Annotated in this window: 113 protein-coding genes, 1 tRNA gene, 1 pseudogene and 1 riboswitch (1 of these 116 cut by a window edge); of the genes and pseudogenes, 63 read left to right on the top strand and 52 right to left on the bottom strand. The window is 66.3% G+C overall.

Annotation, left to right across the window (positions count from 1 at the left end; genetic code table 11):
- The 4 genes in view from kdpB to GIW57_RS05290 are tightly spaced (at most 51 nt apart) and all read left to right on the top strand, a layout consistent with a single transcriptional unit that may run on beyond the window.
- A protein-coding gene (gene kdpB / locus GIW57_RS05305) for a potassium-transporting ATPase subunit KdpB (RefSeq protein WP_236509361.1) crosses the window boundary here: on the top strand, positions 1-1,898 show its 3' portion. 163 nt of this gene lie to the left of the window's left edge; only the last 1,898 of its 2,061 coding nucleotides appear in the window; its start codon lies off the left edge, out of view; the stop codon is at positions 1,896-1,898.
- Entirely contained in the window at positions 1,895-2,539 is a 645-nt protein-coding gene (kdpC, locus tag GIW57_RS05300; RefSeq protein ID WP_100461950.1) for a potassium-transporting ATPase subunit KdpC, read from the top strand. Before kdpB ends, kdpC begins: the two co-directional genes overlap by 4 nt.
- Before the next feature lie 51 nt (positions 2,540-2,590).
- Positions 2,591-5,251 carry a sensor histidine kinase KdpD gene (locus GIW57_RS05295; RefSeq protein ID WP_100461949.1) on the top strand — a complete coding sequence of 887 codons (2,661 nt, stop codon included), beginning with the start codon at positions 2,591-2,593 and terminating at the stop codon, positions 5,249-5,251.
- A complete protein-coding gene (locus GIW57_RS05290; protein ID WP_025879418.1) occupies positions 5,232-5,945 on the top strand; it encodes a response regulator transcription factor in 714 nt (237 codons plus the stop codon). Before GIW57_RS05295 ends, GIW57_RS05290 begins: the two co-directional genes overlap by 20 nt.
- Before the next feature lie 428 nt (positions 5,946-6,373).
- Here GIW57_RS05290 and GIW57_RS05285 read toward each other — a convergent pair whose 3' ends face one another.
- The 3 genes from GIW57_RS05285 to coaBC are packed head-to-tail and all read right to left on the bottom strand — an operon-like array spanning position 6,374 to position 10,482.
- On the bottom strand, positions 6,374-8,722 hold the full coding sequence (locus GIW57_RS05285; protein WP_236509360.1) for a phosphomannomutase/phosphoglucomutase: 2,349 nt from the start codon (positions 8,720-8,722) through the stop codon (positions 6,374-6,376).
- Between the two features lie 12 nt (positions 8,723-8,734).
- Positions 8,735-9,223, bottom strand: a complete 489-nt coding sequence (dut, locus tag GIW57_RS05280; RefSeq protein ID WP_100461947.1) for a dUTP diphosphatase — start codon at positions 9,221-9,223, stop codon at positions 8,735-8,737.
- Positions 9,220-10,482: a bifunctional phosphopantothenoylcysteine decarboxylase/phosphopantothenate--cysteine ligase CoaBC gene (coaBC, locus tag GIW57_RS05275; RefSeq protein ID WP_236509359.1), complete on the bottom strand. Its 1,263-nt coding sequence runs from the start codon at positions 10,480-10,482 to the stop codon at positions 9,220-9,222. Before coaBC ends, dut begins: the two co-directional genes overlap by 4 nt.
- Before the next feature lie 224 nt (positions 10,483-10,706).
- Here coaBC and GIW57_RS05270 point away from each other — a divergent pair, with 224 nt between their 5' ends.
- From GIW57_RS05270 to GIW57_RS05255, 4 genes are all read left to right on the top strand, one after another.
- A complete protein-coding gene (locus GIW57_RS05270) occupies positions 10,707-11,333 on the top strand; it encodes a response regulator transcription factor (protein WP_089241998.1) in 627 nt (208 codons plus the stop codon).
- A 71-nt stretch (positions 11,334-11,404) separates the two neighbouring features.
- Complete coding sequence (gene radC / locus GIW57_RS05265; protein WP_100461945.1) at positions 11,405-12,109, top strand: DNA repair protein RadC; 705 nt, start codon at positions 11,405-11,407, stop codon at positions 12,107-12,109.
- A 116-nt stretch (positions 12,110-12,225) separates the two neighbouring features.
- A complete protein-coding gene (argS, locus tag GIW57_RS05260; protein ID WP_025878374.1) occupies positions 12,226-13,914 on the top strand; it encodes an arginine--tRNA ligase in 1,689 nt (562 codons plus the stop codon).
- A gap of 21 nt (positions 13,915-13,935) precedes the next feature.
- Positions 13,936-14,823, top strand: a complete 888-nt coding sequence (locus GIW57_RS05255) for an SPOR domain-containing protein (protein ID WP_236509358.1) — start codon at positions 13,936-13,938, stop codon at positions 14,821-14,823.
- Between the two features lie 132 nt (positions 14,824-14,955).
- On the opposite strand, the gene GIW57_RS05250 is transcribed toward GIW57_RS05255, so the two are convergent.
- Both GIW57_RS05250 and GIW57_RS05245 read right to left on the bottom strand, forming a co-directional pair.
- Positions 14,956-15,708 (bottom strand): SDR family NAD(P)-dependent oxidoreductase, encoded by a 753-nt coding sequence (locus GIW57_RS05250; RefSeq protein WP_089241353.1) that lies wholly within the window; start codon positions 15,706-15,708, stop codon positions 14,956-14,958.
- A gap of 88 nt (positions 15,709-15,796) precedes the next feature.
- On the bottom strand, positions 15,797-16,291 hold the full coding sequence (locus GIW57_RS05245; RefSeq protein WP_236509357.1) for a hypothetical protein: 495 nt from the start codon (positions 16,289-16,291) through the stop codon (positions 15,797-15,799).
- Positions 16,292-16,376: 85 nt separating this feature from the next.
- Here GIW57_RS05245 and GIW57_RS05240 point away from each other — a divergent pair, with 85 nt between their 5' ends.
- Positions 16,377-16,844 (top strand): DUF1456 family protein, encoded by a 468-nt coding sequence (locus GIW57_RS05240; RefSeq protein ID WP_100461940.1) that lies wholly within the window; start codon positions 16,377-16,379, stop codon positions 16,842-16,844.
- On the opposite strand, the gene GIW57_RS05235 is transcribed toward GIW57_RS05240, so the two are convergent.
- Positions 16,813-17,700, bottom strand: coding sequence for a LysR family transcriptional regulator (locus tag GIW57_RS05235; protein ID WP_236509356.1), 888 nt, complete (start codon positions 17,698-17,700; stop codon positions 16,813-16,815). The genes GIW57_RS05240 and GIW57_RS05235 overlap by 32 nt on opposite strands.
- Positions 17,701-17,800: 100 nt before the next feature.
- On the opposite strand from GIW57_RS05235, the gene GIW57_RS05230 reads away from it, so the two are divergent.
- Complete coding sequence (locus tag GIW57_RS05230) at positions 17,801-18,985, top strand: MFS transporter (protein ID WP_236509355.1); 1,185 nt, start codon at positions 17,801-17,803, stop codon at positions 18,983-18,985.
- 5 nt (positions 18,986-18,990) lie between these two features.
- On the opposite strand, the gene GIW57_RS05225 is transcribed toward GIW57_RS05230, so the two are convergent.
- Positions 18,991-19,689 (bottom strand): TorF family putative porin, encoded by a 699-nt coding sequence (locus tag GIW57_RS05225; RefSeq protein WP_236509354.1) that lies wholly within the window; start codon positions 19,687-19,689, stop codon positions 18,991-18,993.
- Positions 19,690-19,855: 166 nt separating this feature from the next.
- Here GIW57_RS05225 and GIW57_RS05220 point away from each other — a divergent pair, with 166 nt between their 5' ends.
- Positions 19,856-20,245, top strand: coding sequence for a DUF6165 family protein (locus GIW57_RS05220; RefSeq protein ID WP_099819649.1), 390 nt, complete (start codon positions 19,856-19,858; stop codon positions 20,243-20,245).
- Between the two features lie 9 nt (positions 20,246-20,254).
- On the opposite strand, the gene GIW57_RS05215 is transcribed toward GIW57_RS05220, so the two are convergent.
- Both GIW57_RS05215 and GIW57_RS05210 read right to left on the bottom strand, forming a co-directional pair.
- On the bottom strand, positions 20,255-20,932 hold the full coding sequence (locus GIW57_RS05215) for a response regulator transcription factor (protein ID WP_236509353.1): 678 nt from the start codon (positions 20,930-20,932) through the stop codon (positions 20,255-20,257).
- 190 nt (positions 20,933-21,122) lie between these two features.
- Positions 21,123-21,695 carry an Ax21 family protein gene (locus GIW57_RS05210; protein ID WP_025878364.1) on the bottom strand — a complete coding sequence of 191 codons (573 nt, stop codon included), beginning with the start codon at positions 21,693-21,695 and terminating at the stop codon, positions 21,123-21,125.
- Between the two features lie 291 nt (positions 21,696-21,986).
- Here GIW57_RS05210 and GIW57_RS05205 point away from each other — a divergent pair, with 291 nt between their 5' ends.
- Positions 21,987-22,346: a DUF1428 domain-containing protein gene (locus GIW57_RS05205; RefSeq protein ID WP_236509352.1), complete on the top strand. Its 360-nt coding sequence runs from the start codon at positions 21,987-21,989 to the stop codon at positions 22,344-22,346.
- Positions 22,347-22,361: 15 nt separating this feature from the next.
- Here GIW57_RS05205 and GIW57_RS05200 read toward each other — a convergent pair whose 3' ends face one another.
- Positions 22,362-23,051 carry a hypothetical protein gene (locus GIW57_RS05200; protein WP_236509351.1) on the bottom strand — a complete coding sequence of 230 codons (690 nt, stop codon included), beginning with the start codon at positions 23,049-23,051 and terminating at the stop codon, positions 22,362-22,364.
- A gap of 136 nt (positions 23,052-23,187) precedes the next feature.
- On the bottom strand, positions 23,188-24,102 hold the full coding sequence (locus GIW57_RS05195) for a histone (protein WP_100461933.1): 915 nt from the start codon (positions 24,100-24,102) through the stop codon (positions 23,188-23,190).
- Between the two features lie 490 nt (positions 24,103-24,592).
- Between GIW57_RS05195 and GIW57_RS05190 the strand changes: the two genes are divergently transcribed.
- The 10 genes from GIW57_RS05190 to GIW57_RS05145 all read left to right on the top strand — a co-directional run bounded on the left by GIW57_RS05190 (position 24,593) and on the right by GIW57_RS05145 (position 33,153).
- Complete coding sequence (locus tag GIW57_RS05190) at positions 24,593-26,026, top strand: Do family serine endopeptidase (protein WP_099819644.1); 1,434 nt, start codon at positions 24,593-24,595, stop codon at positions 26,024-26,026.
- A 102-nt stretch (positions 26,027-26,128) separates the two neighbouring features.
- Positions 26,129-26,491, top strand: a complete 363-nt coding sequence (locus GIW57_RS05185; RefSeq protein WP_025878359.1) for a hypothetical protein — start codon at positions 26,129-26,131, stop codon at positions 26,489-26,491.
- Between the two features lie 8 nt (positions 26,492-26,499).
- The gene (locus GIW57_RS05180) at positions 26,500-26,970 is read left to right on the top strand and encodes a phage holin family protein (protein ID WP_089241379.1); all 471 of its coding nucleotides are present in this window, start codon (positions 26,500-26,502) and stop codon (positions 26,968-26,970) included.
- Entirely contained in the window at positions 26,967-27,410 is a 444-nt protein-coding gene (locus GIW57_RS05175; protein ID WP_205405816.1) for a protein sip-5, read from the top strand. The genes GIW57_RS05180 and GIW57_RS05175 overlap by 4 nt, the downstream gene beginning before the upstream one ends.
- Before the next feature lie 67 nt (positions 27,411-27,477).
- The gene (locus GIW57_RS05170) at positions 27,478-28,584 is read left to right on the top strand and encodes an AI-2E family transporter (RefSeq protein ID WP_100461931.1); all 1,107 of its coding nucleotides are present in this window, start codon (positions 27,478-27,480) and stop codon (positions 28,582-28,584) included.
- 93 nt (positions 28,585-28,677) lie between these two features.
- The gene (locus GIW57_RS05165; RefSeq protein ID WP_236509350.1) at positions 28,678-29,145 is read left to right on the top strand and encodes a hypothetical protein; all 468 of its coding nucleotides are present in this window, start codon (positions 28,678-28,680) and stop codon (positions 29,143-29,145) included.
- 69 nt (positions 29,146-29,214) lie between these two features.
- A complete protein-coding gene (locus tag GIW57_RS05160) occupies positions 29,215-29,943 on the top strand; it encodes an HAD-IA family hydrolase (protein WP_236509349.1) in 729 nt (242 codons plus the stop codon).
- Between the two features lie 3 nt (positions 29,944-29,946).
- Positions 29,947-31,314 carry a M17 family metallopeptidase gene (locus GIW57_RS05155; protein WP_236509348.1) on the top strand — a complete coding sequence of 456 codons (1,368 nt, stop codon included), beginning with the start codon at positions 29,947-29,949 and terminating at the stop codon, positions 31,312-31,314.
- Positions 31,315-31,513: 199 nt separating this feature from the next.
- On the top strand, positions 31,514-32,620 hold the full coding sequence (locus tag GIW57_RS05150) for a catalase family peroxidase (RefSeq protein WP_100461928.1): 1,107 nt from the start codon (positions 31,514-31,516) through the stop codon (positions 32,618-32,620).
- Entirely contained in the window at positions 32,617-33,153 is a 537-nt protein-coding gene (locus GIW57_RS05145; protein WP_100461927.1) for a cytochrome b, read from the top strand. Before GIW57_RS05150 ends, GIW57_RS05145 begins: the two co-directional genes overlap by 4 nt.
- A 589-nt stretch (positions 33,154-33,742) precedes the next feature.
- Here the strand turns inward: GIW57_RS05145 and GIW57_RS05140 are convergent.
- From GIW57_RS05140 to GIW57_RS05125, 4 genes are read right to left on the bottom strand one after another with little or no spacing between them, the layout of a single operon-like run.
- Positions 33,743-34,345 carry a response regulator transcription factor gene (locus GIW57_RS05140; RefSeq protein WP_025878350.1) on the bottom strand — a complete coding sequence of 201 codons (603 nt, stop codon included), beginning with the start codon at positions 34,343-34,345 and terminating at the stop codon, positions 33,743-33,745.
- The gene (locus tag GIW57_RS05135) at positions 34,342-35,556 is read right to left on the bottom strand and encodes a sensor histidine kinase (RefSeq protein ID WP_236509347.1); all 1,215 of its coding nucleotides are present in this window, start codon (positions 35,554-35,556) and stop codon (positions 34,342-34,344) included. Before GIW57_RS05135 ends, GIW57_RS05140 begins: the two co-directional genes overlap by 4 nt.
- A 6-nt stretch (positions 35,557-35,562) precedes the next feature.
- Entirely contained in the window at positions 35,563-36,345 is a 783-nt protein-coding gene (locus GIW57_RS05130) for an ABC transporter permease (protein WP_236509346.1), read from the bottom strand.
- Positions 36,342-37,238: an ABC transporter ATP-binding protein gene (locus tag GIW57_RS05125; protein WP_236509345.1), complete on the bottom strand. Its 897-nt coding sequence runs from the start codon at positions 37,236-37,238 to the stop codon at positions 36,342-36,344. Before GIW57_RS05125 ends, GIW57_RS05130 begins: the two co-directional genes overlap by 4 nt.
- 202 nt (positions 37,239-37,440) lie before the next feature.
- Here GIW57_RS05125 and GIW57_RS05120 point away from each other — a divergent pair, with 202 nt between their 5' ends.
- The 5 genes from GIW57_RS05120 (at position 37,441) to GIW57_RS05100 (ending at position 45,344) form a co-directional block, all read left to right on the top strand.
- Positions 37,441-38,688, top strand: coding sequence for an efflux RND transporter periplasmic adaptor subunit (locus GIW57_RS05120; protein ID WP_236509344.1), 1,248 nt, complete (start codon positions 37,441-37,443; stop codon positions 38,686-38,688).
- Positions 38,689-38,790: 102 nt separating this feature from the next.
- Entirely contained in the window at positions 38,791-39,480 is a 690-nt protein-coding gene (locus GIW57_RS05115; RefSeq protein WP_025878346.1) for an ABC transporter ATP-binding protein, read from the top strand.
- 14 nt (positions 39,481-39,494) lie between these two features.
- The gene (locus tag GIW57_RS05110) at positions 39,495-40,652 is read left to right on the top strand and encodes an FtsX-like permease family protein (RefSeq protein WP_100461922.1); all 1,158 of its coding nucleotides are present in this window, start codon (positions 39,495-39,497) and stop codon (positions 40,650-40,652) included.
- A 13-nt stretch (positions 40,653-40,665) separates the two neighbouring features.
- Entirely contained in the window at positions 40,666-41,982 is a 1,317-nt protein-coding gene (locus GIW57_RS05105; RefSeq protein ID WP_089241407.1) for an ABC transporter permease, read from the top strand.
- Between the two features lie 503 nt (positions 41,983-42,485).
- Positions 42,486-45,344: a TonB-dependent receptor gene (locus GIW57_RS05100; protein ID WP_236509343.1), complete on the top strand. Its 2,859-nt coding sequence runs from the start codon at positions 42,486-42,488 to the stop codon at positions 45,342-45,344.
- Between the two features lie 115 nt (positions 45,345-45,459).
- On the opposite strand, the gene rarD is transcribed toward GIW57_RS05100, so the two are convergent.
- Entirely contained in the window at positions 45,460-46,359 is a 900-nt protein-coding gene (rarD, locus tag GIW57_RS05095) for an EamA family transporter RarD (RefSeq protein WP_236509342.1), read from the bottom strand.
- On the bottom strand, positions 46,356-47,261 hold the full coding sequence (yedA, locus tag GIW57_RS05090; protein WP_236509341.1) for a drug/metabolite exporter YedA: 906 nt from the start codon (positions 47,259-47,261) through the stop codon (positions 46,356-46,358). Before yedA ends, rarD begins: the two co-directional genes overlap by 4 nt.
- A gap of 221 nt (positions 47,262-47,482) precedes the next feature.
- On the opposite strand from yedA, the gene GIW57_RS05085 reads away from it, so the two are divergent.
- Positions 47,483-48,817, top strand: coding sequence for an MFS transporter (locus tag GIW57_RS05085; protein ID WP_236509340.1), 1,335 nt, complete (start codon positions 47,483-47,485; stop codon positions 48,815-48,817).
- A 210-nt stretch (positions 48,818-49,027) separates the two neighbouring features.
- On the opposite strand, the gene GIW57_RS05080 is transcribed toward GIW57_RS05085, so the two are convergent.
- From GIW57_RS05080 to GIW57_RS05065, 4 genes are all read right to left on the bottom strand, one after another.
- On the bottom strand, positions 49,028-50,680 hold the full coding sequence (locus tag GIW57_RS05080) for a M28 family metallopeptidase (protein ID WP_236509380.1): 1,653 nt from the start codon (positions 50,678-50,680) through the stop codon (positions 49,028-49,030).
- A 138-nt stretch (positions 50,681-50,818) separates the two neighbouring features.
- Positions 50,819-51,751 carry an MBL fold metallo-hydrolase gene (locus GIW57_RS05075; RefSeq protein WP_236509339.1) on the bottom strand — a complete coding sequence of 311 codons (933 nt, stop codon included), beginning with the start codon at positions 51,749-51,751 and terminating at the stop codon, positions 50,819-50,821.
- A 183-nt stretch (positions 51,752-51,934) separates the two neighbouring features.
- On the bottom strand, positions 51,935-52,231 hold the full coding sequence (locus GIW57_RS05070) for a hypothetical protein (protein WP_099819624.1): 297 nt from the start codon (positions 52,229-52,231) through the stop codon (positions 51,935-51,937).
- Between the two features lie 135 nt (positions 52,232-52,366).
- Entirely contained in the window at positions 52,367-53,662 is a 1,296-nt protein-coding gene (locus tag GIW57_RS05065; RefSeq protein WP_236509338.1) for a tryptophan--tRNA ligase, read from the bottom strand.
- A gap of 108 nt (positions 53,663-53,770) precedes the next feature.
- Between GIW57_RS05065 and GIW57_RS05060 the strand changes: the two genes are divergently transcribed.
- Entirely contained in the window at positions 53,771-54,577 is an 807-nt protein-coding gene (locus tag GIW57_RS05060; RefSeq protein ID WP_236509337.1) for a hypothetical protein, read from the top strand.
- Positions 54,578-54,655: 78 nt separating this feature from the next.
- Here GIW57_RS05060 and GIW57_RS05055 read toward each other — a convergent pair whose 3' ends face one another.
- The 4 genes from GIW57_RS05055 to GIW57_RS05040 form a co-directional block, all read right to left on the bottom strand.
- Positions 54,656-54,877 carry a CsbD family protein gene (locus tag GIW57_RS05055; protein WP_089241428.1) on the bottom strand — a complete coding sequence of 74 codons (222 nt, stop codon included), beginning with the start codon at positions 54,875-54,877 and terminating at the stop codon, positions 54,656-54,658.
- Between the two features lie 212 nt (positions 54,878-55,089).
- Entirely contained in the window at positions 55,090-55,227 is a 138-nt protein-coding gene (locus GIW57_RS05050) for an entericidin A/B family lipoprotein (protein ID WP_019661832.1), read from the bottom strand.
- Between the two features lie 166 nt (positions 55,228-55,393).
- Entirely contained in the window at positions 55,394-56,314 is a 921-nt protein-coding gene (gene rocF, locus GIW57_RS05045; RefSeq protein ID WP_089241432.1) for an arginase, read from the bottom strand.
- Positions 56,315-56,485: 171 nt separating this feature from the next.
- Complete coding sequence (locus GIW57_RS05040; RefSeq protein ID WP_236509336.1) at positions 56,486-57,253, bottom strand: DUF3011 domain-containing protein; 768 nt, start codon at positions 57,251-57,253, stop codon at positions 56,486-56,488.
- A gap of 161 nt (positions 57,254-57,414) precedes the next feature.
- On the opposite strand from GIW57_RS05040, the gene GIW57_RS05035 reads away from it, so the two are divergent.
- Positions 57,415-58,350 carry a hypothetical protein gene (locus GIW57_RS05035; RefSeq protein ID WP_236509335.1) on the top strand — a complete coding sequence of 312 codons (936 nt, stop codon included), beginning with the start codon at positions 57,415-57,417 and terminating at the stop codon, positions 58,348-58,350.
- A gap of 21 nt (positions 58,351-58,371) precedes the next feature.
- Here GIW57_RS05035 and GIW57_RS05030 read toward each other — a convergent pair whose 3' ends face one another.
- A complete protein-coding gene (locus GIW57_RS05030; protein WP_236509334.1) occupies positions 58,372-58,749 on the bottom strand; it encodes an addiction module antidote protein in 378 nt (125 codons plus the stop codon).
- 374 nt (positions 58,750-59,123) lie between these two features.
- The gene (locus GIW57_RS05025; RefSeq protein ID WP_236509333.1) at positions 59,124-60,017 is read right to left on the bottom strand and encodes a hypothetical protein; all 894 of its coding nucleotides are present in this window, start codon (positions 60,015-60,017) and stop codon (positions 59,124-59,126) included.
- A 286-nt stretch (positions 60,018-60,303) separates the two neighbouring features.
- Here GIW57_RS05025 and GIW57_RS05020 point away from each other — a divergent pair, with 286 nt between their 5' ends.
- Entirely contained in the window at positions 60,304-60,948 is a 645-nt protein-coding gene (locus GIW57_RS05020; protein ID WP_236509332.1) for a hypothetical protein, read from the top strand.
- A gap of 269 nt (positions 60,949-61,217) precedes the next feature.
- Here GIW57_RS05020 and GIW57_RS05015 read toward each other — a convergent pair whose 3' ends face one another.
- Both GIW57_RS05015 and GIW57_RS05010 read right to left on the bottom strand, forming a co-directional pair.
- Positions 61,218-61,562, bottom strand: coding sequence for a hypothetical protein (locus tag GIW57_RS05015; RefSeq protein WP_236509331.1), 345 nt, complete (start codon positions 61,560-61,562; stop codon positions 61,218-61,220).
- A 1,257-nt stretch (positions 61,563-62,819) separates the two neighbouring features.
- Positions 62,820-63,296, bottom strand: a pseudogene (locus GIW57_RS05010) (DNA methyltransferase); the annotation flags it as partial.
- Positions 63,297-63,300: 4 nt separating this feature from the next.
- Between GIW57_RS05010 and GIW57_RS05005 the strand changes: the two are divergent.
- The 3 genes from GIW57_RS05005 to GIW57_RS04995 are packed head-to-tail and all read left to right on the top strand — an operon-like array spanning position 63,301 to position 65,216.
- A complete protein-coding gene (locus GIW57_RS05005; RefSeq protein WP_236509330.1) occupies positions 63,301-63,771 on the top strand; it encodes a hypothetical protein in 471 nt (156 codons plus the stop codon).
- A gap of 6 nt (positions 63,772-63,777) precedes the next feature.
- Complete coding sequence (locus tag GIW57_RS05000) at positions 63,778-64,179, top strand: phage tail protein (protein WP_236509329.1); 402 nt, start codon at positions 63,778-63,780, stop codon at positions 64,177-64,179.
- 8 nt (positions 64,180-64,187) lie between these two features.
- On the top strand, positions 64,188-65,216 hold the full coding sequence (locus GIW57_RS04995) for a phage late control D family protein (RefSeq protein ID WP_236509379.1): 1,029 nt from the start codon (positions 64,188-64,190) through the stop codon (positions 65,214-65,216).
- Here GIW57_RS04995 and GIW57_RS04990 read toward each other — a convergent pair.
- Both GIW57_RS04990 and GIW57_RS04985 read right to left on the bottom strand, forming a co-directional pair.
- Positions 65,195-65,800 (bottom strand): hypothetical protein, encoded by a 606-nt coding sequence (locus GIW57_RS04990; RefSeq protein WP_236509328.1) that lies wholly within the window; start codon positions 65,798-65,800, stop codon positions 65,195-65,197. The two genes, GIW57_RS04995 and GIW57_RS04990, sit on opposite strands and share 22 nt — an antisense overlap.
- Positions 65,801-66,263: 463 nt before the next feature.
- Positions 66,264-66,701, bottom strand: a complete 438-nt coding sequence (locus GIW57_RS04985; protein WP_236509327.1) for a helix-turn-helix domain-containing protein — start codon at positions 66,699-66,701, stop codon at positions 66,264-66,266.
- 96 nt (positions 66,702-66,797) lie between these two features.
- Between GIW57_RS04985 and GIW57_RS04980 the strand changes: the two genes are divergently transcribed.
- The 15 genes from GIW57_RS04980 to GIW57_RS04910 all read left to right on the top strand — a co-directional run bounded on the left by GIW57_RS04980 (position 66,798) and on the right by GIW57_RS04910 (position 76,460).
- Entirely contained in the window at positions 66,798-67,109 is a 312-nt protein-coding gene (locus GIW57_RS04980; protein ID WP_236509326.1) for a DNA-binding protein, read from the top strand.
- Positions 67,106-67,450, top strand: coding sequence for an ogr/Delta-like zinc finger family protein (locus GIW57_RS04975; protein WP_236509325.1), 345 nt, complete (start codon positions 67,106-67,108; stop codon positions 67,448-67,450). Before GIW57_RS04980 ends, GIW57_RS04975 begins: the two co-directional genes overlap by 4 nt.
- Before the next feature lie 63 nt (positions 67,451-67,513).
- A complete protein-coding gene (locus GIW57_RS04970; RefSeq protein ID WP_236509324.1) occupies positions 67,514-68,077 on the top strand; it encodes a hypothetical protein in 564 nt (187 codons plus the stop codon).
- Positions 68,077-68,379: a hypothetical protein gene (locus tag GIW57_RS04965; RefSeq protein WP_236509323.1), complete on the top strand. Its 303-nt coding sequence runs from the start codon at positions 68,077-68,079 to the stop codon at positions 68,377-68,379. The genes GIW57_RS04970 and GIW57_RS04965 overlap by 1 nt, the downstream gene beginning before the upstream one ends.
- Positions 68,379-68,660, top strand: a complete 282-nt coding sequence (locus GIW57_RS04960) for a hypothetical protein (RefSeq protein ID WP_236509322.1) — start codon at positions 68,379-68,381, stop codon at positions 68,658-68,660. The genes GIW57_RS04965 and GIW57_RS04960 overlap by 1 nt, the downstream gene beginning before the upstream one ends.
- A 202-nt stretch (positions 68,661-68,862) precedes the next feature.
- Complete coding sequence (locus tag GIW57_RS04955) at positions 68,863-71,556, top strand: toprim domain-containing protein (protein ID WP_236509321.1); 2,694 nt, start codon at positions 68,863-68,865, stop codon at positions 71,554-71,556.
- A gap of 76 nt (positions 71,557-71,632) precedes the next feature.
- Positions 71,633-72,058 (top strand): hypothetical protein, encoded by a 426-nt coding sequence (locus tag GIW57_RS04950; protein WP_236509320.1) that lies wholly within the window; start codon positions 71,633-71,635, stop codon positions 72,056-72,058.
- Positions 72,051-72,365 (top strand): hypothetical protein, encoded by a 315-nt coding sequence (locus tag GIW57_RS04945; RefSeq protein WP_236509319.1) that lies wholly within the window; start codon positions 72,051-72,053, stop codon positions 72,363-72,365. The genes GIW57_RS04950 and GIW57_RS04945 overlap by 8 nt, the downstream gene beginning before the upstream one ends.
- Complete coding sequence (locus tag GIW57_RS04940) at positions 72,358-72,534, top strand: hypothetical protein (RefSeq protein WP_236509318.1); 177 nt, start codon at positions 72,358-72,360, stop codon at positions 72,532-72,534. The genes GIW57_RS04945 and GIW57_RS04940 overlap by 8 nt, the downstream gene beginning before the upstream one ends.
- Before the next feature lie 14 nt (positions 72,535-72,548).
- Entirely contained in the window at positions 72,549-72,773 is a 225-nt protein-coding gene (locus GIW57_RS04935; RefSeq protein ID WP_236509317.1) for a hypothetical protein, read from the top strand.
- Complete coding sequence (locus GIW57_RS04930; protein ID WP_236509316.1) at positions 72,770-73,000, top strand: hypothetical protein; 231 nt, start codon at positions 72,770-72,772, stop codon at positions 72,998-73,000. The genes GIW57_RS04935 and GIW57_RS04930 overlap by 4 nt, the downstream gene beginning before the upstream one ends.
- Positions 72,993-74,786, top strand: a complete 1,794-nt coding sequence (locus GIW57_RS04925) for a DNA cytosine methyltransferase (RefSeq protein ID WP_236509315.1) — start codon at positions 72,993-72,995, stop codon at positions 74,784-74,786. The genes GIW57_RS04930 and GIW57_RS04925 overlap by 8 nt, the downstream gene beginning before the upstream one ends.
- A 65-nt stretch (positions 74,787-74,851) precedes the next feature.
- Complete coding sequence (locus GIW57_RS04920; protein ID WP_236509314.1) at positions 74,852-75,055, top strand: hypothetical protein; 204 nt, start codon at positions 74,852-74,854, stop codon at positions 75,053-75,055.
- A gap of 2 nt (positions 75,056-75,057) precedes the next feature.
- Positions 75,058-75,282: a hypothetical protein gene (locus GIW57_RS04915; protein WP_236509313.1), complete on the top strand. Its 225-nt coding sequence runs from the start codon at positions 75,058-75,060 to the stop codon at positions 75,280-75,282.
- Positions 75,282-76,460, top strand: a complete 1,179-nt coding sequence (locus tag GIW57_RS04910; protein ID WP_236509312.1) for an integrase — start codon at positions 75,282-75,284, stop codon at positions 76,458-76,460. Before GIW57_RS04915 ends, GIW57_RS04910 begins: the two co-directional genes overlap by 1 nt.
- Positions 76,461-76,560: 100 nt before the next feature.
- Here GIW57_RS04910 and GIW57_RS04905 read toward each other — a convergent pair.
- The 4 genes from GIW57_RS04905 to birA form a co-directional block, all read right to left on the bottom strand.
- Positions 76,561-76,636, bottom strand: a tRNA-Thr gene (locus GIW57_RS04905).
- A gap of 41 nt (positions 76,637-76,677) precedes the next feature.
- A complete protein-coding gene (locus tag GIW57_RS04900) occupies positions 76,678-77,511 on the bottom strand; it encodes an SPOR domain-containing protein (protein WP_236509311.1) in 834 nt (277 codons plus the stop codon).
- A 9-nt stretch (positions 77,512-77,520) separates the two neighbouring features.
- Positions 77,521-78,252, bottom strand: coding sequence for a type III pantothenate kinase (locus GIW57_RS04895; protein WP_089241444.1), 732 nt, complete (start codon positions 78,250-78,252; stop codon positions 77,521-77,523).
- Positions 78,249-79,214: a bifunctional biotin--[acetyl-CoA-carboxylase] ligase/biotin operon repressor BirA gene (gene birA, locus GIW57_RS04890; RefSeq protein WP_089242004.1), complete on the bottom strand. Its 966-nt coding sequence runs from the start codon at positions 79,212-79,214 to the stop codon at positions 78,249-78,251. The genes GIW57_RS04895 and birA overlap by 4 nt, the downstream gene beginning before the upstream one ends.
- A gap of 143 nt (positions 79,215-79,357) precedes the next feature.
- On the opposite strand from birA, the gene GIW57_RS04885 reads away from it, so the two are divergent.
- The gene (locus GIW57_RS04885) at positions 79,358-79,633 is read left to right on the top strand and encodes a hypothetical protein (RefSeq protein WP_100461907.1); all 276 of its coding nucleotides are present in this window, start codon (positions 79,358-79,360) and stop codon (positions 79,631-79,633) included.
- Entirely contained in the window at positions 79,600-80,391 is a 792-nt protein-coding gene (locus tag GIW57_RS04880; RefSeq protein ID WP_236509310.1) for a M90 family metallopeptidase, read from the top strand. The genes GIW57_RS04885 and GIW57_RS04880 overlap by 34 nt, the downstream gene beginning before the upstream one ends.
- A gap of 85 nt (positions 80,392-80,476) precedes the next feature.
- On the opposite strand, the gene GIW57_RS04875 is transcribed toward GIW57_RS04880, so the two are convergent.
- The 4 genes from GIW57_RS04875 to dusA all read right to left on the bottom strand — a co-directional run bounded on the left by GIW57_RS04875 (position 80,477) and on the right by dusA (position 84,291).
- On the bottom strand, positions 80,477-81,901 hold the full coding sequence (locus GIW57_RS04875) for a sensor histidine kinase (protein ID WP_089241450.1): 1,425 nt from the start codon (positions 81,899-81,901) through the stop codon (positions 80,477-80,479).
- 21 nt (positions 81,902-81,922) lie between these two features.
- Positions 81,923-82,606: a response regulator transcription factor gene (locus tag GIW57_RS04870; RefSeq protein WP_004136763.1), complete on the bottom strand. Its 684-nt coding sequence runs from the start codon at positions 82,604-82,606 to the stop codon at positions 81,923-81,925.
- Between the two features lie 72 nt (positions 82,607-82,678).
- Positions 82,679-83,047 (bottom strand): hypothetical protein, encoded by a 369-nt coding sequence (locus GIW57_RS04865; RefSeq protein ID WP_089241452.1) that lies wholly within the window; start codon positions 83,045-83,047, stop codon positions 82,679-82,681.
- Positions 83,048-83,259: 212 nt separating this feature from the next.
- On the bottom strand, positions 83,260-84,291 hold the full coding sequence (gene dusA / locus GIW57_RS04860) for a tRNA dihydrouridine(20/20a) synthase DusA (RefSeq protein ID WP_236509309.1): 1,032 nt from the start codon (positions 84,289-84,291) through the stop codon (positions 83,260-83,262).
- A gap of 142 nt (positions 84,292-84,433) precedes the next feature.
- Between dusA and GIW57_RS04855 the strand changes: the two genes are divergently transcribed.
- On the top strand, positions 84,434-84,676 hold the full coding sequence (locus tag GIW57_RS04855) for a hypothetical protein (RefSeq protein WP_100461905.1): 243 nt from the start codon (positions 84,434-84,436) through the stop codon (positions 84,674-84,676).
- A 12-nt stretch (positions 84,677-84,688) separates the two neighbouring features.
- Positions 84,689-85,585 carry a hypothetical protein gene (locus tag GIW57_RS04850; RefSeq protein WP_100461904.1) on the top strand — a complete coding sequence of 299 codons (897 nt, stop codon included), beginning with the start codon at positions 84,689-84,691 and terminating at the stop codon, positions 85,583-85,585.
- Positions 85,586-85,731: 146 nt separating this feature from the next.
- Here GIW57_RS04850 and GIW57_RS04845 read toward each other — a convergent pair whose 3' ends face one another.
- A complete protein-coding gene (locus tag GIW57_RS04845) occupies positions 85,732-87,186 on the bottom strand; it encodes a SulP family inorganic anion transporter (protein WP_100461903.1) in 1,455 nt (484 codons plus the stop codon).
- Between the two features lie 232 nt (positions 87,187-87,418).
- Here GIW57_RS04845 and GIW57_RS04840 point away from each other — a divergent pair, with 232 nt between their 5' ends.
- Entirely contained in the window at positions 87,419-88,375 is a 957-nt protein-coding gene (locus GIW57_RS04840; RefSeq protein WP_236509308.1) for a cation transporter, read from the top strand.
- Positions 88,376-88,486: 111 nt separating this feature from the next.
- Entirely contained in the window at positions 88,487-88,912 is a 426-nt protein-coding gene (locus GIW57_RS04835; RefSeq protein WP_100461901.1) for an organic hydroperoxide resistance protein, read from the top strand.
- A 148-nt stretch (positions 88,913-89,060) separates the two neighbouring features.
- Here GIW57_RS04835 and mmsB read toward each other — a convergent pair whose 3' ends face one another.
- The 5 genes from mmsB to GIW57_RS04810 are packed head-to-tail and all read right to left on the bottom strand — an operon-like array spanning position 89,061 to position 94,604.
- Positions 89,061-89,951, bottom strand: coding sequence for a 3-hydroxyisobutyrate dehydrogenase (gene mmsB, locus GIW57_RS04830; RefSeq protein WP_100461898.1), 891 nt, complete (start codon positions 89,949-89,951; stop codon positions 89,061-89,063).
- Positions 89,948-91,126 carry an enoyl-CoA hydratase/isomerase family protein gene (locus tag GIW57_RS04825; protein ID WP_236509307.1) on the bottom strand — a complete coding sequence of 393 codons (1,179 nt, stop codon included), beginning with the start codon at positions 91,124-91,126 and terminating at the stop codon, positions 89,948-89,950. The genes mmsB and GIW57_RS04825 overlap by 4 nt, the downstream gene beginning before the upstream one ends.
- Entirely contained in the window at positions 91,123-91,920 is a 798-nt protein-coding gene (locus GIW57_RS04820) for an enoyl-CoA hydratase (RefSeq protein ID WP_205405734.1), read from the bottom strand. The genes GIW57_RS04825 and GIW57_RS04820 overlap by 4 nt, the downstream gene beginning before the upstream one ends.
- Positions 91,917-93,083, bottom strand: coding sequence for an acyl-CoA dehydrogenase family protein (locus GIW57_RS04815; RefSeq protein WP_100554432.1), 1,167 nt, complete (start codon positions 93,081-93,083; stop codon positions 91,917-91,919). The genes GIW57_RS04820 and GIW57_RS04815 overlap by 4 nt, the downstream gene beginning before the upstream one ends.
- Positions 93,084-93,098: 15 nt before the next feature.
- Positions 93,099-94,604 carry a CoA-acylating methylmalonate-semialdehyde dehydrogenase gene (locus GIW57_RS04810; RefSeq protein WP_205405730.1) on the bottom strand — a complete coding sequence of 502 codons (1,506 nt, stop codon included), beginning with the start codon at positions 94,602-94,604 and terminating at the stop codon, positions 93,099-93,101.
- Positions 94,605-94,691: 87 nt separating this feature from the next.
- Here GIW57_RS04810 and GIW57_RS04805 point away from each other — a divergent pair, with 87 nt between their 5' ends.
- Both GIW57_RS04805 and GIW57_RS04800 read left to right on the top strand, forming a co-directional pair.
- Positions 94,692-96,086, top strand: coding sequence for a short-chain fatty acyl-CoA regulator family protein (locus tag GIW57_RS04805; protein ID WP_236509306.1), 1,395 nt, complete (start codon positions 94,692-94,694; stop codon positions 96,084-96,086).
- Between the two features lie 268 nt (positions 96,087-96,354).
- A complete protein-coding gene (locus tag GIW57_RS04800) occupies positions 96,355-97,308 on the top strand; it encodes a DUF1028 domain-containing protein (protein ID WP_236509305.1) in 954 nt (317 codons plus the stop codon).
- A gap of 37 nt (positions 97,309-97,345) precedes the next feature.
- On the opposite strand, the gene GIW57_RS04795 is transcribed toward GIW57_RS04800, so the two are convergent.
- Positions 97,346-99,223, bottom strand: coding sequence for an RpoH suppressor (locus GIW57_RS04795; protein ID WP_329605743.1), 1,878 nt, complete (start codon positions 99,221-99,223; stop codon positions 97,346-97,348).
- A 331-nt stretch (positions 99,224-99,554) separates the two neighbouring features.
- Here GIW57_RS04795 and GIW57_RS04790 point away from each other — a divergent pair, with 331 nt between their 5' ends.
- From GIW57_RS04790 to GIW57_RS04770, 5 genes are all read left to right on the top strand, one after another.
- Positions 99,555-100,610 (top strand): bifunctional nicotinamide-nucleotide adenylyltransferase/Nudix hydroxylase, encoded by a 1,056-nt coding sequence (locus GIW57_RS04790; RefSeq protein WP_100461891.1) that lies wholly within the window; start codon positions 99,555-99,557, stop codon positions 100,608-100,610.
- Positions 100,611-100,690: 80 nt separating this feature from the next.
- Positions 100,691-102,100: a nicotinate phosphoribosyltransferase gene (locus GIW57_RS04785; RefSeq protein WP_236509304.1), complete on the top strand. Its 1,410-nt coding sequence runs from the start codon at positions 100,691-100,693 to the stop codon at positions 102,098-102,100.
- A 114-nt stretch (positions 102,101-102,214) separates the two neighbouring features.
- Positions 102,215-102,430, top strand: a riboswitch (cobalamin riboswitch).
- 140 nt (positions 102,431-102,570) lie between these two features.
- The gene (locus GIW57_RS04780) at positions 102,571-103,242 is read left to right on the top strand and encodes an epoxyqueuosine reductase QueH (RefSeq protein WP_100461889.1); all 672 of its coding nucleotides are present in this window, start codon (positions 102,571-102,573) and stop codon (positions 103,240-103,242) included.
- Positions 103,243-103,299: 57 nt separating this feature from the next.
- A complete protein-coding gene (gene pncA, locus GIW57_RS04775; RefSeq protein ID WP_236509303.1) occupies positions 103,300-103,926 on the top strand; it encodes a bifunctional nicotinamidase/pyrazinamidase in 627 nt (208 codons plus the stop codon).
- A 143-nt stretch (positions 103,927-104,069) separates the two neighbouring features.
- Positions 104,070-104,789, top strand: a complete 720-nt coding sequence (locus GIW57_RS04770; protein WP_236509302.1) for an NYN domain-containing protein — start codon at positions 104,070-104,072, stop codon at positions 104,787-104,789.
- Here the strand turns inward: GIW57_RS04770 and purU are convergent.
- From purU to GIW57_RS04755, 3 genes are all read right to left on the bottom strand, one after another.
- Positions 104,782-105,633 carry a formyltetrahydrofolate deformylase gene (gene purU / locus GIW57_RS04765; RefSeq protein WP_236509301.1) on the bottom strand — a complete coding sequence of 284 codons (852 nt, stop codon included), beginning with the start codon at positions 105,631-105,633 and terminating at the stop codon, positions 104,782-104,784. The genes GIW57_RS04770 and purU overlap by 8 nt on opposite strands.
- Before the next feature lie 56 nt (positions 105,634-105,689).
- Positions 105,690-106,502, bottom strand: coding sequence for a hypothetical protein (locus GIW57_RS04760; protein WP_236509300.1), 813 nt, complete (start codon positions 106,500-106,502; stop codon positions 105,690-105,692).
- A 66-nt stretch (positions 106,503-106,568) separates the two neighbouring features.
- Positions 106,569-107,078 (bottom strand): hypothetical protein, encoded by a 510-nt coding sequence (locus GIW57_RS04755; protein WP_236509299.1) that lies wholly within the window; start codon positions 107,076-107,078, stop codon positions 106,569-106,571.
- 194 nt (positions 107,079-107,272) lie between these two features.
- Here GIW57_RS04755 and GIW57_RS04750 point away from each other — a divergent pair, with 194 nt between their 5' ends.
- Positions 107,273-108,181, top strand: a complete 909-nt coding sequence (locus tag GIW57_RS04750) for a LysR family transcriptional regulator (RefSeq protein WP_236509298.1) — start codon at positions 107,273-107,275, stop codon at positions 108,179-108,181.
- Positions 108,182-108,184: 3 nt separating this feature from the next.
- On the opposite strand, the gene GIW57_RS04745 is transcribed toward GIW57_RS04750, so the two are convergent.
- The 3 genes from GIW57_RS04745 to GIW57_RS04735 all read right to left on the bottom strand — a co-directional run bounded on the left by GIW57_RS04745 (position 108,185) and on the right by GIW57_RS04735 (position 110,662).
- A complete protein-coding gene (locus GIW57_RS04745) occupies positions 108,185-109,288 on the bottom strand; it encodes an NADH:flavin oxidoreductase/NADH oxidase (protein ID WP_236509297.1) in 1,104 nt (367 codons plus the stop codon).
- 113 nt (positions 109,289-109,401) lie between these two features.
- Positions 109,402-110,208: an NAD-dependent protein deacetylase gene (locus GIW57_RS04740; protein ID WP_236509296.1), complete on the bottom strand. Its 807-nt coding sequence runs from the start codon at positions 110,206-110,208 to the stop codon at positions 109,402-109,404.
- Between the two features lie 43 nt (positions 110,209-110,251).
- Positions 110,252-110,662: an acyl-CoA thioesterase gene (locus GIW57_RS04735; RefSeq protein WP_089241503.1), complete on the bottom strand. Its 411-nt coding sequence runs from the start codon at positions 110,660-110,662 to the stop codon at positions 110,252-110,254.
- Positions 110,663-110,665 lie beyond the last annotated feature (3 nt).

The raw sequence follows: 110,665 nt of genomic DNA, 5'->3' as shown, positions 1-110,665 counted from the left end.
TCGTCGCCGCGATCATCACCCTGACCGGCAATGCACCACTGGGCTTCGGCCTGGCGGTGACGGCGATCCTGCTGGTCACCGTGCTGTTCGGCAATTTCGCCGAGGCCGTGGCCGAAGCACGTGGCCGTGGTCAGGCCGCCTCGCTGCGCCGCGCCCGCCAGGACCTGGTGGCGCGCCGTCTGGCGTCGGCGCAGGCCGGTGCCAGCGAAACCCAGGTGCCGGCCGCCGAACTGCGTCCCGGCGACCACGTGATCGTCAGTGCCGGCGAGCTGGTGCCGGCCGACGGCGAGATCGTGCAGGGCCTGGCCACCATCAACGAAGCGGCGGTGACCGGCGAGTCGGCACCGGTGCTGCGCGAGGCGGGTACGGATCGCTCCGGCGTGATCGGCGGCACCAAGGTGCTGTCCGACCAGATCGTCGTACGCATCACCGCCGAGCCGGGGCACAGCTTCCTGGACCGGATGATCGCGCTGGTGGAAGGCGCCAACCGGCAGAAGACACCGAATGAAATCGCGCTGACCCTGCTGCTGGCGGCGATGACGCTGACGTTCCTGGTGGTGGTGGCAACGCTGCCGGCGATCGGTGCCTCGGTGGGCGTCAAGGTTGATCCGCTGCTGCTGATCGCGCTGCTGGTGTGCCTGATCCCGACCACCATCGGTGGCCTGCTGCCGGCCATCGGCATCGCCGGCATGAACCGTGCGCTGGCCGCCAACGTGCTGGCCAAGTCGGGCAAGGCGGTGGAAGTGGCCGGTGACGTCGACGTGCTGCTGCTCGACAAGACCGGCACCATCACCTACGGCGACCGCCAGGCCAGCCACTTCCATGCACTGGCCGGGATCGACGCCGACCAGCTGCGTGAGGCGGCGCTGCTCTCTTCGCTGGCCGACCCGACGCCGGAAGGCAAGTCGATCGTGCGCCTGGCCCGCGAGCAGGGCTGCACCACCGCCGAGCCGGACCAGGCCGACTACCTGGCCTTCAGCGCGCAGACCCGCATGTCGGGTGTCGACCTGCTGCACGGCCGGCAGATCCGCAAGGGTGCCGCCGATGCGATCCGCGCCCATGTGCAGGCACTCGGCGGCACTGTGCCGGCCGAACTGGCCGGTCGCGTGGATCAGGTCGCACGCAACGGTGCTACGCCGCTGGTGGTGGCCGAGGGTCGCCATGTGCTGGGCGTGATCGAGCTGTCCGACGTGGTAAAGCACGGCATGCGCGAGAAGTTCGCGCAGCTGCGGGCGATGGGCATCCGCACGGTGATGATCACCGGCGACAACCCGCTGACGGCCGCCGCGATTGCCGCCGAAGCCGGTGTGGACGACTACATCGCCGAGGCACGACCCGAGGACAAGCTGGCACGCATCCGTGCCGAGCAGGCCGGTGGCCGCCTGGTGGCAATGGTCGGCGACGGTACCAACGATGCGCCGGCGCTGGCCCAGGCCGATATCGGCCTGGCGATGAATTCGGGCACGCAGGCGGCCAAGGAGGCCGGCAACATGGTCGACCTGGATTCGGATCCGGCCAAGCTGCTGGCGGTGGTGGAGGTGGGCAAGCAGCAGTTGATCACCCGCGGCGCGCTGACCACGTTCTCGCTGGCCAACGATGTGTCCAAGTACTTCGCGATCCTGCCGGCGTTGTTTGCCGCCACCGTGCCTGCGATGGCCGCGTTGAACGTGATGCAGTTGTCGAGCCCGCGCAATGCGGTGCTGGCGGCGCTGATCTTCAATGCCCTGGTGATTCCGGCCCTGATCCCGCTGGCGTTGCGAGGCGTGCGCTTCCGCCCGGCCACCGCAACGGCGCTGCTGCGCCGGAACATGCTGGTGTACGGCCTGGGTGGCGTGCTGCTGCCGTTCGCGGCGATCAAGTTGATCGACCTTCTTATTGTCCTGGTATTCGGCGCATGAACCGTTCTGACTCCCCTTCCCTTTCCCGCGAACTGAAAAGCGAGGCGCGCGTGGCCACGCTGCAGGATGGCGCCAGCTGGCGCCCGGCCATCGGCCTGGGCGTGGCCACCCTGCTGCTGGCCGGTGCGGTCTACGCCGGCATCGCCACCGGCTTCGCGGGCCTGTCCTTCCCGGCGCAGGCCGAAGGCAGCCTGCTGCGCGATGGCAGCGGCCAGGTGCGTGCTTCGGCATGGCTGTCGCAGCCGTTCACCGGCGATGGCTACTTCCAGGCACGACCGTCGGCGGCCAACTACGACCCGATGGCGGCGGCCGGTTCCAACCTGGCTCGCAGCAACCCGGCGCTGGCCGAACGCGTGGCAGCGAGTACTGCGGCAGTGGCCGCGCGCGAAGGCGTAGCGCCTGCGCAGGTTCCTGCCGATCTGGTCACCCAGTCCGGCGGCGGCCTGGATCCGCAGCTGTCGCCGGCGGCAGCGCAGTTGCAGGTGGCACGCGTGGCCCGCGCGCGTGGCCTGCCGGTCGAGCGCGTGCAGGCACTGGTGAAGGCCAACACGCAAGGCCGGCAATGGGGCGTGTTCGGCCAGCCACGGGTGAACGTGGTGACGCTGAACTTCGCCCTGGACCACGCGGCACGCGCGCCGTGATGCAGGCCTGCACCCGCTGCGCGCACAATGGCAGCCATGACAGCGGCACCCATGACTGATGCGCGTACCCGCCAGGCCGATGCCCTGGTGGAAGGCCTGCAACGCGAAGCCGGTGGCAAGCTCACCGTGTTCCTGGGCGCTGCGCCGGGCGTAGGCAAGACCTACGCGATGCTGACCCGTGCGCAGGAACAGCTGCGCCGTGGCGTGGACCTGGTGGTCGGGCTGGTGGAGACCCACGGCCGTGCCGATACCCAGGCCCTGCTGGAAGGGTTGCCGCGGTTGCCGCTGAAGGACGTGGCCTACCATGGCCACGACCTGCAGGAGATGGATCTGGACGCCGTGCTGGCACGCAGGCCGGCGCTGGTGCTGGTGGACGAGCTGGCCCATCGCAATGCGCCGGGCAGCCGCCATGAACGGCGCTGGCAGGACGTGATGGAACTGCTGGACGCCGGCATCGACGTCTGGACCACAGTCAACATCCAGCATCTGGAAAGCCTCAACGATGTGGTGATGCGCATCACCGGCGTACGCGTCAGCGAGACCGTGCCCGACGGCGTGCTCGACCGCCTGCACGACATCGTGCTGGTTGATCTGCCGCCGCGCGAACTGATCGCGCGCCTGCAGCAGGGCAAGGTGTACGTGCCCGAGCAGGCCGCGCAGGCACTGCAGGCGTTTTTCTCGCCGGCCAACCTGACCGCATTGCGCGAGCTGGCCATGCAGGAGGCCGCCGACCGCGTCGACAGCAGCCTGCGCGAGGCCCGTGCGGCCCGCGGTGAGAGCAATCTGCCGCTGCGTCGCGGCGTGCTGGTGGCAATCGATGGCGGTGGCCAGAGTGAATACCTGGTGCGGGTGGCGCGACGCATCGCCGAGCGCCGCGATGCACCGTGGACTGTGGTGACGGTGCAGGGACGCCGCCAGGACGAAGCGACCCGGCGCGAGATCGATGCGGCGTTCGCGCTGGCCCGCCGCCTGGGTGGCGAAGCCGAGCTGCTGCACGGCTCCAGCATCGCCGATGCATTGCTCGACCACGCCGCGCACAACGGCGTATCGACGCTGGTGCTGGGCCGTACCCGCGAGCGACCACTGGCGCGGATGTTCAACCGCACCCTGACCCAGCAGCTGATCCAGCGCGGCGCGCACTACGAGATCACCATCATCAGCACGCCGCAGGCGCGTGCGCGTTCCCGTCGTGAGGGGCTGCTGCCACCGATGCGTGGGATCAGCCACGAACCATTGCAGGCGCTGTTGGCTACTGCGCTGGCCTGCCTGGTGGCGTGGCTGGCCGAACGCTGGGTGGGCATGGCCGATCTGTCGATGGTGTTCATTGTGGCCGTGGTGCTGGTGGCCGCACGCACCCGCGCCAGCGTCGCGGTGATGGCGGCCATCCTGTGCTTCCTCGCCTACAACTTTTTGTTCATCGCCCCACGCTTCACCTTCGCCATCGGCGCGCGACAGGGCGTGATCACCGTGTTCCTGTTCCTGGCAGCGGCACTGGTCGCCGGACGCCTGGCGTCGCGCCTGCGCATGCAGGTGATCGCCCTGCGCGCGGCCAACCGCCATGCGCGCGCGCGCCAGCAGCTGGGCCGGCAGCTGGCCAGCGCAGCCGGCAACGGTGAAGTGGCACAGGCCGGCCGGCATGCGCTGGAACAGGCCATGGACGTTCCGGCATGGCTGCGGATCGGCGCCGATATCGCGGCCGGTGGCCGTCACCTGCCCGGTGATACCGATCTGGCAGCGGCCGACTGGGCCCTGCGCCATGGCCAGCCCAGTGGCCGCTTCACCGATACCCTCGCTGGCGCGCAATGGTGGTTCCTGCCGCTGTTGGACGGCGAGGACCGTGCGATCGGCGTGGCTGGCCTGTACCTGCCGGGTGCGCAGGCGCGGCTGCTGCCCGAACAGCGCCAACTGGCCGAAGCGATGGTTGATGACATCGCCCAGGCCGCCTTGCGCACGCGCCTGGTGGCCGAGCTGGAACAGGCGCACGTCAGCAACGAGACCGAGCGGCTGCGCTCTGCCCTGCTCTCCTCGGTGTCGCATGACCTGCGTTCGCCACTGGCGGCGATGATCGGCTCGGCCGACAGCCTGGCCAGCTACGGCGCGGCGATGGATCTGGCCGACCGCCGCGCCTTGCTGGACACCATCCTGGTCGAAGGCGAGCGTCTGGACCGCTACATCCAGAACCTGCTGGACATGACCCGGTTGGGCCACGAGGGTCTGAAGATCAACCGCGACTGGATAGGCGTGGATGAGCTGATTGGTTCGGCCGCCCGTCGCCTGCAGCGCTACCAGCCGAAGGTGCGGCTGGAGCTGGACATTCCGGCGACGCTGGCACCGATCTGGGTGCATCCGGCACTGGTCGAGCAGGCGGTGTTCAATGTGATGGAGAACGCTGCCAAGTTCTCGCCGGCCGATGCCGCCGTGCAGGTGCTGGCGCGCGAACTGGATGGTCAGCTGCGTATCGACGTGATCGATGCCGGCCCCGGCATTCCCGACGACGAGCGCGCGCGCATCTTCGACATGTTCTACAGCGTCGAGCGCGGCGACCGCGGCCGCCACGGCACCGGCCTCGGCCTGACCATCTGCCAGGGCATGATCGGCGCGCACGGCGGCAGCGTGCAGGCGCTGCCCGGGCGCGACGGTCGCGGTACCCTGATCCGCATCACCCTGCCCCTGCTCAAGCCAGCCTCCCACGATGAGTCCGACCCCGACTGATGCCAGCGCGCCGGCCCCGCGCGTGCTGGTGATCGACGATGAAACCCAGATCCGCCGGTTCCTGGACATCAGCCTGCGCGCGCAGGGCTACCAGGTGCGCCAGGCCGCGACCGGCCAGGAAGGCCTGCAGATGGCCGCCAGCGAGGACATGGACCTGGTGATCCTGGACATCGGCCTGCCGGACATGGAAGGCCACGAGGTGCTGGAGCAGCTGCGGCAGTGGAGCCAGGTGCCGGTGATCATGCTGACCGTGCGTGCCGGCGAAACCGAGAAGGTGCGTGCACTGGACAACGGCGCCAACGACTACGTGACCAAACCCTTCGGTACCCAGGAGCTGATGGCGCGGGTACGGGCGCTGCTGCGCACACGCAGCGTGCCGACCGATGGCACGCCGCCGGTGTTCGACGATGGCCACCTGCACGTGGACCTGGTTCGCCGCGAAGTGGCGATCGATGGCGAGCTGGTGGCGTTGACCCGCAAGGAGTACGCGCTGTTGTCGCTGCTGCTGCGCAATGCCGGGCGGGTGGTCACCCAACCGCAGATCCTGCAGGAAATCTGGGGACCCACCCACCAGCACGACACCCACTACCTGCGCATCCTGGTCGGCAAGCTGCGGCACAAGCTGGGCGACTCGGCGCTGGATTCACGCTACCTGTTCACCGAACCGGGCGTGGGGTTGCGGTTCAAGGGGTGAGGCGTGCCGACCAACGGTCGGCACCCACCAGACACGTAGATCCACGCCATGCGTGGATGGACATCCATCAAAGCGCATCCACGCATGGCGTGGATCTACTGTGTCGACCAAGGTCGACACCTACCAAGAGCAGGCCATGCCATTCCGGCAGATCGCGGAGATCTGTCGAAGGCGGGGTGGGTCCGGTTGCGGGGGCGTGAGCCGCATGGGCCCGAGGCATGCCTCGGGCGGGTTGGGCAGGACGCCCAACCCCGGTCTTGCCGTGTGCGCAGGACAGCGCACACGAGCAAGCGGCGACCGAGCTTACATGGACGTACTTGCAGCGTCCCCCGCGACCGGACCCACCCCGCCATCCCGCAGGAAGCCAGCGGTTGAATTTTTTGACGTTGACGTGGATTCGGCGGGTGCCGGGGCAGCCCGGCGCCACCTCAGAATCCCAGCGGGGTGTCGCCCAGTACCGGCTGCAGCTGGCTGCGGAACAGTGCCTGGATGCGCTCCAGTGCCGCTTCGTCGTTGCCTTCGAAGCGCAGCACCAGCACCGGCGTGGTGTTGGACGCGCGAACCAGGCCCCAGCCGTCGGCGAAGTCCACCCGCAGGCCGTCGATGGTCGACAGTCGACCACCCACATACGGGTTGTCCGGCGACTGCGCAGCGGCCACCAGCATCGCCACCAACGCATGCGGGGTTCCCTCGGCCACCGGCACCTTCAGCTCCGGCGTCGCCACCATTTCCGGCAGTTCGGCCAGCACGTCGTCCGGCGTTTCTTCGCGCTGGGCCAGGATCTCCAGCAGGCGTGCAGCGGCGTACAAGCCATCGTCGAAGCCGAACCAGCGTTCCTTGAAGAAGAAGTGGCCGCTCATCTCGCCCGCCAGTTCGGCGTCGGTCTCGCGCATCTTCGCCTTCATCAGCGAGTGCCCGGTCTTCCACATCAACGGGCTGCCGCCATTGCGCAGCACGTGATCGGACAACTTGCCGGTGCACTTCACGTCGTAGATCACCATCGCGCCCGGGTTGCGCATCAGCACGTCGGCGGCGAACAGCATCAGCAGACGGTCGGCGTAGATGATCTTGCCTTCAGCGGTGACCACGCCAAGGCGATCGCCATCACCATCGAACGCCACGCCGAGGTCGGCGCCGAAGCGCTTGACCGTCTGCACCAGGTCTTCCAGGTTGGCCGGTTCGCTGGGATCGGGGTGGTGGTTGGGGAAGGTGCCGTCGACATCGCAGTACAACGGAATGACTTCGGCGCCGATCGCTTCCAGCAGCTGCGGCGCCAAGGCACCGGCCACGCCGTTGCCCGCATCGGCGACCACCTTCAGCGGGCGGTCCAGCTGCACGTCATCGGCAATACGCTGGATGTAATCAGCGCTGACCTCGCGCTGCTGGTAGTCACCCGGTTCCGCCGCCTGCACGAGGCGGCCTTCGACAATGCGCTGGTAAAGGTCGGTGATCGCATCGCCGGACAGGGTCTCACCACCGATGACGATCTTGAAACCGTTGTAGTCCGGCGGATTGTGGCTGCCGGTAACCGCTACGCAGGTACCGGTGCGCAGATGGTAGGCGGCGAAATACACGACCGGGGTCGGAGCCAGACCGATATCGATCACCGCACAGCCGGCACGCCGCAGGCCTTCGGCCAGCCCCGCCGACAGTTCCGGACCGGACAGGCGGCCATCGCGGCCGATCACCACCTCGCGCAGGCCCTGCTCGAGGGCGACGGTGCCGATGGCCTGGCCGATCAGCGCGGCGGTGCGCGCCGTCAGTTCGCTGCCGACCACGCCGCGGATGTCATAGGCACGGAAGATGCCCGCAGCCAGTTCCTCGGCGGGAACCGGTGGCGGCGGAGGCGGCGCAGCCTCGGCCACCGCCTCGCCGGGTACCGTCGGCGGGACCATCTGCAGGCTTTCACGCAGGGTCGGGCCGTGATCGGCGTCGGCCACCGCGCTGCGCCGGCTGGGCAGCGGCAGTGATTTCGGCAGTCGGCCACGGCCTACCACCAGCAGTACCGCGATGAAGGCCAGCAGCAGGGCGACAATCGCGCTGGCCAGGGCTCCCAACCCCAGCGGGCCGGGTTCCACATTGGGCACCCCGGCGGCCAGTCGCAGCGTGGTTCCGGCCACCGGGCGCGCCATTGCCTCGGCGCTCTCGGACAGGCCGGTATCGCCCTGCACCACGATGTTGTGCGTTCCCTGGCGCAGTGCCAGGAAGCCGTTGCCGGGGGCGCGCACCTGGTCCAGCGGCGCAGTCAACCGCAGCAGCGGCTGGCGCACATAGACCACCGCTGGCCCGACACCGGCCAGCTGTACCGGCGCGGCCAGACCCAGGCGGTTGCCGCCGCCATCGCGGACCACGCGCAGGGTTGCCTTGCCGTCGGCCAGCGCCGATTCCAGCAGGGCCAGGCGTGCGTATCCAAAGGTGGCCGCATCGGCGTAGCCCGCGGCGAGGTCAGCGCCCAGCACCTCCACCTGCTCGACGCCGGTCCAGCTTTCCCGCAGCGCCAGCGCGGCGCCGGCGGCATCACCCGCCTGCAGCGCCTGCTGGACGCGGTCGCCCTTCAACTGCTGCTGCAGCTGCTGCAGCTGGCCGGCGGCGGCCTGCTGCAGCCCTTGCACGGCCTGGTCGCGCGCCTGTTCCAGCGCTTCCCCGCTGGCCGCCTGCCGCCACTGCTGTACCGCGCTCCAGCCGAACCAGCCAGCCAGCAGTACCAGCAGTACACCCAGCAATGGCGCGCTCCGTCCCAACGACTTTCCCCGCTGTGCTTCCCCGATGCCGCTCATCGATGTCCCCTGTCAACGCACCCCGGTATGGCCGAATCCACCCGTTCCCCGCACGCTGTCGGTGAAAGTATCCACCACCTGCAGGCTGACGCGGGCAATCGGCACGACCACCAGCTGCGCGATGCGATCGCCCGGCTCGATGGTGAAGGCCTCGCGGCCTCGGTTCCAGACACTGATCAGCAGCGGCCCCTGGTAATCGGCGTCGATCAGGCCGGTGCCGTTGCCGAGCACGATGCCATGGCGATGGCCCAGGCCTGAACGCGGCAGGATCACCGCACACAGATGCGGGTCGGCGATATGGATGGCCAGCCCGCTGGGGACCAGTGCGGTATCGCCCGGCTGCAGGGTCAGCGCGGTTTCCAGCGCCGCGCGCAGATCCATGCCGGCGCTGGCTTCGGTGGCATAGGCCGGCAGCGGCCAGCTGTCACCGAAGCGCGGGTCGAGCAGCTTGACCTGCAACGGTTGCGGGGAGAATCCGTGGGTATTGCTTGCCTGGGTCATGCCTGAAGTCTCCGCGCGATCAGCGCCAGCAGTTGTTCGGCCAGCTCACGCTTGGAAGTAGCCGGGAATACCTGTTCGCCATCCTGCCAGAAGGCCGTGGCGGCATTGTTGTCGCTTTCGAAACCACCGCCGCTGATGCCCACCTGGTTGGCGATCACCAGGTCCAGGCGCTTGTCGACCAGCTTGCCGCGCGCATATTTCTCCACATCGTGGGTCTCGGCGGCAAAGCCGACCACCAGCTTCAACGACTGCGTCTGCGCGGCAACCTCGGCGAGGATGTCCGGGGTGCGCACCAGCTCGATCACCAGCGACTGGCTGTCGGCGGTCTTCTTCAGCTTCTGCGCGGCCACCTGGCGCGGGGTGTAGTCGGAAACCGCGGCAGCACCGATGTAGATATCGGCCGGCAGCGCATTCAGTACCGCTTCGCGCATCTGCGCGGCAGAGCGCACATCGATGCGCTGCACGCCGGGCGGCGTCGGCAGCTGCACCGGCCCGCTGACCAGCACCACCTGGGCACCCAGCCCGGCGGCAGCGGCGGCCAGCGCGTAGCCCATCTTGCCGCTGCTGCGGTTGCCCACATAACGCACCGGATCGATGTCTTCATAGGTCGGGCCGGCGCTGATCAGCAGGCGCAGGCCCTGCAGCGCGCGCGTTTCCGGCGCCGCAGCGACGGCGGCAGCAGTGCCGTTGGCGGCCAGGGCGGCGACGATGTCGCCCGGCTCGGCCAGACGGCCGGGGCCGGATTCGCCTTCGGCCAGCGGCCCATCGACCGGACCGATCACCTGCGCGCCACGCTGGCGCAGCAGGGCGATATTGGCCTGGGTGGCCGGATGCAGCCACATCCGATGGTTCATCGCCGGGCACACGGTCAGCGGCGCGGTGCTGGCCAGGCACAGGGTGCTGACCAGGTCGTCGGCGTGGCCCTGGGCCAGGCGTGCCAGCAGGTCGGCGGTGCCCGGCGCGATCACGATGCGATCGGCCCAGCGTGCCAGTTCAATGTGGCCCATTGCCTGTTCGGCGGCGCTGTCCCACAACGTGGTGCGGGTCGGCTGGCCGGAAAGGGCCTGGAAGCTGAGTGGTGTAACGAACTGCTGGGCGCCGGCCGTCATCGCCACCTGTACCAGCGCACCGGCATCACGCAGGCGTCGAACCAGTTCCAGGGCCTTGTAGGCCGCGATCCCGCCGCCGACACACAAGAGCAGTTTCTGGCCTTCCAGCGCGCGGATCCGCGTCGGGGAAGCGTTGGGAGAATCAGCCACCTGGAATTCCTGTGCAAACGAGGGCGTTAGCTTACCCGAAGGCCGGCAACCTCCCGGTGCACGCGGCACATAGCGGGCGGCTATCAGCACATGGACAGCCCGCAGGGAGTTTTCCGGGTTTGCTGCATGCCGATTCGGAACTTTCCTATACCTCTTCGCGTCCCCGCTTTGCAGAATCATCGCTGGCCACCCGGGTGTGCCGTTCGATTTCCCAGGAGTTCCCCGTGCAACCGCGCATCATCATTGCCGACGACCATCCGGTCGTCCTGCACGGCATCCGAATCGTGCTCGAGCGTCACCAGATGGACGTGGCCGGTGCCGCTGCCGACGGTGCTGGACTGCTGCAGCTGCTGGTACAGCAGCCCTGCCATGCCGTACTCACCGACCTGTCCATGCCCGGCCCGGGCCCGGATGGTCCCGAACTGCTGGCTGTGCTGCGCCAACGCCATCCCGAACTTCCCGTGGTGGTGCTGACCGGGGCCAGGCACCCGGGGTTGCTCGATGGCCTGCTACGCGATGGCGTACACGGCCTGGTCGACAAGAGCGCCGACTTCGCCGAGCTGCCGCAGGCCCTGCATGCCGCCATGGCAGGGCAGATATTCGTTTCCGATCAGCTGCGGCGCCACCTGCAGGCCCGCGATCTGCTGTTCCCGCATCCACCGGCTGCGTTGTCGACACGCGAACTGGAAGTGCTGCAACTGCTGACCGATGGCCTGAACATCAATGCCATCGCCGACCGCAGCGGACGCAGCCCGAAGACGATCAGCCGGCAGAAGGCCGAAGCCATGCGCAAGCTGGGCCTGCAGAACAACCAGGAGCTGTACGACTATCTGCAGACCCGGCGCGACTGAGGACTTGGCCGACCCACGGGTACGGCAAGCGCTTATGGGAGCGGTCGGCAATGATCGCCATGATGGGCACCATGCCCATCCATGAATGGCCCGAAGAAGAGCGCCCCCGCGAGAAGCTGCTGGCCCGGGGGCCCACGTCACTGTCCGACGCCGAACTGCTGGCCCTGTTCCTGGGTTCCGGCATTGGCGGCCGGGACGCCGTACAGACCGCGCGCGACCTGTTGCTTGCCCACGGTCCATTGCGGGTGCTGCTGGACCGCCCCGCCCGCGACCTGTCGAAACTGCCTGGCTTGGGGCCGGCTCGCAGCTGCACACTGGCCGCCGGGCTGGAGCTGGCCCACCGCTACCTGGCCGCTGAACTGCAACAGGGTGAAGCGGTCGGCAACAACCCATCGGCCGTCGGTCGCTACCTGCAGCACCGTCTGCGCGGGCAGGCACGGGAACTGTTCGTGGTCCTGTTCCTGGACAACCGCCACCGCCTGATCGCCTGCGAGGAACTGTTCGCCGGCACCATCAACGCGGCCCCGGTCTACCCGCGCGAAGTGGTGCGCAGAGCGCTGCTGCACAACGCCGCCGCGGTCATCCTCAGCCATAACCACCCCTCCGGCGACCCGGAACCCTCGGCCGCCGACGCACAGATCACCGAAGAGCTGCAGCGGGCCCTCGCCCTGGTCGACATCCGCCTGCTGGACCACTTCGTGGTGGGCGAGGGGCGTCCCGTTTCGTTTGCTGAACGAGGCCTTCTACCACCACTGCAGGCCCGCCTGGTCGGATGAGCCCCCGGCAGCAGCCGGCGGCCAGGCCTGCCCTGGCAGGCAGGCCCCGGTCAGCGTTGGGGCCGGCATCTGCGCTAAAATGGGCGATTCCGCCGCTCATTCTCACAGCAGGCCTCGTGAAAAATCTCCTCCGCGCCCTGATCAGCCAAGGCATCGAAGCCTTGCGCGCCAATGGCACCCTGCCCGTCGACTCCCTGCCGCCGGACTTCGTGGTCGAGCGCCCGAAGACCCGCGACCATGGCGACTTCGCCACCAACGCCGCGATGCTGCTGGCCAAAGCCGCGCGCAGCAATCCGCGCGCACTGGCACAGGCGCTGGTCGAGGCGCTGCCGCGCAGTGAAGACGTCAGCAAGGTCGAGATCGCCGGCCCCGGTTTCATCAATTTCCACCTGGCGCCGGCCGCGTACCAGCGTGAGGCCGTCACCGTGATCAAGGAAGGCGCCGATTACGGCCGCAACCTGTCCGGCAATGGCCGCACGGTGGGCGTGGAGTACGTGTCGGCCAACCCGACCGGTCCGCTGCATGTCGGCCATGGCCGCGCTGCGGCCATCGGCGACTGCGTGGCACGCGTGCTCGATGCCAACGGCTGGAACGCCAAGCGCGAGTTCTACTACAACGATGCCGGCGTGCAGATCGAGAATCTGGCGCTGTCGACCCAGGCCCGGGTGAAGGGCATCGCTCCGGACCAGGAAGGCTGGCCGGAAGGGGGCTATCGCGGCGACTACATCGCCGACGTGGCGCGCGCCTACATGTCCGGCGCCAGCGTCGACCTGGAAGGCACCCTCGTGGTCGGTGCCAAGGACCCGGACGACCTGCAGGCGATCCGTCGCTTCGCCGTGGCCTACCTGCGCAACGAGCAGAACCTGGACCTGGCCGCGTTCGGCGTGGATTTCGACATCTACTTCCTGGAAAGCTCGCTGTACGCCGACGGCAAGGTGGCCGAGGCGGTGGCCAAGCTGCAGGCGTCCGGCCATACCTATGAAGAAGGCGGCGCGCTGTGGCTGCGCAGCACCGACTTCGGTGACGACAAGGACCGCGTGATGCGCAAGTCCGACGGCACCTTCACCTACTTCGTGCCGGACGTGGCCTACCACCTGTCGAAGTGGCAGCGCGGCTACGAGCGCGCGATCACCGAGCTGGGCGCGGACCACCACGGTTCGCTGGCGCGCGTGCGTGCCGGCCTGCAGGCGATGGAAGTGGGCATCCCGCAGGGCTGGCCGGAATACGTGCTGCACCAGATGGTGACCGTCATGCGCGGCGGCGAGGAAGTGAAGCTGTCCAAGCGTGCCGGCAGCTACTTCACCCTGCGCGACCTGATCGAAGAAGCCGGCCGCGATGCCACCCGCTGGTTCCTGATCGCGCGCAAACCCGATTCGCAGCTGACCTTCGACATCGACCTGGCCCGCCAGCAGAGCAACGACAACCCGGTGTTCTACGTGCAGTACGCCCATGCCCGCGTCTGCAGCCTGCTGCGCCAGGCGCAGGAGAAGGGTCTGGTCTACGAACAGGGTACCGGCCTGTCCAACCTGGGCCGTCTGGCCGATGACGCATCGCTGGCCCTGATGAACGAGATCTCGCGTTATCCGGAAGTGGTGGAAGCGGCCGGCGTGGCGCTGGAGCCGCACCTGGTCGCGCAGTACCTGCGCGAATTGGCGCACGCGTTCCACACGTGGTATCACGGGACGCCGGTACTGGTGGACGACGCGACCGATCGCAATGCCAAGTTGACCCTGGCCTGCGCAGCGCGCCAGGTACTGGCCAACGGCCTCGACCTCCTGGGCGTTTCCGCCCCGGAAAAAATGTAAGTCTCAGGAGACGCAGTAGACATGGCAGCACGACGCGGCAAGACACAGGCTCGGCGCAACAGCAGCCAAGGCACGCCCGGATGGGTGTGGCTGGTTGCCGGCGTGGCGATCGCCGCCGTGGTGTTCCTGGCGGCGCCGAACCTGTTCAAGGGCGAGGGTGATGGCTTCCTGCGCGCCGGTCCGCAGCCGAACCCGAACGCGCAGCCGGCGCCGGTGGCCGATGGCGAAAGCGATGTCGGCACCCAGCCGGCCACGCAGCCGGCCACGCCGAAACCGGCCGAACCGGAAAAGCCGGCCGCCACCCAGTACGACTTCTACACCCTGCTGCCGGGCAAGGAAGTTGAAATGTCCGACGCCGAACTGGCCGCCAGCGCGCGTGCCGAAGACCAGCGCCGGGCCAAGGCCGAAGCGCAGCGCGCGCAGGCCGCACTGGAAGGCAAGCCGGTGCCGGCGGTTGCGGCCGCCGCACCTGCGGCGACGGCGAGCGTTGCCAGCACCGCGCCGGTGACCGCCACCAGCCGTCCGCTGCCGACCCCGGTAAGTGAACGCCCGGCAGCAGCGACGCCGGCAGCCGGCACCACCGCGCCGGCCAGCACCGTTGCCGCCGCTCCTGCGGCACGCAGCGAAGCCGCGCCGGCCGCCGCCAGCGCTGCGGCAGCCCCGGCACCGGCCGACAATGCCCGCTACATCCTGCAGGCAGGTGCATTCGGCGCTTCCGGTGATGCTGAAGCGACCAAGGCCAAGCTGGCGATGATGGGCCTGGCTGCACGCGTGGAGTCGGCGCAGATCAACGGCAAGACCGTGTACCGCGTGCGCATGGGGCCCTATGGCAGCGCCGGTGAGCTTTCCGAAGCCAAGCAGAAGCTGGATGGCACCGGCCTGCAGGCGATGGCGATCAAGGCGCAGTAAGTCTGCGCGCATGAATGAAAAAGCCGGGCGTTGCCCGGCTTTTTTTTGCCTGTAGAGCCGAGCCCACGCTCGGCTGATCGCCCATCAAGCCGAGCATCGGCTCGGCTCTACAGAACGCATCCAGGGCGCGGATCAGCCCTCGCGGGCAACCTGGAAGCCGGCGAACGACTGGCTGACCGGCATCAGTTCCAGGCGATTGATGTTCAGGTGCGGCGGCAGGCTCGCTACCCAGAAGATCTGCTCGGCGATGTCCTCGGCGGTCATCGGATTGGCGCCGGTGTACAGCTTGTCCGAGGCGACCTGGTCGCCATGGGTGCGGACCACGGTGAACTCGGTTTCGGCCATGCCCGGCTCGATGGTGGTCACCCGTACGCCGGTACCGTGCAGGTCCGAGCGCAGGCCCAGCGAGAACTGGCTGACGAACGCCTTGGTGCCGCCATAGGCATTGCCGCCCGGATACGGATAGACACCGGCCACCGACGAAATGTTGATGATCGCGCCCTTGCGCTCCACCAGCTGCGGCAACAGGCGATGGGTCAGGGTGACCAGCGCGGTGATGTTGGTGTCGATCATCGTCGTCCAGTCCTTCAGGCTGGCGCTCTGCGCCGGCGCGGTGCCCTGGGCAAGACCGGCATTGTTGACCAGCAGGTCGATGTCACCGAAGGCCGGCGGCAGGGCCAGCAGCGCCGCTTCCATCGCGATCGGATCACGCACGTCGAACACGGCCGCGTGCACCACCTCCTTGCCGTAGCGCTCGACCAGCGGCTGCAGGCGTTCGCTGCGACGGCCGGTGGCGATCACTTTCCAGCCCGCCTGGGCGAAGCGGTGGACGGCAGCGGCGCCGAAGCCGGAAGTGGCGCCGGTAATCAGGACGGTTCGGGTCATCAGACAACTCCGTGGGAAACCAGACCGCCATTCTGGCACCGTCGGTCCACGGCTGCGTTGCCTGATCGGCCCGCTGCGTCGCGCGCGGTCAGCGCAGGCGGAACACGCGAGCCTTCGGCAGGTCTTCGTCAACCTGCAGGAACCAGCGCCCGGCGATACCCGGGATCACCTCGATCTGCGGTGCCTGCAAGGTCCTGCGCAGCTTCATCTGGCCCTTCATCACCTGCCACTGCTGGCCGTTGTCGAGGGTGAACACCGTGCCCGGTTCCCAGCCCGCAACGTCGCCGACCACGCGGGCGCTGACCGGGCCCTCTTCCAGGCCCAGGTGCATCGCCGCCGGGGCGGGAACGTTGGCCGGCAACGGTGCGCCGGGGCTGGCGGCAACCGGTGCGCGCGTGGGGACAGGCGCAGATGCCTCTGCCTCGCGCAGCACGCGGTTCAGGGTCTGCAGCTGGGTCGCGTCCAGGCCCACTTCGGCCAGCTGGGTCGCGCTGAGACGCTGCTCCACGGGCACGAAACGGTCCTGGGCGGTGGCGGCGAAGCTGCTGGCGACCAGCAGAACGGAAAGGAGGTACCGGCGCATCGGGAAGAGTCTCTGCAGAACAGCGCTCACGATGCTGCAATCCGGTGACAGTCCGGTTACAGCCGCCGGGCCGGTACAATGGGCCATGATCAATAACGATGTGCTGCGCAGCGTGCGCTACTCCCTGGACCTCGGCGACCACCACGTGGTGACCCTGTGCCAGATGGCCGATCCGGCGTTCGACGTGGATGTCGAGCAGGCCAAGGCCTGGCTGCTGCGTGAAGACGAGCCGGGTTTCCAGCCGATGAGCGACAGTGCGCTGGCGCACTTCCTCGATGGCCTGATCCTGCACCTGCGCGGTCAGGATGAGGGCCAGGCGCCGCGCGCGGTGGAAACCCGCATCGACAACAATCTCGTGCTGAAGAAGCTGCGCGTGGCCTTCCAGCTGCGCGATGTCGACATGATGGAGATCTTCACCAGCATCGGCTTCAACGTCTCCAAATCCGAACTTGGCGCGCTGTTCCGCCAGCCCGGCCACAAGAACTATCGGCGCTGCCTGGACCAGATGCTGCGCAACTTCCTCAAGGGCCTGAGCCTGCGCCTGCGCGGCTGAGCACGGCATCGACGAAGGCGCGTGCGGCTGGCGTCGGCAGGCGCTGCCAGACCAGATGTACGCGCCGGGTCGGGGTCGGTTGCAGCGGCACCTGCACCACCCCTTCGAAACCGTCGGCGATCCGCACCGGCACGATCCCCACCGCCAGGCCGTGGCGGACGAAGCGCTCGACCAGTTCCATCAGGTTGACCTCGAAACGCACCTGATGCGGCAGGCCCGCTGCGGCGAACGCATCATCGGTCTGCCGGCGCGCGCCGGTCCCCCGCGGGAAATCGACCAGGGCCTCATCCTGCAGCGCCGCCAACGGCAATCGCTGGCGCGTGGCCAGCCGATGCTGCGGCGCCAGCACGGCCACCAGATCCTCTTCCTGCAGCATCTGGTGGCAGACGCCTTCAAGATCGGCCGACGGTGCCAGCCCCACCAGCGCCACGTCCAATGCACGTGACTGCACCTGCTCCAGCAGGGTCTCGCTCTTGTCCACCCGCAACTGGAATTCGACCTGCGGATGCTGCTGCTGGAAGGCCGCCAGCATGGCGACCACGTCGATGCCGGTCAGCGACGAGATCTGCCCGATCGCCAGCAGCCCGCGCACCTCACCACTGACGGCAGCGACGTCGGCACGCAGGTGGCGCAGGCTGGCCAGCACCTGCCGCGCGTGCACCAGCAACGCTTCGCCCGCGGCCGTAGCGCGCACCTGGCGCGGCAGCCGCTCGAACAACACGATGCCCAGCTCCTGCTCCAGATGGGCGATCTGGTGGCTCAAGGCGGACTGAACCACATGGCAGCGCGCGGCCGCACGGGTGAAGTTGCCCTCTTCAGCCAGGGCCACGGCGAATTCGAGCTGCTTGAGCTTCACGCCGGTATCTCAATTCCAGATGACAGGGATGATGATGATTCATTTCCATCATGACTGCAGCAGGCGGACACTGTGCTGCCCTGCTTCAACGGAACATCGCGTGTCCCCTTCCCTTCCTCCCCTGCAGCGCTGGCAGATCCTGCTGATGGCGGTCGCCACCGGCGTCGCGGTAGCCAGCAATTACTACGCGCAGCCATTGCTGCATACCATCGCCGATGCCTTCGGCGTGCCGTTCGGCCAGGTCGGCATGGTGGTCACCGCTGCCCAGTTGAGCTACGCCGCCGGCCTCATCCTGCTGGTGCCGTTGGGTGATCTGTTCGAGCGCCGCCGGCTGATCGTGGTGATGACGTTGCTGTCGGCCAGTGGACTGGTGATCAGCGCGTGCGCGCCGTCGTTGCCATGGCTGCTGGCCGGTACCGCGATCACCGGGTTGTTCTCGGTGGTGGCGCAGGTGCTGGTGCCGTTCGCCGCCACCCTGGCCGCACCGGAGCATCGCGGGCGCGTGGTCGGCACGCTGATGAGCGGGCTGCTGCTGGGCATCCTGCTGGCACGCACCGTGGCCGGGCTGCTGTCGAGCCTGGGCGACTGGCGCCTGGTCTATGCGATCGCTGCAGGTACGCTGGTGCTGACAGCACTGGCCCTGCAGCACGGCCTGCCGCGCTTCCACCACAGCGCCGGGCTGAGCTACTTCGCGCTGCTGCGCTCGATCGGCACGCTGTTCGTGCAGGAACCGGTGCTGCGCCAGCGCACGCTGCTCGGCGCGTGCAGCTTTGCGATGTTCGCGATCTTCTGGACGCCACTGGCCTTCCTGCTGGCGCAGCCGCCGTATGCCTACAGCGACGCCACCATCGGCCTGTTCGGGCTGGTCGGTGCCGCCGGTACCCTGGCCGCGGGTCTGGCCGGGCGCATGTCGGATCGTGGCCAGAGCGGCCGGGCCACGGCCATTGCGCTGATGCTGTTGCTGCTGTCCTGGCTGCCTCTGGGGCTGTCGGCGCACTCGCTGCTGGCGCTGCTGGTCGGCGTGGTGGTGCTGGACCTGGCCGCGCAGCTGCTGCATGTCAGCAACCAGAACCTGATCTACGCGCTGCAGCCGGAGGCACGCAACCGCCTCAATGCCGGTTACATGACCGGCTATTTCATCGGTGGCTCGCTGGGCTCGCTGCTGTCGGCGCAGGTCTACCAGCGTTTCGGCTGGACCGGTGTGTGCGTGGCCGGTACCGCGGTGGCGGTACTGGCCCTGCTGGTGTGGCTGCCCTCTGCCTGGCGCACCCGCCAGGCAGCATAGGCCGACTAGAAGCTGCCCTGCAGCGCCAGCTCCCAGCGTCCACCGGCATTGCCCGGGAACAGCCGTTTGGCAGCGCTGTCGGTGTCATGCACGGTGGCGCGCAGTTCCCAGGCCGGCGTCAACGTGGCGATGGCACTGAGCTGGCCATGCAGGTAGTCCGGCCCCTGCGCGGTGGCCAGCCAGTACTGCCCCACCGCTGCTTCCAGGCGCACGCGCTCGTTCAACGGCACCCGCACGCCCAGCTGCGCGTAGGTGCCGCGACGGCCGCCGGCCAGGGCATCGTTGGAGTGGGCAACCTGCAGCCAGGCGCGTTGCTTCCAGGTGGTGGTGACATTGAGTTCGGTCCAGTCCAGTGCGCGGCCGGTACCCGGATACACATAACGGGTGAAGTTCGCATCCAGGCTCCAGTCCGGCGACAGTGCGCCCGACCAGCCGGCGACGAGATCGAACTCGCTGCGTGCACCGTTGTCCGGCGTGAACGAGACATTCGAGCCCCATGCGCTGGCATACCAGCCCGAACCCACCGTCACCTTCGCCCCCACCTGCGCGGCCGGATCGCCGTCGCTCTGGGAGCTGCCGCGCCACACATAGTCGCTGGTCAATGCCGCCGTGCCACTCACCTGCACCTGCGCCTGCACGCTGCCGGCGCACAGCAGCCCCGCCAGTGCGGCCGCGCTGGCCACGATCATCCCCTTGCTCTTCACTGCACTCACTTCCTCGTCGAAGGCGGCCTTGTCCGCCGGGACGGCAGTGTCGACGGCATGGGCGTAACGGTTCGATGGCGATGCCGCCGTACCAGCGCAAATTCAGCGTAAATCCGCGCCGCAACGAGCGCGGTATCATGCAGGCCTATTTCCAGGAACCAACCACGTGGACGCCATCCTGACCCCGGTATCGATCGGCGAGCTGATCGACAAGATCACCATTCTCGAGATCAAGGCCGAGCGCATCGACGATGCGACCAAGCTGGCCAACGTTCGTACCGAGCTTGATGGCCTGCTGCCGCTGCTGCAGCAGCAGCTTGAGGCACAGCCGGCACTGGCCGCGCTGAAGACGCAGCTGAAGGCCATCAACGAGCGCATGTGGGAGATCCAGGACCAGCTGCGCGACAAGGAAGCGGCGCAGGTGTTCGACGAGGCGTTCATCCAGCTGGCGCGCGGCGTGTACGGCACCAACGGCGAACGCGTGCAGGTGAAGAACGAGATCAACCGTGTCGCCGGGTCGGCGCTGGTCGAGGAAAAGCAGTACCAGGGCGAGTAAGCGCGCCCGTCAGCCACACTCCAGCAGGTGGCGGATGCGGAACAGTTCGACATCGCTGCGGATTCCCAGCTTCTGGTAGGCCGCTTTCTTCTGCGTGCTGATGGTGCTGGCCGAGCGCTGGAAGCGCCGCGCCACTTCACCGGTGCTGCAGCCTTGCAGCAGCAGCCCCAGCACTTCGCGTTCACGCCGGCTCAGTGGCGTCAGGCTGGGCGCCGACATGCGCCGCGAGCGTGATCGATTCAGCTGCGTGCGCAGATCCGGGGGCACGAAACGCCCCCCGCGGGCCACCACGTCCACCGCGCGCAGCAGCATTTCCGGCGTGGTCGCCTTGGACAGGAAGCCGCGTGCACCGGCCTGCATCGTCGTGACCACGGTGCTGGCATTGCAGTGTGCCGACAGCACCAGTATCGGCACGCTGGGCCAGCGCCGGGACAACCCGCGCAGCAGCTGCAGGCCGTCGCCAAGATCGCCCAGCGGCAGCGCATCGATCAGCAGCAGGTCAACGCTGCCCGGTTCGCTCTCCAACAGTTCCAACAGGTCACGTTCGTTGGCGTAGCTGCCGCGCACGTGCACGCCGCTGTGCTGGCGCAGCAACACCTCCACCCCCAGCCGCAGCACCGGATGCGGATCCAGCAGTGCCAGGCGGCGCGGCCGATCAGGGAGCAGCGGTGGGAGGACGGGCGGCATCGCGGTGTATCCGACAGCACGGGATATCCACCGTAGGCCGCCACTGGCGGTGGCGGAATCCAATTCATTGCAATGCAACATGACGCCCGCATCGCAGTCAGACTCTGTTCTGATTCCCCACAACGCAACAGGCCCGGCAATGCCGGGCCTGTTGCAGCACGAACAGCGCGCGGGCGCGCCGTAGATGCAATTACCAGCTGAAGCGCGGGCCGACGGTGTATTCCTTGTCGCCGTGGCGGTTCATCTTCAGCTCGCCGTTCAGGCCCCAGTTCTGGTTCAGCTTGACCTGACCACCCAGACGGCCGTACCACTGGCTGTCGATGTCGACGCCGTGCTTCTTCGAATAGTCTTCGTAACCGACCAGGCCGTAGACTTCAGCGTGGGCACCGAACGCGGTACGGATACCGGCTTCAGCGCTGTAGCCGTTGAAATCCAGGCCGTGCTTCTGGTCGAACTTCTGGTAGGCAACGCGGGCAACGAAGTCGGTCGACGGAGCGATTTCGACGTTGTAGCCGGCACCGACCTTCCACTGGTCAACCTTGATGTTGGTGTGGTCGACTTCCTGGCGGCTGTATTCGCCGAACGCGTGGAAGTTCGGCAGGAAGCCGTAGGAACCCTTCACGCCCCAGCCATCAGCCTTGATGCCGTCAACGTCGGTCTTGGCGTAATCAGCCTCAGCGTAGTTGTAGGACAGGTTCTCGGCGGCCGAAGCGGTGAACGGCAGGGCAGCGGCCAGAGCCAGAGCAATCAGCGAATTCTTCATGGGGGTACACCTTTACTTTCTTATGGTGTGCAGCAGCGCCAGGGCGCCATCGCATCGGGAATGTAAATTCTCCGTTATTCGCCACAACGCTCCCTGAAAACAGCGGTCTTCGCATTGCTGAATTTTTTGCATTGATTCAGCAAGGCTCAGGCATACGCGCGCGGTACGCGCACGCGCTTCGATTCAACGGTGCAGCTCAACGGTGCAGCAATCGATGTCGATTTTCCGCGCCCTGAAGCGTCGACTCATTGAAGGCCGTGCACCTGGCATGGTCCATTCCGGAGGCAAGCGATGAGCTACATCGATGGTTTCGTACTGGCAGTGCCGACCGCCAACAAGGAGAAGTTCCTCGCCCATGCACGTGCAGGTGATCCCGTTTTCATCGAATACGGCGCGCTGCGCGTGGTCGAGTGCTGGGGCGATGACGTGCCGCATGGCAAGACCACCGACTTCTTCGGCGCGGTGAAAGCCACGGCGGAGGAAACGGTGGTGTTTTCCTGGATCGAGTGGCCGGACAAGGCCACCCGCGATGCAGGCATGCAGAAGATGATGGAAGACCCGCGGTTGGACCCGACGAAGAATCCCATGCCGTTCGACGGTGCGCGGATGATCTACGGCGGATTCGAGCCGATCTTCGAACTCAAGCGCTGACCCGGGCGGGCGTCCTCAGCGGGCGCCCGCTTCATCCTCACCGGCCGCATGGCCCGCACCCAGCGCAGCACCCGCGCCAACACCAAGCCCGCCCATTCCGGCGCCCATGCCACCGCCGCCACCACCGGCGCGACCGCCCTTGGCTTCGCCCTCGTTGCGGCCCTTGCCACTTCCGCCACCGCTGCCCGCGGGGCGGGTAGGCCCCTGCCGCGGGATCTCCAGGTCGGCCGGCACCGGCGCGAGGTCCAGCGCCTCGCGGACGAAGTCGCGCAGCGAGATCACCAGTTCGTGTGTGTGCACCGGCCGCCTCTGCGCCAGTTCACTGGCAGCGCGCGCGGCCAGCCGTACCTGCTCGTCGGTGCCCAGCAGCAGGATGTCCGACAAAGCCGCTTCGACCGCATCGCGGATGCGCCTGGCCCGATCCGAGCCCGGCTCGGCAATGCCTTCTTCGTGGGCCCGCTGGCGCAGGTCGCGCAGATGGGCCGGGTCGACCCCCAGCTCACCGGTGAAGGAACCGCCCAGCGTCTTGTAGGCCGCCATCAAGGTACGCAGCCGCTCGTTGATCTGGCGGTTCTCGCGTTCGCGGCGCTGCTGCAGGGTCTGCATCACCAGCAGGCGGATTCCCACGCCGAGCAGGGTGATCAGAACCAGCCCGGCCAGGGTGGACAGCACGCCCTGCCAGGAACTGAAATCGATACCGCGCATGGTGTGGCCTCCTGCAGAAGACCTTCATCTTGCCCCAGCCTGCTGCCGCAGTTCCACGTCAGGCACGGATGAGCGCCCCGAAAACGCAGAAGGCCCTCCCGCCCGATGAGCGGAAGGGCCTTCGAACCACGCGCGATTACTTGCGCTTGGCAGCCTTGCGCACGGCCTTCTTGGCCGGAGCCTTCTTGGCCACGGCCTTCTTCAGCGGTGCAGCCTTCTTGGCCACGGTCTTGCGGGTAGCGGCGACCTTCTTGCCGACAACCTTCTTGGCGACGGCGGTCTTCTTGCCGACGACCTTCTTGGCAGCAGCGGTCTTCTTGCCGACAACCTTCTTGGCAGCGGCGGTCTTCTTGCCGACGACCTTCTTGGCAGCAGCGGTCTTCTTGCCGACAACCTTCTTGGCGGCGACGGTCTTCTTGCCGGCGACCTTCTTGGCGGCGACGGTCTTCTTGGCCACAGCCTTCTTGGCGGTAGCGACCTTCTTGCCGACAACCTTCTTGGCGGCCACGGTCTTCTTGGCTACAGCCTTCTTGGCGGTCGCGACCTTCTTGCCGACAACCTTCTTGGCAGCAGCGGTCTTCTTGGCAACAGCCTTCTTGGCGGTCGCAACCTTCTTGGTGGCGGCCTTCTTCACGGTGGCGACCTTCTTGCCGGCAGCCTTGGTGGTCTTCTTGGCAGCAGCAGCCTTCTTGGTCACGGTCTTGCCGGCAGCCGCCTTCTTCTTGGCCACTTCCTTCTTCAGGGCAGCCGCTTCGGCCTTGGCGTTCTTCTTGGCCGCTTCCAGCTTCTTCTTGGCGTTGGCAACGGTCTTGCCGACCGACTTGGCGGCCTTCTCGGCCTTCTTGGCAACGGTCTTCTCGACCTTGGCCACGACCTTCTTGGCCTTGGCGACGCGGGTGGTGGCAGCCTTGCGGGCGCGCTTGACGGTCTTCTTGACCGACTTCACTGCGTCTTCGGCGGCGTGGGCGATGGTCTCGCCGACGTTGGTGGCGGTTTCTTTCACGTTCTCGACGGCGTCGGTCACGACCGACACACCATTACCGTTGCTCATGTTGCCCTCCTAGGGGCCTGGATTGTCAAAACGGGGCGATGCTATACCGACAATGGCTATCGTGGAACGGGCACGACCGGTCAATCGCATCCGGTGCGACGCAACTGGTGTAAGCGATGGCGGCGGCTGACGCGCCGCGCAGTCAGGAAATCCCTTTTTTTAAGCAGTGTGCTGCGCCGCCTGCCTATTGCCGGCATGCCGATGCAGGCACTGGCGGCCGCAACACGTCCGCGCAGCAATGAGCGTCATTGCAAGGTCAGGATGCGCGGAACTGCGCAAGTGTCGCGGTGTGTCATGGCGCTGTCGGCCTGCCTTGCGGCGCTCGCGCGCGGCTGTCGCGAACAGCGATACGGCGCGTTCGGAACCCCTCCGGCACCCTCGGCGCGAGGTCGGATTTTCATGGGGCATTTATCCAGATCGCGACACACTCATTCAGCTTGTTCTACCGTATGCGTCAACGGCCCCCATCCCAGCCTGCGAACCGACTCCCATGCGACCGCTTCCCACCCTGCTTACGCTCGCAATCGCTGCTGCCTTCGGCGGCTTCGTTGCCACTGGCCTCAACGCGCACCTGGACAACCGTGCCGATGCTGCTCCACTGCCGGCGGTACTGCCCACCACCGCAGCGCTGCCGGCATCGGTCGCCGGGCAGGCGGTGCCATCGCTTGCCCCGATGCTGGAAAAAGCGATGCCGGCGGTGGTCAGCGTCAACACCAAGCAGGTGGTGCGGGTACGCAACCCGTTCTTCAACGACCCGTTCTTCCGCCGCCTGTTCCCGGACATTCCGCAGGAGCGGATCAACGAGTCACTCGGTTCGGGCGTCATCATCGATGCCACCGAAGGCCTGGTGCTGACCAACCACCACGTCATCGACAACGCCGATGACGTGCAGGTGACACTGGCCGATGGGCGCACGGTCAAGGCCGAGTTCCTCGGCTCGGACCGCGACACCGACATCGCGCTGATCCGCATTCCGGCGCAGAACCTGACCGACATCAAGCTGGGCAACAGCGACCAGCTGCGGGTCGGCGACTTCGTAGTCGCCATCGGCAATCCGTTCGGTTTCAGCCAGACGGTCACCTCGGGCATCGTCTCGGCGGTGGGCCGCAGCGGCATCCGCGGGCTGGGCTACCAGAACTTCATCCAGACCGATGCGTCGATCAACCCGGGCAATTCCGGTGGCGCGCTGGTCAACCTGCAGGGCCAGCTGGTGGGCATCAACACCGCCAGCTTCAACCCGCAGGGCAGCATGGCCGGCAACATCGGCCTGGGCCTGGCGATTCCATCGAACCTGGCCCGCAGCGTGGTCGACCAGCTGGTCAAGCACGGTGTGGTGGTGCGCGGCACGCTGGGCATCGAAAGCCAGAACCTGAGCGCGCAGATCGCGCAGGGCCTGGGCCTGGGCGAAACCCGTGGCGCACTGGTGACCCGCGTGCTGGCCGGCTCGGCCGGTGCCGCCGCAGGGCTGAAGCCGGGCGACGTGGTGGTCTCGGCCAACGGCCAGCGGGTGGACAGTGCCGAAGCACTGCACAACGTGGAAGGCCTGGCGGCGGTGGGCAGCGTGCTGACCCTGGACGTTCGCCGCGAAGGCAAGCCGCTGCAGATCAAGGCCACGCTGAAGGAGCAGGCGCGCGTGGTCAGCGGCGAGAGCCTGGACCCGCGCCTGACCGGTGCCAGCTTCGTCGATCTGCCCGAATCGCTGCGCCAGTCCGGCGTGGGCGGCGTGCTGGTCAGCGAGGTCAAGCGCGGCAGCCGCGCGGCGACCAATGGCCTGCAGCAGGGCGACATCATCACCGATGCCACGGTTGGCGAATTCGCCGACCTGGCCAGCTGGCGCGCCAATTTCCAGCAGCGCCCGCCGACCCTGGTGCTGCGCGTGCTGCGTAACAATGGCCAGCAGCAGGGCCAGTTGGTGATGCGGTGATCGCCTGGCCGTAACGCCCCCTATACCCCCGTGATGCTATCTCTGTATGTCCAGGTCGGCTGAGCCGATCGCCCGTTTCCCCATCGCAACAGGAGTGATTCGATGAGCCCCACCAATACCGAAAACCTGAAGGACCACCTGGGTGAAGCCGGTTCCCACCTGAAGCAGGCCGCCAGCGCTGCCGGCGGTGCGATCAAGGGCGCTACCGGTGCCGCGACCGACGAACTGCGCATCGGCAAGGCCAACGTCAAGGCTGAACTGTCCGACAGCGCGCTGTCGGGCCTGGCTGCCGCCGAGTTCGGTGGTGCCGCCGCCAAGGAACAGGTCGATGCGCTGATGGACAAGGGCAAGGACCTGATCGACAGCGCCGCTGAACTGATCCGCGAACGTCCGCTGGCCTCGTTCGGTGTGGCCTTCGCTACCGGCTGGATCATCGCCAAGCTGGCCCGCGGCAGCGACAAGTAAGCTGCGGCGTGAGCGAAGACACCACGCAACGTCCCGATCCGGCGGCCACGCCGCCGTTGGACGAGAGCATCCGCCAGGTCGGCGCTGCCGGCCGGGCGACCGTCGATTCGGCCAAGCACTCGCTGCGTTCGCTGCGTCGGTTGGCGTCGGCGGACTTCGCGCTTGCACGCAGCGCGTTCGGGCGTGCGTTGGCCTGGGCCGGCGTCGCCATCGTGTTCGGCGCCTCGGCGTGGCTGCTGATGGCCGCCACCCTCATCGCCCTGCTGCAGAGCTTCGGCCTGAGCTGGCTGCAGGCGCTGCTGATCACCTCGTTGCTGAGCCTGGCCGTCACCGGCTACGCGATCTGGCGCGTGTCGTATTTCTTCCACCACACCGGCATGCACGCCACCCGGCGCCAGTTGTCCCGGTTGGGCCTGTTCGATGAGCCCACCGATGATGATCCCGATGCCGGGGTGCAGATTCCGGAGGGCAAGCCATGAAGTTCGGTGCACTGCAGCGGCGGGTAAAGCGCTGCGAACAGGTGATGGCCGTGCGCATCGGCGAGACCCAGGACAACTGGGGCGTACTCAGCCAGGTCTGGCGACAGGGCTGGTCACCACTGCGCATCGTGCTGGTCGGCCTGGCCGGCGGTTTCATCGCCGGCAAGCTGGAGGTTCCAGGCAAGGTCAACGGTGCGCGTTGGCTGCAGATGGTAGGTTCGGTCTCCAGCCTGTTCGCCAGCGCGCAGGCCGCGTTTGCCACCGTGGTGGCGGCACAGGCGGCGGAAACCGCAGACGATGCCGCCGACCAGGCGGATGAGGCCACCGAGCAGCCGGCGCCCGCAGCTGCACGGCCGGCAGCGCAGCCGGCGCCCACGGTGGACACCGAGCTGCGTGGGCCGCGTCCGGCCGAAGCGGCCACCGAGATGTCCGAACGTTGATGATTCTTACCCGCCGCGTTGATCGCGGCGGGTCGATAATGGGCTTCTTTTCCCGGTCGGTACGTCGATGAGCGAGTCCCTGTTGTCCCCGTCGTCGCCTGCGCCGGACGCCCCCGCACCGCTGCCTCCCGCCTCGCGCCCACGTGGCCCGATGTCGCTGGTCATACTGGCGACCCTGGCCGTGGCGTTCACCCTGTGGGCGGCACAGGACATCATCCTGCCGGTGCTGCTGGCGATGTTCTTCGCCCTGGTCGGCAACCCGATCCTGCGCCTGCTGCAGAAGCTGTGGATTCCGCGCGCCCTTGGCGCCCTGCTGGTGCTGGGCGCCGGACTGGGCGTGACCGGCGCCTTGGCGGTGCAGCTGATCGGCCCGGCGATGGACTGGGCACAGGAAGCACCGCAGCAGCTGCGCAAGGTCGCGCGCCAGGTGCAGGACCTGACCAAGCCGGTGCAGCAGGCCAACCAGGCGGCGGAGAATTTCGCGCGCGTGGCCGGTGGCGACGGCAACCGCAAGGTGCAGGTGATCCGCACCCAGCTGGACGATCCCTACCGCATGCTCACGCGCGCGCCGCGGCTGGCGGCCTCGGTGCTGGCCGTCGTGCTGCTGACGCTGTTCTTCATGATCTACGGCCAGAGCCTGCAGCGCGCGGCGATCGCCCTGTTCCCGAACCGGCAGCAGCAGCGTTTTACCAGCGACATCCTGCGCTCGATCGAACACGAGGTATCGCGCTACGTATTGACCATCAGCGTGATCAACACCGTGGTCGGCCTGCTGTTGGCCGGTGTGCTGATGCTGCTGGGCATCGGCCTGCAGGAGGCCCTGCTGTGGGGCACCGTGGCGGCGCTGCTGAATTTCGCGCCCTATGTCGGCCCGCTGCTCGGCGTGGCATTGATGCTGCTGATGGGCTTCGTCGAGTTCCGCGACCCGCTGCAGGCGCTGCTCCCTGCGGCCGCCTACCTGACCCTGCATACCCTGGAAGGGCAGCTGGTGACGCCGATCGTGCTTGGCCGGCAGATGAAACTGTCACCGCTGGTGCTGATCCTGGCGCTGATGGTGTTCGGCTGGGCCTGGGGCATGATCGGCCTGCTGCTGGCGGTGCCACTGCTGGTCTGCATCAAGCTGGTGCTGGCACGACTGGAGGGCATGCAGGGCTGGGCGCGCTTGCTGGAGTGAGCCGGCCAGGACAATGTTCGCGCCGATGGCAGGGCCGGAAACAAGGGCAGAACTGGCAGAATAGTCCCCCTTTTTTCGGATGGATCCGTTCGGATGACCTCGTTCGCCACACGCTGCCTCGCCCTTGCCTGCCTTGCCACCCCTGCTTTCGCCGCGACGCCGCCGGCAATCGAGCAGGCGCGTGCCCAGCTGGTCGAAGCGGTCACCTGCCAGCGCCACCTCACCCCCAAGCAGTTCGAAACGATCGCCCAGTTGCTGGCGCCGCCGCCGCTGCGGGCGGGAAACGGGGAGTCCAGCGGTGAGTTCCTGTTGACCACGCCGCTGATGGTGCTGGGCCAGCCAGTGAACCGCCTGCAGGCGTACGACGGCGACAGCGGCGAGGATGGCGTCGACAGTTTCACCGCGTACTTCAGCACCGCCAGCGTCGAACAGATCGCGGCACTGGCGAAGCTGTCCGACCCGGTGGCGGGCAGCTACACGCGGGAAGTGGGCCGGCACAACCTGGATGTGCGGCGGTTCGACGGCCAGACCACCATCAGCTGCTCCTACGACCTGCGCTGACGCACCCTGCAGTGCCCCCCTGCCCGTCGCGCGCATGAAAGCGCGCGCGGGCAGGCGTAGAATGGCGGGGTGAAATTCCCTGTCCTTGCCATCACCCTCGACCTCGACGATACGCTGTGGCCGTTCGCTCCGATCGGCACCCGCATCGACCAGGTCCTGTTCGACTGGATGCGTGAACACAGCCCCGCCACCGCCGCGATGTATCCGGTGGCGGCCATGCGCGAACTGCGCGAGCGCTCGTTCCGCGACAACCCCCACCTGCATTTCGACCTGAGCGCGCTGCGCCGGCTGACGATCCAGGAGGCGCTGGAAAACAGTGGCGCCAGCCTGGACCTTCTGGAACCGGCGTATGAAGTGTTCTATGCCGCGCGCAACCAGGTGGAGTGCTACCCCGATGCGCTGGATGCTCTGGCGCGGATCGCCGCGCGGGTGCCGGTGGCCGCGTTGAGCAACGGCAACGCCGACCTGGAACGGATCGGCCTGGCCCATCACTTCAGCTTCCAGCTGGGCGCGCGCGAGCATGGCGCGGCCAAGCCCGAAGCAAGCATTTTCCACGCCGCCTGCGACCGCCTGGGCGTCGCCCCGGCGCAGGTGCTGCACGTGGGCGACCACGTCGAGATGGACGTGGCCGGCGCGATGGCTGCCGGCCTGCGCGGCTGCTGGATCAACCGCGAAGCGGCCACCTGGAACCATCCGCAGCTGCAGCCTGACCTGCAGTTCGACACCCTCACCGGCCTGGCCGATTGGCTCGATGCCAACCTCGACGCCGCCGACGCTGACGCATCCCGGAGTACCTGACGCATGAGCGAGATCACTGGTTTCACCGCCGACACCACCGCCGCGCTGCCGTTGCACGTGCTGGACCGCAGCCAGTTCGAGGCGTGGAAGAACAGCCAGTCCGCTGCGACCCAAGCGTGGTTGAAGTCGCAGGGGTTCACTGCCGGCGCGCATTCCGTCGCGCTGCTGCCCGGCGCCGATGGCCTGGCGGGCGCGGTGATCGGTATCGGCGATCGCGGCGATGCCTACAGCTACGCCCATGCACCGCATGCCCTGCCGGAAGGCAGCGTGTGGCAGCTGGCCAGCGAACTGCCGGCCGCCGAACAGGCGCTGCTGCAGCTGGGCTGGGGCCTGGGCAGCTACCGCTTCGACCGCTACCGCAAGCGCAACCGCACGCCGGCCCAGCTGGTTGCCGCCCCCACCGGCGAGGTGGCCGACCTGATCGCCGCCAGCCTGCGCGTGCGTGACTGGGTGAACACGCCGACCGAAGACATGGGCCCGCAGCAGCTGGAAGACGCCGCACGTGCCCTGGCTGAAGCGCATGGCGCGCAGGTTGAAGCGATCACCGGCGACGAACTGCTGGCGCAGAATTTCCCGGCCATCCACGCGGTGGGCCGTGCCTCGCACCGCGCGCCGCGGCTGATCGTACTGCGCTGGGGCAAGGAGTCCGACCCGGCGCTGGCGCTGGTCGGCAAGGGCGTGTGCTTCGATACCGGCGGCCTGGACATCAAGCCGGCCGATGGCATGCGCAACATGAAGAAGGACATGGGCGGCGCCGCCCACGCGCTGGCACTGGCCGGGATGGTGATGGCCCAGCAGTTGCCGGTGCGCCTGACCCTGCTGGTTCCGGCGGTGGAAAACGCGATCGGCCCGGATGCGTTCCGTCCGGGCGAAGTGATCGCCACCCGCAAGGGCCTGAGCGTGGAGATCGACAACACCGACGCCGAAGGCCGGGTGATCCTGTGCGACGCGCTGACCTTCGCCGGTGAGCAGAAGCCGGACCTGGTGCTGGACTTCGCCACCCTGACCGGCGCCGCACGCATCGCGCTGGGCCCGGATCTGCCGGCGCTGTTCAGCAACGATGACACGGTTGCCCAGCAGTGGCTGCAGGCTGGCGACGCCACCCGCGACCCGGTGTGGCGCATGCCGCTGTGGCGCCCCTACCTGCGTTACCTGAGCAGCGGCATCGCCGACCTGGCCAACGCCGGTTCGCGCATGGCCGGCTCGGTGACCGCCGCGCTGTACCTGGAACGCTTCCTGGAAGATGGCCAGCGCTGGGCACATCTGGATGTGTATGCCTGGAACGATGGCGAGCGCCCGGGCCGCCCGGCCGGTGGCGAAGCCCTCGCCCTGCGTTCGGCCTGGGCGATGCTGAAAGCACGTTACGCCTGATGCAGCCGCCGGGCATGACCCGGCGCTACCGATGCCGATGCCGGTGCGGGTGCTGATCCGCAATTCCGGTGGGTGCCGATCTTGGTCGGCACCCCATCACCCGGCAAATCTGACGAAAAATTGAATTTCGGCTCCGGCCGGGTTCTGCGAGGATGTGGTGGTCGCCCACCCACACGTCCGTGAAGGCAGGACTCCGACCATGTCGCTCTTCCGCTACACCCGTGCCGGCCAAGGGCCGCAGTCACCGCGCAAGCATTCACCGCTGCCCTGGATCGCCCTGATCGCGCTGATCCTGGGCATCGTCGCCCTCGCTTTTGCCTGGTTGGCCGGTTGGATCGGGCGCGACCGACTGACCGCGCAGCGCTTCACCGACACCATCGAGGCCACTGGCCCTGCGCATCCCGGGTTCCGCCGCGCGCACAGCAAGGGCGTGTGCGTGAGCGGTTGGTTCGAACCCAGCGCGCAGGCGCCAACACTCTCCAGTGCACGGGTGTTCTCGCAGTCCCGCGTGCCGGTGATGGGCCGGCTGTCGATCGGCGGCGGTGACCCCTACGGCGCCGACAACACCGCACGGGTGCGCAGCATCGCGGTGCAGATGGTCAGCGATGACGGCCAGGAATGGCGGATGGCGATGAACAGCTTCCCGTTCTTCGCCGTGCCCACCGCCGAAGCCTTCTACGAGCAGACCCGCGCGCAGATTCCGGACCCGGCCACCGGCAAGCCCGACCCGCAGAAGATGGCCGCCGTACTGGCGAAATACCCCAGCGCGCAGGCCTTCCAGCAGTGGGCCAAGAGCGCACCGTGGACCAGCAGCTGGGCCAACACCACCTTCAACAGCGTCAACAGCTTCTGGTTCACCAACGCGCAGGGGCAGAAGCGCGCAGTGCGCTGGCGCTGGCAGCCGCAGGCACCGGTGGTGGAGATGGATGCGGACGCACGCAAGCAGGCCAACGTCGATTTTCTCAGCCAGGAACTGCAGCAACGCCTGGCCACCGGCCCGGTACGCTGGAACCTGGTGGTCAGCCTGGCTGCGCCCGGCGATGCCATTGATGACCCCTCGGTGCCGTGGCCGGAATCGCGCGATCAGGTGGTGGCCGGTGTGCTCAGCCTCGACCGCATGCAGTCACAGGAAGAAGGCGCCTGCGGCCAGCTCAACTTCGACCCACTGATCGTGCCCAGCGGCGTGCGAGGCAGTGATGACCCGATCCTGGCGGCGCGCTCGGCGGTGTATTCGCAGTCGTTCAACCGCCGTGAACGCGAGCGCGCCAGCGGCAACGTCGAGCAAGCGAAGGAGGCTGCGCGATGAGCACCGGCAACGGCCACTTCAACCTGCTCGCCCGGGTGCTGCACTGGTCCATGGCGTTGATGATCATCGCGATGCTGTTCGTCGGCGTGACCATGGTCGCCTCGCTGCACCTGCGGCCGATGCTGATCGACCTGCACCGTCCGCTGGGCATCGCCATCCTGCTGCTGGTGGTGCTGCGCCTGTACAACCGCCTGCGCCATCGCCCACCGCCGCTGCCAGCGGATCTTCCCGCGTGGCAGGTGCTGGCGGCGAAGGCCTCGCACTGGATGCTGTACGCGTTGATGCTGGCGATGCCGCTGATCGGCTGGGCGATGCTGTCGGCCGGCGGCTACCCGATCGTGCTGGGCGGTGGCCTGCACCTGCCACCGATCGTGCCGCATACCCCGGCGCTGTACGCCGCGCTGCGCAATGCGCACAGCCTGCTGGCCTACGTGCTGTTCGCCACGGTGCTGATGCACGTGGGTGCGGCGCTGTTCCACCTGTGGGTGCGCCGCGATGGCGTGTTCCAGGCGATGGCACGCGGGAAGGATTGACGGGGTTCGCCGGTTGTTCCCGGCGGGTCATTTCCGCGACCGCGGAGGGGTGTCACTTTCTTTGCGCGCAAGAAAGTAACCAAAGAAACGCTCCGCCGGCCGCGAGCCGACGTGCTTCGCACGCCGGTGCCCTGCGCTCCTCGGTCCGTCGAGGGACGGCGCCAAGAGCAGCCGAGCATGGCTCGGCTCTACAGAGAGCGAGGCGCCTCTGCGCCCTCGCCGGACCTGCGGTGCTCGGCTCGCTCAAGGCGGACGGGAGGGGCAAGGGCAACAGCAACAGCATCCACGCATGGCGTGGATCTACTGGGTGCAACATCGGCTTTTGACGTTGGGTCCGCCTTCTAGCGAGCCGAGCATCGCAGGGGAATCAGGGGCGTAGAGGCGCCGATGTCTGAGCGCAGCGAGTTCGGCGCCGTCCCCTGATTCACCGAGAAGCGCAGGGTACCGGTGCGCAGCACCGGCTCGCGACCTGGCGGCGTGTTTCTTTGGTTACTTTCTTTGCACGAGCAAAGAAAGTGACACCCCTCCGCGGTCGCGGAAATGATTCGCCGGGCATGGCCCGGCGCTACCGGTGCGTCGGCGCACGCTACTACAACCACCCCTTCTGCCGCGCCAGCCGATACGCCTCGATCCGGTTGGCCACGCCCAGCTTGCCGATGCATTCGGACAGGTAATTGCGGACTGTGCCGTGCGACAGCCCCAGCTGCTCGGCGATCTCGCTGGCGGTGCGGCCCTCGCCCGCCAGGCGCAGCACGCGGCGCTCGCGGTCGGTCAGCGGGTCGGCCTGCGACCAGGCATCCAAGGCCAGCTGCGGGTCGATCGCGCGGATGCCCTGCTTCACCTTGCGCAGTGCCTCGGCCAGGTTCTCGGCCGGTGCATCCTTCAGCAGATAGCCCAGCACGCCCGCTTCCAGCGCGCGACGCAGGAAACCGGCGCGGGCGAAGGTGGTCACGATCACCACCTTGATCGGCAGTTCATGGCGGGCGATGCGCTGGGCCAGCTCCAGTCCGCTCAGCCCCGGCATTTCAATGTCGGTGACCAGGATGTCCGGCTGCAACTGCTGCAGCATGCGCCAGGCAGCTTCGCCGTCGGCAGCACTTCCCAGTACCTCGATATCCGGTTCCAGGCCCAGCAACGCCGACAATGCGCCACGCACCATCGCCTGATCTTCGGCCAACAGGATGCGGATCATGCCGCGCCTCCCTGTACCAGCGATGCCGGCGACAGCGGCGTAGTCGCGGCCATCAGGGGCACGCGCACGGTCAGCACCGTGCCCTCCCCGCGCGGCGACTGCAGCGTCAACTGGCCACCCAGCGCCGCTGCCCGCTCACGCATGCCACACAATCCATTGCCCTCGGCCTGCACGCCACCACGGCCGTCATCGCGTATCTGCATCGCCAACTGTCGGTCCTCAAGCATGAAATCCACCTGCACCCGGGTCGCCTGCGCGTGGCGCACGATGTTGGTCGCCGCCTCGCGCAGCACCAGTGCCAGCCCACGCTCTACCTCCACTGGCATCGGCGGCGGCGGCATGTACTGCAGGTGTACCTGTTGGCATTCCAGCAGCAGACGAGCCGAGGCCAGTTCGCCGGCCAGGTCGCTGGCGCGGATGCCGGTGACCGCACTGCGTACCTGTGCCAGCGCCTCGCGCGCGATGTCCTCGGCCTCGCCGATTTCCTGCCGGGCACGCGCATCATCGCGGTCGTACAGCTTGCGCGCCAGTTCCAGCTTCAGCGTGATCAATGACAGCGTATGCCCCAGCAGGTCATGCAGATCACGGCCGATGCGCTCGCGCTCGGCGGTGGTCGCCAGGCGCCGCACCTCGTCCTGGGACAGCTGCAGGGCGACGTCGCGCTGATGGCTCAGGGACTCCACGTTCACCACCAGCCCGACAATGAACGACACCGCCGGCATCCACACCATGGCCTGCCACGGATAGCCGAAGTAGAGCGCGGTGCTGCAGAACAGGAGATTCAGGCCAGTGAGCTGCAACAGGTACACCCACCAGCCGCCGCGGCTGCTCATGCGGATCATCACGCAGCCGAACACGAAGTAGCTCAGTCCAGACGGATACCACGGCAGCAGTACCAGGGCCATCACAATCATGCCCAGCGCGTAGCGCCAGGCATGGTGCCGTGGCGCCAGCATCACCTTCGCATAGAACAGCAGGAACAACGGATAGCTGGCCAGCGTCAGCAACAACCAGCGCAGCGTAAAGCCATTCCCGAGCACCGGGGTGAGGAAGATCCAGACCGACCACAGCAGGTGGATCGCACCACTCCAGGGCGACTTGCCACGCCGCAGCAGTTCGGCCACCGCCGAATCCGGTGCAGGGCGCAGCAGGGACACAAGCCAGCTCGGTGGCACGGAAGATTCCAGGCGGGGACGATCGCTGCCGATCATGCCAGTTCAGCCGACACGGCGCAGGCGGCGACGCGCCAGCAGCAGTGCGACTGCACTCACACCCAGCAACACCAGCAGATGGCCAACGGCACCGCCACGTGCCGGCTGGCCAAGAATGGGCAGGGCCAGCTGCGCCAGATGCCAGGTCGGCCACAGCGGCGCCATCGTCGAGAACACCGTCGGCAACGCCGACAACGGCAGCCACAGCCCCGACAGCAGGGCCAGCGGCAGGTAGACCAGGTTGACGATGGCCGGTGCCGCGCTGGCGCCGACATGGCTGCCGATCAGCAGGCCGATCGACCCCAGCGGCAATGCCGCAAACGCCGCCACGGCCAGCAGCTGCAATACCTGCGCCGCCTGCAGCTGCACGCCACCGAAGAGGCACGCCACCGCCATCAGCATCGCGGCGATCAGCACCGCGAACAGCATGGCCATTGCCAACCGCGCCAGCAGCGGCGCTGCAGAAGGCAACGGCAGTGCGCGCTTGAGGGTCAGCAGGCCGCCTTCTCGGTCCAGCGCCAGCTGCACGCCAAAGCCAAACAGCGAGGGCGCCATCGCGCCGAACACGCAGTAGGTCGCCAGCAGATAGACCGGCGCGTGACCACGGCCCAGCAGTACGCCGAACAACAGGTAGAACAGCACCGGGAACAACAGCGAGGGCAGCACGAACGACGGCGAGCGCCAGGCGCGACGCAGCTCGGCCAGCAGTTCAGCGCGATAGGGACGCAGCGCACGCCACCAGCCGGTGGACGCTGCACCGGCGCCGGTGGTACGGGTCAACGTGTTCATGCGGCCTCCCGGGTCAGGTCGAGGAAGGCGTCGGCCAGTGCCGCGCCCTGTACTTCCAGTTCACGCAGCTGCGCATCGGCGACGAGCAGGCGGGCCACCACCGGCGCGGCCGGGCTGGCCAGCACCTGCAGATGTTCGCCATCGCGCTGCACCTGCTGGACGCCGGGCCAGTGCTGCACCTCGTCGGCAGCCAGCGTGCTGCGGCAGCGGATGCGTCGCGGCCGGTCGGCCAGGCGCAGTTCGGACAGCGGCGCATCGGCCACTACCCTGCCCAGCTCCAGCACCACCACCCGTTGCGCCAGCGCCTCGGCTTCTTCCAGGTAGTGGGTGGTCAGCAGCACACCGCAGCCTTCGGCCACCAGCTGCCGGATCGCCTGCCACATCGCCTGCCGCGCCTGGATGTCCAGGCCGGTGGTGGGCTCATCGAGGAACAGCACGCGCGGGCGGCCGCAGATGGCAATGGCGAACTGCACACAGCGCTGCTGCCCGCCGGACAGCTGGCCATAGCGACGCCGGGCAAGGTCCTGCAGGCCCACACGCTGCAGTACGTCGCCCAACGGCAGCGGATCCGGATAGCAGGCACTGGCCTGCGCCACCAGTTCATCCACCTGCAGCATCGGCGGCAGGCTGGTGCTCTGCAGCATCACGCCGAGGCCGAGCCGATGATCGCGTTGCTGCGGATCACCGCCCAGCAGCTCGACCTGGCCGGCGTCGGCGCGACGCAGGCCCAACAGCACGCTGATCGCGGTACTCTTGCCGGCACCGTTGCGGCCCAGCAGGGCCAGTACCTGGCCAGCGCGGACCTGCAGGTCGATGCCGTGCAGGGCGGTATGGTCGCGGTAACGCACCTGCACCTGCTGCAGGCGGGCCAGCGACGGAGCGATCGGATCCATGGACAGTACCGGTAGCGGGGACGTTGCCATTCTGTGCCGCCGTGGTCACATTTCGCAGTTGCCGCCGTCAATGACATCGGATGACAGCTGTCACTGCCATCGCCGATGCACCTGCCTTCATGCTGTGCCGCACGCTCCACCGCCGGAACCGCCGCTGCCTGCCCTTCCGGTCACACCCGCCCGAACGCCTGTGATGGAACGAATGAACGCTTCTGCCGAGCTGTTGAAGGAACTCCGTATTGACCGCAAGTCGCCGCCGCCGGCCTCCAGTGGCGGCAGTGGTGGCCGCCGCTGGCTGTGGGTCGCCGTGGTCGTGATCATCGTGCTGCTGGCCGGCGGTGCGTTCGCACTGTTCGGCCGCGCGCCCACCGTGGAAGTGGACACCGCGCCGGCCGTGGCCATCCAGCAGGGCAGCGCCAGCAGTTCGGTGCTCGATGCCAGCGGCTACGTGGTCGCCCGGCGCATGGCCACGGTGTCGGCCAAGATCACCGGCAAGGTGCGCGAGGTGATGATTGAAGAGGGCATGCGGGTGGAACAGGGGCAGATCATGGCCACCCTGGACCCGATCGATGCCGACGCGCAGCGCAGCCTGTATGCCTCGCAGCTGCAAGCCGCACGCAGCCAGGTGGTCGGCTTGGAAGCCCAGCAGAAGCAGGCCGCCGCCGAGGCCAGTCGACTGCAGGCACTGGTCGGCCAGCAACTGGTCTCGCGTTCGCAGTACGACCAGGCCGTGGCCCAGCGTGACAGCCTGCGTGCGCAGCTGGAAACCGCACGGCGCAACGTCAAGGTGGCCAACGACCAGCTGTCCATCGCCGACCTCGGCGTGGACAACAACATCGTGCGCGCGCCGTTCTCCGGCGTGGTCACCGCCAAGGCCGCGCAGCCCGGGGAGATCGTCTCGCCGCTGTCGGCCGGTGGCGGCTTCACCCGTACCGGCATTGGCACCATCGTCGACATGGAATCGCTGGAGATCGAAGTCGAGGTCGGTGAAGCCTTCATCGGCCGCGTGCAGCCGAAGATGCCGGTGGAAGCCACGCTCAACGCCTACCCGGACTGGAAGATCCCGGCCGAGGTGATCGCCATCATTCCCACCGCTGACCGCGGCAAGGCCACGGTGAAGGTGCGGGTGGCACTGAAAGTGAAAGACCCGCGCATCGTGCCGGAGATGGGCGTGCGGGTCAGCTTCCTGGAACAGGCGCAGCCGCAGGCGGCCAGCAAGCCGCAGGGCGTTCGCGTGCCGGGCGGTGCGGTGGTCCAGCGCGAGGGCGTCTCGGTGGCTTTCGTGCTGGGTGACCAGAACCGCGTGCAGCAGCGCACGGTCGAGGCCGGCCAGGCGATGGGCAAGGACCGCCAGATCCTCAAGGGCGTGAGCGCGGGGGAGTCGGTGGTGGTCAACCCGCCGGACACCCTGCGCGATGGCGCCAAGGTGCAACAGAAACAAGCGCAGTAACGGCCTGGCGCCCACGGGCGCCACCGGCAGCACCGCTCGACGCACGCCTGCGGCCTCCGCCGGTGCGCTTCCCCGTTTCCCGCCTTCCGTGGAGAACCACCCATGTCGACCCTGGTTTCACTGCGCAACATCACCAAGACCTACCAGCGTGGCCCCGAAAAGGTGCAGGTGCTGCACGGCATCGACCTGGATATCGCCAGCGGCGACTTCGTCGCGCTGATGGGCCCGTCCGGTTCCGGCAAGACCACCCTGCTCAACCTGATCGGTGGCCTGGACAACCCCACGGGCGGCGAGATCAGCATCGAAGGCGAGCGCATCGACCAGATGAGCGGCGGCCAGCTGTCGACGTGGCGCAGCCATCACGTCGGTTTCGTGTTCCAGTTCTACAACCTGATGCCGATGCTGACCGCGCAGAAGAACGTGGAACTGCCGTTGCTGCTGACCCACCTCAGCGCGGCGCAGCGCAAGCGCAATGCCGAGATCGCGCTGACCCTGGTCGGCCTGGCCGACCGCCGCAGCCATCGTCCCAACGAACTGTCCGGCGGCCAGCAGCAGCGCGTGGCGATTGCCCGCGCGATCGTCTCCGACCCCACCTTCCTGATCTGCGACGAACCGACCGGCGACCTCGACCGCCAGTCCGCCGAAGAGATCCTGGGCCTGCTGCAGCAGCTCAACCGCGAACACGGCAAGACCATCATCATGGTCACCCATGACCCGAAGGCCGCCGAGTACGCCACCCACACGGTGCACCTGGACAAGGGCGAGCTGGCCGACGCCCCGCTGGCCCACTGACGGAGGCCACAGCGATGAAATACTTCTCGTTGGTCTGGGCGCAGCTGTTCCGCAGCCGCACCCGCACCCTGTTGACCCTGCTGTCGGTGGTGGCCGCGTTCCTGCTGTTCGGCATGCTCGACTCGGTACGCGTGGCGTTCTCTTCCGGTGGCAGTGTGGAAGGTGCCAACCGGTTGGTGACAGCCTCGCGCCTGTCGATCACCCAGTCGCTGCCGATCCGCCTGGAAGCGCAGATCCGCCAGGTCAGTGGCGTGCGCGATGTCACCTACGGCATGTGGTTCGGCGGCATCTACCAGGACCCGAAGAACTTCTTCCCCAACTTCTCGGTGGCGCCCAACTACTTCGATGTCTACCGCGAACTGCAGATCGACCCGGCGCAGCTGCAGGACTGGCAGCAGACCCGCACCGGTGCGATCGTCGGCGAGACGCTGGCCAAGCAGTTCGGCTGGAAGGTCGGCGACACCATCCCGCTGCAGGCCACCATCTTCCCGCGTGGCGGCAGCAACGACTGGCCGCTGGAACTGAAGGGCATCTACCGCTCGAAGGATCGCGCGTTGGCAGCCAACGAAGAACGCCAGTTGATGATGAACTGGAAGTACTTCGACGAATCCAACGACTACATCAAGAACCAGGTGAGCTGGTACACGGTGACGCTGGACAACCCGGAGCAGTCTTCGCGGGTGGCACAGGCCATCGATGCGATCTCGGCCAACTCCGACCACGAAACCAAGACCCAGACCGAGTCGGCGTTCCAGCAGGCGTTCGTCAAGCAGTTCGCCGACATCGGCATGATCGTCACCTCGATCATGGGTGCGGTGTTCTTCACCCTGCTGCTGTTGACCGGCAACACCATGGCCCAGGCGGTGCGCGAGCGTATCCCGGAACTGGCCACGCTGAAGACGCTGGGCTTCAAGGACAGCACCGTGCTGACCCTGGTGATGGTCGAATCGGTGCTGCTGATCGGCCTCGGTGGACTGCTCGGCATGGGCCTGGCGGCGTTGATCCTGCCGGCCATCAGCCCGAAGAGCATGGGCATGCTGCCGCCGCACGTACCGACGCCGACCTGGCTGGTGGGCATCGTCCTGATCGTGGTGATCGGCATCGTGGTCGGGCTGCTGCCCGCACTGCGTGCCAAGCGCCTGAAGATCGTCGACGCGCTCGCCGGCCGCTGAAGAGGACACCGACATGAACAAGCTCAAGAAGTGGCTGGGAAACGCGGTGACCGTCCTGTTGCTGGCCGTCGGCCTGGCGGTGTGGATCGGCTTGCCGTGGATCGGCGTGCTGGCCATCGCGGTGCTGGTGGGATTGTGGCTGGCGCTCACCCGCAGTGGGCGGCTGGCGCTGGCCGCCACCCGCATCGGTATTGCCAGCCTGCCGCAGCGCTGGGGTGCGTCGTCGGTGATCGTGGTCGGCATCGCCGGCGTGGTCGGTGTGCTGGTGGCGATGCTGGCGATGGGTGAAGGCTTCCAGGCCACGCTCAACAACACCGGCGATGACACCACCGCGATCGTCCTGCGCGGCGGTTCGCAGGCCGAGACCAACTCGGTCATCACCCGCGAACAGGTGCCCACGCTGTCCACCCTGCCCGGCATCACCCGCGATGCGCAGGGGCGGCCGCTGCTGTCGCCGGAACTGTCGCAGGTGGTCAACCTGGTGTCCAAGGCCGATGGCACCGACGTCAACGCGCAGTTCCGCGGTGTCGGCCCGCAGGCGTGGGCCGTGCATGACAAGGTCAAGATCGTCGAGGGCCGCCGGTTCGCCGCCGGCCTGCGCGAGATCGTGGTCGGCCAGGGTGCCAAGAGCCAGTTCCGCGACATGGACGTTGGCAAAACGCTCACCCTGGGCAACCAGACCTGGACGGTCGTAGGTGTGTTCGCCACCGGAGATGCGCATGATTCGGAACTGTGGACCGACGCCGACACGTTGGCCACCACCTATCAGCGCAGTGCCTGGCAGTCGATCAGCGTGCGCACCGATGGCAAGGCCGGCTTCGAGCAGTTCAAGGCCGCGGTCGCCGCCGATCCGCGACTGAAGCTGGACGTGGAAACCACGCGTGTCTACTACAGCAAGCAGGGTGGCGGTCTGACCAAGCTGATCGACATCCTTGGCAAGGTGATCGGCACCATCATGGCGGTCGGCGCCGTGTTCGGCGCGCTCAACACGATGTATGCCGCCGTGGCCACGCGCGCGAGAGAGATCGCCACCATGCGTGCGATCGGCTTCCGCGGCCTGCCGGTGGTGACTGCGGTGATGCTGGAAACCATGCTGTTGGCGCTGCTGGGTGGCCTGCTGGGGTGTGCGGTGGCGTGGCTGCTGTTCAACGGCTACAGCGTGTCCACCATCGGCAGCAACTTCAGCGCGGTGGTGTTCAAGTTCCATGTATCGCCGGAACTGCTGTGGAGTGGACTGAAGTGGGCGCTGGGTATCGGCCTGGTGGGCGGATTGTTCCCGGCGCTGCGCGCGGCACGGCTGCCGATCACCACGGCGCTGCGCGAGACCTGAGCACCAGGCATTGATTGAATGAGCGTTGCGAAGGGGACGGAGCGAAGGCTCCGTCCCTTTTTTTGTTTGCGTGCCATCCACGCATGACGTGGATCTACTGCGGCCCATCCACGCATGGCGTGGACCTACTGCGGCCCATCCACGCATGGCGTGGATCTACTGTGGGCCTATCCACGCATGGCGTGGATCTACCGATGTGGCGCGTGCGGGATCCAGTAGATCCACGCCATGCGTGGATGGAGGCATCCGCACTCGCATCGCTACAGATTGCGTAAACACCGCCGCTATCGATGCCTCTGCCCATCGCAAACGCAGCGCGCGTGACGTTGCGCACAGCACACCTGTGGATTGTTGGTTGCGATTCATTTTCGCGGCGTTACAGCGCGCGCGGACAAACAGTTACCGATGAAAACACTCTAGAATCCGGCCCCCACGTTGGTTTGCAGCACCCCACGCGTCCATAGAACGGACGCATGTTTTTTCTGAAACACGAGATTTCACGGATGTCCCTGAAGACCACCCCGCTGCGCAACGCGATCGTCATCGCGCTGGCCGCCAGCTGCACCACGCCCGCTTTCGCACAGGAAGCCGGCGATACCCCCACCAACCTCGACCGCATCGAGATCACCGGCTCGCGCATCCGCCAGGCCAGTGTCGAGACCGCGCAGCCGGTGGTGGCACTCAACCGCGCCGACATCGAGAAGAAGGGCTACGTCAACGTTGCCGACATCCTGCAGGACGTCACTGCAGCCGGCGCACCGAGCCTGAGCCGTTCGTCCTCGCTGAGCTCCTCGCGCGATTTCGGCGGCATGTATGTCAGCCTGCGCAACCTCGGCCCGGAACGCAGCCTGGTGCTGATCGACGGCCGCCGCATGGGCGTCAGCGCCGGCGGTTACTCCGACCTGGCCTCGATTCCGTCGGCGATCGTCGAACGCGTGGAAGTGCTGACCGATGGCGCCTCGGCGCTGTACGGCTCGGACGCCATCGCCGGCGTGGTCAACATCATCACCCGCAAGAACTTCGACGGTGGCGAAGCCAGCGTCTATGTCGGCCAGTACGGTGAAGGCGACGGCCAGAAGCGCTCCTACAGCGCCACCTTCGGCAAGACCTTCGACCGCGGCTGGTTCAGCGTCGGCGCCGAGCGCACCAAGGAAGACGAGATCCTCGGCGATGCGCGCGAGTTCAGCCGCTATCCGGGCGGCCCGCGCCATGCCGACGACGTCGACGCGCTGAGCCCGACCACCCAGTGGGGCACCGTCACCGTCGGTGGCAAGCCGCTGACCGTCGGCCCGGGCGGCGACCCGAGCAGCGCTGGCAACTTCCACACGCCGAACCCGGCCGACGGCGCCAACGCCAAGACCAACATGAGCCTGCTGAGCGGCCTGGAGCGCACCTCGGTGTTCGCCAACGGCGGCTTCTCGATCACCGACAACCTGCGCATCGTCGCCGACGCGCTGTACAGCAAGCGCGAGTCGACCAAGCACCTGGCCGGCTACCCGTACTCGGTCTCGGCTGCGCAGTCGCGCAACGGCACCCGCGCTGCCCTGTCCAAGGACAGCACCTTCAACAAGTGGGGCCAGGACGTGCTGTTCTCGCACCGCACCGAAGAGCTGCCGCGCGGTACCGAGAACACGCTGGAAACCAAGCGTGCCAGCCTCGGCCTGGAAGGCAGCTTCGAAACCGGTTCGCGCTACTGGGACTGGAACGTCAGCTACATGTACAACCGCAATGAAGGCGAGCGCGTCGGCACCGGCAGCATGTACCAGCCGCACGTCAACCTGGCCGTCGGCCCGTCCTTCATGGACGGCGGCGTTGCCCGCTGCGGTACGCCGGGTGCGGTGATCGCCGGCTGCGTGCCGTGGAATCCGGCTGCACCGATGGGCTACACCGGCCCGGGCTCGCTGGGCAACCAGGACGTGCAGGACTACCTGTTCACCCGCTTCGTCGACAAGATGCGCAGCACCACCAAGGTCGCCAGCGCCAACATCTCCGGCTCGCTGTTCACCCTGCCGGCCGGCGACATCATGGGCGCGATGGGCTTCGAGCACCGCAGCGAAGAAGCCAGCTACACCCCGGACCTGATGGTGCAGAAGGGCCAGATCGCCGGTACCACCGGCCAGCCGACCCGTGGCGACTACTCGCTCAACGAGGTCTACCTGGAAATGCAGGTGCCGCTGCTGGCCGACATGCCCTTCGCCCGCGAGCTGTCGCTGGACCTGGCCGGTCGCTACACCGACTACAACACCTTCGGTTCGACCACCAACAGCAAGTTCGGCCTGAAGTGGAAGCCGATCGACAGCCTGCTGGTGCGCGCCACCTACGGCACCGGCTTCCGTGCACCCACCGTGGACGATCTCTACGGCGGCGCAGTGTCCAGCCGCGATTCGTTCACCGATCCGTGCGATACGAAGTTCGGCATCGCCGCCAGCAGCCCGACCGTGGCAGCACGCTGCCAGGCGCTGAACGTGCCGGCCAACTTCCGTCAGCAAACCGGTTCGGACGGCAACCTTGCCAACCGCCCCGGCCAGCAGGCCACCTCCGATTTCAACTCCGGTTCCAACCCGGAACTGAAGCCGGAAACCGCCAAGACCTGGACCGTCGGCCTGGTCTACAGCCCGGAATTCGTGCAGGGCCTGGACGTCAGCCTGGACTGGTGGAAGATCCGCATCGACAACGCCATCGTCGGCGAGTCGGCCACCGACATCCTCAACCAGTGCTACGTGCAGGGTGTGGATTCGGCATGCGGTCGCTTCACCCGTTCCACCGCTGCGGCCACCCGTGGCCAGGTCTCGGCACTGGATCGCTCGCTGGTCAACGCCGGCTACCGCGAAACCGCCGGCTATGACATCGGTGTGCGTTACCGCCTGCCGGAAACCGCATACGGCAAGTTCGCCATCAACTGGAACACCACCTACACCGACTACCTGGAGCAGCGCAACGACAGCGCCGCCACCACCCCGGTGGAGCAGCGTGTGGGCTGGGCCGGCGACTTCCGCGTGCGTTCGACCTTCAACCTGGATTGGCAGTACGGCAACCTGGGCATCGGCTGGACCGCCCGTTACTACTCGGGCATGAAGGAAGCCTGCTCGTACGATCTGGGCGGTGGCCCGGACTGCAACATGGCCGACTTCTCCTCGCCGTATACCGATGCACAGCCGAGCCGCAAGGTGGGTTCCAACACCTTCCACGACCTGCAGGTGCGTTACAGCCTGCCGTGGGATGGCACCGTGTCGCTGGGCCTGAACAACGTGTTCGACCACCAGGGTCCGATCATGTACAGCCAGCCGAACAGCAGCTTCACCTACTACGGTGGCTTCGACATCGGTCGTTTCATGTACATGAAGTACCAGCAGCGCTTCTAAGCCTGCAACCGCGTTCCCGCCCCGGCCAACTCTCTCCTGGCCGTGGATGGAAGCAGAACGGCGCCCCTCGGGGCGCCGTTCTTTTTTCCGCCGTCATGTGCGCCGCCGCGCGGTGCTACCGTCTGGCGGCGCGCATCGCACGCACGTTGTCTGCGACGAACAGGATCAACCCGGCCCAGATCGCCGCAAAACCAATCGCCTTGCCGCTGTCGAAGGCCTCGTGGAAGAAGAACACGCCCAGCAGCAGCTGCAGGCTCGGTGCGATGTATTGCAGGATGCCGACCAGCGACAGCGGAATACGCTTCACCCCGTAGGCGAAACCGATCAGCGGCACCGCCGTGACCACGCCACCGAAGATCAACAGCAGATCGTTGCCCCAGCCCCAGCCACCGAAGAAGCCGCCGCCATGGCCGTTCTCGGCCCACAGCGCAAAACCCAGCGCCGGCAGGAACAGGTACAGGCTTTCCACGCCCAGCCCGGCCACCGGATCGACCGACACCAGCTTGCGCAGCAGGCCGTACAGGCCGAACGAGCACGCCAGGCCCAGCGCGATCCACGGCGGCGTGCCCGCATCGATGGTCAGCCAGGCCACGCCCACCGCGGCGATGGCTACCGCCAGCCACTGCACGCGGCGCAGGCGCTCCTTCAGCACCAGCACGCCCAGCAGAACGTTCACCAGCGGGTTGATGAAGTAGCCCAGGCTGGTTTCGATCACATGTCCTGCGTTGATCGCCCAGATGTACAGGCCCCAGTTGAAGGCGATGGTCAGGCTCGATACCGCCAGGATCGGCAGCGCGCGCGGTTGCGCGGCGATCTTCTTCCACCAGCCCAGCCGTGATGCGATCAGCAGCCAGGCCACCACCAGCACGGTGCTCCAGATGATGCGGTGGGCGATGATCTGGAACGAAGGCACTTCGTTGAGCAGATGCCAGTACACCGGCACCAGCCCCCACAGCACGAAGGTGGAGGCAGTGATCAACAGGCCCCGTCGCTGTTCTTTCTCGTCCATGCTCATCGCTTGCGTGTCCTTGCCATCGTCAGTACCACCACACCCAGAAGTATCACCGCCATGGCCAGGAAGTCGCGCCAACCAAAGCGTTCACCATTCAATGCAGCCCCCAACAGGACAGCAATCACCGGATTGACGTAGGCATAGCTGCCGGCCAGCGCCGGGCGCACGTTCTGCAGCAGCCAGACGTAAGCGGTGAACGCCACGATCGAACCGAACACGCACAGATAGGCCATCGCCAGCAGGCCGCCGCTGTCGGGCAGGGTGGTGGGGCGCTCGCCGACGACCAGGCCGATCAGCACCAGCAGCACACCCCCGCAGATCATCTGCCCGGCGGCGGTCATGAACGGTCCCGGCAGGTCTTGCCCGCGTGCCCACACCGAGCCGAACGCCCAGCCCACCGGTGCGATCAGCAGCAGCACCAGCCCGGTCGGCGAGGCAGTCAGGCTGCTGCCGGCGTTGAGCCAGACCACGCCGACGAAGCCGACGGCGATGCCCAGCCACTCACCCTTGCTGGCGTGCTGGCCGCGCAGGGCCGAGAACAACGCCATCCACAGCGGCACCGAGGCCACCGCCGTGGCGGCCAGGCCGGATGACACCTCGCGCTCGGCCAGCACCACCATGCCGTTGCCCAGCACCAGCATGGTCACGCCCATGATGGCCAGGTTACGCCACTGCCGCAGGGTCGGTTTCGGCATCTTCCAGAACAGGCGCAACGCCAGGTACATCACGCCGCCGGCAATGATGAACCGGCTGCCGGAGACCATCGTCAGCGGCAGCGCGCCACCATGCAGGGCCTTGGCGATACCCAGGTAGGTCGAGCCCCAGACCACGTAGACCAGCAGCAGCGCCAACGCAACAAGGCCACCCCGGGGGGCAGCCGCAGACGGAACGGGGGGAGCCGACATGACACACCAGGGAGCCGGGGGAAACCGATTTTAGGACGTTTTGGTTATGGTCCGGCAGCCCATGTGGTGGCACGCTGTCATCCATCCATGTCCCGCCCGCCCTTCCGGCACCCGGCGTTGACGTGGGATGCAGTACCCAGGAGGCTGGCCGGCAGCGCACTGCGCGCCCCTGGCACCGATCTTTCCCGCATGGACGCACCGCATCGAGGATCCTCACCCAGATGAGCACCACGTCCCATCCCGCCGTACCCGCCACCGACGGCGCCGCACTGCGGCGTTCCATCTCCAACACCCTCAAAGGCTCCGCCGGCAACCTGGTGGAGTGGTACGACGTCTACGTGTACTCGGTGTTCGCCGTGTACTTCGAATCGCAGTTCTTCTCGCCTGAAGACAAGAACTCCACCATGTACGTGTGGGCGATCTTCGCCGCGACCTTCCTGATGCGCCCGATCGGCGCATGGTTCTTCGGCCGGTTCGCCGACCGTCATGGCCGTCGCCTGGCGTTGACCGTGTCGGTCACGCTGATGGCCTTCTGCTCGTTCATCATCGCCATCACCCCCACCGCTGCCAGCATCGGCATCTGGGCGGCGATCATCCTGCTGTTCGCGCGTCTGCTGCAGGGCTTCGCCACCGGTGGCGAGTACGGTGCCAGCGCCACGTACATGTCCGAGGCCGCCATTCCCGGCCGCCGCGGCTTCCTGTCCTCGTTCCACTACGTCACCCTGGTGGGCGGCCACGTGCTGGCCCAGCTGACCCTGTTCGTGATGCTGACGTTCTGGGCCAAGCCGGAAATCTCCGAGTGGGGCTGGCGCATCGCCTTCGGCATCGGTGGCATCGCCGCCGTGGTGGTGTTCTGGCTGCGCCGTGGCATGGACGAGTCGCTGTCGGAATCCTCCATCGAAGCCGCGCGCGAGGGCAAGGACAAGAAGTCCGGCTCGATGTACGAACTGTTCGTGCACCAGTGGCGTCCGCTGCTGCTGTGCTTCCTGATCACCGCCGGTGGCACCATCGCCTTCTACACCTACTCGGTGAACGGCCCGAAGATGATCCAGAGCGCCTTCGCCGGCAACGACCCGATGACCGGCACCCTGATCAACCTGGGTGTGCTGGCCTTCCTGATGGTGTTGCAGCCGGTCGGCGGCTGGCTGTCGGACATCATCGGCCGCAAGAGCCTGCTGGTGTTCTTCGGTGTGGGCGGCGTGCTGTACAGCTGGTACCTGATCACCCAGCTGCCGCACCAGCACGATGCCACCCTCGCCTTCCTTACCCTGGCACTGGGCTTTGTCATCCTCACCGGCTACACCTCCATCAACGCCGTGGTGAAGGCAGAGCTGTTCCCCACCCACATTCGTGCACTGGGTGTGGGCTTCGGCTATGCATTGGCCAACTCGCTGTTCGGCGGCACCGCGCCGCTGCTGTACCAGGGCGCATTGAAGACCGGCCACGTGGACTGGTTCGCCATCTACGTCACCGCAACGATCGCGGTATCGTTGGTGGTCTATGTGTTCTTCCTCACCAACAAGGGCCCCAACTGGCTCGACGGCACGCGCAAGTAAGCGCGCCGTAGTGATCGCGGCCACCGGTGCAATGCCGGTGGCCGTTTTGTTTTCCGCGTGGACGCTGCTGCGGCAGAGCGGCTGAAGACGTGATGGTGCCGGCCGCTGGCCGGCATCTGCGCGTCACTTCGGAAGGTTCATGAGGTTGCCGGCCAGCGGCCGGCACTACCGTGCGTTCAGAGGTTGTCGGCCGGTGGCCGGCATTGCCCTTTACCGGCGGGCGGCTTCGCTCTTCTCGCGAGTGCCGTGGAATTCCGATTCCTTCTCCCACTGCGGCCAGCGACGGCTGTTGGCGAGCTCGGCGCCGAGATCGTAGACCAGCAGGGTGTCGGCCGCGTGGCCCGCCGGATCCCAGCTCGGCGTCCATGCATCGCAGGCCTGGTGGTAGCAGTCGGCGAAGTACTTCTCGCGCAGCGCGCGACCGGCCTCGACGCCGCCCTCAAGCTTGTCCAGGCCCGGGCCGATGGTGATCGCCGGCACGCCCAGGCGGGCGAAGGCGAAGTGGTCGGCACGGTAGAAGAAGCCGGCTTCCAGGTTCGGATCCGGGCTGTAGCTGCGGCCACGGGCCTTGGCCACGCGTTCCAGGTCGCCTTCCAGCGACACCCGCCCCTTGCCCCACGAGGCGATGTCACGGGTGGCACCATCCGGGCTGAACATCTCGATGTTCAGCACCGCAGCAGTCTTGTCCAGCGGCGCCAGCGGGTGCGCGGCGTAGTAGCTGGCGCCCAGCAGGCCCTTCTCTTCGGCGGTCAGGGCGACGAAGTACAGGGTGCGCTGCGGCTGCGGGCCGGCGGCGAACACCCGGCCCAGTTCGAGCACGGTGGCCACGCCGGTGGCGTTGTCGATCGCACCACGGCGGATGCGGTCGCCCTTGGCGTCGGCCTGGCCGATGCCGAAGGCATCCCAGTGCGCCGAGAAGATCACCGCCTCATCGGCGTGCTCGCCGCCGGGCAGCTTGGCCACCACGTTGCGGGTCACCACCTGCTCGCGCTTGAGCGCGAAATCGACGCTCAGCTTGGCGTTGTCCAGCGCAACCGGGCGGAAGTCCGCACTCATCGCCTTGCGCTTCTCTGCATCGAAATCCAGGCCGGCGTCGGCGAAGATCTGTTCGGCCAGCTCACGCTGCATCCAGCCACGCAGCGGCGTGTGCTGGGCCATCGCCTCGGCCTGGCCGCGCTCGATGTCGAACAGCGGCGAGGTGCCCGAACTCTTCACCGTGGCCCAGCCATAGGCGGCCGGTGCGGTCTCGTGCACGATCAGCACGCCTTCGGCACCCCGGCGCGCGGCTTCCTCGAACTTGTAGGTCCAGCGGCCGTAGTAGGTCACCGCCTTGCCATCAAACGCACCTGGCGCGTCGGCTTCAAAATCGGCATCGTTGATCAACATCACGGCGATCTTGCCGTGCAGGTCTACGTCCTTGTAGTCATTCCAGTGGCGCTCGGGCGCGTCGATGCCGTAGCCGACGAACACCAACGGCGCCTCCTTGATCTGCACGCGCTTGCGCGGCTGCAGGCTCTGCAGGGTCACGTCCACGCCATTGGCCAGCGCGCGCTTGCCGCCCTTCAGGGCAAGACTGGCCTTGGCCTGGCCGTCCAGCTGCGCGCGCACCAGCGGCACCGGCTGTACCCAGCTGCCGTCCACGCCACCCGGCTGCAGGCCGTAGCTGCGGAACTGCTCGATCAGGTACTGCACGGTGCGTTCTTCGCCTTCGGTGGCCGGTGCACGGCCTTCGAATTCGTCCGATGCCAGCACGCGCACATGACGCGACAGCGCCTGCGGATCGATGCCGCCGCCGGGAAGGTCATTGGCCGCATGGGCCAGGCCACCGACGAACAGGCAGGACGACAGCAGCAACACGCGCATCGGGTTCACGGCAGTACCACGGCTAGCTTGGAAGTCACCAGAGTGTAACGTGGTCGTGACATCGCGGCGCAGCCTGGGCCCGCGTCATCCACGCATGGCGTGGATCTACCCTCTTGCCGCCGCCAAGCACTGCGCGGGTCAGCGCGACGCGCGGTCCAGCCAGCAGGCCAGGCCCTGCGCGTTGAGTTCGATATCCATCGCGAGCACCTCGGTCACTGCGGCCAGGTCCAGTGCGCAGCCATGCTGCTGTGCACGCTCCAGGTACAGCGCCTGCAGCGCGGCCAGCAGGCACCGATGGCGGTCGGGACGGCCGTCGCACTGGCGGCCGATTGCTGCCATCGCATCGATCTGTTCGAACAGATCCTCGGCCAGCTTTTCGACCTGTTCGACACGACCGTAGTGGGTCAGGTACATCGCCTGCGGTGCGTAGCCGAGCATGCGTTGGATCGACGCCTTCATCGCGTCCGGATCGAACTGCACCGGCGATGAGGTGGGGAAGATGAAAGCGCCCTGCGCGCTGTCCAGTTCGCGGTAGGAGATACCGAAGGTATCTCCGGTGAACCAGCTGCGGCTGCGCGCATCCCACACGCAGTAGTGGTGCAGCGCATGGCCTGGCGTATGCAGCAGCACCAGTTCGCGGCCCGCCAGATCGATGCGTTGACCGTCGTCAGCCACCACCACACGCTGCTCGGGAATCGCTTCGATGCGACCATAGCTGCGCGCGATTTCCTCGGCGCCATAGACGGCGGTGGCACCGGCGATCAGCCGGGTCGGATCGATCATGTGCGGCGCGCCGCGCGGATGCAGCACCGCACGCGCATTCGGCAGCTGCTGCATCAGCAGGCCAGCGCCGCCGGCATGATCCAGGTGCACGTGGGTCAGCAGCAGCCAGTCCACCGCCTCCACGCCCAGCCCGTTGTCGGTCAAGGCCTGCAGCATCGCCGGCACTGACAGGCCGGTGCCGCAGTCAACGAATGCGGCACGACCGTTTTCGATGATCAGGTAGGCGGCATCGAAATCAGGCCGTTGGAAACCGGTATCGATGGTGTGGATGCTGGGATCGGCGGTCATCGACGCGCACCTGGCAGGATCGGGAACAGAGGCCCATGGTAGGCGCGCCGGCATGGCGTGATCGATGCGGCTTTGGTCGGAGGGGGCAATTCCGTAGAGCCGAGCCCACGCTCGGCTGCCTTTCTGCCAGACATCAGCCGAGCATGGACTGGGCTCTACAGAGGGCACACGCGGGGCGCTACATCAGAGGCGCAACCAGCGCGGCCGCAGCAACAGGGCCATCACCAGCACCGCCAGGAACGCGCCATAGGCATACAGCACCGCCAGCACCTGCGGCCAGATCGGTCCGGCGCCCGGCTGTACCAGACCGATGTGGTGGCCCCACAGCATCGCCACGATGCTCAAGGCGAGCGCCAGCGCCAGGGTGGCGCCATCGAACAGGCGTCGCCGCGCGGTACGCGGCTGGCGCGGGAACAGCCAGTACAGGCTGCCCAGCAGGATGAACCAGGGCAGGAACAGCAGCAGCGACAACCAGGCCATTGCAGACTCCATGTCATCGCGCCTGAGGCGCGCGGACATCATGGCATGGGCGCAATGCACTGTAGAGCCGAGCCGATGCTCGGCTGCTTTTCCGCCAAGCCGAGCGTGGGCTCGGCTCTACAAAGGTGGTGCAGGTCAGGCCGCTTCGCGCAGCACGGCCAGCGCCGCCAGCACCGCATCGACCTCGGCTTCCAGCTTGAACAGATCGCTCTGCAGCTGGTCGCCCTGCTCGGCCTGCTTCAGCACGGCGATCAGCTGGCCGGCATCGCGCGGCGAGTCGAAGCCCTCGCTCTGGATCAGCAGCGTGCCGTCACCTGCAGTCAGCTTGAAGTAGAAACGGCCATCCTTCTCGCGGTACTGCTTGAACAGCGGCGGCGCGGCGCGGGCTTCACCGGCATCTTCGCTGGCGATGTCACCGGCATCGGACAGATCGCGCAGGCCGACCGCATGGCGCAGCTCTTCCAGCAGCGGTGCCGCCAGCTGCTCACGCAACTGCTGGCCACGGCGCTTGAGCAGTGCCTCGATCTTTTCCGGCTCGGCCATCAACGCGTTGTAGCGCTCGCGCAGCGGCGACAGTTCGCCGTCGATGCGCTCGAACAGCTGCTGCTTGGCATCGCCCCAGCTGATGCCGTCGGCGAAGGCCTTGGCGAATGCGGCGGTCTGCTCCGGGGTGGCGAACGCCTGGTACATCTGGAACAGCGCCGAACCTTCGGTGTCCTTCGGCTCGCCCGGTGCACGCGAGTCGGTCAGGATCGAGAACACCAGTTTCTTCAGCTCTTCGCGCGGCACGAACAGCGGAATGGTGTTGTGGTAACTCTTGCTCATCTTGCGGCCATCCAGGCCCGCCAGGGTTGCCACCTGCTCGTCGATCACCACGTCCGGCAGCGGGAAATACTCCTTGCCGTACACGTGGTTGAAGCGCTGGGCGAAGTCGCGCGCCATCTCGATGTGCTGGATCTGGTCACGGCCCACCGGTACCTGGTTGGCCTTGAAGATCAGGATGTCGGCCGCCATCAGCACCGGGTACATGAACAGGCCGGCGCTGACACCTGCGTCCTCGTCCTGGCCTTCCTCACGGTTCTTGTCCACCGCCGCCTTGTAGGCATGGGCGCGGTTGAGGATGCCCTTGCTGGCGATGGCGGTCAGGAACCACATCAGCTCGGTGGTCTCGCGGATGTCGCTCTGGCGGTAGAACCACACGTGTTCCGGGTCCAGGCCACAGGCCAGCCAGCTGGCGGCGATCTCCAGGGTCGCGCGCTGGGTGCGCTGCGGGTCCTGTGACTTGATCAGGCTGTGCAGATCGGCCAGGAAGAAGAAGCTCTCGATGTCCGCCGCGCGGCTGGCCGCGATGGCCGGACGGATGGCGCCAACGTAGTTGCCCAGGTGGGGCGTGCCGGAGGGGGTGATGCCGGTAAGGACTCGGGTCGTCATGACTGCGTACGGAAACCTTCTATGAACGGAGCCAGTTTACCGTGCGCACGGTCAACCCCGTCAGGGCCCCCGGCACGTTCATTCACCCAACCCCGCTGGAGACGCCCGATGAAACGCCTGCTGCCCCTGCTGCTGATCCTGCCCCTGGCCGGCTTCCGCCCGGCCCCGCTGCCCCCGCCGATGCCGCAGGACGGCCCGGTGCGCGTGGCCCTGGTCGACCGCGACCGCGGCACCGAGTTGCGCAGCTACCCGGCCGACGGCCAGCACTGGGTGGCCGGCGAGCGCGGCCATCGCTATGCGGTGCGCCTGTACAACGACAGCCCGCGCCGGGTGCTGGTGGTGCTGTCGGTGGACGGGGTCAACGCCATCTCCGGCGAAGATGCCGATCCCTCGCAGACCGGCTACGTGCTCAATCCCGGACAGCGCGCGGACATCACCGGCTGGCGCAAGACCCAGGATGAAGTGGCCCAGTTCGTCTTCAGCAGCCCCAGCGGCAGCTACGCCAGCCGCACCGGCCGCCCCGACAACGTCGGCGTGGTTGGCGTAGCGGTGTTCGAAGAGGCGCGCCGCTGGTACCCGCGTCCGCAGCCGATCCTGCGTGATCGCGCCGGGCCGGCACCAGAGGCAGCCGAAGCCTCGGCGGCCGCCGATGCCAGCGCCAGCCGCATCGAAGGCTACTCGGCCAAGTCGCAGGCACCTGCGCTGGGCACCGGCCATGGTGCACGTGAGAGTTCCTCGGTGCGCGATACCGATTTCGAACGCGCCACCCACAGCCCGGCACAGGTGCTGCAGCTGCGCTACGACAGCGCCCGCAACCTGCGCGCACGCGGCATCCTGCTCGATTCGCCGTCGCGCCTGGACCGCCAGCCGCAGGCGTTCCCCAACCGCTACGTGCCCGACCCGCCGGCACGTTGATCGCCACACAGCGCAACGCCCGCACCTTCCGGCGCGGGCGTTGTCTGTGGGGGCAGAACGTGGGCGTGCGTGGCCCGGTTACTTGTAGTCCGGGTAGTCCTTGCTCACGCTGTCCTGGAAGTCGCGGACTTCTTTTTCAGCGCGGTCCTTGGCCCAGCCATAGCGCTCCTGCAAGCGGCCGGCCAGATACTCGGCATTGCCCTCGGCCACATCGAAATCGTCATTGGTCAGATCGCCCCACTTCGCCTGGGCCTTGCCCTTGAGCTGGGACCACTTGCCGGAAATGATGTCTTTGTTCATTGCTGAGGCTTCCTTGGAATGCAACGGCGTTGTTACCGTGCATGCAGCTTCCCGCAATGGCTGTTGAAGCACGGTCAACCGACCATGAAAACGCTGCTCACCTGCTTGAATGGTTCACTACGCATCGACACGCTGCGCCCACTTCCAGCAATCGCGCATGAAAAAAGGCCGGGAAGATCCCGGCCTTTTCCGTACTGCGCACCACCTCAGGCTCAGTTGCCCTTGGCAGCATCCTCAACCTTCTCACCAGCCTTCTGCACGTCCTTGCCGGCACCGGCAACGGTGTTGCAACCGGCCAGCAGGGCCACCGAGAACATCGACAACAGCATCAGGGCAACTACGCGCTTCATGGGCTTCTCCTTGGGTTTGCCGCTACACCGCTCAATCACGGGGTTCGGTTGTATTGATCGGGGCGGCAGGCTGGTTGAAGCCAACACTGCCGCGTGAGGTGCAATCTGGCGGCAGGGGCGTGGAGCGCGTGTGAACGGTTCGTCCAACCGTTCAGGCTGGACCCTCTCAGTCGCGCATCAGGGTCGACTTTCCGAACAGGCTTTCCACCAGATCCACGGCCAGTTCGGCGGTGCTGTTGTGGTTGTCCAGCAGCGGATTGAGTTCGACGATATCCAGCGACCCCATGCGCCCGCTGTCGGCGATCATCTCCATCACCAGCTGCGCTTCGCGGTAGTTCACCCCGCCCGGCACGGTGGTACCCACGCCCGGGGCGATGCTCGGGTCGAGGAAATCGACATCGAAGCTGACGTGCAGGTGGGTGTTCTCATCGATGCCGGCCAGCGCCGCTTCCACGGTGCGCTTCATGCCGTTCTCGTCGATGTAGCGCATGTCGTAGACATCGACCTTGTGGGTCTTGATCAGGCGCTTCTCTTCCGGGTCCACCGAACGGATGCCGATCTGGTGCATCTGCGAAGGCTTGATGGCCGGCGAGGTGCCACCCAGCTTGGTCAGCGCATCCGGGCCAAGGCCGCACAGGCAGGCCACCGGCATGCCGTGGATGTTGCCCGACGGGGTCACATCGCTGGTGTTGAAATCCGAGTGCGCATCCAGCCACAGCACGCGCAGGTCCTTGCCCTGCTCACGGCACCAGCGTGCAACAGCGGTGATCGAACCGATGCCCAGGCAGTGGTCGCCACCGAGCATGATCGGCATGCGCCCGGCCTGCAGCTCTGCATAGCTGGCTTCCATCAGCGCGTGGTTCCACGCCACCACTTCGTCCAGGTGGCGGTAGCCCTGCACCGGCGCGGTCCACGGGTTGCGTGGGCCGTCCAGGTTGCCGAGGTCGCGCACGTCCACGCCACGCGCTTCCAGCGCTTCAGGCAGGCCAGCCACGCGCAGGGCTTCCGGCCCCAGCCGGGCGCCGCGATGGCCCGCCCCGATGTCGGTGGGGACGCCGATCAGGGTAACGGCGGGATGATGGGCCATGGGTGCCTCCTGCGAACGAAAAAGAAGCACAGTCTAGCCAGACGCATGTGACACCACTCGCGGCGGTGCAGCAGGACCACCCACGGGTAGTGCCGACCGCTGGCCGGCAACCATTCTGCCCTGAGGGTTCGCGGAGTTTGCCGGCCAGCGGCCGGCACTACCCCATCGTGATCAACGATGCCGTATCGGCGTCACGCTCTGTATCCGGCCGTTGTTGCTCATCATGCACAGGAAACGGCCATCGGGATAATCGATGATCAGTTCCTGGTAATCGGTTCCGACCGGTACTTGGGTCACCAGCGTGCCCTGCGCTCCTTTGCTTGCGTTGCACGAACCGAGCGCGGTATCGCCCGCTGGCGCGTTGGCTGCGGCCTTGGACATGTTGCGGAACGTCGCACGGCAGCCACCGTTGACCCACACCGAATGCCGCGACAGGCCCCAGTTGCTGCCCTGCTCGCAGCGGGTACGGCTGAGCTGGCGCACGATCTCCACAGCGCCTCGTGTGTCCATGTCGCAGGACACCTGGCGCTGGTCGGTGGATTCGCAGGTCACTTCCCGTGGCAGCGCCGCATCGTCATCGCGATTCTGATGCCGGTGGTGCCTGCCGCCTTCTGCGGCCGCAGGGGAACCGACGCTGCTGACCTGGCAGATGCCGTTGGCACCGCCGCGCCCGGTGTAGCTGACCTGCGGCGCACCGTCATCGCCGGTGCTGATCGAAAGCGTGGTGCCGCTGTTGGCATCGCGCGCCTCGACGTAGCGATCGTTGAAGCGCTTGAGCGTGGCCTCGCGGCCCTGCACATAGACCGGCCCGCCTTCATCGGCGTGCACGTCGATGCCACCCGGGCAACTGGCGTTGAAGAACGGCACGGCGGCCATCGCCGGTGCTGCGAAGGCGCTGGCGAGCAGCGCGACGGTCAACGACAGGCGGTGGCGGCGCATGGTCGGCTTCCTGGCAAGAGGTGTGCGGTGGCCACCAGTATGGGGGCTGCCGGAGTCGCTCTGTCGTGAGGAACATCAAGCCACCGATCACCGGCTGCAGACCACCGCAAGCGGGCCAGCGCTATCATCGGTGGTATCACACGGACGTCCGGTACACACACATGACCGCCCCGCCCTTCGACCACGCGCAGCAGCAGCTGCTTGCGCTGCAGCAACGCATCCATGCGTTCAATCTGGACTGCGCGGCCGAGCATGAACTGGACATCCAGGACCCGGCCGGCCCGCTGTGGGCAGCGTTGCAGGAACGGGTAACCGTGGCGCCGTTGTACGGCGGCCTGCACGTGGAGTTCTTCGGCAACCCATGGGATGAGCCATTCGCGTGGACGTTGGCCTGCCTGTCCGACCAGCGCGTGGCCGATGCGATCATGTCGCTGTCGTTCACCGGCCCGGACGAAGGGGCCAATGGCACGCGTGAGTGGGAGTTCACCGCGCTGCTGGACAGCGATGTGCGTTTCCCACGCCTTCGCTCGTTGTCGATCTCCCCCACCGAACCGGCCGACCACAACATGTCGCTGGTGCAGCGCGCGGGCACCATCATGGAAGAAGACGGCGAGATCGCCCGCTTCGTTTGCAGGGCGCCGCACCTCAGCGAACTGGTGGTGCCGAATGCACCGGACGCCGCGTTCTTCGATGTGCCGCTGCCACACCTGCACAGCCTGCGCATTGGCGGTGGCTCGGACACCCAGCGCTTCATCGACAACCTCGCCGCATCACGCAACCTGCCTGGGTTGGGCCTGCTGGATTTCAGCGAATCGACGGAACTGCAGTTCTCCTGGGCAGACGCGCGCGAGCCTGATGCGGTCACGCCTTTCGCGGCCTATGAGCGCTTGTTCGCCAGCGGCGCCTTCGATGCGCTGCACACCTTCCGGCTGCGCAACAGCGCGTTGGATGTGGTGCAGCTGCAGATGCTGCAGGCCATGCGTCCACGGCTGTCGTTCATGGTCATCCAGGCAGCAACGGGCGGCTATGTCAGCCATTTCGCCAAGGATGTGTTCCCGTGGCGGCACTTGGTGCCGGGTGATCCAGACCGGCGTTGATCGGACACGAACAGTGCCAATTCACGCCACCTTCTTCACCTTCTTCGAAGTGGCCTTGCCTGACTTGGCTTTGGGCTTCACCTTGACTGGCTTGCCGTTGCTGTCGACCGGCACCAAGCTCAGACGGAACCCAAGCGATCTGGCCAGCTTGCTGAGGTTGCCCACGGTTGGGTTTCCTTCTCCACGCAGCATCTTGTAGAGCGTTTCGCGAGCGATCCCCGTAGTGCGTGCAAGATCTGAGATGTTTCGTGCTCTCGCCACGATACCCAGTACGGATGCGATGAAGGCCGAGTCATCGGGAGCCTCTTCCAGCGCGGCTTCGATGAAAAAAGCGATGTCTTCTTCGTCGCGCAGGTGTTCAGCAGCGTCCCAATCGTGCAGCTGTACTTTGTTGTTCATGACGATCTGCCTCATCTTCTGTCGCGTATACGCTGCGGCCACTTGGTCAAAGCAGGCGGGCGAGCTTGCGGGCCTGCTCGATGTCGCGGGGCTGGCCCTGGAAGCATGGCCGGGCGCATACGACGAGGCGTCGCAGATTCTGCGAACGGCACGGCGACCTGCCTGCACTGTTCGGCTTACGGTGCCGGGCGCCGCGCCGCTCAGGCGCCTCTGTATTTGCGCAGCTGAGTGCGGGCAGCTCTTTGAAGCACCCGTTTCCACCTACGCTGCCGGCCGATGCTCGTAGAACGGGTGTCGGTTGAAATTGGTTCGGCGGGGCCTTGGGCACCCTCCGAACCAAACTACGGATGATTGCCGGTGTTTACCCAGCGCTCCTACTTGATCTTCTGCTTTACACAACGGCCATTTGAGCAGGAGATGGCATTCGTGAAACCACCATTGCCTTCGGTCACGACGACCGCACCAAGTAGCTCAAAGTAGCTCGCAAGCCGATCCAAATTATCGACACCATTAGTCGACCAATTACCATTCAATTGCTGAAGGTTCTCGGGCACCAGCTGACCAGTTGCAGTACGAGCGGTGTCTTCCTGAGCATCAGCCGTGGTCTTTTGCACAGACAGATGGAAGTCGAGGTAGCTTCCGTCTTCCATAACCAAACGGAAGTTGACGTAGGTCCCCTCCTTCAGCCCAAGCGCGTTGGTGGCCATCTGAGCGACATCAACGATAGCGCTCAACAAGCTGTCTCCGATGATGGAACCTACTACATCTGTGTCGCCCAGCTTAGACTCCAGCTGCGCCTTCAGATTAGCGTCCAACATGACATCGGTAACCGATTTGCCAATAGCGGCGGGGACGTTCAGCTTACCTACGGGAACGGTGTACAGCGGCCTCAGGCTACTGCCTCCCTTCACGTAAACCGCCTGCCCTTTCAGGACCTCTGCCTGCACATACGGCTCAACCGGCAACTGTGTCGCCTTTCCAGAGCTTGCGGTAGTCACCGCACGCACAGCCCTCGGTGTACCGCCACCACCACCGCCGATCGAACGGTATATGGACCATTTCTGCACCGTGCCCGCGCCGAGATTGTAAACCCAGAACGTTCCACCAGCATTGGTCACTGCCTCTTCCAAGACTGCTCTTTGACGAAAGTCGGCGTCGGTAACGCAACCAGGGCAATGGACCGGTTTGGCAGCGAACGCGGGGGAGGCACCAAGAGCTGCAGCTGCAGCCAGAATCATCCTGACAAATTTCACAACAATTCCCTTCATTTGAGTCGTTGCAAAAGTACAGCCAGAACGAGGATAGCACCGGGTGAGCGAGAGAGAGCGACCACGGATCAGCCAGGGAACAATGCACCTCATCACATCTCATCCTGGCTAGCTGCGGAAGCAGCGCGTGAAAGGCAGCCGAGATCCTTGATGCGGAGAGCGCATGGCCGCAATCCGGAAGGCTGTACTGATCCAAACCAGGCGCAAAACGACGTGCAGCGACGCGGCTGCGCTGTACCTGACACGGCGCCTTACAATCTCAATCTCACTGCATCGGACGTAGTCAATGAAGCTCCGCAAGCTTGACCTGAGCACGACCCGTTTCGCCGTGGAACCGGCCGGTTCGGCGCCCCTCCGTCACACCGCACACCATGTGGCCGAGGTGTTCATGGCGTTCCTGCCCGGCATTGAGTTGAATCGCAGCAGCAAGATTGCGATCGGCTTCGGGCCTCGTGGCGACGATGAGATTCTCGACGGTACGCTGGGAGCGACCTCGCGCTACATCGAGGATTTTGACTTCGCACGATTCGATGCCTTGGACGCGCACTGCAAGGACGAGGCGCTGCTGGAAGCGCTCACTGACGTACTACTGAGCTTACCCGGCGCTGATACAGTCAGAGAGCATATTGAAGCGGCGCGCGTGCAGACCCTGGAGAGCGGATTCACCAGCCGAGCGCTGGTCAAGAAGCTGAGCCAGCGCTCCGCCGCGCACGCGGTACGCGTGTATCGCGTGCTGGGCCGGGCATGCGGCGAAACCTGGTACTGCGAGATCATCGACCGCAGCAACGGAAGCCGCGTCGAGGTGCCGATGGGCGACACGCCCGGCTATTTGGACCGACGTGAGCTCTTCGCCAGTTCACGACTGGACGGTGAGGCGTTCACGGTGTTTTCCCGCTTTAAACGGGAATCGTTCCGGCATCCATTGGGCTAGGCGCCGGCGGCTCAGGTGACGTTCCTGCCGGTCGCCTTGCCGGCGGAGTGGTGCCGCTTATCCGAATCGAACGGATGACCTACTGTTTACAAGATAGTTGGACTAAGCCATGGAATCAGTGGCTTAGGCCGTCTTATTTTCCCGGTCCAGTGCCGTGGAACGCCTGCCGTTGCTGGAGTCCAAGCTCTATTTTCCCGGTGCCGGATCCGGCTGCAGGCGTGGTCACCGCGATCGATCGACAGCGAGCTGCAGCTGCTGCCTGCATCGCCCTATCCCATCCAGCCGAAAGGCGGCTCGATGCTGGCCTTGGCCAACCTATTCGCCTGCACTGCATCGCGGTACCGGCGGATCTGGTCGACGTCGTCGCGTAGCCGGGCCTCGTGCCTGGTCACCCACATCTCGGCGCCGGCACGCCCCTGCTCGTAGCTGCTGCATGGCCGGGAAGGTCCGCCTGGTCCATTCCGATGCCGGTCGAGGGAGGCCACCCACCTGCCGTTGTCCACGCGCTGGAACATGGCCACCACCCACACCCCGTCGCACACGATCACGGTCGGCAGATCCTCGGGGAGGCTGGCCGAGCGAGTGCTCCAGTGGAAGCCAGAGGGCAAGGTCATGCACGACAGGGTACGCCCGTCGGTCGCACGGCCTGCGACAGATCCAGCGACGACTAGGTGCCGGCGGTCCGTGAGCGGCGAGGGCGTGGAGATAGCGGCGAGAGGGTGAGTTGGCCACTCCCCTCGCCTTTTTATGCAATTTAGGTTGTGCCCATCGGAAACAGGCAATTTCTGCAATCGGTCGGAAGTTATGGATAAACCTCCTTTCAAAACAATATGTTATAGACAAATTTCAATAGCAATAATTGAGCAATGTTTAGGTAACTGGATTGCTTTTTTGGGGCGCAATTTCAGGCTAGAAAAATATCCTTATGAATCAATGACATTACAATTCTCGCCTAGAAAAATTGCTCTAGATTGCCCCAGTTTGCAATCGACTATTCGCCAATAGATTCAGTCACTTAGCCAGACAGAACAGGGGAGGCACACAGAAATTGCCTCTTTCCGGACACCCCCCATCCCCTAAGCCGTCACCAGGCCGCCCAGGACGCGCCTGAAATCACCCCCGGCGCGCAGGGATCCGCAGGGATCGGCACGGCCCGCCAAGAGCCAGCGCCCCCTGCTACGGCGTGCCCTGGGCAGGGGGTGCAGGGGTGCGGAAAAAAAGGGGGAAAAAGACCGCAGGCGTGGCGGGGCGACGACTGCGCGCGCCGGGGGGTGAGGCCTCACTCGCCGCCCTGGCGACGCCCCTCGCCCTGCATCTGGCCCCTCGCCCGCCCCTGCGGCCGTCAGCGCCACCGCAGCCCCGCCGGGCGGGCGTGGTGACCATCGGTTCCCGTCGTCCGCACGCGCGCGCACAGGCCGGCATGCACGTGCCGCTTGCACTTCGGAGGATTGACTGCGACCGTAACGTGGCCATCTTGCGCCCGACCGAAAGGCTGGGCTTCGCGCACATCTGGAGGTTCCGATGGACGCTGCGGGTGACCGATTTGGTAGCATCGGACCGCAGCGAACTGAGCAGACGCCGATGGACGAACAATCAAGCGGGCGATTTGGGGCTGCTGCCGCCTCTCGCGCTATCGAATGGGACCGGGTCATCGCGCACTTAGGAGTTGCGATCAAGCCCATTTCCAGATGGCTAGAGCTGACGGAACGACGCAGGCTGCTGCTACGGCAGCAGTTGAAGAAGAAGGGCCGTTCCGGTGTGAAGAAGTCACTTCCGCGATAGCGCTCTTGGCGGATGACGCTACGGCTGGCGCATTAGACGCAAAAGGCCGCCCAGGTGGGCGGCCTCTCTTGCTTCCGGTTGAAGTGGGCCTACAGCGCCGCGATGCGCTCCCGCGTGACCTGGGCGTAGTGCTCGGTGACCTCGCAGCCGGTCCAGCCGAACCCTTCCATCTGGGCGGCCACCAGCGTCGTGCCTGACCCTGCGAACGGATCCAGGATCCGGCCACCCGCCTCGCAGATCCGCACGACCTGGCGCATCAGGTCAGTCGGCTTGCCGGTCATGTGCAGCTTGTCGTCGCGGCGCACCTTCGCCTTGATCACGCCCGGCAGCACCGGCGCGTTGCGGTCCAGCGGCATGGCGCCCTTGCTACCCCACACGATGTATTCGGCCTGGTTACGGAACCGACCACGCTGAGGGCGGACACCCTCAGTCTTGTCCCACACGGTCACCCCGCGCCAGGTGAACCCGGCGCACTGCAGTGCATCGGTGGTGAGCGGCAGCTGCCGCCAGTCGGTGAAGACGCACACGGGCGAGCCTTCCTTGAGCAGGCGGGCGCACTCGCTCATGGTCATGGGCCTGGTCAACGGTATCCGGTCGAAGATCTCCGCCGCGACCTCTGCCGTGTCCGGGGTCGGTCGCGGAGTCGTCGATCAGTTCAAGGGCATGCTCGGGATCCACAGCCCCTCCCGCGTGTTCGCCGAGCTGGGCGGCTTCACCATGCAGGGCTTGGCCAACGGCCTGCAGGCGGGCCAGAACGGCCCTCTCGCGGCGCTGCAGGGCATCACCCGCCGCATCCAACAGGTGGGCGCTGGCGCGGCGCTGGCGGCCCTTGCCGGGCCAGTAGGGGCGGTGGACAGCCGCCCGCCCGTGTCGGCCAGCCAAGGCGCGCTTGCGGCCCCCATCGGCAAGATCGAGATCCACATCCATACGCAAGCCGGCCAGGACGCAGCGGACATCGCTCGGGTGGTCCGCGCCGAGTTTGAAGCCTTGCAGCGACAGCAACAGGCCCGTGCGCGCTCCGCGCTGGGCGATAGGGAGTAACCGCCGATGATGATGTGCCTTGGAACCTTCGTTTTCTCGCTGCGGGATGGCGCCTACGAGCAGCTGACGCGCGACCTGTCCTGGCGCCATGCACGCACAGAGCGCGTGGGCGCGCGTGCCGCGTCGCAGTACGTCGGCCCCGGCGAGGACACCGTGCAACTGAACGGTCTGATCGCTCCGCCGTTGACCGGCCAGTATTCATCGCTGGCCACCCTGCAGGAGATGGCCGACACGGGTCAGCCGTGGGCGATGGTGGCCGGTGACGGCACCGTGCTGGGGGCGTACGCCATCACCAGCCTCAAGCAGACCCACAGCGTCTTTTTCCCCGATGGCACCCCGCGCAAAGTCGAGTTCCAGCTCAGCCTTGAGCGGGTGCCCGATGAAGCGATGGCGGAGGCGCAAGCATGAGCATCCGCGTGGGCTACCCGATTCCCGCATGGCGCGTTGCCTTGGACGGGAAAGATCTGACCGACCGCATCGCCCCGCGCCTGATCGAGCTGACCCTCAAGGAATGCCGCAGCGGCGAGGCCGACCAGTTGGATCTGCGGATCCACGACCATGACGGCCGCATGGCGCTGCCGCGCAAGGGCGTCACGCTCACTGTGGCGCTGGGCTGGCGCGATGCCGGCCTGATCGACAAAGGAACCTTCGTGGTCGATGAAGTCGAGCACAGCGGCCCGCCAGATGTCATCACCATTCGCGCCCGCAGCGCGGAGCTGACCAAGACGATGCGCACGCGGCGGGATCGCAGTTGGCACGACACCACGGTCGGCGCGGTTATCGGCGCCATTGCCGGCGAACACAGCCTGCGCGCGCGCGTAGCGCCCGCTTTGGCCGGCCTGGCACTGGACCACTTGGACCAGTCCAACGAGAGCGACGTAGCGCTGCTGACGCGGCTGGGATCGCGCTTCGACGCGGTGGCCACGGTCAAGGCCGGCAACTTGGTGTTTTCCCCCATCGACAGCGGCACCACGCCCGCCGGCATCGAACTGCCCCGCGCATCGATCACCCGCGCCGATGGGGACAGCCACCGTTTCAGCGAGGCCGAGCGCGATACCTACAGCGGCGTGCGCGCGTACTGGAACGACAAGAAGGGCGCACGCCGCAAGGCGGTGCTGGTGGGCACATCGTCCAACGCCAAGAACCTGCGGGAGACCTACGACAGCGAGAAGACCGCACGCGAGCATGCAGACGCTGAGTGGAAGCGCGTGCAGCGCGGTGCGGCGAAGATGGATTACACCCTCGCCCTTGGCCGTGCAGATCTGTACCCGGAGCAGCGAATCGACGTGTCCGGGTTCAAAGCCGAAATCGACGGGCGAACCTGGTTGATCGCCGAGACCACCCACAGCGTCACCGGCAGCAGCGGCTTCACCACCTCGCTGGTGCTAGAAACCAGCAGCAATAGTGCTGCGGACCCGCCGAATCAGGACGAAGATGAATCCTGATCGCCAAGTGCGTAGCCGCAAAATTCCACGGTACGCAGTACGCCGCCCGCCCCCTGATACTTGTCGTCGCTGCAGAACTTCTCCGCAATGTCACGCCCCATGCGGCCGTTGAACTCCGCCGCAGCGGAGTCCAGTAGCGCTTGTGCGCTGATATCGCCACCACCGGCAACGGACTTAACGACCTGCTGGTCCAATGCGACGTGCAGGACGTTTCGTTCCTGTGTCTGGCCACCGGACTCCGACTCAACGCGGAGAATGTAGGTGATCCCCTGGTCCGATGGGATGAGCTTCTTCTTCGCCATCTTGTTCAGCACGGCGGCAGCATCGCTAGCGAATCCATACAGTATGTCCGACTCGCTCCATCCAGCACCTTTCAGCGTTATCACCAAGCGGGGTGGAGTAGCGAAGGCTTGGGAATCAACTGCCACAACGTTGGGGTGCAGCTTCGATATCGCCGCCGCATCCTTGGAGCTGTCGCGCGGTTTCTGAGCAGTTTCGGCAAGCGCAGCGTCACCTTGCGGGTTTACCGGAACGGAGCATCCCCCGAGGCCAACCAGAGTGAGAACCAACAGTGCCGTCTTCATTTGCTATTCCTATCTAAGGTAGTAAATCCATGATGTGGAAATCCGACGCATGACACTCACCATCCAACGTTTCGCCACGAACCGTACCAGCGCACTGGCGAGGACGATTAGCGGCGGGTGCCATGCTTCAGGCGTTTGGCTCAAACCACACGCCACACCCAGCGTCTGGTAGATGCCAACCGCTAGCAATGCTGATGCCAGCGGATCGCCCTTCGACTCAACTGGCCCTTGTTGGTGGCTGACGCCCAGCCGTTCGTCCCCTGCCAATGGGCAGGTCATCTGAACGTGCCCGGTGAACACCTGCCCGATGGTTGCACCCTCGAACACCGTCGAACTGCCGCACCGGCAACCTGCCGGCGCACCTTCACGCGTATTGCCACACCGCATAGTCCTTCACACTCCAATCGCGCAGACATGCGCCCCTGTTGGAGGGAAGTAGATCGGGTCCATCTCAGAAAAAAAGTTAGCGCGTGGTCTTCTTTGTTGCGCCGCTGCCCTTCACGACCACCTTCTGCGAGCGCAGATCCACATCGCCACTGAACTGCTGGCCGATGGTGGTGTCGTTGAACTGCGTGCGCGGTGCCGCGCCCAGGGTGCTGGCGTGGGACACACCGCCGGTCAATTCCGTCATCGCAGCAGCACGGGCGGGGGCCGGGGCGGCACGCCATGCGTCGAGCAGTTCCGCATCGGCAGGCGCGAGGCGTTCGCGCTTCCCGACCAATACATATGCAACATCTATGCCCGCTTCATAGGCCAGTGCCAGGTAAGCGGCGCTCGCTCCCACCTCATCCTTTTCGTAGTGGATCTGGGTGCGCTTGGTGACGCCACAGGCGGCGCCCATGGCCTCCTGACTCAGGCGCAGTCGATTCCTTTCTTCCTTCAGCCGGTCGCCCACACTCACGCTCAAATCTCCTTGACAGGTGAATGATCTTTCACCCAAGATTGGTGAAAGATGTTTCACTAACACAACGTTTAGCTTTTACACAGGGGAAACGGAATGACGGCACAACGGACTGGTGTATCAAAGCTGCGTACGCCAGAGGAAGCCCGGCAGTTCCTGCGCGACAACGGCATCACCGTCGTTGAGTTTGCGCGGCAGAACGGCCTGGACCGCCATGCGGTCAACGATGCGCTTCGTGGCGTGGGCAAGGGCAACTTCGGCAAGTCTCACCAAGCAGCCATTGCGCTCGGCATCAAGCGCGATCCGGATTCTTGCACAAAAACCGCCACTTCCCGACATAAACCCACACGTAGCGCCAAGGCCGGTAAAGCGAGTGCTGCCAAGGTGGGGAGCAAGAAGCGGAAATGAGCGCCTCGACCAGCAGCCGAGCCACGTTTTCGTGCGAAACCTGCAATACGCCGCTGATTAAACGCACCAGCCGTCTGCAACACCGCCATCTGCGTTCGGATCTGTGGCAGTGCCAGAACCCGCTGTGCGGAGCGACCTACGCAGGCATTTCCGAGCTGACCAGCATTGCCAGCCCCAGCGGCATCCCTAATGCGCCGGCGTGCGAGTTGCCGCCGACGCCGGGATACACCAGGGCGCTGCTGCAGATGCAGTGGAAGTTGGAACACGGCTCCAAGCAGCTAGACATTCTCGATGCAATCGCTGTTGTCGAAGGTGCCAGGCACGAAGCCTCCGCGCCGTAGCACTTATACCCACCCCTTCCCTATTGGTCTGTCGGCTCTGCCGACGGCGATGGACTGCTGCGCATGAACGTTCTGGCTCCTGAAATGCTTTCCCACACTTTCCGTCATTTCCCCTTGACTTCCTCAAGGGCAGAGAGCATTGTCTGCCGCACGGAGCGTAAGAACTCCAAGTCAGCGGTATCCGCGCCCGAAAGCATCGCGGTTTTTTTGCGCCTGCAATTCGTGCGCGCCGACGTTTTCCTGCGTCGGGAGGGCGGCAGCCATACAACACCCGCAAGGGGAAAACTGCCCGCCGGTCTGACTCCGGTTCTTACCCTCCCGACACCCTCGGTGTGGCGCGTAAGAACGTCTCCCCGAGATTTCAATCTCAAGTCAGGAGACGTCCCAATGGCGCATGACGCCCCTTCCACGCCCGGCCCCAGTTCCGCGCGTCAGATCTCGCTCGTTTTCGGCTTCATCGCCGACACCCTTGAATGGCCCCATGCCGACTACCAGGCGCTGATCGTGCGCCTGCAAGCCACCGGCAAGCCTGCGTTGTCGATCACCCTTGATGACGTCCTGGCGGCCTACACCGCGCAGCAGCAGGCACGCAGCGGCGACGCTGACACCCAGCAGGGGGCGCACTGATGGCCGCCACTTCGCCGACGCCCCCCACCTCCCTGCGCCCGGTCATCGAACTGGAAACATCGGTGCGCGGCATCATCCTGCGCTGCTCGTTCGACCAGAAGGACATGCTGTACATCGCCTTGGTACACCTCGCCAGCGGTGCACCGCTGACCGTTTCGGCGCAAACCAGCGACACCATCCGTTCTGCAGCGACTCACAGCCTGCAGTGCGGATCGATGGTCTACCTGCTGGCTGCCGGCGAGGGAGACCGATTCCTCAGGTGGCTCCGCAACGGCGGCATCACCCCGAACGGAGAGAACTGATGGACACGGACAATCGCGGCCCTCTCCCGCCCCCGGCGCGTAACCCGGCCCCGCCGCTGCCCAAAGGATTGAACGCCAAGGGCGAGTACAGCCAGGTCGTCAGCGGAGACGACTACGACCGTCTCTGGCGCATCGCCTACGCGGTGGAACTGCTCGCGGCGCTGCCGGCGGAAGCGGCCAAGGTGCTGGGCATCACGGCTGACCACACCTCCGCCGTGGCCGACTACATCTCCGAAGACCTGCGCGGGATCCTCGCCCGATCCAAACCGGCCGACGAATAGCCCCACACCGCCCGAGGCAGCGCACCACCGCTGCCTTGGGATGGCAGGAGAGAACCATGCACCACCGCACACCGCCGCCCCGCTTCTTCTAGACCGACCGCACCACACGTTCCCAGCGGCGCACCACCGCCGCCGGGAATGCCAGGAGAGAACCATGCACCACCACCACGCCGCTGCTGCGGCTCGACAGGGCTGATACGGCATGCAGGAAGAGATCCGCCAGCAGGTTCTGTCGCGCATCGAGCGCGACTATGGCCTCAAGCACCGCAACGGCACGCCCTACATGCGCGGCGGCAAGTGCCCGCACTGCGGTAAGAAGGAGCTGTACACCAGCTTCCAGACGCCTTGGGTACTGCGGTGCGGCCGGCAGGCCAAGTGCGGCCAGGAAGTGCGTGTGCGCGACCTGTACGACGACCTGTTCGATGACTACTCCAAGACCAATCCGCAGACGAAGGAGGCGCCCAACGCCGCCGCTGACGCATACCTGGCCACCGGCCGGGGCTTCAACGTAAAGGCGTTGAAAGGCCTGTATACGCAGGAGGACTACTACGACCGCGCCAAGCGCGAGGGTACCGCCACTGTCCGCTTCCCCTTGGTCAAGGGCGGATGGTGGGAGCGCCTGATTGATCGCCCCCACCGATTCGGCAAGATGAAGGCGCGCTTTGCGCCGGGTGAAAGTTACGCCGGGGTGTGGTGGAGCGCGGGCGCGGTCGATCAGCTGCGCACCGCCCGCCAGGTCTGGATCGTGGAGGGCATTTTCGACGCCATCGCCCTGCTGCAGCGTGGTGTGTGCGCCGTCGCGGCCATGTCCAGCAATGCCTACCCCGAGCTGTCGCTCAAGGAACTGCGCGACGCCCGCCCCAACGATCTGCCCACCCTTGTGTGGGGTCTGGACAACGAGCCGAGCGCCCGCGCCTACATCGTCAAGCACGTCCGCCGCGCCGAAAAGCTGGGCTTCACCTGCAAAGCGGCGCAGATCGAGCAGCCGAGCGACAAGAAAACCGACTGGAACGACCTGCACCTGCGCGCCCAGGCTGCGGAGGACGGCGATGCCGTCTGGCAGGCAGACGTCGACCTGGCCCTGCACAACGGTGCGCTGCTGCTGGCCAAGACCGCCATGGACAAGGGCCTGATCATCTACGAGCGTGAGCAGCGCACGCAGTTCCATCTCGACCACCGCAACCGGCTCTACTGGTTTGAATTCGACCCGTCGCGGTTCGACAAGCTGTGCCGCGAGCAGTCCACCCGCAAGGAAGATGTCGAGGAAGAACTAGACCCGGAACAGGTCCAAAAGATCCGCCGCGCGTGCTGCAACGTGCGCGAAATCGCCAACTGCTTCCCCAAGGCGCTGTACTACCAGCGCAACGAAGTGACCGACGACGCCTGGTATTACTTCCGCGTGGAGTTCCCCCACGACGGCGCTGCTGCCACTGGCACGTTCACGTCGTCGCAGGCGCTCAACGCTCCTTCCTTCCGTGACCGGCTCGGCCACATTGCACGTGGTGCCATCTTCGACGGCACCGCCGGCCAGCTGCTGCAGATCATGAAGATCCAGCTGGACAACATCAAAGAGGTCCACACGGTCGACTTTGTGGGTTACACCCCCGATCACCAGGCGTACATCTTTGGCGACCTGGCCGTGCGTCACGGTGAGATTGCCCAAGCCAACGCCGAGGACTACTTCGACTTCAAGAAGCTGCGCATCAAGACCACCCAGCGCTCCATCCGCATGGACATTCAGCGCGATCACGACAGCTACCGCACCGAGTGGTTGCAGTGGTTGTGGACCTGCTTTGGCACCAACGGCATGGTCGCCCTGGTGTTCTGGTTTGGCTCGCTGTTCGCCAATCAGATCCGCAGCACGCACAAATCCTTTCCGTTCCTGGAGGCCACAGGCGAAGCCGGCGCCGGCAAGACCACCCTGCTGACCTTCCTATGGAAGCTGCTGGCCCGCAGCGATTACGAGGGCTTCGACCCGGCCAAGTCATCCAAGGCTGGCCGCGCCCGCGCCATGGGCCAGACCTCGGGCATGCCGGTGGTACTGCTGGAAGCCGACCGCGATGCCCCGGACAAGGCGCATTCCAGGTCGTTTGAGTGGGATGAACTGAAGGACTACTACGGCGGCGGCACGCTGGCTACCCGTGGTGTGCGCAACGGCGGCAATGAAACCTACGAACCGCCTTTCCGGGGAACGATTGTCATCAGCCAGAACGCGGCAGTGGATGCCAGCGAAGCGATCATGACCCGTATCGTGAAGCTGCACTTCCGCAAGCCGCACGCCACCACCGAGAGCCGCCAAGCGGCCGACAACCTCAACGCGCTGCAGGTTGAGGATCTGAGCTACTTCCTGATCAAAGCAGTGCGCGCGGAAGCTCAGGTGCTGGAAAAGTTCGGCGAGCGCGTGCGGTTCTACGAGGCGAAGCTGCGCGAGAACAAGGATCTGCGCATGGAGCGCCTGATCAAGAACCACTCCCAGATGCTGGCGCTGCTCGACGGCCTGCGCCTGGTGGTGGACATCCCCAAGGCGATGGTCGAGGAAACCCGGCAGAAGCTGGTGGACATGGCCTTGGAGCGCCAGTCGGCGATCAGCGCTGACCATCCCCTGGTCAACGAGTTCTGGGAAACCTACGAGTACCTGGAAAGCACCGGCAACGGCGAACGCAACGTCATCAACCACTCTCGCGATCCGCAGCGTATCGCCATCAACCTCAACGACTTCCTGGCCAAGGCGGCGTACCACAGCCAGCCCGTGCCGGATCTCAAATTGCTGCGCACGTATCTGCGTGATTCGCGGCGCTACAAGCTGGTTGACCCCAATCTCACGGTCAACAGCTGCATCAAAACCAACACGGCCGGAGCGGGCGTAGCCGTTCGCTGTTGGGTGTTCCAGAAGTAAGCGCAAGAGCGGCCCGGCGGGCAGAGCACCACCTCTAACCCCAAGGCCATCCACCAACGAAGTTCAGGAGAGAACCATGCACGACATGATCAGCAAGACCGACCACACCAGGGCAAATACGGAGGTTTCCGGCACCGGACCAGGGGCGAAGGCTATCACGGGTGACGGACTGTGTGGATTTGTCCCTACCCCGGCCAACGGCTGCAGCGCGACCCTGACGATGCACATCACTCACAATCAGGTCATCGTCACCGCCCAGCTGGATATGGGCGGCCATAAGACCGCTCAGCGCGTGCTTGAGCGCCGGCGGGGCAGCAAGGCCGGTTGGGTACTGACCGGGGGCTGCGAGGAGTTCGCCGTTGATGGCGACTGGATCTCCGCCGAGCTGGCCGCCCTGGCCGACCGCCTCCCTTTCCCGTTCGACGTGGCCAACATGCTGCCGAGCGCCAAGGCCAGCCACAGCGCCGTGACCGCTGCCGCTCAGGAGGTGGCCCATGGCTAACTCCCGTCGCTTGGCCGGCATGAAGGTGGCCCCGGCTACCCTCTCCCGTGTCCTCTACGGTCCCCAGCGCAGCGGGAAGACACTGCACGGCAAGGCCATCGCAGCGAGCCTCGGGCTGCAGCACGTGCGCGACCTGGACGACGTCCAACTGTCGGGCGACCGGTTGCAGCGCCACGGCTACCTCTACTTGGCGAATGCCCGCGACTACGCAGAGCGGGCTGCAGAGCTGATCGGCAGCGACCTTCTGCATATCAATACCGCGCTGGCCATGGTCGGTGCCGGTAGCAAGGGGGTGGCCAATGCTTGAGCTGATCCTTCTCTGCGTGGCACCCGCCGCTGGCGGTGCTGCCCTGCACAAGCTGTGGATCTCCCGCCCAGCTCGCCAGCGCCACAGCGGCATGGCCGTGGGTCAGATCCCGCAGATGATCCGCCGGCGCACCCGCATGGCCGTGCGCCGCGCCGGGGGTGCTGCATGAGTGCCTGCGATTGCATGGACAAGGTCGATCAGCGTCTGGCCGAAGCTGGCGCCAACACGCGGCTGTCCCGTTCGTTCTACCTGGGCGATTCGGTCAGCTCCACAGTCACCATCGCCACCAAAGCGGTGGAGAAGAAGCGGGGTCATTCGCCCTGGTCGGTGAAGCCTACGTTCTGCCCGTTCTGCGGCGTGAAGTTGTCCAGGGAAAGCACAGAGCAAGCCGAAGGAGAGCAGGCATGAACCTCGACCGTGTAATTCAGGTATCGCTCTACGCCCAGCGCCGTGGCGACACCGGCGCGCTTTCCACCGGTGAGTCGCTGACTGCTGCCCTGGTGCTGAACCGTCATGACTGGCTGACCGAGATGGGCTACACCGTGGCCCAGGCTCTCGACCGCATCGACTCGGATTCCATCGAGCACCTGACCGACGCTGCACGTTGCGTCGCGGAGGGCGTCGACCATGGCTGAGGCGTTTGAGATTCGTCACGCTGGCCTGTTTGCCGGCCTTGGTGCAGGTGCGCGCGGCTTCAATCAGGCACGCCCGGATATCGGTGCCGCGCGAGCCACGTTCCGCTGCATCGGTGGCATCGATGTCGACCCGGCTGCGGTAGCAGACTTCGGGCGCCTGGCTGGCGTGCCCGGCACTGTTCTGGATCTGTTCTCGCTGCAGCAGTACCGCGCGTTCTGGGGTTGCAACCCGCCTCCGGGCTGGCGCGAGGCAGGCACGGCCGACGTGCACCGTGCGTTCGGCCATGAGCGGCCGCACGTGGTGTTCCTGTCTGCCCCGTGCAAGGGTTTCTCCGGCCTTATGTCGGAGAGCAAGAGCAGGACCGCCAAGTACCAGGCATTGAACGAGCTGACGCTGCGCGGGATCTGGCTCACGCTGGAGGCCTACAAGGACGATCCGGTCGAAGTCCTGTTGTTTGAGAACGTGCCCCGCATCGCTACGCGCGGCCGGCACCTGCTGGACCAAATCACGGCGCTGCTCCGCGCCTACGGCTATGTGGTTAGCGAAACCACGCACGACTGCGGCGAGCTGGGCGGCCTGGCACAGAGCCGGAAGCGCTTCCTGCTTGTCGCCCGCCATGCTGAGAAGGTTCCGCCGTTCTTGTACGAGCCTGCCAAGCGTCCGCTGCAGGCGGTGGGGACGATCCTCAGCCGCATGCCCCTCGCCGGCGATGTGGAGCGCGGCGGCCCTATGCACCGCGTTCCGTCTCTGCAGTGGAAGACCTGGGTGCGCCTGGCGTTCGTCGAGGCGGGCAGCGACTGGCGCAGCTTGAATCGCCTTGCGGTGGAGGAAGGTGTGCTGCGCGACTACCTGATCGTGCCCGAGAGCCGCGACGGTTTTCTTGGCGTCCGTGGCTGGCAGGATTCCAGCGGCACCGTCGCAGGGAAAAGCGGTCCTACAAATGGTGCTTTCAGCGTTGCGGATCCGCGTGCAGCTTCAGACGCCGCTCAGTACCAGCAGTACGGCGTAATGAAGATGACCGATACCGCCGGCGCAGTGATCGGGGTGAAGTCCCCCGGGCAGGGCACGTTCTCGGTCGCCGACCCTCGCCACCTGGGTCCGGCCAAGCACAACAACGAATACCGCATCGTTCCTTGGGGCGGCGCCACCGGCGCCGTGACCAGCGCGCATAGCACGGGACAATGCGTGCAGGATCCTCGCGCACAGGGCATTTTTGAGGGCGCGGGGAAGTATCCCGTGGCTCCCTTCGATGCTCCTTCACGCACGGTCATTGCTCGCAGCGACACGGGCCATGGGGCTTATGCCGTTGCCGACCCGCGTCCCGCCAATCAGCGTCAGCAGGGCGACGCGTACCTGACCAATGGGCACTACGGGGTAGTGGCTTGGAGCGCCAACAGCGGAGCCGTCAGCGCCGCCGCTGGCCATGACAACGGGAAATGGTCGGTGGCTGACCCGCGCCTGCCTGACGCGCGCAAGAACTTGGTCTGTGTGATCCGCAGCATGGACGACACCTGGCACCGACCATTCACCACTTTGGAGCTGGCCGCCCTGCAGTCGTTGGTCGACCCGGAAGAGAAGTTGGAACTCGACGGTCTGAGCGACCAGGCATGGCGCGAGCGGATCGGCAACGCGGTGCCGCCGGCCGCTGCTTGCGCTATCGCGGAAGAGATCGGCCGCACTCTGCTGCTGGCGTGGACCGGGCAAACCTTCGCACTGTCCAGCACGCCGATCTGGGTGCGCGACGTCGCTGTTGCAATGTCACTTCCTGCGGGGGGTGCCGCATGACTCAGCGCGAGTACTCGCCTACCCGGCCTCTGCCCACGTGTCCGCAAGGCCACAAGGCTCGCTACATGCTCGACGGGCGCCGCTTGGAGGCCAAGGGTGGCCACTTCATCGAATGCCGTTGCAGCCGAACGACGAAGCATCCGTCGTTCGACCTGGCGTGGGCCAGTTGGCACAAGCAGCACGGCCTGCATCCCATTGCCGTCGTTGCGGATGAGGCGCGTCCAAACAACGTGGTGCAGATTCCGCTGTTCGCTGGATCGAGGGGATAGCTGTGGCGCAGATCCTGCACTTCACCGATCTTCAACGGATCTGCGCCCCTGACGGCCCGCCCCCCACACCGGCAACGGTGGAGCGGTGGGCGGGGGATCAAGGGATTCTGTATAAGTACGACCGTCGCGGACGCATCTGGACTACTACCGATGCGGTCAACGTCGCCTTGGGCCTGCCGGCAGCACCGGCACAGGCCCCCGAAATGACACTGCTGGACCTGGTTTGATGACACGCGGTAGGAAAAGGAAGTTCAACCCGGAGATCCCTGGTCACATCGACCAGGGATCGCTGCCGCGCGGCCTGTATTGGGAGGATGGCCGTTGGTATGTGCTGGATCCCCATCCCGAGGGTGTCGGTCGGATCAAGACCACGGTGGCCAACGGGAAGGCCAGGCTGTCGGACCTTCACGCCATCATTGAAGGCCGCGGCGGTGGCAGCGTGCGCGGCTCGCTCGATCACCTGACGGAGATCTTCAAGAAGGCGAGCGAGTACCTCGACCTCTCTGCCAAGTCGCAGCAGGGGTACGACTACTGCGCCGCGAAAGCCTGCGGTTATCTACTGCGCGACGGCCGCAGGCTTGGCCAGCAGCGCGTGGAGCATCTTTCGGTACCGGTGCTACAGCGCGTTGTCGAAACGATGGCCACAGGTCGGCCGGCCATCGGCAAGCTGCCGGCGATCATCCCGACGCCGGCGGCAGCCAATCGCGTGGCCAGTTACCTGCGGCGGCTGTTCGCCTGGGGCATCCGCCACGGCCACTGCGCTGCGAACCCCGCTGACGGCATTCGCAAGGTTCGGGAGAAGCGCGATGCGCGCATGCCTGACCATGATTCGTTTGAGGCCGTGCTGCGCTATGCCCGCGCGTGCGCCGCGCTCAAGGCCCACACCGCCGGCAGCTGCCCGCCCTACCTTCCTGCCGTCATGGTGCTGGCGTATGCCGTGCGCCTGCGCGGCATCGAGGTGGACACGCTCACCGACGCCAACGTTCTGCGCGAAGGTATACGCAGCAATCGCCGCAAGGGTTCCCGCGACAACGTCACGAAGTGGACGAAGGAACTGCGTGACGCCGTCAGATGGCTGCAGGCGTACAGGCAAGAGCGGATGGACGCCCATGGCCGGCCCACGCCGATCAACCCGGAACAGCGGCGCCTGATCGTCACAGAGTCGGGAACACCCCTGAGCAAGTCCGCCCTGGACAGCGCCTGGCAGCGGTTGATCCGACGTGCCATGGCCGAGGGGATCATCGACAGGGAGAGCCGCTTCGCGCTTCACGGCCTGAAACATCGAGGCATCACCGATAGCGAGGACAAGGCATCCGGTGGCCACGTGACCGAGGCAATGCGGCAGCTATACGACCACTCTGTGCCGGTGGTTAAAGCAGCCGTGAAACCAAAGAAAGACCGTTAATTTTCCCGGCAATTTTCCCGGTAGAAGCAAAAAGGCCAGCGCAGTGCGCTGGCCTTCTTCGTTAAAACCCTTTAATTCAAGGCGTTTCGGCGATCTCTTGTGGTGCCGCTTATCCGAATCGAACGGATGACCTACTGTTTACAAGACAGTTGCTCTACCAACTGAGCTAAAGCGGCATGGGGTGAAACGCCGACGGCAGCGCCGTGGTTTGGGAATTCTAGCGCAGTCGCGTGCATTCCAGCGACCGTTGCTGCGCGGCGCCGCTGCGCTGCTGCGCCTGGGCCGGTTCGGCCGCAGCCGCCAGCTGCCCTTCCAGCCACCATTGGCCGGCATCGCCACTGGCGACCAGCCGCGGCTGGAAGCCGGCGGCCTGCACCGCGGCCATGCGCCGTTCGGCGCCCTCGCGGTTGCGGTACTGGCCCAGCGCAATGGCGTTGGTCTCGTCGCCCTGGCTGATGATGTAGTAGTCGCTGAGGCCGGCGGCGACGATGCGCTTGACCGTGGCCTGCGCGTCATCGCGGCTGGCGGCGGCGGGCAGCAGCACGCGGTAACGGGCGCTGCCGCTGGCGGCGGGCTGCTCGCGCAGGCGTACCTGGCTCAGCAGGTTGCCGGCACGGCCTTGTGCGGCGGTGGCGGCGGCACGGTCGGCGAACGGCCCCAGTGCCAGGCAGCGCGGCGGTGCAGCCGGGGCTACGGGTTTCTCGGCCACCGGTGCCGGCGCTGGCTTGGCGATGGCGGTGACCGGCTCAGGCGCCTTCACCGGTTCGGCTGGCTTGCTGGATGCTGTTGGCGTCGCCGCTGCTGGTGCGGGCGCAGCGGCCACCGCGGTAGCCGGCGCGGCCTCACGCTCCACCAGTGCTTCCGTAGGTGCCGCCGCCGAGGCCTGCGCGGCCACGGCCGCATCGGTCCCGCCGGGCAGCCAGCGCAGTTCGGCCACGCCGGTCGGGTGCGCCGGCAACGGCGCACGCGCCGGTTCATCGCGCAGCAGCCACCAGGTGGCAACACCAAGATTGAGGATCGCCAGCACGACGATCAAGGCACGGGTCAGCATGCGCCGATACTAGCCTGCGGGCTGGTGCACCGCCCAGCGGGCGAGGCCATCCAGCACCAGCGAGGGGTGGTAATCGGCGCCGTCCAGCAGCGGCATCAGCGCGGGCGCGCCACCGCCATGCACCAGCAGCGACGGCATCACGCCCAGCAGCGCCTGTGCCTGGCGGGCACTGCGTTCGACCAATGCGACGGCGGCACCATCGCAACCCGACGCCAACGCATCAGCGGTGTCGTTGGCGAATTCGCTGTAGTCACCACCGCTGGCCGGCAGCTGCACCGCGCGCGCGTGCAGCGCTTCGCGCATGGTGGTCGGCGAGGCGGAAATGCGTCCACCGTGATGCTGACCATCGGCATCAAGCAGGTCGATGGTCAGGGCGGTGCCGACACCGACCACCAGCACCGGCCGTTGCGCCTTGGCGGCGGCCAGCAGGGCCAGGAAACGGTCGACACCGAATTTTTCCGGCTTGGCGTAGGCAATGCGTACGCCTGCACACTGGGCGCTGGTGCGCACCACATGCACGTGCTCGAAGCGGCGCTGCAGCTGATCCAGCATGGCGCTGGTCAGCGACGGCGCGGCGACGCTGGCGACAAACGCGGTTTCACCACTGGGCAGGCTGTGCGGCGGTTGCCCGGCCATGCCTTCGGCGCCATGCGCCCAGGCCTGTACGTCGCCGGCGCGGTCGCCATGCAAGGGGGCAAACTTGAAACGCGAATTGCCCAGGTCGAACAACCAGTCGCTCATGCTTTTCTCACACTGACTTCGCCGGCATGCAGCAGGCGCTCGCGGCCATCGATGTCAACGCGCAGCGCGCCATCGTCGGCCAGGCCGAGCGCGGTACCGTGCTGCCACTGTCCATCCAGCTGCACGCGCACTTCGCGACCGGCCAGCATGTCGAACGCGGCGTAGCGCGGCAGGAACGGTGCCAGCCCTTCGCGGTCGAATTCTTCCAGCGCCGGCAGCAGGCGCGCCAGCACCGCGGCCACCACCGTGTTGCGATCCACCGATGCACCGGCCAGCGTGTCCAGGTCCACCCAGGGCTGGGTGATCTGTTCGGCGAAGGCCGGCGGCATGTGTACGTTGATGCCGATACCGATCACTGCGCGCGCCGGGCCGGCGTACTCGCCACCGCCCTCGGCCAGCAGGCCGACCAGCTTGCGGCCATCCACCAGCACATCGTTCGGCCATTTCAGCTGTGCCTGCGCATAGCCCAGGTCGTGCAGCGCTTCGGCCACGGCGACGCCGGCGACCAGGCTCAGGCCGGCCAGTCGGCCCAGGCCACCCTCGAACAGACGCAGCACCGACAGGTACACATGCGCGGCCAACGGCGAGGCCCAGGTGCGGCCACGACGGCCACGGCCACCGGTCTGGCGCTCGGCCAGCAGGACGCTGACACCGCGCTGGGGCGCGCTGCAGCGCAGCAATTCGGCGTTGGTGGAGTCCACCGTCCAGGCCACCTGCAGGTCGTGCAGCAGCGCGGCGGCGTCTTTGGGCAGGCCGGCGCGGATGGTCTTGGCCTCCAGCAGGTCTACCGGCCGGGTCAGCCCGTAGCCCTCGCCTGCGCGCCCTTCCACCTCGACGCCGGCGGCCCTAAGCCCTTGAATACGCTTCCAAATGGCGGCCCGGGTCTGGCCCAGCTCACGGGCCAGGGCGTCGCCGGACAGGCGACCGGCAGCGAGTTTGGCCAGCAGTTGGCGATCGTCCACGGCAGCTTCCACAAGGTCAGAACGGAATTATGCGGGAAAGCCGCCAGCGACGCCCGCCAGGCCCGGTTCCGGCGGGCTTCCAATCTGGCGCCGGGTTCGGGCTAGAATCGAGAGCTCACCTTCCCTTAACGTGGATGTCGTCAATGCGCCGTTATGCCCATTGCCTGATCCTGCTGACGATGCCCTTCGCGGCGTCTGCCACAGCAGCGCTTGATGACAGCCGTGGCGCCTGCGTCTACTCGGCGAGCGATGCGGCCTCGCAGCGCACACCGACCACGGCGCCTGCCGCAGCCGCAGCCAAGCCGGCACCGGTACGCCCATCGGCCACGACCAGCAGCGGCGGCGGCGGTGACGACGATGTACTGCAGCGCATCCGCGCGCCGAAGTGGCACAGCTACCTGCCGGGTATGTTCCGCTGATCAAGTCGTTGCTGCAGTGGCTGCGGCCCGCGCCGCGGCCGATCGAAGACGCACACTGGAACGATGCCTGCCACCGCGCAGCGTGGTTGCGCGGCCTGGACGACGAACGGCGTACACGCCTGCGCGCATTGACCACGCGCTTCCTGCATGAGAAGACCATTTCCCCGATCGGCGAACTGCAACTGCAGCCATCGGACGGTGTGCTGCTGGCTGCACTATGTTGCCTGCCGCTGCTGGAGTTCGGCGAGGTCGGGCTGGAGGGCTGGTCGCAGCTGATCGTCTACCCCGATGCGTTCCGCGTGCATCGCAGCCACATGGATGCCGCCGGCGTACTGCACGAGTGGGATGACGAGTTGATCGGCGAATCGTGGGACAGCGGTCCGTTGATTCTGTCGTGGGCCGATGTGCAGGCCGACCTGGCGGCACCGCATGAGGGCTACTGCGTGGCCGTGCATGAGATGGTGCACAAGCTGGATGGGCTGGACGGTGCGATGGACGGCACGCCGCCGCTGCCGCGTGCGTGGCAACGCGAGTGGGCTGCGGACTTCCAGAAATCGTACGACGCGTTCTGCGCGCAGGTGGATGCAGGCGTGGAAACGCTGATCGATCCGTACGCGGCGGAAGCACCGGAAGAGTTTTTTGCGGTGGCCAGCGAGTACCACTTCTCTGCGCCGGACCTGCTGGCCGAAGCGTTGCCGAAGGTGGCTGCGCATCTCAAGCGGTTCTACGGCGAGCCGCCGAAGATCGAAATACGGTAGCGCCGGCCGCTGGCCGGCAACCTGACGATGCCACCGAAGATCATGAGGTTGCCGGCCAGCGGCCGGCACTACCGATTGCGAAGGCTTACGGCCCTGGCGGCAGCTGCACTTCGAAACGGGCGCCACCCAGTTCACTGGAACGGGACACCTGCAGCTCGCCGCGGTAGTCCTTGATCAGGTCCTGCACGATCGACAGACCGATGCCGTGGCCCTGTACGCGCTCGTCGCCACGCACGCCACGCTGCAGCACCTTGCCGATGTCTTCCGGGGCGATGCCCGGGCCATCGTCATCCACCGCCAGCAGCAGGCCGGCGCGACGCGCATTCGGCGCGGGCAGCGGCTGCGCGGTCAGCAGCACGCGGCGCTTGGCCCACTTGAACGCGTTTTCCAGCAGGTTGCCCAGCAGCTCCTGCAGATCGCCCGGTTCGCCGTGGAAGCGCGCGGCGGGGTCGATGTCGAATTCGCACAGCACGCCCTTCGACGCATAAACCTTCTCCAGGCCGCGCACGATTTCCTCGGCGTTGGATTCGATCGGCAGCGGTGCCGAGAACAGCTTGTGGCCCGACGAGGCCGCGCGTGCCAGCTGGTAGGACACTAGGTTGTTCATGCGCTGCAGCTGCACGTCCAGTTCTTCGCGCAGTGCGCCATCACCAGCACCGCTGTCCATCTGCGTGCGCAGCACCGCGATCGGTGTCTTCAGGCTGTGCGCCAGGTCGGCCAGGGTATTGCGCTGGCGCTCGAGATTCTCACGCTCGCCCTCGATGAAGGCATTGATGCTGTCGGTCAACGGCTCCAGCTCGCGCGGGTGGCGCTCGCTCATGCGCTCGGTCTCGCCGCGCTGGACCTTGGTCAGCTCGGTGATCACGCGCCGCAACGGACGCAGGCTCCACTGCAGGATGACCGTCTGCAGCAGCAGCAGGATCAGGCCGATGCCGCCCAGGTAGAACCAGACCCGGCTGCGGAACACGCGCAGCTGTGCACCCAGCGCGCGCGAGTCTTCCATCACGTAGATGGTGTACGGGAATTCGGTGGCCGGGTCGGCGTCGGCATCCCACACCAGGCCCAGACCGTAGCGGTACACCGAGCCCTGGCTGCCGTCGATCTGGATCATCGGCAGCGGTCCCTCGAACACTTCCTGGCGCGGGGCCAGCAGGCCGCCGCCGACGGTGGGCAGCATCGGGCCTTCGGCGGACATTGAATTGCCCTTGCCGTCGGGCATCACCACCTGCAGGTACAGGCCGCTGCCGGGCACGTCGAAACGCGGATCCGGCGGCTGCTCACGGATGTACAGCGAGCGGTCGCGGGTGAAATCGATGCCGGCCGCGTAGGAGGTGGCGTAGTTCTTCAGGCGCTCACGCAGGTTCGCCTTCGCCGTGTCGGCGAAGGCGGCATCGAGCGCGTAACCGGCCAGGGCCAGGAACGCGACCAGACCCACGGACGCGGCGAACATCTGGCGCGCCTGCAGAGAGCGCGGCCGCCAGCGTCGGAAGAACCACAGACGGCCGGACATCGTTTATCGCCTGCTGAAGGCTCAGCCCTCGTTGCGTGGAATCGCGAAACGGTAGCCACGACCGCGCACGGTCTCGATCGGCTTCAGTTCGCCATCCGGGTCCAGCTTCTTGCGCAGGCGGCCAATGAACACTTCCAGCACGTTCGAGTCACGATCGAAGTCCTGCTGGTAGATATGCTCGGTGAGGTCGGCCTTGGAGACCAGTTCACCGGCATGCATCATCAGGTACTCCAGCACCTTGTACTCGTAGCTGGTGAGGTCGACATTGCTGCCGGCCACGCTGACGGTCTGCGCTGCCAGATCCAGGGCAACCGGACCGCATTCCAGGGTCGGCTTGCTCCAGCCTGCGGCGCGGCGCAGCAGCGCGTTGACGCGGGCCAGCAGCTCTTCCACATGGAACGGCTTGACCAAGTAATCGTCGGCGCCCTGCTTCAGGCCCTCGACCTTGTCCTGCCAGCTCGAACGCGCGGTCAGGATCAGCACCGGGAACTTCTTGCCTTCGTCGCGCAGGGCCTTGATCAGCTCCATGCCCGACATCTTGGGCAGGCCAAGGTCGATGATGCCGACGTCGAACGGGACTTCGCGGCCCATGTACAGGCCTTCTTCGCCGTCCTGCGCTGCATCGACGGCAAAACCTTCGCGCTTGAGCCGGGCTGCCAGGGTCTCACGCAGCGGGGCTTCGTCTTCGACCAGAAGGATACGCATGAACTCTCCCTAGTGTGCTGGGTGCGGCCCGGAGGCCTGTGGGTACGGGTTGATAGCGACAACTATCCCTGTTCAGGGGTTATCGCCGCGTAGTGATGACATATCCGACCGCGGCGTGCGCGGTTGTGAACGTGCCGGGGCGGGGTCGTCCATGTAGCGGACCCGACCGCGGTCGTCCATGTATTTGACCCGGTTGATGTCACGACCATCGAACGGCACCCGCTCGGCGCCCAGGATGTGGCCACCGGTGGTGCGCTGTACGCGGCGCACGGCATCGGACAGCGAGCGCTCGTTGTTGGCCGCACGACCACCGCGCTCCATCATTTCAGCGCGCCCCTGCTCCCGCTGCGGGTCCTGCGCCAGCGCCGAAGACAGCGGGGCAGCCGCCAGGACCACACAGGTGGCCAGGGCAAAACAGCGGTGGAAGGGAGCGGAAGACATCGATGCGATCCTAGCCGAGCACGGCGATTTGTTCAAAAGTCGTAAATTCGGGCACCGGAATGGAACCCGGCGTTTTACAAATCTTTTGCAAATTCTTGGTTTCGGGCAGTGAATCCGGTCTGAACTTTTCGGGATGCTCCGTCGTGTCGTTCAGCTAAGTGAACATTCGGAACGAATCCGCTCCGCTTGTCAAGTCAGGAATGTGACGACGGTCACGCTGCAGCGCGATCAGCGCCACGATCGGTCACTTCCAGCGCCTGCTCGATCAGGGCCCAGCCGGCGCCCGGGCGGTGTGCGCCCTCGCTCAGCACCTGGCGGAATGCGCGACCACCGGGCTGGCCGTGGAACAGGCCGAGGATGTGGCGGGTGATGTGCTTCAGGGCCAGGCCCTCGCCCAGACGGGCGTCGATGTACGGACGCAGGGCGCGCAGCAGTTCAGCACGCGGTCGCAGCGGCGCGCCACTGTGCAGGGCCTCCAGCTGATGCAGCAGGTAGGGGTCGTGGTAGGCCGCGCGGCCAAGCATCACGCCATCGACGTGCGCGGTCTGCGCCTGCACCGCCTCGACGCTGGCCAGGCCGCCATTGAGCACCACCGGCAGCGCCGGGCGCTCCTGCTTCAGGCGATACGCCCAGTCGTACTTCAGCGGCGGAACCTCGCGGTTCTCCTTCGGCGACAGGCCCTTCAGCCAGGCATTGCGGGCGTGCACCACCACCATCGCGGCACCGGCCTCGACCTGGCGGTCGACGAAGCTGGCGAATACGTCGTAGTTGTCGTCCTCGTCCACGCCCAGGCGGCATTTCACCGTCACCGGGATGTCCACCGCCTCGACCATGGCCGATACGCACTCGGCCACCAGCACCGGCTCGCGCATCAGGCAGGCGCCGAAACGCCCCGCCTGCACGCGGTCGGACGGGCAGCCGCAGTTGAGGTTGACCTCGTCGTAGCCCCACTCCGCGGCGATGCGCGCGGCCTGTGCCAGCAGGGCCGGATCGCTGCCACCCAGCTGCAGCGCCAGCGGTTGTTCGCTGGCATCGAAACCGAGCAGGCGCTGGCGATCGCCGTGGATCACCGCGTTGGCGTGCACCATTTCGGTGTACAGCCGCGCACCCGGCGCCAGCAGGCGATGGAACACCCGGCAATGGCGGTCGGTCCAGTCCATCATGGGGGCAACGGACAGGCGCAGGGAATCAGCGTAACGGGCGGTGGCGGACGTCATCGGGCGGTTGATCGTGGAGACTGGCATTGCCAGTGAGATCAATAGTTTACACCGGGTGGATGAATGGTGGCCGGGGCGCCACACCATCAAATACGAATGAGAAGTGATATCATTTGCGCGCCGCATAACGATGTGCGGCCATGGATGTCCCAAGCAAACGGAACATGTAATGCAGCAACGCACCTATATCGAACTGGTCCTGGAGCTGTTCGCCTTCATCAGCCTGTGCATGGCGATGACGACCTCCGGCATCCCGGTGGTGGTTTTTGGTCTCTCGACCATCCTGCTCACGGTATGGATCCCCTTCCAACGGCGCGGGATCCATCGCTTCACCCGCGCCGTTTCGATTGCGCTGGTCATTGCGGCAGTAGCCAGGATCGTCATTCATTTCCTACCCAATCCATCCATCTAGGAATCCAATTCGATGAGGCTGTTCCGCTACGCCACTGCTGTGGCGTTGCTGCTCTGTGCGCAGGGAGCGCACGCGCAGTTGAAGCACATACAAGACATCCCGTGCGAAGGTTGTTCATACGCTCAGATGCAGGCAGCCGCGCTGTCGGACGTCGACGTCGGCGGTGCTCTGGTAACCAGCATTTCCACGGGAGAAATACGGAAGTTCGTCATCCTGTGGGATCGCAGGATCCAGGAGCTGCCTATCGAGCAGGACCTGGAAGACTACTTCGTAGCACTGGTCCGCTTCTGGCACGCGAATGGACGCAGCCTTGAAATGAACTACGACCTTGCGTCGAACACGTGGAGGCTCCCCCAGCAGGCGATGGGGACTGCACGCGTGCGACGGGCACTGGCGGCCCCCACTGCAGACAGACCCGTTCCGGCAACCGTGTACGAAGCACTGCAGAGCCCGGCCAGAATGAACAACGCGATCGAGCAATTGAATGCCTCCTGGCTCGCCCGCGGGTACGCGGCGCACATGACGTTCATCAACTCGGTCAGGGGAAAGAACATCTCGCTGACCGCGGGCCGCCCGGTGACCACCCTGAACTTCGCCGATGGCTCGAAGATCAAGGCCGCCTACGACATCGAGATGAAGAGCTGGGCGGCGATCCCCGGCACCGGCAGCGACGTTCACGGCAACCCGGTTCCAGAGACGAAAGAGGACGTTGCCAAGGACGGCAGGCCGGTGGTGTACGAGTTCCCCGGTGGCATCACCAGTGACGCCTATATGGACTTCAGTCGCTACCTCTTCGATCTGGGCGTGCGCCCCAACATCGGGCCGGGCGACAACCAGATGATCTGCACGAGCGAGGTAATGGACGCCGACATGCGGGTAGAGGTCAGGTGCATGGGGCGAAGGCACTGATGCAACAGCACGGGTGACCGCCGCTGCGGTCACCCGGGTGCGCCCTGTTGAATCAGCGGCAGACGCAGGTGGATGTCACCGGCGCCTGCCAAAGCGCTTATGGTCCCGCCTTTTCCGATAGTAGGTGACGGCCGGTGAGTACGAACTCAGTGACCACCACCGCGCCCCCCTACCTGCTCGACCAAGGTCTGGCTGGCGGCATTGAGGCCCACCACGGTCACCTGCGCACCATGCGCGGCCAGCTTTTCCTGCGCGCGTTCCAGCGCGGCCACGGCAGTCAGGTCCCACAGGTGGGCATCGCGCAGGTCGATCTGCACCTTCGGCGCCACGTGCTGGTAATCGAACGCTGCGCCCAGCTGCCCGGCCGAGGCAAAGAACACCTGGCCGCGCACGCGGTAGACCTGTGCATCACCCGCCTCCTCGCGCTGCACATCCAGCATGTGGCCGACCTTGCGGGCGAAGAACAGCGCCGACAACAGCACGCCGCTCAGCACGCCCTTGGCCAGATCATGGGTGGCCACGGTGACCACAACGGTCAGCAGCATCACGGCTGAGGAACTGCGGGGATGCGTGCGCAGGTCGCGCAGCGAGCGCCAGCTGAAGGTGCCGATGCTGACCATGATCATCACCGCCACCAGTGCGGCCATCGGAATCTGCCGCACCAGGTCGCTGCCGTACACCACCAGCACCAGCAGCAGTACGCCGGCCACCAGGCAGGACAGGCGCCCGCGGCCACCGGAGGTCACGTTGATGACCGACTGGCCGATCATCGCGCAGCCGGCCATGCCTCCGAGGAAACCGGTCACCGTGTTGGCCAGGCCCTGGCCGACGCATTCGCGGTTGCGTTCGCTGGGCGTCTCGGTGATGTCCTCGACGATCTGCAGGGTCATCATCGATTCGAGCAGGCCGACCACCGCCAGCGTCGCCGACACCGGCAGCAGGATGCGCAGGGTGTCCCACGTCAACGGCACGTCGGGAATGAAGAAGTGCGGCAGGCTGTCGGGCAGCTGCCCCATGTCGCCCACCGTGCGCACGTCGATGCCGAATCCGATCACTACAGCGGTGAGCACGGCGATCGCCACCAGCGGCGACGGCACGGCGCGGGTGAGGCGTGGCAGCAGGTAGATGATCGCCAGCGCTGCCGCGCACACCACGTACACCGCGGGCCCACGGCCGAGCAGTTCCGGCATCTGCGCCAGGAAGATCAGTATGGCCAGTGCGTTGACGAAGCCGGTGATGACCGAACGCGAGACGAAGCGCATCAACGAGCCGAGTTTGAACATGCCGGCCACTACCTGCAGCAGGCCGGCCAGGATGCTGGCGGCGAACAGGTACTGCAGGCCGTGATCACGAACGAGATCGACCATCACCAGCGCCATCGCGCCGGTGGCGGCGGAGATCATGCCCGGCCGGCCGCCGGCGATGGCGGTGATCACGGCGATGGAGAACGCGGCATACAGGCCGACTTTGGGGTCGACGCCAGCGATCAGCGAGAACGCGATGGCTTCAGGAATCAGCGCCAGGGCAACAACGGCACCGGACAGCAGATCACCACGGAGGTTGCCGAGCCATTGCTGGCGCAGGGGATAGGACGTTTGCATGGAAAAGCTCCGCGCACACGCGGGCGGGGCCACGTGGCGCTGCAGTGGAAAAACACGGGTTCCTGAGCCGGATGGGCCGGCTGCCGATGGGCGGCAAGGGTCAGGGTGGCGTGATCACTGCAGTGCGTCGTCGGGGAGCGTGGGAGGGGCGGAGTTTACTGCAGCCGATGACCCGGAGGTAGGCCAGACTGCGTGAAAGGCAGTGGCGCATGGCTCCGCTCTACAATGCTGCATGGTCACGGCCCCGCCCCGCTTCTTCGATCCACGCACCGAACAAGGCGTGCTGCGCCTGTCCATCGCCGGTTCGCTGCTGTTGGCTGCAGCGGCGGTGGTGTTCGGCCTGCTGGCCAATTCTTCGCTGATCATCTTCGACGGCATCTACGGCCTGATCGACGTGGTGATGACCTGGTTGTCGCTGCTGGTCGCGCGGCTGATCGCCCTGTCCACGCAGACCGATGCCGTGCAGTCGCGGCTCAACCAGCGCTTCACCATGGGCTTCTGGCACCTGGAACCGATCGTGCTGGGGGTCAGTGGCACGTTGATGATCGGTGCGGCGTTGTACGCGCTGGTCAATGCGGTCGATGCGCTGATGTCGGGCGGGCGCCAGATCGCGCTTGGCCCCGCGATCATCTTCGCCGCACTGTCGATCGTGGCCGAGAGCGCGCTGGCCTGGTTCGTGCTGCGTGCGAACCGGCGCATCGGCTCGGAGTTCATCGCGCTGGACGCGAAGAACTGGGTGATCGCCGCGAGCATGTCGGCCTGCTACCTGGCTGCCTTCCTCGGCGGTGTGCTGGTCCACGGCACGTCATGGGCGTGGGTCGGACCGTACATCGATCCGGCCATCCTGGCGTTCGTCTGCGTGCTGGTGATGATCGCGCCGCTGGGCACTGTGCGGCGCGCACTGGCCGGCATCCTGCTGGTCACGCCGCCGGAACTGCAGGCGCATGTGGATGCGGTGGCGCGGGCGATCGTTGCAAAGCACGGCTTCGTCGAACACCGCAGCTACGTGGCCCAGGTCGGCCGTGGCGAACAGATCGAGCTGTTCTTCGTGGTGCGCGAGGACGACCCGCCGCGGCCCCTGCTGGAGTGGGATCACCTGCGCGACGAGATCGGTGATGCGCTCGGCGAATCATCGCCGGACCGCTGGCTGACCATCATGTTCACCACTGACCGGGAATGGACGATCTAGGCCCACAGGACGTTCAATCAAGTTTTTCAGACGTGTTGTAACCCAACGTGTGCAGAATCCGGGCAAAGTAGGCTCCAACGCACTACCCACCCACTGACCAGGAGCATCCCGATGTCCATCGAAAAGGTTCTGTACACCGCCCAGGCCACCTCCACCGGCGGCCGTGAAGGCCGTTCCGTGTCCTCCGACAACGTGCTGGACATCCAGCTGTCGACCCCGCGCGAGCTGGGCGGCGCTGGCGGCCCGGGCACCAATCCGGAGCAGCTGTTCGCTGCGGGCTATTCGGCCTGCTTCCTCGGCGCGCTGAAGTTCGTCGCCGGCCAGGCCAAGGTCGCACTGCCGGCCGACACCACCGTGACCGGCAAGGTTGGCATCGGCCAGATCCCGACCGGTTTCGGCATCGAAGCCGAGCTGACCATCACCGTGCCGGGCGTGCCGCGCGAGCAGGTGGAAGAGCTGGTGCAGAAAGCGCACATCGTCTGCCCGTACTCCAATGCCACCCGCGGCAACATCGACGTGACGCTGATCGTTGCCTGATGCGGTGATGCCGGCCAGCGGCCGGCACTACCCGCGCGCGGGGCAAAAAAATGGGCGGATGCCGGTCGAAACCGGGCATCCGCCCATCCCACCTTCGTTGTCCCGCAAGGGGGCATGAGGTTGCCGGCCAGCGGCCGGCGCTACCGGGTCACTTCTCGCTCGTAATGAGCTGCACGACGCTGGAGAAATCCAGCTTGCCGCGGCCGGCCTGGTGATTCATCGAGTAGAGGTTGCGGGCCACTTCACCCAGCGGGATCGAGGCGCCGACGCTCATCGCCGCTTCCACCGCCAGGCCCATGTCCTTCAGCATCAGGTCGCTGCCGAAACCGCCGCTGTAGCCGCGCGACGCCGGTGCGTTTTCCAGCACGCCCGGCCACGGGTTGCACACTTCAGTGGCCCAGCTGCGGCCGGTGCTGACCGCCATCATCTGCGACAGCACCTTCGGGTCCAGACCGTGCGCCACGCCAAGCGCGATGGCTTCGCCGGTGACCGCCATGATCACGCCCAGCGCCATGTTGTTGCACAGCTTGGCGACCTGGCCGGCGCCGCTGGCACCCACATGGAAGATGTTCCTGCCCATCGCCTGCAGCACGGGGCGGGCGCGTTCCAGCGCGTCCTCTTCACCGCCGACGATGAAGGTCAGCGTGCCGGCCTGTGCGCCGGCAGTACCGCCGGACACCGGTGCGTCGATCATCTGCAGGCCACGTGCGGCGGCCGCTTCGGAAACCTTGCGCGCGCTGGCCGGAGCGATCGTGCTGCAGTCGATGACCAGCGCACCGGCGGGAATCGCAGCAAGGATGCCGTCGTCGCCCAGGTACACGCCTTCGACGTGGCGGCTGGCCGGCAGCATCGAGATCACCACCTCGGCGTCGGCCAGGGTCTCGCGTGCCGACGGCGCGGCGCTGGCGCCTGCATCGACGGCGGCCTGTACAGCGGCCGGCACCAGATCGAACACGCGCACGGTGTGGCCGTTCTTGACCAGATTGGCGGCCATCGGGCCACCCATGTTGCCCAACCCAATGAATGCAATGCGGCTCATGCCAGGCTCCTTTCAACGACAGGGGTGCCCAGGTCGGCCAGCGGATGCGCGGCATCGGCCCAGGGAGAAGCGAAGAACGTATCGGCCCATGCGCGGCTGGCATCGGCCAGCGTGGCCGGGTTCCACGATGGAGTGCGGTCCTTGTCGATCAGCAGCGCGCGGATGCCTTCGGCAAAATCGCCATGCGCAGCACAATGCAGGGCCGTGATGTATTCCAGCCGGTACACGCTGGCCAGGTCCTGGCCGGTGCTGCGGCGCTGCAGTTCGAAGGCCAGCCGTGCTGAACCCGGCGCACCGGCGGCCAGCGTCTTCTGTGCGGCCTGCAGCCAGGCATCATCGGTCTGCAGGGTGCTGATGCGTTCGACGATGGCGGCGAGATCATCGCCTTCGCACAGCGCATCGACCTGCGCGGCATTGGCCAGCAGCGGGCCGGTAGCCGCGTCGCTGGCGAACGACAGCAGCAGCTGCGACAGGCGCTCGTGGTTGCGTGCGGCATCGGCCGACCACGCGACCTGCAGCAGCGCATCGAACACCGCGCTGCGGCGTTCCTCGGCCACGTGCACGTCGGCCAGACCGGCATAGATCGCATCGCCGGGGTTGAGCAGCGCGCCGGTCAGAGCCAGGAACAGGCCGCCGTTGCCCGGTACGCGCGGCAGCAGCCAGCTGCCACCCACGTCAGGGAACAGACCGACAGTGATTTCCGGGAAGGCCAGCTTGGAACGCTCGCTGACCACGCGATGGCTGGCGCCGGACATCAGGCCGATGCCGCCGCCCATCACGATGCCATGGCCCCAGCACAGGATCGGCTTGGCGTAGGTATGGATCAGGTAGTCGACGCGGTACTCGACGTCGAAGAACTCGGCGGCGTAGTCGTTCTCGCGGATGTCCGTGCGGCCGGCCTCGCGGTAGGCCAGCATGCTCTGGTACAGGCTGTGCAGATCACCGCCGGCACAGAATGCCTTTTCGCCCGCGCCCTGCAGCACCACCAGCGCGATGCCGTCGTCGTCGGCCCAGGCGTTGAGCTGCTTCAGCAGCAGGTGCGCCATCGGCAACGAGAAGCCATTGAGCGTGCGTGGTGCGTTGAGCGTGGCGATGCCGATGCGCGTGCCGTTGCCAGCGGCGCGTTCTTCGAACAGTACCGGTGCTTCGGCAGCGTTCGTGTCGACCGCAGTCATGCGTTCTTCCACTGCGCGGCGCGCTTTTCAAGGAAGGCACTTACGCCCTCGACCTGATCGGCGGTGTCGAACAGATCGACGAAGGCCTCGCGCTCGGCCACCAGTGCCGAGGCATGGGTGCCCGTACGGGTGGACTGCACCAGGGTCTTGCAGGCGGCGATGCTGGTCGGACTCTGCTTGCCAGCCTTCTTCGCCCATTCCAGTGCCAGTGCCTTGGATTCGCCCTTGCCGACCTTTTCTTCGGCAAGACCAATCCGCACCGCGGTCTCGGCGTTGATGCGCTCGCCGAGCAGGATCATGCGCTTGGCCCAGCCCTCGCCGACCAGGCGCGGCAGGTTCTGGGTGCCACCGGCGCACGGCAGCAGGCCAACGGTGGCCTCCGGCAGCGCGACCTGGGCATGGTCTTCGATGATGCGCAGGTCGCAGGCCAGCGCGCATTCCAGGCCGCCGCCCATGGCGTAGCCGTTGATCGCAGCGATCGACACGCCACGGAACGCGGACAGCGCCTCGAAGGCTTCACCGAAGCGGCGCGCCGCTTCGCGTGCGGCCGCCTTGTCGCCGGAGGCGAACTGGTTGAGGTCGGCACCGGCGGAGAAGAACTTCTCGCCGTCCCCGGTGATCACCAGCGCGTAGATCTCGCGGTCTGCGTTGAGCGCGCCCACCAGGTCGCGCAGCGCCGACAGGCTGTGCACGGTCCAGGTATGCGCCGGCGGGTTGTTCAGGGTGACCACGGCGGTGTGGCCATCGGCCTCGACCTTCAGGCCCACGTGCTCCTGGGTACGCCAATCCTTCATCGCAGTTCCTCTTCGGTATTGAGCAGGTGACGGGCAACGATCACCCGCATGATCTCGTTGGTGCCTTCCAGGATCTGGTGCACGCGGCTGTCGCGCAGCAGGCGCTCGATCGGATATTCGCGGATGTAGCCGTAGCCACCGTGGATCTGCAGGGCTTCGTTGCAGATGTTGAAGCCGGCATCGGTGGCGAAACGCTTGGCCATCGCGCACCACACGTTGGCATCGCTGGCACCGGCATCGAGCTTGCGGGCGGCGGTATGCACCATCTGCCGCGCCGCGACCAGTTCGATGGCCATGTCGGCCAGCTTGAACTGCAGTGCCTGGAACTCGGACAACGCCTTGCCGAACTGGCGGCGCTCGCCCATGTAACGGCGTGCTGCATCCAGCGCACCCTGCGCAGCACCCAGCGAGCAGGCGGCGATGTTGATGCGGCCGCCATCGAGCCCCTTCATCGCCAGCTTGAAGCCGCCACCCTCCTCTCCCAGAAGGTGGCTGACCGGTACGCGGACGTTTTCGAAGGTGATGCCGCGGGTGGGCTGGCTGTTCCAGCCCATCTTCTCTTCCTTGCGGCCGTAGCTGATGCCCGGCAGGTCGGCTGGCACGGCGATCGCGCTGACCCCGCCTGCACCAGCACCGCCGGTGCGTGCCATCACCACCAGCAGCTCGGTGGCACCGGCGCCGGAAATGAAGGCCTTGGAGCCATTCAACACATAGAAATCGCCATCGCGCACGGCGCTGGTCTTCAGCGAGGCCGCATCCGAACCGGCACCCGGCTCGGTCAGGCAGTACGAGGCCAGCTTGCTGCCCGACGACAGGTCATTGCCCCATGCATCGCGCAGGGCCGGCTGGCCCCACTTGGACACCATCCACGACGCCATGTTGTGGATGCTGATGTAGGCCGCGGTCGACGGATCGACGTTGGCGAGCTCCTCGATGACGACGGCGGCGTCCAGTCGGCTCAGGCCGCTGCCGCCCACTTCCGGGTCCATGTACAGACCGCAGAAGCCCAGTTCACCGGCCTTGGCGATCGCCTCGCGCGGAAAGATGCCCTCCGCATCCCATCGCGCGGCGTGCGGCGCCAGTTCGGCCTGTGCGAAGTCGCGCGCCGCTTCGCGGTACGCCTGCTGCGCTTCTTCCTGTTCCGTCGTCATCGAGTGGCTCATGGCTGCTCCCTGCTGTTACTTCAGGCTGATCGTGGTGTTGACGCCGTGGCTCAGCGTCTCGTCGTCGAACCAGCGCGCGGTGACGGTCTTGGTCTGCGTGTAGAACAGCACCACCTGCTTGCCGTACGGACCCAGGTCGCCCAGCTTGGAAGCGCGCGAACCGGTGAACGAGAACAGCGGCACCGGCACCGGGATCGGCACGTTGATGCCGACCTGGCCGACGTCGATGTCTTCCTGGAACCGGCGTGCGGCTGCACCGCTCTGGGTGAACAGCGCGGTGCCGTTGCCGTTCGGGTTGCTGTTGACCATGGCGATGGCCTCATCCAGCGTTTCCGCTTCCAGGATGACCAGCACCGGCCCGAAGATTTCTTCCTGGTAGATGCGCATGTCGGTGGTGACACCGGCAAAGATGGTCGGGCCGACGAAGTTGCCCTTCTCGAACCCATCCACCTGCGGCTTGCGGCCATCCAGCACCAGCTTGGCGCCCTGCTCCACGCCCGAAGCGATCAGGCCTTCGACACGCTCACGGGCGCTGCAGGAAATGACCGGACCGACGTCAGTACCGGCCACGGTGCCGCCGCTGACCTTCAGGGTCTTGGCTTTCTCGACCAGGTCCTGCACCCAACCGCGCGCTTCACCGACCAGCACCAGGGTGGAGGCAGCCATGCAGCGCTGGCCTGCCGCACCGAAGGCAGCGCCGACCATCGCGTTGAGGGTCTGCTCCTTGTTGGCGTCCGGCAGCACCACGGCGTGGTTCTTGGCGCCCATCATGCACTGCACGCGCTTGCCGGCCAGCGAGGCGCGGTTGTACACGTGGGTGCCGACGCGGGTGGAACCGACGAACGACACGGCCTTGATGTCCGGGTGGTCGCAGATGGCGTTGACCACTTCCTCGCCACCGTGGACGACGTTCAGCACGCCCTTCGGAATGCCGGCTTCCAGCGCAAGCTCGACCAGGCGCATGGTGACCATCGGGTCCTGCTCGGACGGCTTGAGGATGAAGGTGTTGCCGGTGGCAATGGCCATCGGGAACATCCACAGCGGGATCATCGCCGGGAAGTTGAACGGGGTGATGCCTGCGCACACGCCCAGCGGCTGCATGATGCTGTAGGTGTCGACGCCATTGGCCACGTTGTTGGCCAGCTCGCCCAGCTGCAGATTGCCGATGGCGGCCGCATGCTCGACCACTTCCAGGCCGCGGAACACATCGCCTTCGGCGTCCGGCAGGGTCTTGCCCTGTTCGGCGGTGAGGATGTGCGCCAGCTCGCTCATGTTCTCGCGGATCAGCTGCTGGTACTTCAGGAAGATGCGCGCGCGGGTGCCGATCGGGGTCTTGCGCCAGGTCTTGAAGGCTTCCTTGGCGGCAGCCACGGCGGCGTCGACTTCACCCGTGGTGGCGAACGGCACCTGGGCCAGCACGTCCTGGGTAGCCGGATTGATCACGTCCTGCCAGTGGGAAGTGGCCGATTCAACGAACTGGCCATCGATCAGCATGCGGATACGGGGCGCTGCAACAGTCATGACGACAATCCACGGGGTGCGAAAGATGCTTGGCATTATTCACAGCACGCACCTCGATTTCCGGCCTGAATCCGCTTAATCTGGCCAATGCCCGCCACGATTCCTGTTAATTCTGTGAATTCTTCAGCCCCCCAGCGCCAACTCGGTCTGCGCCTGCTACGCCTGCGCGAGCAGCGTGGCTACAGCCAGGCCGACCTTGCCCGCGCATTGGGGCTGTCGGCCAGCTACCTGAACCAGATCGAGCGCAACAAGCGTCCACTGACGCCTTCGGTGCAGAAGAAGCTGGGCGAGGTGTTGGGCGATGTTTCCGCCCTGTTCGACGACAATGAGCCCGCCGCACTGCAGGAGTCGCTGGGCGAGACCCTGCGCGACTTGGGCCTGGCCGACGTCAGCGCCACCGAACTGCGCGCGCTGGCCGGCAACCTGCCGCAGGTCAGCCGCGCGCTGCTGGACCTGCACCGCCGCCACCTGGCATTGCGCGAGCATGCCGCCGCGCTGGAATTCCAGTTGGGCGAGCCCGGCGCGGGCAGCACGCTGCCGGCCGGTGACCAGGTGCGCGAGTTCTTCAACCGCATGCACAACCACATCCCCGAACTGGACGAACTGGCCGAGCAGCTGTTCGCCGAATGGGGGCTGGCGCCGGGACACGTGGCACCACGGCTGCGCCAGTTGCTGGCCGACCGTCACGGGGTGCTGGTGGAAGTAGCCGCGCTGCAGGCCGGGCGCGAGAAGCGCCAGTACGACGCCGGCAGCCGTACGTTGTGGCTGCCCGACTACCTGGAGCCGGGCCAGCAGGCGTTCCAGATGGCGGTCGAGCTGGCACTGCGCGGCTACCTGCCGCAGATCGATGCGGTGATCGCGCGCACCGGCTTCACCGACGATGCGCGCATCGCGCAGGCGCGCATCGGCCTGTCCAACTATTTCGCCGGCGCGCTGGTGATGCCGTACATGCGCTTTCTGCGCGCGGCCGAGGCCAGCAGCTATGACATCGAGCTGCTGGCGCACCAGTTCGGCGTGGGATTCGAGGCGGTCTGCCATCGCTTGAGTACGCTGGCACGCCGCAGCGCCCCGGGCCTGCCGTTCTTCTTCATCCGCGTGGACCGCGCCGGCAACGTGTCCAAGCGCCACTCGGCCACCGATTTCCACTTCTCGCAGGTGGGTGGTTCGTGCCCGTTGTGGATCGTCTACGAGGCGTTCAACCAGCCCGGACGCATCCTCACCCAGACCGCGCGCATGCCCGATGGCCGCCGCCATTTCTGGCTGGCACGGCAGGTCAGCAGCGGCCCGGTGGGCCACGGCCAGCCACGCAAGACCTTCGCGGTGGCACTGGGCTGTGACCTGCAGCATGCGGACAGGCTGGTGTATTCGCTGGGGTTGGACGTGCAGAGCCCGGGCAATTCGGTGTCGATCGGGCCGGGCTGCCGGGTGTGCCCGCGCGAGGACTGCATGCAGCGCGCGTTTACCCAGTTGCCGGGAAGGTAGGGGCTGGTTCGGCAGGGCTGCGCCCTGTACCTGCTTCAATCCAAGGCGACAGCAAAAGCAACAGCGGGCATTCCGTGGGATGGCATGGCCTGCTTTTGGTGGGTGTCGACCTTGGTCGACACGGTAGATCCACGCCATGCGTGGATGCGCTTCGATGAATTGTCGACTATTCGATTTCGTTGGAGATGCATCCACGCATGGCGTGGATCTACTAAACCTTTCGAGCGTAGGCTGCATCCCACTGGGGATGCCCGCCCCGGAGACCGCCATGCCCCTGCTGCGCCCCTGCCTGGCCCTGCTGCTTGCTGCCGTCGCTGCGCCGGCATGGGCCAAGTTCTCCATTGCCGCCTGCAACGACGCCGGCGACTGCGGCGTGGCGGTGGCCACCCACAACCTCGCCGTCGGCGGTGTCGGCGTGCCGTGGGCGCAGGCCAAGGTCGGCGCGGTCGCCAGCCAGTTCGAAACCAACCCGACCTATGGTTCGAAGGGGCTGGCGCTGCTGGCCAAGGGCCATACGCCACAGCAGGTGCTCAAGCAACTGCTTGACGAGGACGGCGACTTCGATGGCACCACCATCGCCGAACGCCAGGTCGGGCTGGTCAGTGCGCGTGGCGGCAACGCGCAGTACACCGGCGCCACCGCACAGCAGGCCGATTGGGCGGGTGCCGTTGGCGATGGCCAGGTGAGCGTGCAGGGCAACGGACTGGCCGGGCCGGACGTACTTGCGGCGATGCAACGCGCGTTTGCGGCCACCCACGGTGAGCTTGCCGCGCGGCTGTTGGCCGCGCTGGAAGCAGGACAAGCGGCAGGCGGGCAACGCAGCGGGCAATGGTCGGCGGCGCTGCTGGTGCGAACGCCGGGCGGCGACTGGCAGGACACCGACCTGCGCGTGGATGCCGATCCGCGCGCCGTAGCGCGATTGCGCGAGCTGTACGACATGCGGCTTTCAAATGACGCGATCATCCGCGCCGAGCAGCAGTGGGAACGCGGCGATGTTGCGGCTGCGCGCGCATCGCTGGCCACATCGCTTGCGCTCGCGCATGGCTGGGACCGCACGTGGGCGCGTGCCGCGCGATTGGCAATGTCGCACGGTGAAGCCGCATTGGCCCGCGAGTACCTGGCGGGATTGCGCACGCTCAATCCGGGATGGGTGAAGCAGGAACTGGCCTTGCCGTTGTACGCGCCATTGCGCGGCGATGCGGTGGTCGAGGCGTGGCGGTAGCCCGCGGTAGATCCACGCCATGCGTGGATGCCTCCACTCAATAGATCGGCGTCACCTTCATCTGCGGCAACGGCCGTGGCGATCCGTCGGTGAGGTCGGGGCCGAGGTCATCCCAACTGCGCCCCTGCTCCACCATCAACCCCCACAGCTGCTGCGATGCCAGCCGCTTGTCTTCCGAGCCCAGCTTGTAGGACGGCGGTGGCGGCGCGCCGGTGGCCACCATCGCATAGGCCGCGCGATAGGCCAGCACCTGCTGCGCCGGATCATCGGTGCGCGAAATCTCCAGCGTGTAGCGCTGGTAGGCCGAGGCCAGGTTGCGCCAACGGATCCAGTAATGGTTCTCGAACGAGAACGAACAGAAGCGTGCGCCGGCCAGGCTGCCCTTGTCGGCGATGCGGGTCAGCACCTCCTGTGGCATGTCCAGGTTCATGCCGCCCTCGTCGCCCTGCAGGCTCACATGCACGATGCGGTCGCGATAACCGGGCGCACGCGCCTGCAGCAGGTCGCGCCAGTTCTGCATGGTGGCCACCACCGCAAACAGGAAGCGGCCCAGTTCGCCGGCCGCCAACGGCGTGGCAATGGACTGGTAATGGCGCTGCCATCCATGGCGGTTCTCGGTGGGCAGGAATACCGAGCGCTCCAGCGCCGGACGGCTGTCGCTCTCGCGCACCACCGGTTCGGGGCGTTGCGGGTAAACCAGGTTGATGGCAAAGGTCGGCCAGCGCGGCAGCGCCGCATCGAACAGGTGGATAGGGAAGTTGCTGCTGATGCCACCATCGGAGAACCAGCACACCCGGAACGCGGTGATCACCGGACCGCAGGCCTGGCCTGCGCTGGTCAGGCCCTCCATGCTGTCGGCCACGTTGTGCCCGGCCTCGCCTCCAGCCGTCGATGTCGGCTCGCAGCGACGTTCGCGACGCGAAGGCTCATGCAGCGGCACCGCGCTGATCAGCAGCGGGAAGCTGAGGCTCATGCGTGTGGCCACCAGTACCGGCAACGACGCGCCCTGCGGCAGGTGGTAGTAGTTGCGACCCTCAACCTCGCGCGGTGGACCGGCATGGTCGACCATCCACTGCACAACGCTGGCCGGAAACAGCTGCTCGAACTCCTCGCGCAGGAACCAGAACTGCGCGCCGCCCAACGGCAATGTGCGCGGTTCATTGTGCGAAACGCAGGTGGTGATCATCTGCAGGGTGATCGCATGCGGACTGTGTGGTTCGCCTACATAACGCGGCGCGTCGTGCAGATCGGCGAAAGTCAGCGGTGCATCCATCGGCTTGCCCGACAGCTGCTGCAGGCTTTCATGCAGCCACTCGGTCAGCGCCGGCGTGCCTGCGTCCCGGCTCAGTCCACTGCAGAGCCCCAGCAGGTTGCGCCGCGCCACCCGTGCCACACGCAGCGCAGCGCCGGCTACACCTGCACCATAGGCACACAACAGCGACGGCAGCAGGGTCGCCGCCACGCCGCTCCAGCCACCGCCCCACCAGCCCAGGCCAAGCAGCAGTGCCAGCGACACCAGCACTTCCAGCGGCGCGATCTGGAACACCGCGATGGCCAGGCACAGCAGCTTGCGCGGCCAGCCGGCGTTGCCGGTCAGCACCACCAGCAGCCGATACGCAGCGCGTGCGCCAGCGGCCGGCTGGAACAGGCCGTAGATGAATCCACGCCGCGACAACTGTGCCGACACCGCCGACAGGCCGCCATATCCCGCATCGCCGGGCAGGGTTTCGCCTGCCTGCTGGCGCCGGTCACCGTATGCCGCAGCGGCCGCCACGGCAGCGGCGATCGCGCCGGCCGACGTGCCACCGATGCTCTTGAAACGGTATTCGCGGGCCAGCGCGAGCACCGCGTTGGGATACACGATGCCGCTGGTGATGCCGCCTTTCATGACCAGATCGCAGTACTTGTCTGCCACTACCCTTCCTCCGCTTGCCAACGGCGCGCCGCAGCGCGTATTGCCATCCCTGGACCGGTGAGACCTGCCTGTCATTGCCATAGCGCTTGGGCGCGGGGCACGGAACGTGTGAAAGGCTCCCATCCAACGCCAGGAATGCAGTATGACGTGGAGCCCTCTCACTGCCTGAGACCACCGCCGCAGTTGTGCAGGCACGTGGCCGGCAGGCAGCCGCCATACCGTGCTGGCAGCTGTCTGGCACCACTGGCGGAGACTTGACCGGCGGCACCGAAGGCGTAGCATCTGCAGCAAGCCAAGGGACAGACCCTTCGCTGCCACAACGACATGAGGGATTCTCATGGAATTCGACTATCTCGTCTTCATCGGGCGTTTCGAGCCCTTCCACAACGGCCATGCCGCCGTTGCCCGCCTTGCCCTGAGCAGGGCCCGCAAGCTGATCTTCCTGGTCGGCTCTGCCGATACCCCCCGCAGCCTGCGCAATCCCTGGACCGTGGCCGAACGCGCCGTGATGATCCAGGCCGCCCTCGATGGCAACGCCGATCGCCTGCTGATCCAGCCACTGCGTGACCACCTGTACAACGAAGCCCAGTGGATCGCCAGCGTGCAGCGCCATGTGGCCGAAGCCCTGCGCAACGATGGTGCCGCACCCGATGCGAAGGTCGGCCTGATCGGCATGGACAAGGATGCTTCCAGCTACTACCTGCGGGAGTTCCCACAATGGCCGCTGGTCGACGTGCAGCACACTGCTACCTTGTCGGCCACCGAGTTGCGCCGTTACCTGTTCGAAGCCGGCGACGTGGATTTCCACGGTGCACTGCTGATGCTGCGCGGCAATGTACCGGCACCGGTGTACGACATGCTCGAGGCGTTCCGCAGAAGCTCGCCGGCCTACGCGCAGCTGGTGGCCGAGTACCGTTTCATCGAGCAGTACAAGGCCGCCTGGAAGGATGCGCCATACGCACCCACCTTCGTCACCACCGATGCGGTGGTCGTGCACTCGGGCCACGTACTGCTGGTCCGCCGTCGTTCGGCACCGGGCAAGGGCCTATGGGCGCTGCCCGGCGGCTTCGTCGGCCAGGAACAGAGCCTGCTCGACAGCTGCCTGCGCGAACTACGCGAGGAAACCCGGCTGAAGATTCCACTGCCGGTGCTGAAAGGCTCGCTGAAGGGCCAGCAGGTGTTCGACCATCCCGAGCGCAGCCAGCGCGGCCGCACCATCACCCATGCCTTCCACTTCGAATTCCCCGCTGGCGAACTGCCGGCGGTGCGCGGTGGCGACGACGCCGACAAGGCGCGCTGGATTCCGGTCAGCGAGGCGCTGGACATGGGCCCGCAGCTGTTTGAAGACCACCTGCACATCCTGGAGTACTTCCTGGGCCGGGGCTGATCCGACCGGGCCCTGCAGAACCTGTTTTCCCCACCGGCGGACAGACCACCGGTGCCACTCGACGCGAAGGAGCTTCCGTCATGCATTACCTCGATAACCTTCTCCTCAACACCGACAGCTACAAGGCCAGCCACTGGCTGCAGTATCCGCCGGGTACCGACGCCACGTTCTTCTACGTGGAGTCGCGCGGCGGCCTGCACGATCGCACGGTGTTCTTCGGCCTGCAGGCGATCCTCAAGGATGCCCTGGCACGGCCGGTCACCCACGCCGACATCGACGACGCCGCAGCGCTGTTCGCCGCGCATGGCGAACCGTTCAACGAAGCCGGCTGGCGCGATATCGTCGAGCGTCTCGGCGGCCATCTGCCGGTACGCATCCGCGCCGTACCCGAAGGCAGCGTGGTGCCCACGCACCAGGCACTGATGACCATCGAGTCGACCGACCCCGCCGCCTTCTGGGTGCCGTCCTACCTGGAAACCCTGCTGCTGCGCGTGTGGTACCCGGTCACCGTGGCGACCATCAGCTGGCATGCGCGGCAGACCATCGCCGGCTTCCTGCAGCAGACCAGCGATGACCCCCAGGGGCAGCTGCCGTTCAAGCTGCACGACTTCGGCGCACGCGGCGTCTCCAGCCTGGAATCTGCCGCACTTGGCGGTGCCGCGCACCTGGTCAACTTCCTCGGCACCGATACGGTGTCGGCGCTGTGCCTTGCACGTGCGCACTACCACGCGCCGATGGCGGGCTATTCGATTCCGGCCGCCGAGCACAGCACCATCACCAGCTGGGGCCGCGAGCGCGAAGTGGATGCGTACCGCAACATGCTGCGCCAGTTCGGCACGCCCGGTGCGATCGTGGCCGTGGTGTCGGACAGCTATGACATCTACCGTGCCATCAGCGAACACTGGGGTACCACCCTGCGCGAGGAAGTGATCGCTTCCGGCGCCACGCTGGTCATCCGCCCGGATTCTGGCGACCCGGTCGAGGTGGTCGCCGAGAGCCTGCTGCGGTTGGATGCCGCGTTCGGTCACACGATCAACGGCAAGGGCTATAGGGTGCTCAACCGTGTCCGCGTCATCCAGGGCGATGGCATCAACCCGGACACGATCCGCGCGATCCTGCAGCGCACCACCGATGATGGCTACTCGGCCGACAACGTGGCCTTCGGCATGGGCGGCGCGCTGCTGCAGCGGCTGGACCGCGATACCCAGAAGTTCGCACTGAAGTGCTCGGCAGCGCGGGTGGACGGTGACTGGATCGACGTCTACAAGGATCCGGTCACCGATGCCGGCAAGGCCAGCAAGCGCGGCCGTATGCGCCTGCTGCGCCGCCTGGACGACGGCAGCCTGCATACGATGCCGCTGCCGGCCGATGGCGATGACACCCTTCCGGCTGGCTTCGAGGATGCGATGGTGACCGTGTGGGAGAACGGCCGCCTGCTGCACGACCAGCGCCTGGATGACATCCGCGCGCGGGCCGCTGCCCAGCGTTGAGGACCCATCCACGCATGGCGTGGATCTACCTGGGGGTCAGAGCCTGTTGCGGGGCGGCGGGATCCGGCCCTTGGGCCTTGACCGGCGCCGTCAACACGTCCACCGTGGGCGCGCCGAAGGTATCCCTGCCGTGGTCTGGATGACGACAGGGATTTAAACGGGAATCCGGTGAAGGCGCCTCGCGCGCCCATTCCGGAGCTGCCCCGCAGCGGTGAATGGAAACGAATCCTGCCAACAGCACTGGGCTCGCGCCTGGGAAGCGGCAGGTAGTAGGTGGGCTGCGGCCCGTGTCCATCAGCCCGAATACCGGCCCCGGCCGGGGGACTCGACCGTCCCCTGACTCGACCTGGAATCTCCGCGGGGAGGTTGCCGGGGCCATCGTCGTCCTGCGCGTGCAGGCTGCGTGGCCGCGCGCGTCCTGTTCACGGTTTCCGGCCAGACCCGTTGCCCACGCCCAGACGCACCCGACGATGAACGAGCTCCAACGCCCCACCCTGACTCTTCCCGACAACGGCCAGCGACTGCTGCTGCATTCGTGCTGCGCGCCGTGCTCGGGCGAAGTGATGGAGGCGATCACCGCCTCCGGAATCGACTACGCGATCTTCTTCTACAACCCCAACATCCACCCGGTGAAGGAGTACGAGCTGCGCAAGCAGGAGAACATCCGCTTCGCCGAGCAGCACAACATTCCCTTCATCGACTGCGACTACGACACCGACAACTGGTTCAGCCGTGCGCGTGGCATGGAGAATGAACCCGAGCGCGGCATCCGCTGCACGATGTGCTTCGACATGCGTTTCGAGCGCACCGCGCTGTACGCGCACGAACACGGCTACGACACCATCAGCTCCTCGCTGGGCATCTCGCGCTGGAAGAACATGGCGCAGATCAACGACTGCGGCGTGCGCGCCGCCTCGCATTACGAAGGCCTGCAGTACTGGGACTACAACTGGCGCAAGGGTGGTGGTGCCAGCCGCATGGTCGAGATCAGCAAACGCGAGCAGTTCTACCAGCAGGAATACTGTGGCTGCGTGTATTCGCTGCGCGATGCCAACCGCCACCGCCGCGAGAACGGCCGCGAGCGCATCAAGATCGGCCTGCTGTATTACGGGCAGGACAATGACGCCGCCAGCAGCGATTGACGTGCGCGCGAGGGGCGGCCACGCTGGTCGCCCTTCTTCCGTTGTGCCGGACCTGCCATGACCACCCTGCCCGCTGACGTCGCCCTGCTGGTGATCGACCTGCAGCCGGACTTCATGCCCGGTGGCGCCCTCGCATGCGAACAGGGCGATGCGCTGGTGGCGCCGATCACAACACTGCTGGCCGAGCGCCGCTACCGCACCGTGGTGGCGACCCAGGACTGGCACCCCGCCGACCATGCCTCCTTTGCCAGCCAGCATCCGGGGCATCTGCCTTTTGAAGCGATCCTGCTGCACGCGCAGCCGCAGACGCTGTGGCCGGACCACTGCGTGCAAGGCAGCGCGGGCGCCGCACTGCACCCCGGCGTGGACTGGACCGTAGCCGACCTCATCCTGCGCAAGGGCACCCGCCAGCAGGTGGATTCGTACAGCGCCTTCCGCGAAAACCACGGCCCCGACGGCACGCGCCCGGCGACCGGACTGGCCGGCTGGCTGCACGAACGAGGGATCCGCGAGGTGCACGTGTGCGGGTTGGCGCGCGATTACTGCGTGCTGTGGAGCGCGCAGGACGCGGTGAAGTCCGGCTTCCGGGTGAAGTTCCTGTGGGAGCTGACCCGCCCGGTGACCGACGCCAACGACGGCATGGTGCGCGAGGCCTTGGCGAAGGCGAGGATTGCGATCCTGTAAGCGGCATGTCGCCTCTGCCGCTTGTGTGACTGATTCGCAACCTGCAGAATCGAGCCATCCAGCCCTCCAAGTACGCCCCCCAACAGATCGCGGGACGGCCGAACCGAGGGCTTTTCATTGGATGACGCCAGGAGGGCAAAGGTATGCCGACGGCAGTTCTCATTGATGGCGGCTACTTCATCAAGCGCTTTCGCCGCATCGAACCCCACAACGCTTACAACGCTCAACGCGCCGCCGAGGTCGCCCACCGATGGGCCATCGCCCATCTGAAGCATGCAAGTGGCGAGCGAAGGGATCTCTATCGCATCTTCTTCTACGACTGCCCGCCGCTGCGCAAGAAGATGCACAACCCGATTTCTGGTCTGTGCACCGACTATTCGCGATCCGACGAAGCGCTCTTCAGAACCAGCCTGCACGAGGCACTGAAGCAAAAGCGGAAGGTCGCCCTGCGTCTTGGCCATCTCACCGACTTCAGTTCGTGGACGACCGGGTCACGAACCTTCGACGACCTGCTCAAGGGAAAGCGAACGTTCGGCGATCTTCAGGCCGACGAGCTGCAACCGAATGTGCGACAGAAAGGCGTGGATATGCGTATCGGGATCGACATTTCGTCACTCGCCCTCAAGCGTCAGGTCCGCCAGATCATTCTGATGGCGGGTGATGCTGACTTCGTGCCGGCCGCGAAGCTCGCCCGACGTGAAGGGGTCGATTTCGTGCTGGATCCGATGTGGTCATCCATTCCCAAAGGGCTGATGGAACACATTGATGGCGTGCGCTCTACTTGCCCCAGACCATTGGAGCAACAGCGGGCGCATCGCGGGCAATTGCCGTGTGCCATCCTGGGAACCACCAGTGCTACCTGAACACCACCGTGCGGTGCCCGTTGAGCAGGATTCGGTGCTCCACGTGCCGGCGAACCGCCCGCGCCAGCACCTGCGATTCGGTATCGCTGCCCAGCCGTACCAGCTCCCTCGGGGTCATCGCGTGGTCCACGCGGGCCACGTCCTGTTCGATGATCGGGCCTTCGTCCAGATCCTCGGTGACGTAGTGCGCGGTGGCGCCGATGATCTTGACCCCACGCGCGTGCGCCTGGTGGTACGGCTGCGCGCCCTTGAAGCTGGGCAGGAAGCTGTGGTGGATGTTGATTGCCCTGCCCGCCAGCGCACGGCACAGAGTGGGCGAAAGAATCTGCATGTAGCGCGCCAGCACCACCAGGTCGATGCGCTCGCGTTCGACCAGGTCGATGATCTGCTGTTCCTGCGCCGCACGCGTGTCCGAGTTCACCGGCAGATGGTGGAACGGCACCTGGTAGGACGCCGCCAGCGCTGCGAAGTCAGCATGGTTGGATGCCACCGCAGCGATATCCACCTTCAGCTGGCCGCTGTGTGCGCGGAACAGCAGGTCGTTCAGGCAATGGCCCTGCTTGCTGACCAGTACCAGCAGGCGTGGCCGGCGGCGCCCGTCATGCAACTGCCAGTCCATGCCGAAGTCCGCTGCCAGTGCGGCCATCGCCTTGTGCACGGTGTTCAGCGGCAGGCCCGCATCGCGGTCGAAGTGCACGCGCAGGAAGAAGCGACCGCTCTCCTCGTCGCCGAACTGCTGGGCGTCGAGGATGTTGCAGCCGTGGTCGAACAACAGGCCCGACACGCGATAGACGATGCCGGTGCGGTCGGGACAGGAGAGGGTGAGGATGGAATCGGGGCGCATTGCCCGAGTGTAGGGCAGCACACTCCCGCGGTGCACGATGCTGTCAAATGCAACCATCAGTTAGAAACGAGGCGCAGAGCGCGCATGATTGGAGCAAGTTCCTCCCCCGCACCTCGCCAACCGGTTCCAGTTTCAATGACCCGACCCTCGCGAACAAGGTGAAAGACCGGAGTCTGCTGACGGTCGAAAGCCGCCCACCTCTTGTCCATGTACATCACGCTCATCGGCAGCTCAGGATGAAGTCCATTCCATTCGGCGATGCTATCGCCGGCCCAGTGCGGGCCATTGGGCACTACCAACACCAGCTTAGCGCGGAGCCCCTGGTAGGCAGGTTGGGCGACAATGTTCTGCAGAGCTCTTCGTGAGTGGCCACAACCCGGATGAACGATGGCAACAACCTGATCTCCGCTCAGCCGTATCGAATCACGAACGAGGGAACCGTCAGCCTGGACTGCGTACACGGGCAGGCCGGGCGGGAAGCGGCCCGGAAGAACCCGCGGAAGCGCCGGGACATTACTGAGCCACTGGCGACGCAACCGTTCTGCTTGGGCAAAATCGCCCCTTGCCACGTGTAGTCCTATCAGCCTGCGATGATGCTCAGCGCCGGCGGTGCCGCGCTCGACCAACAGGCCGTACTGTGCCAACGCATTGCGCAGCGGTTCTGCATCCGGTACGTAGTTGGCGAACAGCGCCGCAGCCTTGAACTGGTCCTCGATGACGCGGTCCTTGCTTCTGCAGCCGACCGTACGTGATGCCGTGCGACCCGCACGGTAGATGTGCGACAGCGCCTCGATGCGATCACGTGCAGATGCATTCAGCGTTGTCGCCTCCGCCTTCAACAGCTGTGTGTAGGTATCGGCCTTACACATGGATACAGGGCTGATACTGGACGCAGCTCCTAGAACAAGCATCCATCCGGGGAGCAGCATGCGCGCTCAACAACCCGACATGCAGACGAACTCTGTGGACTCTCTGCACGTGGCACGGGCGACACATCGATATCCCATGTGATCCTCCACGAGCTCACCGGATTGGACATACGAGCGATGGATATCGCGATCAACCTCATTCTCGACACGCAACCCTGGCATCAGCCGGAGTGTGCGTTCGGCACCGAACAGCGACAGCAGCCGGTGGGCTTGACTGTAGCTCAGCTCGCTGGCGATGGCTTCCGTCGAGTAGCCAACCAGGCCGTTCTCGTTGAACGACAGCGAGGTCAGGAACTGCTCCAGCCCGTGCACGGACAGGAGCGCCAGCGGCGAATCCACGGGGATCACGGCGAGATAGCTGTCCAGGCGCGCTGCGCTGGATATCTGGGCGTTCTTCTGCGCGACGAGCACCTGCTCACGTACTGATTCCCGCACACCATCGCCCGTCTGGGCGGCAGCGGCAGCGGAGTAGGCAAGCACCAGTGCAAGCAAAGAGACGCGCATGCGGTTCTGCATGATGAACTCCTGTATGCGGCGAACGTGCCATGGTCAGCGTAGTGCGGGGCGTTGCGGCAGGATTGTGCGTGCGGTCTCGCAATGCCTGCATTGCAACAATTCCTATGCCACCGGCCGCTGGGGTTCGCGGGCAAAGCGGCGCTTGGTACAGACCCAAGCGATACTTGGCCTTCCGCATGGCAAGCTGGTCGGTCATGAACCTGTTGCAGCTCATCCGCAGCTTCACCCGCACCGCAGAGACCGGCAGCATTGCCGCTGCGGCACGCACCCTTGGCATCAGCGCCACCGCCGTGGGCCAGAACATCAACCGTCTGGAAGCCCACCTGGGCGTGCGCCTGCTGAATCGCAGTACGCGCCAGCTGGCGCTGAGCGAGGCCGGCACGGTGTACCTGGCACAGGTGCGGCATCTCGAAGCCGACCTGGCACGCGCGCAGGCCATGGTCACCGGCGACGTGGAACCGGCTGGGCCCCTGCGCATCGCCAGCAGCAGCGCGTTCGGCCGGCACGTGCTGGCACCGCTGCTGCCCTCGCTGCAGCAGCGCTACCCGCAGCTGCAGCTGGAACTGCGCCTGACCGATCGCGCCGTGCAGCACGGTGCCGAGGCGGTGGATGCAAGCATCCGCATTGGCGCGCAGCTGGAGGACGGCCTGGTGGCGCGGCCCCTGGCACGCATTCCGTTCGTCTTCTGCGCATCGCCGGCGTACCTGCAGGCACACGGCACGCCGCTGGAGCCGGCGCAGCTGGCCACCCATCGCGGCCTGCTGCACCGCTTCCCCACCGATGGCCGACCACTGCGCTGGGGCCTGCTGAAGGATGGCCAGCGGGTGGACGCGGCACTGCCGCCGAGCATGGTCTGCGACGACATCGATGCGCTGGCCGAACTGGCCGCTGCCGGTGCGGGTATCACCCGGCTGGCGGCGTTCGTGGCCGAACCGTACCTGGGCGACGGGCGACTGCAGTCGGTGTTCGGGCCCGCCACCGACTGGAAGCCGGAGCCGATGGAGGTCTACTTCTGCGTCAGCGACCGCCGCGATTTCACCGCCAAGATCCGCGCGCTGTTCGAGCACCTGCAGGCCGGCCTGCCGCCGGCCTGGAAGGTGTAGTGCTCAGCGCGGACTGAACACGCCGCGGGCGTCGCGCGGCTCGCAGCGCAGGTACTGCGGCGCCGGCACCACGCTGTCACCCAGCGCAGCAGCGGCGTGCCACGGCCAACGCGGGTCGTACAGAATGCCGCGGGCCAGCGCGATGGCATCGGCTTGGTTGTGGCGCAGGATCGATTCGGCCTGCTCCGGCTCGGTGATCATGCCTACCGCGATCACCGGCATGCGCACCTTCTTGGCCTTGATCGCCGCCGCGAACGGCACCTGGTAGCCCGGGCCGACGCTGATCTTCTGGCGCTCGTGCAGGCCGCCACTGGAAACGTGCAGGAAATTGCAGCCACGTGCGTCAAGCACCTGTGCCAGCGCCTCGCTCTGCACGATGTCCCAGCCGCCCTCGACCCAGTCGCTGGCGGAGATGCGCACGCCCACGGCGACCTTGTCCGACACCGCGGCACGCACCGCGTCGAACACTTCCACCAGCATCCGCAGCCGGTTCGGCAGCGAGCCGCCGTAGCCATCGGTGCGGCGGTTGCTCAGCGGCGACAGGAACTGGTGCAGCAGATAGCCGTGCGCAGCATGGATCTCGATCAGCTCGAAGCCCAGGCGCTCGGCGCGCACCGCGCTGGCGGCGAAGGCAGCAACGACTTCGGCGATGCCGGCCTCGTCCAGTTCCTGCGGCGCCGGATCGGCGGCATGGAACGGCAGCGGCGACGGTGCGACCGTGGCCCAGCCGCGCGCATCGTCGGCCGGCAGCTGGCCACCGCCATCCCACGGGCGCGCCGTAGAGGCCTTGCGGCCGGCATGGGCCAGCTGCACGCCCAGTGGCATCGGCGACCAGCGGCGCACGCTGGCCAGCACCTGCGCCAGGGCCGCTTCGGTGCCGTCATCCCACAGGCCCAGATCGGCCCAGCTGATGCGGCCTCGCGCTTCGACCGCAGTGGCCTCCAGGATCAACAGGCCCGCACCGGACTGCGCCAGGGTGCCCAGATGCATGGCGTGCCAGTCACTGGCGCGGCCGTCTTCGGCGGAGTACTGGCACATCGGCGCGACGACGATGCGGTTGGACAGGGTCAGGGGGCCGAAGGAGATCGGCGAAAACAGCTGGCTCACGGCAGTGGGGGTGTATCAAAGGGGGGGCGTATTGCACCGCTGTACGGCCGATAGATCAACCGTGTGGGTAGATCGCTGTTTCGTGGGCAAGGGCAGCCGAGCACAGGCTCGGCTCAGCGCGTGGTCCAGCCGGCCAGCGCCTCGGCGCAATCGCGCTCGTCCTTGAACTGCAGCAGGTCGTCGGCACGGGTGCGGCCACGGTTCAGCGCGGCCACCGGCAGGCCAGCCTTGGCTGCGGCCTGCACGAAGCGGAAGCCGGAATAGACCATCAGCGAGGAGCCCACCACCAGCACCGCATCCGCCTGCTGCAGGTGGTCGTGCACGGCATCCACACGCTCACGCGGCACGTTTTCGCCGAAGAACACCACGTCCGGCTTCAGCAGGCCGCCGCAGTGCGGGCAGTCCGGCACCGCGAACGTCGAGAAGTCGGTTTCCAGGTCGGCGTCGCCGTCGGGCGCGATACCGGCCTCCAGCGATTCCCAGCCGGGGTTGGCGTCCAGCAGCTGCTGCTGGAAGCCCTCACGCTCGCTGCGACGTTCGCAGCCCATGCAGCGCACCAGATCCAGGCGGCCGTGCAGGTCGATCACGTTGCGGCTGCCGGCACGCTGGTGCAGGCCATCCACGTTCTGGGTCAGCAGTACCTGCAGCTTGCCGCTGCCCTCCAGTGCGGCCAGCGCCTGGTGCGTGCCGTTGGGCCGGGCCTGGCCGAAGCGCGGCCAGCCCAGCAGGCTGCGCGCCCAGTAACGCTGGCGGGTGGCGGCCTCGCCCATGAAGGCCTGGTAGGTCACCGGCGGCGTGCGCTTCCACTGGCCATCGGCATCGCGGTAATCGGGAATGCCCGAGGCGGTGCTGCAGCCGGCGCCGGTCAGCACGAACAGCCGTTGGGCGCGGTCGATGAAGTCGGTGAGCGGCGGGGTCATGACAGCCAGATGGGGGCGCGCGGGCGCCCCCGCAAGCGTGGGCTCAGGCGGCCGGCGCGCCGGGCAGCTGCGGCACGGTCACCGGGTGGCCATCCTCGCCCAGGGCGATCATCACGAAGTGGCCGCGGGTGCACAGCTTGCGCTCGCCGCTGTGCAGGTCCTCGGCGATCAGCTCCACCTCGACCTTCATCGAGCTGCGGCCGACCTCGACGATGCGGCCGATGGTCTCCACCATCTGGCCGATGCGGATCGGCAGCTTGAAATCGACCTGGTCGCTGCGCGCGGTCACCACGGTGCGGCGCGAGTAGCGGGCGGCGGCCAGGAAGGCGGCCTTGTCCATCCATGCCAGCGCCTGGCCACCGAACAGGGTGCCCATGTGATTGGTGTGGTTGGGGAAGACGATTTCGGCCATGCGCACTTCGGTCGGCGGCACGGTCTCGGGGATGGGGGTCATGGG

It is taken from the genome of Stenotrophomonas sp. PA-6-5C (assembly GCF_021605635.1).
GTDB lineage: Bacteria > Pseudomonadota > Gammaproteobacteria > Xanthomonadales > Xanthomonadaceae > Stenotrophomonas > Stenotrophomonas lactitubi.
Note: the sequence above shows the minus strand (reverse complement) of the source record. Positions and strands in the feature narration are given on the sequence as shown.

Excerpts from the sequence above, each read along its gene's own strand:
- kdpC (WP_100461950.1), top strand. The coding sequence starts at position 1,895 with ATGAACCGTTCTGACTCCCCTTCCCTTTCCCGCGAACTGAAAAGCGAG.
- GIW57_RS05295 (WP_100461949.1), top strand. The coding sequence starts at position 2,591 with ATGACTGATGCGCGTACCCGCCAGGCCGATGCCCTGGTGGAAGGCCTG.
- GIW57_RS05290 (WP_025879418.1), top strand. The coding sequence starts at position 5,232 with ATGAGTCCGACCCCGACTGATGCCAGCGCGCCGGCCCCGCGCGTGCTG.
- GIW57_RS05285 (WP_236509360.1), bottom strand. The coding sequence starts at position 8,722 with ATGAGCGGCATCGGGGAAGCACAGCGGGGAAAGTCGTTGGGACGGAGC.
- dut (WP_100461947.1), bottom strand. The coding sequence starts at position 9,223 with ATGACCCAGGCAAGCAATACCCACGGATTCTCCCCGCAACCGTTGCAG.
- radC (WP_100461945.1), top strand. The coding sequence starts at position 11,405 with ATGCCCATCCATGAATGGCCCGAAGAAGAGCGCCCCCGCGAGAAGCTG.
- GIW57_RS05255 (WP_236509358.1), top strand. The coding sequence starts at position 13,936 with ATGGCAGCACGACGCGGCAAGACACAGGCTCGGCGCAACAGCAGCCAA.
- GIW57_RS05250 (WP_089241353.1), bottom strand. The coding sequence starts at position 15,708 with ATGACCCGAACCGTCCTGATTACCGGCGCCACTTCCGGCTTCGGCGCC.
- GIW57_RS05245 (WP_236509357.1), bottom strand. The coding sequence starts at position 16,291 with ATGCGCCGGTACCTCCTTTCCGTTCTGCTGGTCGCCAGCAGCTTCGCC.
- GIW57_RS05240 (WP_100461940.1), top strand. The coding sequence starts at position 16,377 with ATGATCAATAACGATGTGCTGCGCAGCGTGCGCTACTCCCTGGACCTC.
- GIW57_RS05215 (WP_236509353.1), bottom strand. The coding sequence starts at position 20,932 with ATGCCGCCCGTCCTCCCACCGCTGCTCCCTGATCGGCCGCGCCGCCTG.
- GIW57_RS05210 (WP_025878364.1), bottom strand. The coding sequence starts at position 21,695 with ATGAAGAATTCGCTGATTGCTCTGGCTCTGGCCGCTGCCCTGCCGTTC.
- GIW57_RS05205 (WP_236509352.1), top strand. The coding sequence starts at position 21,987 with ATGAGCTACATCGATGGTTTCGTACTGGCAGTGCCGACCGCCAACAAG.
- GIW57_RS05200 (WP_236509351.1), bottom strand. The coding sequence starts at position 23,051 with ATGCGCGGTATCGATTTCAGTTCCTGGCAGGGCGTGCTGTCCACCCTG.
- GIW57_RS05195 (WP_100461933.1), bottom strand. The coding sequence starts at position 24,102 with ATGAGCAACGGTAATGGTGTGTCGGTCGTGACCGACGCCGTCGAGAAC.
- GIW57_RS05190 (WP_099819644.1), top strand. The coding sequence starts at position 24,593 with ATGCGACCGCTTCCCACCCTGCTTACGCTCGCAATCGCTGCTGCCTTC.
- GIW57_RS05185 (WP_025878359.1), top strand. The coding sequence starts at position 26,129 with ATGAGCCCCACCAATACCGAAAACCTGAAGGACCACCTGGGTGAAGCC.
- GIW57_RS05175 (WP_205405816.1), top strand. The coding sequence starts at position 26,967 with ATGAAGTTCGGTGCACTGCAGCGGCGGGTAAAGCGCTGCGAACAGGTG.
- GIW57_RS05170 (WP_100461931.1), top strand. The coding sequence starts at position 27,478 with ATGAGCGAGTCCCTGTTGTCCCCGTCGTCGCCTGCGCCGGACGCCCCC.
- GIW57_RS05165 (WP_236509350.1), top strand. The coding sequence starts at position 28,678 with ATGACCTCGTTCGCCACACGCTGCCTCGCCCTTGCCTGCCTTGCCACC.
- GIW57_RS05155 (WP_236509348.1), top strand. The coding sequence starts at position 29,947 with ATGAGCGAGATCACTGGTTTCACCGCCGACACCACCGCCGCGCTGCCG.
- GIW57_RS05150 (WP_100461928.1), top strand. The coding sequence starts at position 31,514 with ATGTCGCTCTTCCGCTACACCCGTGCCGGCCAAGGGCCGCAGTCACCG.
- GIW57_RS05145 (WP_100461927.1), top strand. The coding sequence starts at position 32,617 with ATGAGCACCGGCAACGGCCACTTCAACCTGCTCGCCCGGGTGCTGCAC.
- GIW57_RS05140 (WP_025878350.1), bottom strand. The coding sequence starts at position 34,345 with ATGATCCGCATCCTGTTGGCCGAAGATCAGGCGATGGTGCGTGGCGCA.
- GIW57_RS05135 (WP_236509347.1), bottom strand. The coding sequence starts at position 35,556 with ATGATCGGCAGCGATCGTCCCCGCCTGGAATCTTCCGTGCCACCGAGC.
- GIW57_RS05130 (WP_236509346.1), bottom strand. The coding sequence starts at position 36,345 with ATGAACACGTTGACCCGTACCACCGGCGCCGGTGCAGCGTCCACCGGC.
- GIW57_RS05125 (WP_236509345.1), bottom strand. The coding sequence starts at position 37,238 with ATGGATCCGATCGCTCCGTCGCTGGCCCGCCTGCAGCAGGTGCAGGTG.
- GIW57_RS05120 (WP_236509344.1), top strand. The coding sequence starts at position 37,441 with ATGAACGCTTCTGCCGAGCTGTTGAAGGAACTCCGTATTGACCGCAAG.
- GIW57_RS05115 (WP_025878346.1), top strand. The coding sequence starts at position 38,791 with ATGTCGACCCTGGTTTCACTGCGCAACATCACCAAGACCTACCAGCGT.
- GIW57_RS05110 (WP_100461922.1), top strand. The coding sequence starts at position 39,495 with ATGAAATACTTCTCGTTGGTCTGGGCGCAGCTGTTCCGCAGCCGCACC.
- GIW57_RS05105 (WP_089241407.1), top strand. The coding sequence starts at position 40,666 with ATGAACAAGCTCAAGAAGTGGCTGGGAAACGCGGTGACCGTCCTGTTG.
- GIW57_RS05100 (WP_236509343.1), top strand. The coding sequence starts at position 42,486 with ATGTCCCTGAAGACCACCCCGCTGCGCAACGCGATCGTCATCGCGCTG.
- rarD (WP_236509342.1), bottom strand. The coding sequence starts at position 46,359 with ATGAGCATGGACGAGAAAGAACAGCGACGGGGCCTGTTGATCACTGCC.
- yedA (WP_236509341.1), bottom strand. The coding sequence starts at position 47,261 with ATGTCGGCTCCCCCCGTTCCGTCTGCGGCTGCCCCCCGGGGTGGCCTT.
- GIW57_RS05085 (WP_236509340.1), top strand. The coding sequence starts at position 47,483 with ATGAGCACCACGTCCCATCCCGCCGTACCCGCCACCGACGGCGCCGCA.
- GIW57_RS05080 (WP_236509380.1), bottom strand. The coding sequence starts at position 50,680 with ATGCGCGTGTTGCTGCTGTCGTCCTGCCTGTTCGTCGGTGGCCTGGCC.
- GIW57_RS05075 (WP_236509339.1), bottom strand. The coding sequence starts at position 51,751 with ATGACCGCCGATCCCAGCATCCACACCATCGATACCGGTTTCCAACGG.
- GIW57_RS05070 (WP_099819624.1), bottom strand. The coding sequence starts at position 52,231 with ATGGCCTGGTTGTCGCTGCTGCTGTTCCTGCCCTGGTTCATCCTGCTG.
- GIW57_RS05065 (WP_236509338.1), bottom strand. The coding sequence starts at position 53,662 with ATGACGACCCGAGTCCTTACCGGCATCACCCCCTCCGGCACGCCCCAC.
- GIW57_RS05060 (WP_236509337.1), top strand. The coding sequence starts at position 53,771 with ATGAAACGCCTGCTGCCCCTGCTGCTGATCCTGCCCCTGGCCGGCTTC.
- GIW57_RS05055 (WP_089241428.1), bottom strand. The coding sequence starts at position 54,877 with ATGAACAAAGACATCATTTCCGGCAAGTGGTCCCAGCTCAAGGGCAAG.
- GIW57_RS05050 (WP_019661832.1), bottom strand. The coding sequence starts at position 55,227 with ATGAAGCGCGTAGTTGCCCTGATGCTGTTGTCGATGTTCTCGGTGGCC.
- rocF (WP_089241432.1), bottom strand. The coding sequence starts at position 56,314 with ATGGCCCATCATCCCGCCGTTACCCTGATCGGCGTCCCCACCGACATC.
- GIW57_RS05040 (WP_236509336.1), bottom strand. The coding sequence starts at position 57,253 with ATGCGCCGCCACCGCCTGTCGTTGACCGTCGCGCTGCTCGCCAGCGCC.
- GIW57_RS05035 (WP_236509335.1), top strand. The coding sequence starts at position 57,415 with ATGACCGCCCCGCCCTTCGACCACGCGCAGCAGCAGCTGCTTGCGCTG.
- GIW57_RS05030 (WP_236509334.1), bottom strand. The coding sequence starts at position 58,749 with ATGAACAACAAAGTACAGCTGCACGATTGGGACGCTGCTGAACACCTG.
- GIW57_RS05025 (WP_236509333.1), bottom strand. The coding sequence starts at position 60,017 with ATGAAGGGAATTGTTGTGAAATTTGTCAGGATGATTCTGGCTGCAGCT.
- GIW57_RS05020 (WP_236509332.1), top strand. The coding sequence starts at position 60,304 with ATGAAGCTCCGCAAGCTTGACCTGAGCACGACCCGTTTCGCCGTGGAA.
- GIW57_RS05015 (WP_236509331.1), bottom strand. The coding sequence starts at position 61,562 with ATGACCTTGCCCTCTGGCTTCCACTGGAGCACTCGCTCGGCCAGCCTC.
- GIW57_RS05005 (WP_236509330.1), top strand. The coding sequence starts at position 63,301 with ATGGGCCTGGTCAACGGTATCCGGTCGAAGATCTCCGCCGCGACCTCT.
- GIW57_RS05000 (WP_236509329.1), top strand. The coding sequence starts at position 63,778 with ATGATGATGTGCCTTGGAACCTTCGTTTTCTCGCTGCGGGATGGCGCC.
- GIW57_RS04990 (WP_236509328.1), bottom strand. The coding sequence starts at position 65,800 with ATGAAGACGGCACTGTTGGTTCTCACTCTGGTTGGCCTCGGGGGATGC.
- GIW57_RS04980 (WP_236509326.1), top strand. The coding sequence starts at position 66,798 with ATGACGGCACAACGGACTGGTGTATCAAAGCTGCGTACGCCAGAGGAA.
- GIW57_RS04975 (WP_236509325.1), top strand. The coding sequence starts at position 67,106 with ATGAGCGCCTCGACCAGCAGCCGAGCCACGTTTTCGTGCGAAACCTGC.
- GIW57_RS04970 (WP_236509324.1), top strand. The coding sequence starts at position 67,514 with ATGAACGTTCTGGCTCCTGAAATGCTTTCCCACACTTTCCGTCATTTC.
- GIW57_RS04965 (WP_236509323.1), top strand. The coding sequence starts at position 68,077 with ATGGCCGCCACTTCGCCGACGCCCCCCACCTCCCTGCGCCCGGTCATC.
- GIW57_RS04960 (WP_236509322.1), top strand. The coding sequence starts at position 68,379 with ATGGACACGGACAATCGCGGCCCTCTCCCGCCCCCGGCGCGTAACCCG.
- GIW57_RS04955 (WP_236509321.1), top strand. The coding sequence starts at position 68,863 with ATGCAGGAAGAGATCCGCCAGCAGGTTCTGTCGCGCATCGAGCGCGAC.
- GIW57_RS04950 (WP_236509320.1), top strand. The coding sequence starts at position 71,633 with ATGCACGACATGATCAGCAAGACCGACCACACCAGGGCAAATACGGAG.
- GIW57_RS04945 (WP_236509319.1), top strand. The coding sequence starts at position 72,051 with ATGGCTAACTCCCGTCGCTTGGCCGGCATGAAGGTGGCCCCGGCTACC.
- GIW57_RS04940 (WP_236509318.1), top strand. The coding sequence starts at position 72,358 with ATGCTTGAGCTGATCCTTCTCTGCGTGGCACCCGCCGCTGGCGGTGCT.
- GIW57_RS04935 (WP_236509317.1), top strand. The coding sequence starts at position 72,549 with ATGGACAAGGTCGATCAGCGTCTGGCCGAAGCTGGCGCCAACACGCGG.
- GIW57_RS04930 (WP_236509316.1), top strand. The coding sequence starts at position 72,770 with ATGAACCTCGACCGTGTAATTCAGGTATCGCTCTACGCCCAGCGCCGT.
- GIW57_RS04925 (WP_236509315.1), top strand. The coding sequence starts at position 72,993 with ATGGCTGAGGCGTTTGAGATTCGTCACGCTGGCCTGTTTGCCGGCCTT.
- GIW57_RS04920 (WP_236509314.1), top strand. The coding sequence starts at position 74,852 with ATGCTCGACGGGCGCCGCTTGGAGGCCAAGGGTGGCCACTTCATCGAA.
- GIW57_RS04910 (WP_236509312.1), top strand. The coding sequence starts at position 75,282 with ATGACACGCGGTAGGAAAAGGAAGTTCAACCCGGAGATCCCTGGTCAC.
- GIW57_RS04900 (WP_236509311.1), bottom strand. The coding sequence starts at position 77,511 with ATGCTGACCCGTGCCTTGATCGTCGTGCTGGCGATCCTCAATCTTGGT.
- GIW57_RS04895 (WP_089241444.1), bottom strand. The coding sequence starts at position 78,252 with ATGAGCGACTGGTTGTTCGACCTGGGCAATTCGCGTTTCAAGTTTGCC.
- GIW57_RS04885 (WP_100461907.1), top strand. The coding sequence starts at position 79,358 with ATGCGCCGTTATGCCCATTGCCTGATCCTGCTGACGATGCCCTTCGCG.
- GIW57_RS04875 (WP_089241450.1), bottom strand. The coding sequence starts at position 81,901 with ATGTCCGGCCGTCTGTGGTTCTTCCGACGCTGGCGGCCGCGCTCTCTG.
- GIW57_RS04870 (WP_004136763.1), bottom strand. The coding sequence starts at position 82,606 with ATGCGTATCCTTCTGGTCGAAGACGAAGCCCCGCTGCGTGAGACCCTG.
- GIW57_RS04865 (WP_089241452.1), bottom strand. The coding sequence starts at position 83,047 with ATGTCTTCCGCTCCCTTCCACCGCTGTTTTGCCCTGGCCACCTGTGTG.
- dusA (WP_236509309.1), bottom strand. The coding sequence starts at position 84,291 with ATGCCAGTCTCCACGATCAACCGCCCGATGACGTCCGCCACCGCCCGT.
- GIW57_RS04855 (WP_100461905.1), top strand. The coding sequence starts at position 84,434 with ATGCAGCAACGCACCTATATCGAACTGGTCCTGGAGCTGTTCGCCTTC.
- GIW57_RS04850 (WP_100461904.1), top strand. The coding sequence starts at position 84,689 with ATGAGGCTGTTCCGCTACGCCACTGCTGTGGCGTTGCTGCTCTGTGCG.
- GIW57_RS04845 (WP_100461903.1), bottom strand. The coding sequence starts at position 87,186 with ATGCAAACGTCCTATCCCCTGCGCCAGCAATGGCTCGGCAACCTCCGT.
- GIW57_RS04840 (WP_236509308.1), top strand. The coding sequence starts at position 87,419 with ATGGTCACGGCCCCGCCCCGCTTCTTCGATCCACGCACCGAACAAGGC.
- GIW57_RS04835 (WP_100461901.1), top strand. The coding sequence starts at position 88,487 with ATGTCCATCGAAAAGGTTCTGTACACCGCCCAGGCCACCTCCACCGGC.
- mmsB (WP_100461898.1), bottom strand. The coding sequence starts at position 89,951 with ATGAGCCGCATTGCATTCATTGGGTTGGGCAACATGGGTGGCCCGATG.
- GIW57_RS04825 (WP_236509307.1), bottom strand. The coding sequence starts at position 91,126 with ATGACTGCGGTCGACACGAACGCTGCCGAAGCACCGGTACTGTTCGAA.
- GIW57_RS04820 (WP_205405734.1), bottom strand. The coding sequence starts at position 91,920 with ATGAAGGATTGGCGTACCCAGGAGCACGTGGGCCTGAAGGTCGAGGCC.
- GIW57_RS04815 (WP_100554432.1), bottom strand. The coding sequence starts at position 93,083 with ATGAGCCACTCGATGACGACGGAACAGGAAGAAGCGCAGCAGGCGTAC.
- GIW57_RS04810 (WP_205405730.1), bottom strand. The coding sequence starts at position 94,604 with ATGACTGTTGCAGCGCCCCGTATCCGCATGCTGATCGATGGCCAGTTC.
- GIW57_RS04805 (WP_236509306.1), top strand. The coding sequence starts at position 94,692 with ATGCCCGCCACGATTCCTGTTAATTCTGTGAATTCTTCAGCCCCCCAG.
- GIW57_RS04800 (WP_236509305.1), top strand. The coding sequence starts at position 96,355 with ATGCCCCTGCTGCGCCCCTGCCTGGCCCTGCTGCTTGCTGCCGTCGCT.
- GIW57_RS04785 (WP_236509304.1), top strand. The coding sequence starts at position 100,691 with ATGCATTACCTCGATAACCTTCTCCTCAACACCGACAGCTACAAGGCC.
- GIW57_RS04780 (WP_100461889.1), top strand. The coding sequence starts at position 102,571 with ATGAACGAGCTCCAACGCCCCACCCTGACTCTTCCCGACAACGGCCAG.
- pncA (WP_236509303.1), top strand. The coding sequence starts at position 103,300 with ATGACCACCCTGCCCGCTGACGTCGCCCTGCTGGTGATCGACCTGCAG.
- GIW57_RS04770 (WP_236509302.1), top strand. The coding sequence starts at position 104,070 with ATGCCGACGGCAGTTCTCATTGATGGCGGCTACTTCATCAAGCGCTTT.
- purU (WP_236509301.1), bottom strand. The coding sequence starts at position 105,633 with ATGCGCCCCGATTCCATCCTCACCCTCTCCTGTCCCGACCGCACCGGC.
- GIW57_RS04760 (WP_236509300.1), bottom strand. The coding sequence starts at position 106,502 with ATGTGTAAGGCCGATACCTACACACAGCTGTTGAAGGCGGAGGCGACA.
- GIW57_RS04755 (WP_236509299.1), bottom strand. The coding sequence starts at position 107,078 with ATGCAGAACCGCATGCGCGTCTCTTTGCTTGCACTGGTGCTTGCCTAC.
- GIW57_RS04750 (WP_236509298.1), top strand. The coding sequence starts at position 107,273 with ATGAACCTGTTGCAGCTCATCCGCAGCTTCACCCGCACCGCAGAGACC.
- GIW57_RS04740 (WP_236509296.1), bottom strand. The coding sequence starts at position 110,208 with ATGACCCCGCCGCTCACCGACTTCATCGACCGCGCCCAACGGCTGTTC.
- GIW57_RS04735 (WP_089241503.1), bottom strand. The coding sequence starts at position 110,662 with ATGACCCCCATCCCCGAGACCGTGCCGCCGACCGAAGTGCGCATGGCC.